General features: G+C 67.8%; 82 protein-coding genes and 2 pseudogenes (2 of these 84 cut by a window edge). 54 read left to right on the top strand and 30 right to left on the bottom strand.

Going from position 1 to position 115,343, the window contains the following annotated elements; all coding sequences use genetic code 11:
* Positions 1–2,518 carry the 3' portion of a CehA/McbA family metallohydrolase gene (locus tag OXU32_13785; protein ID MDE0075023.1) on the top strand. Its footprint begins 89 nt before the window's first position, so 2,518 of the gene's 2,607 nt are visible here — the last part of the coding sequence; its start codon lies off the left edge, out of view; it ends in the stop codon at positions 2,516–2,518.
* Between the two features lie 8 nt (positions 2,519–2,526).
* On the opposite strand, the gene OXU32_13780 is transcribed toward OXU32_13785, so the two are convergent.
* The gene (locus OXU32_13780) at positions 2,527–3,123 is read right to left on the bottom strand and encodes a hypothetical protein (GenBank protein MDE0075022.1); all 597 of its coding nucleotides are present in this window, start codon (positions 3,121–3,123) and stop codon (positions 2,527–2,529) included.
* Between the two features lie 95 nt (positions 3,124–3,218).
* On the opposite strand from OXU32_13780, the gene OXU32_13775 reads away from it, so the two are divergent.
* The 7 genes from OXU32_13775 (at position 3,219) to OXU32_13745 (ending at position 16,786) form a co-directional block, all read left to right on the top strand.
* On the top strand, positions 3,219–5,684 hold the full coding sequence (locus OXU32_13775) for a DUF1592 domain-containing protein (GenBank protein MDE0075021.1): 2,466 nt from the start codon (positions 3,219–3,221) through the stop codon (positions 5,682–5,684).
* Between the two features lie 55 nt (positions 5,685–5,739).
* Positions 5,740–7,161 carry a DUF1552 domain-containing protein gene (locus OXU32_13770; protein MDE0075020.1) on the top strand — a complete coding sequence of 474 codons (1,422 nt, stop codon included), beginning with the start codon at positions 5,740–5,742 and terminating at the stop codon, positions 7,159–7,161.
* Between the two features lie 71 nt (positions 7,162–7,232).
* A complete protein-coding gene (locus OXU32_13765) occupies positions 7,233–9,008 on the top strand; it encodes an ankyrin repeat domain-containing protein (GenBank protein ID MDE0075019.1) in 1,776 nt (591 codons plus the stop codon).
* Positions 9,009–9,051: 43 nt separating this feature from the next.
* On the top strand, positions 9,052–11,073 hold the full coding sequence (locus OXU32_13760) for a prolyl oligopeptidase family serine peptidase (GenBank protein ID MDE0075018.1): 2,022 nt from the start codon (positions 9,052–9,054) through the stop codon (positions 11,071–11,073).
* A 180-nt stretch (positions 11,074–11,253) separates the two neighbouring features.
* Complete coding sequence (locus OXU32_13755) at positions 11,254–14,148, top strand: TonB-dependent receptor (protein ID MDE0075017.1); 2,895 nt, start codon at positions 11,254–11,256, stop codon at positions 14,146–14,148.
* A gap of 56 nt (positions 14,149–14,204) precedes the next feature.
* Positions 14,205–15,473, top strand: coding sequence for a RagB/SusD family nutrient uptake outer membrane protein (locus OXU32_13750; GenBank protein ID MDE0075016.1), 1,269 nt, complete (start codon positions 14,205–14,207; stop codon positions 15,471–15,473).
* 35 nt (positions 15,474–15,508) lie between these two features.
* A complete protein-coding gene (locus OXU32_13745) occupies positions 15,509–16,786 on the top strand; it encodes a LeuA family protein (protein MDE0075015.1) in 1,278 nt (425 codons plus the stop codon).
* A gap of 19 nt (positions 16,787–16,805) precedes the next feature.
* On the opposite strand, the gene OXU32_13740 is transcribed toward OXU32_13745, so the two are convergent.
* Positions 16,806–17,291, bottom strand: coding sequence for a hypothetical protein (locus OXU32_13740; GenBank protein MDE0075014.1), 486 nt, complete (start codon positions 17,289–17,291; stop codon positions 16,806–16,808).
* Between the two features lie 230 nt (positions 17,292–17,521).
* On the opposite strand from OXU32_13740, the gene OXU32_13735 reads away from it, so the two are divergent.
* The 11 genes from OXU32_13735 (at position 17,522) to OXU32_13685 (ending at position 34,311) form a co-directional block, all read left to right on the top strand.
* Entirely contained in the window at positions 17,522–17,914 is a 393-nt protein-coding gene (locus tag OXU32_13735) for a hypothetical protein (GenBank protein MDE0075013.1), read from the top strand.
* Positions 17,915–18,036: 122 nt separating this feature from the next.
* Positions 18,037–19,329 (top strand): aminotransferase class V-fold PLP-dependent enzyme, encoded by a 1,293-nt coding sequence (locus OXU32_13730; protein ID MDE0075012.1) that lies wholly within the window; start codon positions 18,037–18,039, stop codon positions 19,327–19,329.
* Between the two features lie 35 nt (positions 19,330–19,364).
* A complete protein-coding gene (locus OXU32_13725) occupies positions 19,365–21,299 on the top strand; it encodes an ABC-F family ATP-binding cassette domain-containing protein (GenBank protein MDE0075011.1) in 1,935 nt (644 codons plus the stop codon).
* Between the two features lie 156 nt (positions 21,300–21,455).
* A complete protein-coding gene (locus OXU32_13720; protein MDE0075010.1) occupies positions 21,456–23,945 on the top strand; it encodes a DUF1592 domain-containing protein in 2,490 nt (829 codons plus the stop codon).
* A gap of 24 nt (positions 23,946–23,969) precedes the next feature.
* Entirely contained in the window at positions 23,970–25,388 is a 1,419-nt protein-coding gene (locus OXU32_13715; GenBank protein ID MDE0075009.1) for a DUF1552 domain-containing protein, read from the top strand.
* Positions 25,389–25,439: 51 nt separating this feature from the next.
* A complete protein-coding gene (locus OXU32_13710; GenBank protein ID MDE0075008.1) occupies positions 25,440–27,200 on the top strand; it encodes an ankyrin repeat domain-containing protein in 1,761 nt (586 codons plus the stop codon).
* A gap of 52 nt (positions 27,201–27,252) precedes the next feature.
* Positions 27,253–27,762: a hypothetical protein gene (locus tag OXU32_13705; protein ID MDE0075007.1), complete on the top strand. Its 510-nt coding sequence runs from the start codon at positions 27,253–27,255 to the stop codon at positions 27,760–27,762.
* Between the two features lie 258 nt (positions 27,763–28,020).
* Complete coding sequence (locus OXU32_13700) at positions 28,021–31,089, top strand: TonB-dependent receptor (protein MDE0075006.1); 3,069 nt, start codon at positions 28,021–28,023, stop codon at positions 31,087–31,089.
* Positions 31,090–31,200: 111 nt separating this feature from the next.
* Complete coding sequence (locus OXU32_13695) at positions 31,201–32,901, top strand: RagB/SusD family nutrient uptake outer membrane protein (protein MDE0075005.1); 1,701 nt, start codon at positions 31,201–31,203, stop codon at positions 32,899–32,901.
* Between the two features lie 93 nt (positions 32,902–32,994).
* The gene (locus OXU32_13690; GenBank protein MDE0075004.1) at positions 32,995–33,453 is read left to right on the top strand and encodes a hypothetical protein; all 459 of its coding nucleotides are present in this window, start codon (positions 32,995–32,997) and stop codon (positions 33,451–33,453) included.
* A gap of 129 nt (positions 33,454–33,582) precedes the next feature.
* A complete protein-coding gene (locus tag OXU32_13685) occupies positions 33,583–34,311 on the top strand; it encodes a carboxypeptidase-like regulatory domain-containing protein (protein MDE0075003.1) in 729 nt (242 codons plus the stop codon).
* 62 nt (positions 34,312–34,373) lie between these two features.
* Here the strand turns inward: OXU32_13685 and OXU32_13680 are convergent, their stop codons facing one another.
* Positions 34,374–34,697 carry a hypothetical protein gene (locus OXU32_13680; protein ID MDE0075002.1) on the bottom strand — a complete coding sequence of 108 codons (324 nt, stop codon included), beginning with the start codon at positions 34,695–34,697 and terminating at the stop codon, positions 34,374–34,376.
* Between the two features lie 319 nt (positions 34,698–35,016).
* Positions 35,017–38,250 (bottom strand): sialidase, encoded by a 3,234-nt coding sequence (locus OXU32_13675; protein ID MDE0075001.1) that lies wholly within the window; start codon positions 38,248–38,250, stop codon positions 35,017–35,019.
* Positions 38,251–38,593: 343 nt separating this feature from the next.
* Here OXU32_13675 and OXU32_13670 point away from each other — a divergent pair, with 343 nt between their 5' ends.
* The 3 genes from OXU32_13670 (at position 38,594) to OXU32_13660 (ending at position 44,347) form a co-directional block, all read left to right on the top strand.
* On the top strand, positions 38,594–41,035 hold the full coding sequence (locus OXU32_13670) for a DUF1592 domain-containing protein (protein ID MDE0075000.1): 2,442 nt from the start codon (positions 38,594–38,596) through the stop codon (positions 41,033–41,035).
* Positions 41,036–41,106: 71 nt separating this feature from the next.
* Entirely contained in the window at positions 41,107–42,537 is a 1,431-nt protein-coding gene (locus tag OXU32_13665; GenBank protein ID MDE0074999.1) for a DUF1552 domain-containing protein, read from the top strand.
* Positions 42,538–42,553: 16 nt separating this feature from the next.
* Positions 42,554–44,347 carry an ankyrin repeat domain-containing protein gene (locus OXU32_13660; protein ID MDE0074998.1) on the top strand — a complete coding sequence of 598 codons (1,794 nt, stop codon included), beginning with the start codon at positions 42,554–42,556 and terminating at the stop codon, positions 44,345–44,347.
* Positions 44,348–44,493: 146 nt separating this feature from the next.
* Here the strand turns inward: OXU32_13660 and OXU32_13655 are convergent, their stop codons facing one another.
* From OXU32_13655 to OXU32_13645, 3 genes are all read right to left on the bottom strand, one after another.
* On the bottom strand, positions 44,494–45,045 hold the full coding sequence (locus OXU32_13655) for a hypothetical protein (protein MDE0074997.1): 552 nt from the start codon (positions 45,043–45,045) through the stop codon (positions 44,494–44,496).
* A 172-nt stretch (positions 45,046–45,217) separates the two neighbouring features.
* On the bottom strand, positions 45,218–45,688 hold the full coding sequence (locus tag OXU32_13650) for a cytochrome c (protein ID MDE0074996.1): 471 nt from the start codon (positions 45,686–45,688) through the stop codon (positions 45,218–45,220).
* Positions 45,689–45,984: 296 nt separating this feature from the next.
* Entirely contained in the window at positions 45,985–46,689 is a 705-nt protein-coding gene (locus tag OXU32_13645) for a TlpA disulfide reductase family protein (protein ID MDE0074995.1), read from the bottom strand.
* A gap of 366 nt (positions 46,690–47,055) precedes the next feature.
* On the opposite strand from OXU32_13645, the gene OXU32_13640 reads away from it, so the two are divergent.
* From OXU32_13640 to msrP, 3 genes are all read left to right on the top strand, one after another.
* Entirely contained in the window at positions 47,056–49,476 is a 2,421-nt protein-coding gene (locus tag OXU32_13640) for a TonB-dependent receptor (GenBank protein ID MDE0074994.1), read from the top strand.
* On the top strand, positions 49,476–50,426 hold the full coding sequence (locus tag OXU32_13635) for a hypothetical protein (protein ID MDE0074993.1): 951 nt from the start codon (positions 49,476–49,478) through the stop codon (positions 50,424–50,426). Before OXU32_13640 ends, OXU32_13635 begins: the two co-directional genes overlap by 1 nt.
* A 72-nt stretch (positions 50,427–50,498) precedes the next feature.
* Positions 50,499–51,596: a protein-methionine-sulfoxide reductase catalytic subunit MsrP gene (gene msrP, locus OXU32_13630; GenBank protein MDE0074992.1), complete on the top strand. Its 1,098-nt coding sequence runs from the start codon at positions 50,499–50,501 to the stop codon at positions 51,594–51,596.
* Positions 51,597–51,671: 75 nt separating this feature from the next.
* On the opposite strand, the gene OXU32_13625 is transcribed toward msrP, so the two are convergent.
* The 3 genes from OXU32_13625 to OXU32_13615 are packed head-to-tail and all read right to left on the bottom strand — an operon-like array spanning position 51,672 to position 53,772.
* Positions 51,672–52,529 (bottom strand): hypothetical protein, encoded by an 858-nt coding sequence (locus tag OXU32_13625; GenBank protein ID MDE0074991.1) that lies wholly within the window; start codon positions 52,527–52,529, stop codon positions 51,672–51,674.
* A 44-nt stretch (positions 52,530–52,573) separates the two neighbouring features.
* Complete coding sequence (locus OXU32_13620) at positions 52,574–53,422, bottom strand: hypothetical protein (protein ID MDE0074990.1); 849 nt, start codon at positions 53,420–53,422, stop codon at positions 52,574–52,576.
* Positions 53,423–53,475: 53 nt separating this feature from the next.
* Positions 53,476–53,772: a hypothetical protein gene (locus OXU32_13615; GenBank protein ID MDE0074989.1), complete on the bottom strand. Its 297-nt coding sequence runs from the start codon at positions 53,770–53,772 to the stop codon at positions 53,476–53,478.
* 268 nt (positions 53,773–54,040) lie between these two features.
* On the opposite strand from OXU32_13615, the gene OXU32_13610 reads away from it, so the two are divergent.
* From OXU32_13610 to OXU32_13585, 6 genes are all read left to right on the top strand, one after another.
* On the top strand, positions 54,041–56,467 hold the full coding sequence (locus OXU32_13610) for a DUF1592 domain-containing protein (GenBank protein ID MDE0074988.1): 2,427 nt from the start codon (positions 54,041–54,043) through the stop codon (positions 56,465–56,467).
* A gap of 31 nt (positions 56,468–56,498) precedes the next feature.
* Complete coding sequence (locus OXU32_13605; protein ID MDE0074987.1) at positions 56,499–57,926, top strand: DUF1552 domain-containing protein; 1,428 nt, start codon at positions 56,499–56,501, stop codon at positions 57,924–57,926.
* A 113-nt stretch (positions 57,927–58,039) separates the two neighbouring features.
* A complete protein-coding gene (locus OXU32_13600) occupies positions 58,040–59,755 on the top strand; it encodes an ankyrin repeat domain-containing protein (GenBank protein MDE0074986.1) in 1,716 nt (571 codons plus the stop codon).
* Between the two features lie 31 nt (positions 59,756–59,786).
* Entirely contained in the window at positions 59,787–62,276 is a 2,490-nt protein-coding gene (locus tag OXU32_13595; protein ID MDE0074985.1) for a DUF1592 domain-containing protein, read from the top strand.
* Positions 62,277–62,360: 84 nt separating this feature from the next.
* Positions 62,361–63,794 carry a DUF1552 domain-containing protein gene (locus OXU32_13590; GenBank protein ID MDE0074984.1) on the top strand — a complete coding sequence of 478 codons (1,434 nt, stop codon included), beginning with the start codon at positions 62,361–62,363 and terminating at the stop codon, positions 63,792–63,794.
* Positions 63,794–65,587, top strand: coding sequence for an ankyrin repeat domain-containing protein (locus OXU32_13585; GenBank protein MDE0074983.1), 1,794 nt, complete (start codon positions 63,794–63,796; stop codon positions 65,585–65,587). The genes OXU32_13590 and OXU32_13585 overlap by 1 nt, the downstream gene beginning before the upstream one ends.
* A 15-nt stretch (positions 65,588–65,602) precedes the next feature.
* On the opposite strand, the gene OXU32_13580 is transcribed toward OXU32_13585, so the two are convergent.
* Positions 65,603–67,009, bottom strand: a complete 1,407-nt coding sequence (locus OXU32_13580; GenBank protein ID MDE0074982.1) for a PQQ-dependent sugar dehydrogenase — start codon at positions 67,007–67,009, stop codon at positions 65,603–65,605.
* A 44-nt stretch (positions 67,010–67,053) separates the two neighbouring features.
* On the bottom strand, positions 67,054–67,437 hold the full coding sequence (locus tag OXU32_13575) for a hypothetical protein (GenBank protein ID MDE0074981.1): 384 nt from the start codon (positions 67,435–67,437) through the stop codon (positions 67,054–67,056).
* A gap of 238 nt (positions 67,438–67,675) precedes the next feature.
* Here OXU32_13575 and OXU32_13570 point away from each other — a divergent pair, with 238 nt between their 5' ends.
* Positions 67,676–67,927: a zinc ribbon domain-containing protein gene (locus OXU32_13570; protein MDE0074980.1), complete on the top strand. Its 252-nt coding sequence runs from the start codon at positions 67,676–67,678 to the stop codon at positions 67,925–67,927.
* 45 nt (positions 67,928–67,972) lie between these two features.
* Entirely contained in the window at positions 67,973–68,395 is a 423-nt protein-coding gene (locus OXU32_13565; GenBank protein MDE0074979.1) for a c-type cytochrome, read from the top strand.
* Between the two features lie 149 nt (positions 68,396–68,544).
* On the opposite strand, the gene OXU32_13560 is transcribed toward OXU32_13565, so the two are convergent.
* Entirely contained in the window at positions 68,545–69,198 is a 654-nt protein-coding gene (locus OXU32_13560) for a hypothetical protein (protein ID MDE0074978.1), read from the bottom strand.
* 242 nt (positions 69,199–69,440) lie between these two features.
* On the opposite strand from OXU32_13560, the gene OXU32_13555 reads away from it, so the two are divergent.
* From OXU32_13555 to OXU32_13515, 9 genes and pseudogenes are all read left to right on the top strand, one after another.
* On the top strand, positions 69,441–69,860 hold the full coding sequence (locus OXU32_13555) for a hypothetical protein (protein ID MDE0074977.1): 420 nt from the start codon (positions 69,441–69,443) through the stop codon (positions 69,858–69,860).
* Positions 69,861–70,141: 281 nt separating this feature from the next.
* On the top strand, positions 70,142–71,224 hold the full coding sequence (locus tag OXU32_13550; GenBank protein ID MDE0074976.1) for a hypothetical protein: 1,083 nt from the start codon (positions 70,142–70,144) through the stop codon (positions 71,222–71,224).
* Between the two features lie 2 nt (positions 71,225–71,226).
* The gene (locus OXU32_13545; protein ID MDE0074975.1) at positions 71,227–71,826 is read left to right on the top strand and encodes a hypothetical protein; all 600 of its coding nucleotides are present in this window, start codon (positions 71,227–71,229) and stop codon (positions 71,824–71,826) included.
* Positions 71,827–71,900: 74 nt separating this feature from the next.
* A pseudogene (locus tag OXU32_13540) lies at positions 71,901–72,140 on the top strand (helix-turn-helix domain-containing protein).
* A 132-nt stretch (positions 72,141–72,272) separates the two neighbouring features.
* Positions 72,273–72,527 (top strand): annotated as a pseudogene (locus tag OXU32_13535) (IS630 family transposase).
* Between the two features lie 286 nt (positions 72,528–72,813).
* Positions 72,814–75,540, top strand: a complete 2,727-nt coding sequence (locus OXU32_13530; protein MDE0074974.1) for a TonB-dependent receptor — start codon at positions 72,814–72,816, stop codon at positions 75,538–75,540.
* A 15-nt stretch (positions 75,541–75,555) separates the two neighbouring features.
* The gene (locus OXU32_13525) at positions 75,556–76,983 is read left to right on the top strand and encodes a RagB/SusD family nutrient uptake outer membrane protein (protein MDE0074973.1); all 1,428 of its coding nucleotides are present in this window, start codon (positions 75,556–75,558) and stop codon (positions 76,981–76,983) included.
* A 12-nt stretch (positions 76,984–76,995) separates the two neighbouring features.
* Positions 76,996–77,475, top strand: coding sequence for a hypothetical protein (locus OXU32_13520; GenBank protein MDE0074972.1), 480 nt, complete (start codon positions 76,996–76,998; stop codon positions 77,473–77,475).
* Between the two features lie 232 nt (positions 77,476–77,707).
* Positions 77,708–78,910, top strand: a complete 1,203-nt coding sequence (locus OXU32_13515) for a carboxypeptidase regulatory-like domain-containing protein (GenBank protein MDE0074971.1) — start codon at positions 77,708–77,710, stop codon at positions 78,908–78,910.
* 93 nt (positions 78,911–79,003) lie between these two features.
* On the opposite strand, the gene OXU32_13510 is transcribed toward OXU32_13515, so the two are convergent.
* The 6 genes from OXU32_13510 to OXU32_13485 form a co-directional block, all read right to left on the bottom strand.
* On the bottom strand, positions 79,004–80,284 hold the full coding sequence (locus OXU32_13510; GenBank protein ID MDE0074970.1) for an ATP-binding protein: 1,281 nt from the start codon (positions 80,282–80,284) through the stop codon (positions 79,004–79,006).
* A 219-nt stretch (positions 80,285–80,503) separates the two neighbouring features.
* Complete coding sequence (locus OXU32_13505; protein MDE0074969.1) at positions 80,504–81,817, bottom strand: hypothetical protein; 1,314 nt, start codon at positions 81,815–81,817, stop codon at positions 80,504–80,506.
* The gene (locus tag OXU32_13500) at positions 81,814–83,073 is read right to left on the bottom strand and encodes an amidohydrolase/deacetylase family metallohydrolase (protein ID MDE0074968.1); all 1,260 of its coding nucleotides are present in this window, start codon (positions 83,071–83,073) and stop codon (positions 81,814–81,816) included. Before OXU32_13500 ends, OXU32_13505 begins: the two co-directional genes overlap by 4 nt.
* Before the next feature lie 255 nt (positions 83,074–83,328).
* A complete protein-coding gene (locus OXU32_13495) occupies positions 83,329–84,699 on the bottom strand; it encodes a RagB/SusD family nutrient uptake outer membrane protein (GenBank protein MDE0074967.1) in 1,371 nt (456 codons plus the stop codon).
* A 12-nt stretch (positions 84,700–84,711) separates the two neighbouring features.
* Positions 84,712–87,678: a TonB-dependent receptor gene (locus tag OXU32_13490; GenBank protein ID MDE0074966.1), complete on the bottom strand. Its 2,967-nt coding sequence runs from the start codon at positions 87,676–87,678 to the stop codon at positions 84,712–84,714.
* 206 nt (positions 87,679–87,884) lie between these two features.
* The gene (locus tag OXU32_13485; protein MDE0074965.1) at positions 87,885–88,427 is read right to left on the bottom strand and encodes a hypothetical protein; all 543 of its coding nucleotides are present in this window, start codon (positions 88,425–88,427) and stop codon (positions 87,885–87,887) included.
* Between the two features lie 101 nt (positions 88,428–88,528).
* On the opposite strand from OXU32_13485, the gene OXU32_13480 reads away from it, so the two are divergent.
* The 3 genes from OXU32_13480 (at position 88,529) to OXU32_13470 (ending at position 93,396) form a co-directional block, all read left to right on the top strand.
* Entirely contained in the window at positions 88,529–89,506 is a 978-nt protein-coding gene (locus OXU32_13480; GenBank protein ID MDE0074964.1) for a squalene/phytoene synthase family protein, read from the top strand.
* A complete protein-coding gene (locus OXU32_13475) occupies positions 89,503–90,654 on the top strand; it encodes an aminotransferase class V-fold PLP-dependent enzyme (GenBank protein ID MDE0074963.1) in 1,152 nt (383 codons plus the stop codon). Before OXU32_13480 ends, OXU32_13475 begins: the two co-directional genes overlap by 4 nt.
* Positions 90,655–90,762: 108 nt before the next feature.
* The gene (locus tag OXU32_13470; protein MDE0074962.1) at positions 90,763–93,396 is read left to right on the top strand and encodes a zinc-dependent metalloprotease; all 2,634 of its coding nucleotides are present in this window, start codon (positions 90,763–90,765) and stop codon (positions 93,394–93,396) included.
* Positions 93,397–93,406: 10 nt separating this feature from the next.
* On the opposite strand, the gene OXU32_13465 is transcribed toward OXU32_13470, so the two are convergent.
* From OXU32_13465 to OXU32_13430, 8 genes are all read right to left on the bottom strand, one after another.
* Complete coding sequence (locus tag OXU32_13465; protein ID MDE0074961.1) at positions 93,407–94,699, bottom strand: TonB-dependent receptor; 1,293 nt, start codon at positions 94,697–94,699, stop codon at positions 93,407–93,409.
* 120 nt (positions 94,700–94,819) lie between these two features.
* Positions 94,820–96,241, bottom strand: coding sequence for an MATE family efflux transporter (locus OXU32_13460; GenBank protein MDE0074960.1), 1,422 nt, complete (start codon positions 96,239–96,241; stop codon positions 94,820–94,822).
* 21 nt (positions 96,242–96,262) lie between these two features.
* On the bottom strand, positions 96,263–97,018 hold the full coding sequence (locus OXU32_13455) for a succinate dehydrogenase/fumarate reductase iron-sulfur subunit (GenBank protein ID MDE0074959.1): 756 nt from the start codon (positions 97,016–97,018) through the stop codon (positions 96,263–96,265).
* Positions 97,018–98,829, bottom strand: a complete 1,812-nt coding sequence (locus OXU32_13450; protein MDE0074958.1) for a fumarate reductase/succinate dehydrogenase flavoprotein subunit — start codon at positions 98,827–98,829, stop codon at positions 97,018–97,020. Before OXU32_13450 ends, OXU32_13455 begins: the two co-directional genes overlap by 1 nt.
* Entirely contained in the window at positions 98,829–99,668 is an 840-nt protein-coding gene (locus tag OXU32_13445; GenBank protein ID MDE0074957.1) for a succinate dehydrogenase, read from the bottom strand. Before OXU32_13445 ends, OXU32_13450 begins: the two co-directional genes overlap by 1 nt.
* A 186-nt stretch (positions 99,669–99,854) precedes the next feature.
* A complete protein-coding gene (locus tag OXU32_13440) occupies positions 99,855–100,568 on the bottom strand; it encodes a uracil-DNA glycosylase (GenBank protein ID MDE0074956.1) in 714 nt (237 codons plus the stop codon).
* Between the two features lie 28 nt (positions 100,569–100,596).
* Complete coding sequence (gene selD / locus OXU32_13435) at positions 100,597–102,912, bottom strand: selenide, water dikinase SelD (protein ID MDE0074955.1); 2,316 nt, start codon at positions 102,910–102,912, stop codon at positions 100,597–100,599.
* A gap of 145 nt (positions 102,913–103,057) precedes the next feature.
* Positions 103,058–103,999, bottom strand: a complete 942-nt coding sequence (locus tag OXU32_13430) for a 2-dehydropantoate 2-reductase (GenBank protein ID MDE0074954.1) — start codon at positions 103,997–103,999, stop codon at positions 103,058–103,060.
* Positions 104,000–104,184: 185 nt separating this feature from the next.
* Between OXU32_13430 and OXU32_13425 the strand changes: the two genes are divergently transcribed.
* Positions 104,185–105,606: a class II fumarate hydratase gene (locus OXU32_13425; GenBank protein MDE0074953.1), complete on the top strand. Its 1,422-nt coding sequence runs from the start codon at positions 104,185–104,187 to the stop codon at positions 105,604–105,606.
* Between the two features lie 62 nt (positions 105,607–105,668).
* Here OXU32_13425 and OXU32_13420 read toward each other — a convergent pair whose 3' ends face one another.
* Together OXU32_13420 and OXU32_13415 are read right to left on the bottom strand one after the other, a co-directional pair.
* Positions 105,669–106,376, bottom strand: a complete 708-nt coding sequence (locus tag OXU32_13420) for a thioredoxin domain-containing protein (protein MDE0074952.1) — start codon at positions 106,374–106,376, stop codon at positions 105,669–105,671.
* Positions 106,377–106,379: 3 nt separating this feature from the next.
* Positions 106,380–106,751: a hypothetical protein gene (locus OXU32_13415; protein ID MDE0074951.1), complete on the bottom strand. Its 372-nt coding sequence runs from the start codon at positions 106,749–106,751 to the stop codon at positions 106,380–106,382.
* Between the two features lie 269 nt (positions 106,752–107,020).
* Between OXU32_13415 and OXU32_13410 the strand changes: the two genes are divergently transcribed.
* The 7 genes from OXU32_13410 (at position 107,021) to holA (ending at position 114,450) form a co-directional block, all read left to right on the top strand.
* The gene (locus OXU32_13410; GenBank protein ID MDE0074950.1) at positions 107,021–108,238 is read left to right on the top strand and encodes a 2,3-bisphosphoglycerate-independent phosphoglycerate mutase; all 1,218 of its coding nucleotides are present in this window, start codon (positions 107,021–107,023) and stop codon (positions 108,236–108,238) included.
* Between the two features lie 31 nt (positions 108,239–108,269).
* Complete coding sequence (locus tag OXU32_13405) at positions 108,270–109,541, top strand: pitrilysin family protein (GenBank protein MDE0074949.1); 1,272 nt, start codon at positions 108,270–108,272, stop codon at positions 109,539–109,541.
* Positions 109,538–110,893: a pitrilysin family protein gene (locus OXU32_13400; protein MDE0074948.1), complete on the top strand. Its 1,356-nt coding sequence runs from the start codon at positions 109,538–109,540 to the stop codon at positions 110,891–110,893. The genes OXU32_13405 and OXU32_13400 overlap by 4 nt, the downstream gene beginning before the upstream one ends.
* Before the next feature lie 232 nt (positions 110,894–111,125).
* Positions 111,126–111,866 (top strand): NUDIX hydrolase, encoded by a 741-nt coding sequence (locus tag OXU32_13395; GenBank protein MDE0074947.1) that lies wholly within the window; start codon positions 111,126–111,128, stop codon positions 111,864–111,866.
* A 76-nt stretch (positions 111,867–111,942) separates the two neighbouring features.
* Positions 111,943–112,584 carry a sigma-70 family RNA polymerase sigma factor gene (locus OXU32_13390; protein ID MDE0074946.1) on the top strand — a complete coding sequence of 214 codons (642 nt, stop codon included), beginning with the start codon at positions 111,943–111,945 and terminating at the stop codon, positions 112,582–112,584.
* A 278-nt stretch (positions 112,585–112,862) separates the two neighbouring features.
* Positions 112,863–113,366: a hypothetical protein gene (locus OXU32_13385; GenBank protein ID MDE0074945.1), complete on the top strand. Its 504-nt coding sequence runs from the start codon at positions 112,863–112,865 to the stop codon at positions 113,364–113,366.
* Positions 113,367–113,391: 25 nt separating this feature from the next.
* Positions 113,392–114,450 carry a DNA polymerase III subunit delta gene (gene holA / locus OXU32_13380; GenBank protein ID MDE0074944.1) on the top strand — a complete coding sequence of 353 codons (1,059 nt, stop codon included), beginning with the start codon at positions 113,392–113,394 and terminating at the stop codon, positions 114,448–114,450.
* Between the two features lie 9 nt (positions 114,451–114,459).
* On the opposite strand, the gene OXU32_13375 is transcribed toward holA, so the two are convergent.
* Complete coding sequence (locus tag OXU32_13375; protein ID MDE0074943.1) at positions 114,460–114,870, bottom strand: c-type cytochrome; 411 nt, start codon at positions 114,868–114,870, stop codon at positions 114,460–114,462.
* A 197-nt stretch (positions 114,871–115,067) separates the two neighbouring features.
* Between OXU32_13375 and mutS the strand changes: the two genes are divergently transcribed.
* Positions 115,068–115,343: the beginning of a DNA mismatch repair protein MutS gene (gene mutS / locus OXU32_13370; protein ID MDE0074942.1), read on the top strand. The gene runs 2,331 nt beyond the window's last position; only the first 276 of its 2,607 coding nucleotides appear in the window; its start codon is at positions 115,068–115,070; the stop codon falls past the right edge of the window.

Raw genomic sequence — 115,343 nt, 5'->3', positions numbered from 1 at the left:
CCTGCCCTCCTCGCCGGTCCCGGCCTCGGCCGCCCAGGACGCCTACGAGTACCCGGACCCGTTCCCCGGAGGCTACCCGTCGCTCGCGGGTGCCGGTGGCGCGGGACGGATGTACATGGAGAGCTATTTTCCCCCGCCAGTGACGGCTTCCCCCACCTATCCCGCGTGGTCGCCGGACGGTGAAGAACTGGCGTTTGCGTACCAGGGGAGGATCTGGATCGTCCCGGTCGAGGGCGGGACGGCGCGCCAGTTGAGCAGCGGCCCCGGCTATCATTCCCAGCCCAGCTGGTCACCCGACGGGCGCCAGGTCGCCTACGCGGCCGACATCGACCGCAACTTCGACATCTTCGTGGTGGAGGTCTCGACGGGCGCGTCGCGGCAGCTGACCGATCATCCGTTTCTGGACCTCCGGCCCCGCTGGTCGCCCGACGGCTCGCGCATCCTCTTCACCACCGAGCGCGACGGCACCTTCGACCTCTGGGTGTACGACCTGGCGCGCGCGGCCGCCGAGCCGGTGATCGCCGATCCCGACGTGAACGACATGGCCGGCGACTGGGTCGGTTCGAGCGGCGACATCGTCTTCGTGTCCCGGCGTGGCGAGGCCGCGCTGGGCTCGGGCTCGCTCTGGCGCTGGCGCGCGGAGACCGGGGAGTCCGAACTCCTCATCCGCATCGAGACCAACTACCAGGCGGCTCCGGTCGTCGCCTCCCACGGGGGCATCGTCGCGTACATCACCGACGCGTCCGGCAACAACGATCTCTACGCCGTCCCCAGCGCGAAGTCGCTGCGCGGCATCCAGCCGGTGCGCCTCACGCACACGCGCACGGACGAGTACTTCCCGTCATGGTCACCGGATGGCGAGCGCATCGTCTTTGCCCGCAACGGCGGCACCGACGACCAGCCGCGCACCATCGACGGCGGGATGGGCTTCGCGCTGTACACGGTCGGGCGCGGCGGCGGGCAGCCCCGGCGAGTGCGCATCGACGGCTACGCGTGGTCGGAGCCGACCGGCCAGCTGCGGGTGCGCGTCACCGACTCCGGCGGCGAGCTGTTGCCGTCACGCATCTATCTGACGGGCGCCGACGGGCGGGCGTACTTCCCCCACGGCAGCTATCCGCGCGTCGTCAGCGTTACCGAGGACTACTACTTCCACAGCGACGGCAGCTTCACGGTGACCCTCCCCGCCGGCGAGGCGAGCCTGGAAGCCTGGCGCGGCTTCGAATACGAGCCCGTCTCGCGCCCCGTCGAGGTGCGGGCGGGCGAGCACACCATCGTCGAGGTCCAGCTCGACCGCTGGATCGACATGGCCGCCGAAGGCTGGTACTCGGGCGACAACCACATCCATCCCAACTACGGCGGGCACTACTTCATCACTCCCGCCGACCTCGGCGACAAGGCGCGGGCCGAAGACCTGAACGTGGCCAACGGCATGATCGCCAACTACTGGGGCAACAGCCGGGTCGAGGATCTGGAACACTTCCTCGGGCGCCCGCATCCGCATCCGCACGACGACCCCAGGACCATCGTCTACTACAACGAGGAATACCGGCCCAGCTTCTTCGCGCACCTCTCGCTGCTGAACCTGGTCGAACTGATCACGCCCTTCTACATCGGCTCGGTGGGCACCGCCCACCACGCCCTTTATCCCGACAACGCGCACGTTCTTCGCCGCGTCCACGAACAGGGCGGCATCGGTGGCTACGTGCATCCCTTCGGGCTCCGGCACCGCGACCCGGATGCCGCCGGAGCCGGCTCCGCCCGCGAATTGCCCGTGGATGCCATCCTCGGCCTGGCGGACTTCGTGGACGTGGCCTGCATCTGGAGCGACGAGCTGGGAACGGCCGAGATATGGTATCGCCTGCTCAACACGGGATCCCGCATTCCCGCGACGGCGGGCACGGATGTGATGTCGGACATCTGGCGGCACCCGGCGGTCGGCACCACGCGCACGTATGTCCATACCGGCGAGGACCGGCTCGACTACGACGCCTGGGCCGACGCCATGGCGGCGGGACGCGCCTTCGTGACCAGCGGCCCCATCCTCACCCTCGATGTCGCCGGCAGGGGAATGGGCGAGGAACTTCAGGTCACCGCGGGCGAAAGGGTAACGGTGAACGCCACCGCCGAGTCGCTCTTCCGCATGCACCGCCTGGAGATCATCCAGGACGGGCGCGTGGTGCACACGGTCGAGGCCGCCGAAGACGCGAAATCGCTCAGCGCCGAGCTGGAGATCCCGGTCGAGAACTCAGGCTGGATCGCCGCGCGCGCCCTGGGACCGCCACAGCACGGCGCCATGGACAGCTACCTGTTCGCCCACACCAACCCGGTCTTCGTCATCGCCGACGAGGAACCCATCCACTCCCGCGAAGACGCCGCATTCTTCGTGCGCTGGATCGATCAGGTGCTGTACGAACTGCGGTTCATGGACCGCTGGGACGACCCCGCGCACAAGGAAGAGGTTCTCGCCACCTTCGAGGAGGGACGCCGCCTCTATCAGGCTCAGGTGGACGATCCCTGACCGCCTTCTCAGTGCCGGTGGTCCTCGCGTCCCTGGTGCAGGACCACGTGAAGGAGGGTGCCCGCCACGAAGGCTTCCAGGAGGTGGCTGTCGACGGACGCCAGGCCGGTGATCACGCCGGTGCCTACCACGTACCCGGCCAGTGTCGCGGCAATGATGGCACCCACCCCGGCACCGGCTGCCCGCACGCCGTGACGCGGCACCACCAGCCACCATATGAGCAATCCCAGCGCCACCCGGTGAACCACCACCGCGAGGACGAAGGCCGGGGAAGCGCCGGCCGTGAGCGCGCTCCCTTCCAGCAGCGCGTGCACGGAGATGCCCAGCACGGCGAACAGGATGGTCGCGTCGTCGGTGTAGCGGGCCAGGGTATGGGAAAGTCGCTCGACCAGCGCGACCAGCCCGGCCCCGAGCGCCACTACCAGGACGGGCACCATACTCCGTTCGGCCCAGGCGTGCGGCACTACCTGGACCGCCACGAGAAGCGGAAGCGCGACGATGACCGCCGTGTCGAGCAGCCGAACCGTGCGCGGCCGGTGGTGCATCGTGACGTAGATGAGCACCCCGGCCAGCGGAGCCAGCAACGCTGAGACGAGAGGGAGCATGGCCACAAACTAGCCGTTTCGTCTGCTTGCGCGGAGGGTCCGCGCGAGCTATTCCTCTACGGTTAGGCGTCTTCAGGATCGTGGAGAGGAATGTCATGCGCGCACTTGCGGCATCGGGGCTCATCTCGGGACTTCTGCTTGCGAGCGGAAGCAGCTTCGTCGGCCAGGGCGCGGCCGGACCGGATCGGGGACCGGCGACGCGCGCGGGGCAGCCCTCGGCCGCCATCGTCGGCCACGGCTCCGCCACCATTGCCAACGAAGACCTCACCGCCGTGGTCGTCCGCTACTGCCAGGTCTGCCACAACGACTTTCTCCAGACCGGCAACCTTTCCCTGATCGGCTTCGATGTGGCCGCCGCCCCGAGCACGGCGGAGACGGCGGAAAAGATGATCCAGAAGCTGCGCGCCGGAATGATGCCGCCGCCGGGCATCCCGCGCCCGGGAGGCGACACCCTCCAGCTGCTGGTCGAGACCCTCGAAGCCAACATGGACCGGGCCGCTGCGGAAGCCCCCAACCCGGGCGGCCGCACCTTCCAGAGGCTGAATCGGGCCGAGTACCAGAGGTCGATCCGGGATCTTCTGGAGATCGAAATCGATGCGGCGAACTTCCTTCCGCTCGATACCAAGAGCGCGAACTTCGACAACATCGCCGACGTGCAGGCGCTCTCGCCGACGCTTCTGAGCGCCTATCTCAAGGCGGCCAGCGAGATCTCCCGCCTCGCGGTGGGCAACCCGCTCGCGGGGAACCAGGAGACCACCTACCGCATTCCCCGGCTCGCCTCCCAGCGGGAGCGCGTGCCGGGCGCACCCTACGGTTCCAGGGGCGGCACCTCCGTCGTGCACAACTTCCCCGCCGACGGCACCTACGAGTTCAGCGTTTCCTTCCACTACTCCCCGGAAGGCTACCTCTTCGGCCGTAACGAGCCGGGCGAGGCCGTGGACATCTCGATCGACGGCGAGCAGGTCGCGCTGCTTCCCGTCGACCGCTTCATGGGCGAGGTCGACCCCGGCGGCAAGGGCCTGATCCTCGAGACCGGCCCCATCCAGGTGCGCGCGGGTCCCCATCGAGTCTCCGCGGTCTTCATTCCGACCGAGCGCGGCCCGGTGGACGATCTCTTCTCCGCGCACGGACACAGCATCGCCGACACCCAGATCGGCATCGGATACGGGCTCACCATGCCGCCCCACATCCGCGACCTGGTGATCAAGGGACCGGCCAGGGTGACCGGCGTCTCGGACACCCCGAGTCGCCGCAACATCTTCTCCTGCCGTCCCACCGGACCGGACGAGGTGCGGCCGTGCGCCCGCGCCATCATCGAGCGGATCGCGACCGACGCCTACCGCCGGCCGGTGGATGAGGCAGACCTGACCGGGCTGATGGCTTTCTACGACCAGGGTGAGCAGGAGTCCGGCTTCGAAGGCGGCGTCCGTTACGCCCTCGAGGCGATCCTCGCCAGCCCGCACTTCATCTTCCGCTTCGAGGAATGGCCGGAAGGGGTGGAACCGGGCGAAACCTACCGCATCAGCGACATCGATCTGGCCTCCCGCCTCTCCTTCTTCCTCTGGGCGTCGCCTCCGGACGAGGAGCTGGCGAGCGTGGCGCGCACGAATCGGCTTTCGGGACGAACGTTGCGCGAACAGACGCTGCGCATGCTGGCCGATCCTCGCTCAAGCGCGCTCAGCAGCCGTTTCGCGGCGCAGTGGCTGCGCCTGTCGGACCTGGAGAAGCTGAACCCCGACATGGTGCTCTTTCCGGACTACGACCAGCAGCTCGGCGATGCGCTCATCCGCGAGACCGAGCTTTTCTTCGACCACCTGTTCCGCGAAGACCGGCCGGTTACCGAATTCATCACCGCGGACTACACCTTCCTGAACGAACGCCTGGCCACCCACTACGGGATTCCCGGGGTGGTCGGCGAGGAGTTCCGCAAGGTGCAGTACCCGTCGGAACGGCGCCGCGGCGTCTTCGGCCACGGCAGCGTGCTCGCCCAGAGTTCGCTCGCCAACCGCACTTCCCCGGTTCTGCGCGGGAAGTGGGTGATGGAGGTCATCCTCGGCACGCCGCCCCCCCCTCCCCCGCCGGGCATACCCGACCTCGACGAGACCGAGGGTACCGAAGGCACGCGCATGCTCACCACGCGCGAGCGCATGGAAATCCATCGCGCCAACATGGTCTGCAACGCCTGCCACCAGTTCATGGATCCGATCGGGCTGGCGCTCGACAACTTCGACGTGACCGGCCGCTGGCGCATTCGCGAGAACGGCATCGCCCTCGACACCCGGGGCCAGCTCTACGACGGCACGCCGCTCACCAGCCCCACGGACCTGCACGAGGCGATGCTGCGGCTGAAGACACCGGTGCTGCGCAACTTCACGGTGAACCTGATGGCCTATGGCCTGGGACGCCGCGTGGAATACTACGACATGCCCGCCGTGCGACGGATCGTGCGGCGAGCCGAAGAGAACGACTTTCGTCCTTCCGAGTTCATCCTCGGCATCGTCGAGAGCGACGCCTTCCGCATGCGCAGGGCAGCGGAACTGGCTACGGAAGCACAACGCTGAAGGCGCACAACGAGACTACAGGACAGGGCTACCCCGTCACCGACAGGAGCACGACATGAAGTTCATCACCGGAACCCACATTCCGCGGCGGACCTTTCTCCGGGGCTCGGGGGTCGCGCTTGCGCTGCCTCTTCTGGACAGCATGATTCCCGCCGGCAGGCTCTGGGGCGATGTGGCCGCCGAAGTGCAGAAGCCGCGCCTCATCGCCATCGAGAACTCGCACGGAGCCGCGGGGAGCAACGAGTGGGGTGCGACCCAGCACCTGTGGGCTCCCGCGAAGCTCGGTCGCGGCTTCGATCTGAGCCCGAGCGCGCTCCAGCCGCTGGAGAGCTTCCAGGATCGCCTGACCATCATCAGCAACACCGATGTGCGGCAGGCGGAGGCCTTCGCCCCGAAGGAAATCGGCGCCGACCACTTCCGGTCCAGCGCCACCTTCCTAACCCAGGCGCATCCGCGGCGCACCGAGGGATCCGACGTTTACGTCGGCACCTCCATGGACCAGCTCTTCGCCCAGCGTTTCGGCCAGGAGACCGCGATTCCGTCCATGCAGCTCTGCATTGAGAACGTGGACCAGTCGGGCGGCTGCTCGTACGGGTACGCCTGCGCGTACACCGACTCCATCAGCTGGGCCTCTCCCACCGATCCGCTCCCCATGACCCGGGATCCGCGCGTGGCCTTCGACCAGCTCTTCGGAGCCGGAGGCACGCCCGAGGAGCGCGCGCGCCGGCGCCGCACCCAGGCGAGCATCCTCGACTGGGTCACCGAGGAGGTCGCGCGGCTGCGTGCCGCCCTCCCGCCCGAGGACCGGATCCGCATGGAGCACTACCTCGAGGACGTACGCGAACTGGAGCGGCGCATCGAGCGCACCGAGGCCCGCAACACCAGCGGGTTCGAGCGCGAGCTGCCCGAGGCCCCGGTGGGCGTGCCGGACTCCTACACCGAGCACGTGCAGATGATGTTCGACCTGCAGGCGCTCGCCTTCCAGACCGACATGACCCGGGTCTTCTCGCTCAAGATGAGCCGAGACGTGTCGTCGCGCGTCTTCCCGGAGAGCGGCTGTGAAGGGGGCTTCCATCCGCAGTCGCACGCAGCCGGCAACGAGGGCGTGCTGGGCTTCTATCAGATCAACAAGTACCACGTCGGCCTGCTCCCCTACCTGCTCGAGAAGCTCGACAATACGGCGGAAGTGGACGGCACGCTGCTCGACAACACGATGGTCGTGTACGGCTCGCCCATGGGCGACGGAAACCTGCACAACCACCGTCGCGTGCCCTTCATCGTGGTGGGCGGACAGGCCATGGGACTCGAGGGCGGGCTGCACGTCAAGGCTCCGGACGGCGCGCCGCTGGCCAACGCGATGCTCACGCTGCTCCACAGGCTGGGGCTGGACGACCTCGACAGCTTCGGCGACAGCACGGGTGAGATGCTGATGAGGCTTCCCGCCTCCTACGCCGACGACGTCAGCTCGAGTTCCTAGTCGCAGACCCGAGCATCCCCGCGGTGCCGACGGTCACGGAACGAAGAGTGCGCGCACATGAAGGAGGGCCGATGAAGGCCGCATGGAAGATCAACCTGGTGTGTCTGACGCTGCTGATCTCGGCAGCCGTGCCGCCGGACTCGCCGGTGGCCGACGCCGCCATGCGCGGCGACGCCGACGAGGTTCGCGAGCTGCTGCGCGCCGGGGCGGATGTGAACGCGGCCCAGGGCGACGGCATGACCGCGCTGCACTGGGCGGCCGAGAACGGCCAGCAGGAGTTGGCCGACGTGCTCGTGTTCGCGGGCGCGAACCTGGAGGCGGCCACCCGGCTGGGCGGCTTCACGCCCCTGATGGTGGCCAGCCGGGCGGGCCATGCCGGCATCGTGCGCCTGCTGGCGGATGCGGGCGCCAACCTCGAAGCGACCACCGAGACGGGCGAAACCGCGCTCCACTACGCCGCCTGGTCGGGCAACCCGGAGATCGCAGTGGCCCTGGTGGACAAGGGCGCCGATGTGAACGCGCAGGAATCCGCCAATGGGCAGACGCCGCTCATGTTCGCCGCCGCCTATGGCCGGACCGACATGGTGCGCTCGCTGCTCGGGGCGGGCGCGGATCCGTCGATCCAGACCAACGTCATCGACTACCCGGCCATGGCCCGGGAAGACCGCGTGCTCATCAGGCAGCGTGACGCCCGCCTCTCCGCGCTCTTCGGCGAGGACATCATCTCCGACACCCCCGTGGACGGAACCCGGCAGGACGACGACGAAGAAGAGGAAGACGAAGGCGAGGAGGAAGAAGAACGGCCGGCCGGGAGGGCCGCCGTCCGCGGGCAGACCCGGGCGCCGATGTCCTACGATCAGCTGGTGGGCAGGCAGGGCGGCAACACTGCGCTCCACTATGCAGCGCGCGAGGGCCAACACGACGTCGTCAAGACGCTGCTCGACGGCGGAGCCGACATCGACCAGGTCACCGGCGGCGACCTGAGTTCCGCGCTGCTCATGGCGACCCTGAACGGCCACTTCGATCTTTCCATGTGGCTGCTCGACCAGGGCGCCGACCCCAACCTGCAGAGCGACCCGGGCGCCACGCCCCTCTACGCCGCGGTCCACCTGCAGTGGGTCCCCAAGTCCTTCTATCCGCAGCCCACCGCGATCAAGCAGGAGAACACCACCTACCTGGAGCTCATGAAGGCTCTGCTCGACGCCGGCGCCGACCCCAACGTGCGCCTGAAGCGCCACCTCTGGTACACCTCCTTCAACCACAACGTCCTCGGAGTCGACACCTGGGGCGCTACCCCCTTCTGGCGCGCGGCCTACGGCACCGACGTGGACGCGATGCGGCTGCTGGTGGCCTATGGCGCCAACTACACCACCCCGACCTTCCGCCCGCCGGGGCGTCCCTCGACCGGCAACGGCCGCGACGACGGCGAGCCGAAGCCGGATCCCTCGGGACTGCCCGTGGTGCCGATCGGGGGCCCGGGCGTGCAGCCCATCCACGCGGCCTCCGGCGTCGGCTACGGCCTCGGGCTGGCGGGTAATGCCCATCGGCACGCCCCCAACGGGTGGCTCCCGTCGGTGCGCTACCTGGTCGAGGAGCTGGGCGCGAACGTGAACGCGCGTGACTACAACGGGTTCTCGCCGCTCCACAACGCCGCGGCCCGCGGGGACCGGGAACTCATCGAATACCTCGTGGAACGCGGGGCGGACGTCACCGTGCTCACCCGCAAGGGCGAGACCACCGCCGACATGGCGAACGGTCCGGTGCAGCGGGTCACCGTCTTCCCGGAGATTGTGGCGCTGCTGGAGCGGCTCGGCTCGAAGAACAACGACAACTGCGTGTCCTGCTGACGGCTCGGAGGCCTTTCAAGGGGGGCGATTGTCCAGAAGAACAATGAGGGTCTTCGCCGGCGCCGCGGCCATTCTGGTCGCGGCGCTGGTGGTTTGGGGTCCGACCCGCGCGACTTCGCCGCAGTTCCGTCCCGGGCTGCCGATCGAGGCGCTGGCCGAGACCGTGTGGATCGAGGAGTTCGACATCTCGCCCGACGGCGGCCTCCTCGTCTTCAAGTCGGCCGCCGAGGGGTCCTACGACCTCTGGACGGTGCCCACGGCGGGAGGCGAGCCCACCCGCATCACCGCGATGGCGGGCCGCGAGATGGCGCCGCGCTTCAGCCCCGACGGGCGCTGGATCGCCTTCGAGGCCGACTTCGGCGGAACCGACGTGCGCGACATCTACGTGGTGCCGGCCGGCGGCGGGGAGGCGAGACGCCTCACCGAGCACCCGCTCAACGACTCCGGCATCTCGTGGGCGCCCGACAGCCGCCGGATCTACTTCAACACCAGCATGTTCTGGGACAACTCGGTGGCGGCCGTGGATATCGAGACGGGCGAGATCGAGCGGGTGGGACCGGGGGGCAGCGGCCAGCTGTCCGCCGACGGCGCCATGTTCGCCTTCACCCGCAACACCCGTCCGCAAGACGATGCGCAGAGCAACCAGGACGTCTGGGTCATGCCGGCGACGGACGGGGACGCCCGCGCCCTCACCCCCAACACCTTCGACTGGCGCGACACCGAGCCGCGCTGGTCGCCCGACGGCACCCGCCTGGCCTTCATCTCCGACCGCAACGGCTTCAACAACCTGGGCGTGCTGGACGTGGCGACCGGCGAAGCCACCATGCTGCTCACCGAGGATATCGAGCACAGCGAGCCGCGCTGGTCGCCGGACGGCCGCTGGATCTCCTTCACCCGCAATCTCGACTACGACTACCACATCTTCCGCATCCCCGCCGAGGGCGGCGAGCCGGAGCAGCTCACCCACGCGACGGGGGTCAACGGAGGCTCGCGGGCGACCGGCCAGACGCGCGGCGGCCACCTCTGGCACCCGGACGGTGAGCACATCGTCCACACGCATTCGGGGCCTTCGCGGACCGGCGATCTCTGGATCCTCCCGGTCGATGGCGGGGCGCCGCGCCAAATCACCGACCACCAGCATCCCGCCGTCGGCGACCCCGACCTGTTCGTCGAGCCGGAGTTCATGGAGTACACCAGCTTCGACGGTCTCGAGGTCGCCGGACTCGTCTACAAGCCGAAGGGCGCCAGCGCCGGCGATCGCCTTCCGGGACTCTTCTTCTTCCGCGCCAACTCCAACGGACAGCATCCGAAGCAGTGGCATCCGTACGTCCAGTACTTCGTCAGCCGCGGCTACCTGGTCTTCGCGCCCAACTTCCGCGGCAGCACCGGGCGGGGAAAGGCGTACCGGCAGGCGGTGCACACCCACGGGGGCGACCACGACCTGCGCGACGCCTTCATCGGCATGGATCTGCTCGCCGGGCAGGGCTGGGTCGACCCCGGCCGGGTGGGCGCCTTCGGGGGTTCGACCGGCGGCTTCTACACCACCACCGCGGTCACCAAGGACCCCGGCCGCTTCCGCGCGGGCATCGTCTGGTACGGCTCGACCGACCTGGTCACCCTGTCGACCTACGGCGGCATGGAGGGCTGGAACCGCTTCCTGATCGGGCGCACGCCGATGGAGAACCCGCGCAACTACTACGAGCGCTCCATCATCTACCATGCCGACGAAATCGATGTCCCGCTGCTCTTCCTGTACGCACAGGGCGACGGAGCGGCCCGCTTCCAGCAGATCGAGCAGTACGGCATCCAGGCCGAGATCCACGGCAACTGGTACGACTGGGTCGTGTACGGCGCGGAGCCGCATGGCTGGTACCACTGGGGCCCTGCGAGCGTCAGGCAGTCGCTCCAGATCATGAGCGCGATGTTCGACACCTTCATCCTGGGTGACGAACACGATGTTCACGCGATGGCGCAGACCCAGCGCGAGGGCATCCGGATTCAGCGCAACCCGACCATCGAACTCTGGAACTCGCTGGTCAACGGCCAACCCCCGGGCGACGGTTGACCTCAGGCGTTACGAGCCGGGACGGGGCACAGTCGTTCCGCTTGATCCCCGCGCATCCGCAGCGTATTGTGGGCGTTGCTCCGCCCACGTGGTGAGGCAAACTCTTCTTTCGGGCTGACACACAGTCCATCTCTTGTTCGCAGCAGAGGAGGCCACATGGTGCATCCAAGGTCGGATCATATGAATCTGCACGCCGGCATCGCCCGGCTGAGGAGGGCGGCCCTGGCCGCTGCGGCGGTGATTCCGCTTGCGGTGGTCTTCGGGTTCGCGGCTCCCGCGACGCTCGAGGCCCAGGAAAACGGCCAGGTCATCGGCCAGGTGACCGACCAGGCCACCGGCCGTCCCCTGGTCCAGGTGCAGGTCTATCTGGCCGGCACCGGCTTCGGGACGCTGACCCGGGGCGACGGCCGCTTCCTGATCCTGAACGTGCCCGCGGGCAACTACACCCTGACCGCCGAACGCATCGGCATGCGCACGGCAACGGCGCAGATCACGGTCCAGGGGGGCCAGTCCACCACCGCCGACCTGGCGCTGGAGGAGGAGGCGCTCGGCCTGGACGAGATCGTGGTCACCGGCACCGCCGGGCAGGCGCGCCGCCGCGAGGTGGGGACCTCCGTCGCCCAGGTGGATGTCGCCACCCTGGCCGACCCGGTGCCCGCCGTCGACCAGCTGCTCTCCGCGCGCGCCCCTGGCGTGGTCGCCGTCCGGACGTCCGGAATGTCGGGCTCCGGCTCGCAGATCCGTCTGCGCGGCAACGTAAGCGTGGCGATGTCGAACCAGCCGCTCGTCTACGTGGACGGCGTACGCATCCGCAGTGACGGGCTCGCGCTGAACCACGCGGTGGGTCAGCACGTCGCCTTCGGCCCCAAGGACGTGATGGGGCCGCTGAACGACATCAACCCGAGCGACATCGAGCGCATCGAGATCGTCAAGGGCCCGGCCGCGACCGCTCTGTACGGCACGGAAGCGGCCGGCGGGGTTATCCAGATCTTCACCAAGCGCGGCTCCGGCGGCGACGCGCAGTGGAGCACGCAGGTCGACCAGGGCGTCAACTGGGTACAGGAGTTCGGCCCGCCCAACGCGCCGTACATGAGGCTCGATCCCTGGCTCCGCAACGGCCACCAGCAGCGCTACTCCCTCTCCGTGCGCGGCGGCACCGAGAGCATCTCGTACTACGTGTCGGGCAGCCTCGACGACAACGAGGGCATCCTTCCCAACGACCGCGACGAGAAGTACCTGGGACGCATCAACCTGGGCTTCCAGCCCCGGAGCGACCTCGACATCCAGGTCAATACGTCGATCACACGCCAGCACGTGGAGAACTCGCCCAGCGGGTCGAGCCCGTACAGCATTTCCCACAACGGGTACAAGCGGGCGCCCGCCCGCCAGGCCCACGCCACCTATGTGCGGACGTGGGAGGAGGATGTCATCTGGCGGCTGCTCGACTACGAAATCGACACCGACGTCGACCGCGTGGTGGCCGGCATCACCACGACCTACACGCCGATGCCGCGCTTCACCAACCGGCTCACCCTGGGGATGGACCGCCTTGCCAGCGACATGCGCAACATCCGGCCCTTCGGCTATGTCAACGACCCCACGGGTTCCGTCTCCGACCGCACCTGGACCGCCGAGCAGCTCACCGCCGACTACGTGGGCAGCTTCGACCTGCGCCTCACCGAGAGCTTCCGCACCAGCCTCTCCTGGGGCGGACAGTCGATCGTGGCCCGCGACACCGATCTGGGGGCGAGCACCAACACGCTCCCCGGACCCGGCGAGCACACCGTCACCAGCGGCGCATCCTATCAGGCCCGGGAGGCCCGCTCGCGCGTCGTCAACGCGGGCATCTTCGGCCAGACCCTGCTCGACTTCAGCGACCGTTACTTCCTGACCCTGGCGCTGCGCATCGACGGCAACAGCGCCTTCGGCGAAGACTTCGGCCTCCAGCCCTACCCGCGCGCCACCTTCTCGTGGGTGATGTCGGACGAGGGGTTCTGGCCGCAAGACCTTGGCGAGATGAAGGTCCGGGTCGCCTGGGGACACGCGGGACGCGCCCCCGGGGCCTTCGACGCCGTGCGGACCTGGCAGCCGATCCCCTGGCTCGGCCAGACCTCCTTCAACCCGCTGAACGTGGGCAACAAGGATCTGGGACCCGAGCGCACCATCGAACTCGAGGCCGGCATCGACGGCGTCTTCATGGACGAGCGCCTGAGGATCGGGTTCACCTACTACGATCAGGAGACCCAGGACGCGCTCATTCCGGTGCAGCTGGTCCCGAGCCTCGGCTTCACGGGCTCGCAGCTGCGCAACGTTGGCGTGTTGTCGAACAGGGGCATCGAACTCGACGTGAACGGCACGGTGCTGCAGAGCCGTGCGCTCAGCTGGGACCTGGGGGTCACGCTCTACACCAACAAGAGCGAGGCTGTGGATCTCGGCGGCAACGCCGGCTTCCGCGTGAGCGGAGGTGGATGGCTCGAGGAGGGACACCCGGTTCCCGCCGTTCGCTACGACCGGCTGACGAACCCCGACCAGATCGGGGAGCCCGTCGTGGAACGGAACCACATCTTCGGCCCGAACCAGCCGACGATGACCATCACGCCCAACACCTCCATCGCCCTCGGCGGCGGCATCACGGTCTCGGCGCGCGGCGAGTACCTGGCCGGGCACTACATCTTCGACCGCCAGAGCACCACCTCGGCCCAGCGCGGCCAGGTCAGTCCGCTTTGCGACGACGCCGTGCCCGCCCTCCAGGCCGGACAGCGCGGTCAGCTGACGGCTTTCGACATCTACGCCTGCAGCGGCGAATTCAGCGCACACCTCGTTTATCCCAACGACTTCTTCCGCATCCGCGACCTGACCGTGTCGGCGCCTGTGCCGTTCACCGTCCCGGGAACCACCAACGCCACCCTGACCCTCTCCGTGCAGAATTTCTGGACGTGGAAGAACGAAGACTTCCTCGCCATGGATCCGGAGATGGCCGGCAACAACGGGATGGAGTCGGGAATCACGCGCGCGATCTGGGAGCATCCTCCGCCGCCCGCGAGCTTCATCGCCTCGCTCAGGATGGGCTTCTGATGCGGCGGGCGAACGAGGGGAGAGCCGACAGCGAAAACAGGAAGGAGTCGTTGACGATGCGCATACAGCGAACCACTGCATACAGGCGCCGGATCGCGCCTCTGGTGGCCGTGGCCGCCCTGGCCGCCACCGGGTGCGATCTGGAAGTGACCAACCCCGGCCCCGTTCAGGACGAGTTCCTGAACGACGAACAGGCGTTCCCGTCGGTGCTCCAGGGCGTTCGGCGCGCGAACGCGCTCGCGTACACGCGGCTGGCCTACGACTCGGGGCTGACGAGCTTCGAAGGAACGCCGGGAGGGCTGGTCGACTCGGAGTTCTACAACGGGAAGCTCACCTCCGAGAATGTGGACGATCACTGGGAGCGGGCCCAGCAGGCCCGCTGGATGGCGGAGGACGGCGTGCGCCGGCTGGAAGAGGCTCTGGGCGGCGAGTTCGGTTCGAACCAGATCGCCGGCAGGCTTCTGGTGCTGGCCGGCTTCGCCAACCGGACCCTGGGCCACAACATGTGCATCGCCGTGTTCGATGGAGGTCCGGAGCAGCCCTACACCGACTTTCTGACGCGCGCGGAGGAGTTCTTCACCGAGGCGATCGGCGTCGGCAACGCCTCCGGAGCCTCCGACATCGCGCTCGCCGCCCAGGCCGGGCGGGCCGACGTGCGCATGTGGCTCGGAGACTGGAGCGGCGCCCGGAGCGACGCCACCGGCATCCCCGAGGACTTCGTCTTCCAGTTGCACCACTACGATCTGGACGACTTCCCGGATCCCAACGAGGTCTACTTCCGCGGGGCGTCGGACCCCTGGCGGGAGTACACCATCTGGGGCACCTTCGCCGAGAGCTACTACACCGAGACCGGCGACCCGCGCATGGGGTGGTATGAGATCGCGGACGCCGTCACCATGGTGTACAACCTCCCCTTCTACGTGCAGCTCAAGTTCACGAGCAAGACCGCGCCGCACACCCTCGCGTCGGGACGGGAGATGATCCTGATTCAGGCGGAGGAGATCCTGGCCAACAACCCGGGGAACTTCCAGGCGGCGATGGACCTCATCAACCAGGTTCGGACCAGCGTAGTGAGCGATCACACCGGGGAGGCCCTGCCGCCCGCGACCGCCTCCAACGCGACCGAGGCGTGGACCGCGCTCAAGCAGGAGCGCCGCGTCGAGCTGTGGTTCGACAACCGCCGTTTCGCCGACCTGCGCCGCTGGGGCCTTCAGTCAAGTCCCGGCGCAACGCCCATGGAGGACATGTCGGGGCGCAGCAACTGCTTCCCCGTGGGGGTCAGCGAGATCGACACCAACTCGAACCCTCTGAATCGGGTGAGCTGACTGAAGCCCGGGCGGGGGGCCCGCCGGGAGGTTTTGTGCGAACAGGTACGGTCGACGCCGGGCAGGACGTCATCTTCGACTGGAACCAGTTGTACAAGCGGGCTCCCCTCGCACCGGGCCGCTTCGACCTGGTGGACGAAACCCTGAGGGACGGTCTCCAGTCCCCTTCGGTAACCGATCCCACCATCGAGCAGAAGATCGAGCTCATCCACCTAATGGAAGACCTCGGCATCCGGATGGCGGATGTCGGGCTTCCCGGGGCAGGCAAGCGGGCGCGGGACGATGTCCGGGCCCTGGTAGAAGAGATCCGCGACAGCGGCATGAAGCTCAAGCCGATGTGCGCCGCCCGCACCATGGTGCGCGACGTGGAGCCGGTAGCCGACATTGCCCAGCGGACCGGCGTGCCGATGGAGGTCTACACCTTCATCGGCTCGAGTCCCATCCGCCTCTACGTCGAATCCTGGAGCGTCGACACGCTTCTGCGGCGCATCGACGAGACCGTGACCTTCGCCATGCGCGAAGGCCTCGAGGTGTGTCTGGTCACGGAGGACACCACGCGCTCGCGGCCGGACGTGCTGGATCCCATCTTTCGCGCCGCCGTCCGCCTGGGGGTGCGTCGCCTGTGTCTCTGCGACACCGTGGGACACGTCACCCCGGACGGCATGAAGAACCTGTTCGACTGGACTCACTCGCTCATCCGTGGCCTGGGCGAGCCGGTCGAACTGGACTGGCACGGCCACAACGACCGCGGCCTGGGGGTCACCAACGCCATCCTGGCCATCGAATACGGCGCCACCCGGGCCCATGGGACGGGTCTGGGCGTGGGCGAGCGGGTCGGAAACGCCTCCATCGACCAGATGCTGCTGAACCTCAAGCTGCTGGGCGAGTGGGACCACGACCTGTCGAAGCTCGGCCGCTACTGCCAGGCGGTGTCACGCTATTGCCGGGTGGACATCCACCCGAGCTACCCCATGGCTGGCCGCGACGCCTTCCGCACGGGCACAGGGGTGCACGCAGCGGCGATCATCAAGGCGCTGAAGCGAGGCGACCGCAACCTCGCCGACCGGGTGTACTCCGGCGTCCCGGCCAACTGGTTCGGGCGCGACCAGGAAATCGAGATCGGCCACATGAGCGGACTGTCGAACGTCAGCTACTGGCTGGCCTCGCGCCGCATTCCCGTCGACGACGAACTGTGTTCCGCGATTCTGGCGCGCGCGAAGGCGTCCAATCGCGTCCTGACCGACGAAGAGGTCATGGATATCGTGCGGGAGCACCGCGGCGATCCGGTGGAGGAGGCGATCGCGGAGGGTTAGAGAGCGGCCGTGTCGGCGATCACCCACCCAGTCGGAGCGACCACCCCGTCATGAATTCCGTGATGGGTCCGCCCGAGGTCCCCGCAGGTTCGCCCTCGATCGACAGGAGCAGCCCCACACCGAGCGCCGCGCCGACGGCCACCGAGACCCAGGTGCGGGTCCGGTCCAGCTCCCTGCGGGCGATGGCCTCGATGTCGGATACCGGGAGTGCAATCGGATCCGTCGTCACCGATCCCAGCTCCGGGAGCAGGTTGAGACGCCCGGCGTCCATGTCGACCACGGTGCCTTCGACCTGCGTTCTCCTCTCCAGTTGCGCCGGGAGGCGGTCGACGGCCTGCTCGAACACGCGCAGCCGCACCGCTTCTCCCGGCGCCACGGCCTCCACCCCCACCTGGGTATAGGTGTAGCAGCCGGCCGCGAGCGGCAGCGCGAACGCGAGCAACACCCGCAGTCCGCACTGAAGGCTCCGGCATCGGAAGGGCTGGACCGGGTTGCCGGGCTTCATGGGCGAACACCTCGGGCGAGGGCTGCGGGGCGAAACGGGAGACAGCGCGCCTCCCAAGGTAATAGCGTGGTCGGGAGAAGTAACGTTGGATGTCGGAGCACCGGATCCGGACGGGCAACGCTTCGTGGCCAGCGGCTGTCCAAGAAACTGCACGACCGTGTACCGATCCGGGCAATCCCGACTGCGGGGCGCCCGACCAACATCACGCCCCAAAAGGAGCTGATCCCACGATGTCCCGATTGATCGCCCTTGCCTTCGCCCTCACACTGGCGTCCGTTCCCGCTACCAGGGCTTCGGCTCAGACTTCCTCCGACTTCTCGGCCGTCCTGGGCGCCTGGGAGATGACGCTCGAGACCCCGCGCGGCAGCGTGACCCAGACGCTGACCTTCGCCGCAGACGGCGACGCGCTCACGGGCTCGGCCACGGCCCGCAACGGGAGCACTCAACTTCAGAATGTCGCTTTCGAGGATGGCCGGATCACCTTCCAGGTCACGCGCACACTGCGGAATCGCGAGGTCACGCAGAGCTACAGCGCGACCATTCAGGGTGATCAGATGACGGGCACGGTCTCGGGCGCCCGCGGCGGAGATCGGGAATTCACCGCGGTGCGTTCCACCACCTGACCGCGTCCGGGCGCGCGCGACCGCCCATTTCGCGTTAGCATCCCCCACTGCATTGCTCCGCCGCCGCCTGGCTGGCGGTAAGGGGCGAGCGCAACCGGGATCCACCAACGCGGGAGGAAACCATGGCCGGGCTGTCGCGACGCGCGTTCGTGGGGACGGGGGCCGCCGGCGCGGCCGGGGCCTGGCTGACGGCGTGTGGGCAGAGTACGCCGCAGACCGATGACGGCACCCTTCCGGCCCCACCGGACGACGCCCCCCTCGCCCGCCCGGACGGGGTCGACGACCCCGCGTGGGCGCATGTACGGGCCGCCTTCGACCTTGAAGCAGGCACCGCCTACATGAACAACGCCGGCCTGGGCATGCCTCCCGGGAGCGTCGCGCGAGCGGTCGCCGACGGCTACCAGGCGGTCTCGCGCGAACCCCGGAGGGCCACAGGCGAACTCCGCGAACTCGTCGCCGGCCGGGTCCGTCCCGGGCTCGCGGCCTTCCTGGGCGCCGACGAGGGCGAGCTTTCCCTGACCCGCAACGCCACCGAGGCGCTTCACCTCAGCGCCGCCGGCTTCGACCTGCACCCGGGCGACGAAGTCGTCTTCACCACCCAGGAGCACCCGGCTGGCCGCCGCCCCTGGCAGCTGCGGGCCGCCCGGGACGGCATCGTGACCCGGGAGGTGTTCATCCCCAGCCCGCTTTCCGGCGCGGCCGAGGTGGTTGAGGCCTTCGAGGCCGCGCTCACTCCCCGCACGCGCGTGATCGCCTTCTGCCATGTCACGCGCGGCGGCCACCTCTATCCGGTCCGCAGGCTTGCGGCGCTAGCGCGCGAACGCGGGATCTTCTCGCACGTGGACGGCGCGCAAGCGGTGGGCATGTTCCCGGTCGACCTTCACGACATGGGGTGCGACACCTATTCGGCCAGCCTGCACAAGTGGTTCCTGGGCCCCATGGGTACCGGTTTTCTCTACGTGCGCGCGGGCGCGAGAGAGCACATCCGCTCCGCCTTCGCATACGACGCCACGCCCGAGAACCCCGCCTTCGAGCCTCCCGGCACCAACGATCTGCCCGTTCGCGCCGCCCTGGCCGCCTCCCTCGCGTTCATGGAACAGGTGGGCATCGACGGCGTCGCAGCCCGCACGCGCTTCCTCTCCGACTACCTGAAGGAGCGCCTCGCCGACCTGCCGGGGGTTCGCCTCGTCAGCGGTGCAAACCCCGAGACCAGCGGGCCCGCATCGACCATCTTCGAGATCGAGGGCGTCGACGCCGTCGCCTCGGTGCCGGTCGTCGCCGAGCGCGCCTCCATCCACATCGACGAGCACCGCCGCGACGGCCACGAGGCCATCCGGGTTTCCACGCACGTGTACAACACCACCGCGGAGATCGACCGCCTCATCGAAGCGCTCGCAGACCTGCGGCCGGCGTAGCAGCCCACCTTGCTCAGGACGCATCCGTCCCGGCCGTGATCTCCACCACCGGCCTCGCCAAGTCCTTCGGCGATCGAACGCTCTTCAGCAATGTCGCGCTGCGCCTCCAGCCCGGCGAGCGCTACGGGCTCGTGGGCGCCAACGGATCGGGGAAAACCACCCTTCTCAATATCCTGAGCGGCGATGTGGAACCATCCGAGGGCGCGGTCTCCATCCCGCGCGGACTCCGCCTCGGGGTGCTTCGCCAGGACCAGTTCGCCTACGAGGAAGAAGAAATCCTCCGCGTCGCGATGCGCGGGAACCCGGTGCTCTGGGAAGCCCTGGCGGCCCGCGAGGCGCTGCTCGCGCACGTTCAGGCGGGCGGGGAATTCGACGCGGACCGCTTCTCACGCCTCGAGGAGGTCGTCGAGCGCTACGACGGCTATACCGCGGAAGCCAGGGCCGCCGCCATCCTCGAGGGACTGGGCCTTCCCGCCGCCTGCCACCGCGATCCGCTCTCCACGCTCTCCGGGGGATTCAGGCTGCGCGTACTCCTCGCCCAGGTGCTCGCCGGCGCCCCCGACGCGCTCCTGCTCGACGAGCCCACCAACCACCTCGACATCCTCTCCATCCGCTGGCTGGAGAAGTTCATGCGCGACTTCAAGGGTCCGCTGGTGGTCATCTCCCACGATCACCGCTTCCTCGACAACATCGTCACCCACATCCTGGACGTCGACTACGAGACCGTCCTCGCGTATCCCGGGAACTACAGCGCTTTCCGGAAGAGCAAGCGGGCCGAACACGAACGGCGCGAGAAGGAGATCGTGCGCCGCGACCGGGAGATCGCACACCACCAGAAGTTCGTGGACCGCTTCCGCGCGAAGGCCAGCAAGGCCCGCCAGGCGCAGAGCAAGCTGAGGCTCATCGAGAAGAAGGCCGCGTCGCTCGAGACGCTCCCCGGCAGCTCCCGCCGCTATCCTGCGTTCCGGTTCGAGCCGGTCCGGGCCAGCGGACGCGAGGTCTTCGAAGCCAGAGGACTGCGCAAGTCCTTCGGCGATAACCAGGTTCTCCACGGCGTCGACTTCGGCGTCCGCCGCGGCGATCGCCTGGCCATCCTCGGCCCCAACGGCATCGGCAAATCCACCCTGCTCAAGATCGCGCTCGGCGAAATGCCAGCCGACGCCGGATCGGTGCGCTGGGGATACGAGACCCACGTCGGCTACTTCGCCCAGGACCACGAGGAACAACTCGACGAACCCGGACGCACGGCCCAGGACTGGATATGGGACGCCTGCGCGGGCCGCGACATCGGCTACGTCCGCGCGCAGATGGGTCTTGTGCTCTTCAGCGGAGACGAAGCCGCCAAGCCCCTCTCGGCGCTGTCGGGAGGAGAAGCCGCCCGCCTGGTGTTCTGCCGCCTCGCCATCCAGCAGCCCAACGTGCTCGTCCTCGACGAACCCACCAACCACCTCGACCTGGAGTCCATCGAGGCACTGGTGGAAGCCCTGAAGGGATTCGCCGGCACGCTTGTCTTCGTCTCCCACGACCGCTGGTTCGTCAGCCGGCTTGCGACCCGCATCCTCGAGATCACGCCGGGCGGCGTGCGGGACTACCCCGGCACCTACGACGAGTACGTCCACGCCAGCGGGGACGATCACCTGGATGTCGACACGGTGGTGCTGAAGGCGCGGCGGGAGAAGCGAAAAGACCGGGGAGCAGCCGCACCGCCTCCCTGGAGGCACCCCTCGAGCAAACCCCGCGCGCCCGACCCGGCCACCGAAGCCAGGCGCGACCGCGCGTTCGCCCGTCTCGAAGCCATCGAATCCCGGCTTGCCGAAATCGATGCAACCTTTGCCGACACGGCCTTCTACCAGGACTCCGACCCGGCGGGAATCCGGGAACTTCAGGCCGAGCGCGAACGGCTCGCCACGCAGGCCGAGCGCCTCACGGAGGAGTGGATGGCCCTCGAGGAGGAAATGGAAACGCGCTAATGGCGAAGCCCGGGGTTTCGCTGTAGAATCAAGGCTGCGGGGTTGTCTCCGCCCGGGTTGGCGTGTGTCCCGCAGGTACGGGCCTGCGGGCGGAAGACTTCGAGCATATCCGCACCCGCCACGGGCGGGGTCAGTCAGAGAAGCGGGGACGAGCGCATGAAAGCAATTGCATCGATGGCGATCGTGGCGGGCATCGGGTTGGCGGCTGCCGGCACCGGCGATTTCGGGAACGCCACCTCGACGTTCCAGCCCGGCGACGCGGAGTACGGGGTCGCCCGGATGTTGGCGGACGATGCGTCCGGTGCCGCCGATCTGCCCGACGCCACCCTCACCGCAGTCGTTCAGCGCTACTGCCAGGTCTGCCACAACGACGCGCTGCTAACCGGCAACCTGTCGCTGGCCGGCTTCGACATCGACGACCTGGCCGCGCGCGCCGTGACCGTGGAGAAGATGATCCTCAAGCTGCGCGCCGGGATGATGCCCCCGCCGGGGATGCCCCGCCCCGTCGGCGACACTCTCGAGCTCCTGGTCAGCACGCTCGAGGATCGAATGGACGCCGCGATCGCGGCCAACCCCAATCCCGGCGCCCGTTCCTTCCAGCGCCTGAACCGCGCGGAATACGAGCGCTCGGTCAAGGACCTCCTCGATCTCGACATCGACGCGGGCGAATACCTTCCGCTCGACACCAAGAGCGCGAACTTCGACAATATCGCCGACGCCCAGATGCTCTCGCCCACCCTGCTGGAGGCCTACCTGAACGGGGCCAGCGGCATCGCGCGGCTTGCCCTGGGCGATGCGGCCGCCACCGCGAGCGAGACCCAGTACCAGGTCTCCCGCTGGGCCTCTCAGACCGAGCGGGTGGAGGGTGCCCCCTACGGTACCCGCGGCGGCATCAGCGTCGAGCACAACTTCCCCGCCGACGGCGAGTACGTCTTCCGGGTCTCGTTCCACCACGAAACCACCGGAACCCTGGTCGGCAACGGGCGCAACGCGCTGCACACGGACGAATTTCCCGAGCAACTCGAGATCTCCGTCGACGGCGAGCGGGTGGCGGTCCTCGAACTCGACCGCTGGATGCACGTCTCCGACCCCAACGGCGTCGAGATGCGCACCGACCCGGTGTTCGTGCGTTCCGGCAACCACCGCGTGACCGCCGCCTTCCTGAAGTACGCGGAAGGCCCGGTCCAGGACCTGATCTCCCCGCACGACTGGTCACTCGCGAGCACGGCCATCGCCGGCACGTACGGCCTGCTGGCGCTGCCGCATCTGCGCGACCTGGTCATCGGCGGCCCCTTCAACCCCACCGGGGTGTCGGAGACCGCCAGCCGCCGGGCCATCTTCACCTGCCGGCCCACGGAGCCCTCGGAGGAGACCGCCTGCGCGACCGAGATCATCTCCCGGCTTGGGCAGAAGGCGTTCCGCCGGCCGTTGGTCGACGAGGACATGACCGCCCTGATGGCGTTCTTCCGCACCGGCGCCGAGGAGGGCGGTTTCGAGGCGGGCATCGGTACCGCGCTCGAAGCCATCCTCGCGAGCCCGCATTTCGTCTTCCGCTTCGAGGAGCCGCCTTCGAGCACGCGCGCCGACGGAGGCTACCGGATCCGCGACATCGACCTCGCCGCGCGCCTGTCGTTCTTCCTGTGGGGCACCGCGCCCGACGACGAGCTGATGGAGGAGGCGGTGGCAGGCCGGCTGTCGGATCCGGCGGTACTCGACGCCCAGGTGACGCGCATGCTGGCCGACCCGCGCGCCGAGGCGCTGGGAACGCGCTTCGCCGCCCAGTGGCTGCGCCTTCAGGACCTGGAGAAGATCAACCCCAACGTTCGCCTGCAGCCCGATTTCTACCAGCAGCTGCGCGAGTCGATGTACCGCGAGACCGAACTGTTCTTCTACAACCTGGTTCGGGAGGACCGCAGCGTCTTCGATCTGTACAACGCGGACTACACCTTCGTGGACGAGCGGCTGGCACGGCACTACGGCATCCCGGATGTGGCAGGCGATCATTTCCGCCGGATCGAGTACCCGGACGAAAACCGGCGCGGGCTGTTCGGCCACGGCAGCATTCTGACCCTCACCTCGCACGCCGGGCGCACCTCGCCGGTGCTACGGGGCAAATGGGTCATGGAGGTGCTGCTCGGCACGCCGCCGCCCCCTCCGCCGCCGGGCGTGCCCGACCTTGAGGAAACCGAGGAATCGGCGGATGGGCGAATGCTGACCACCCGCGAGCGCATGGCGATGCATGCCGCCAACCCGGTGTGCAACGCCTGTCACCAGTTCATGGACCCCATCGGACTTGCTCTCGACAACTTCGGGGTCTCCGGGAAGTGGCGCATTCGCGAGAACGGCATGCCCCTCGACACCCGGGGAACGTTCTACGACACGACGCCCGTCTCGAGTCCGGCGGAGCTGCGGGAGGCACTGCTCAAGCGCCCCGAACCCCTGATCCGCACCTTCACCGCCAACCTCATGGCCTACGCGCTGGGACGACGGGTCGAGTACTACGATCAGCCGCGCATTCGGGCCATCGTACGCGAAGCCGAGCAACAGGATTACCGCATCTCGGCGTTCATCCGGGGCGTCATCGAAAGCGATGCCTTCCAGATGAGCGGACCCGAGCCCGCGGTCGCGGAAAGCCAAGGAAGCTGACAAGCCATTTCAGTGGAGACATCGATGCACTTCATCACCGGAAAGCACATCCCCCGGCGCACCTTCCTGCGGGGCGTGGGCGCCACCGTCGCGCTGCCCATGCTCGACGCCATGATCCCGGCGGGCCGCACCTGGTCGCGGGCGGCACGCAACGACGATCCCACCCGGCTCATTGCCATCGAGATCGTCCACGGGTCGGCCGGCGCCAACGAGTGGGGCGCCACCCAGAACCTCTGGTCTCCCGCCGCGACGGGGAGCGACTTCGATCTGGGCCCCAGTTCGCTCGCCCCGCTGGAGCGCTATCGCGACTACCTGACGATCTTCAGCAACACCGACGTCGCGAACGCCGAGGCCTACCAGCCCAAGGAGATCGGCGGCGACCACTTCCGGTCGAGCGCCGTCTTCCTCACGCAGGCGCACCCCAAGCAGACCGAGGCCTCCGACGTCTACGTCGGCACCTCGCTCGACCAGTTGCACGCCCGGCGCTTCGGGCAGGAGACGCCGATCCCGTCCATGCAGCTCTGCATCGAGAACGTGGATCAGGCCGGCGGGTGTGCGTACGGCTACGCCTGCGTCTACACCGACACCATCAGTTGGGCCTCCCCCACCGAGCCGCTGCCGATGATCCGCGATCCGCGCATCGCGTTCGACCAGCTCTTCGGCGCAGGCGGAACCGCGGAGGAGCGCGCCGCCCGGCGCCGCACCAGCCGCAGCATCCTCGACTGGATCGCCCGCGACGTGGCCAGGTTGAAGCAGGATCTCCGGCCCTCGGACCGGCAGCGCATCGACCAGTACCTGGAGAACGTGCGCGAGATCGAACGCCGCATCGAGCGCATCGAGGCGCACAACACCAGCGGAGAGCCGCGGGAGCTCCCCGAAGCCCCCGCCGGGGTCCCGGACTCCTTCACCGAGCACGTCGAGACGATGTTCGACCTGCAGGCGCTGGCCTTCGCCTCCGACATGACGCGCGTCTTCTCCTTCAAGCTGGGAAGGGACGCCTCTTCGCGGGTCTATCCCGAGAGCGGCACCGACAAGCCCTTCCATCCGGCGTCGCACCACGGCGGAAACCCGCAGGGGGTGCTCGACTTCGCCACGATCAACAAGTACCACGTGAGCATGCTGCCCTACCTCATGGACCGCCTGCGCGAGAACATGGAGGGCGACACGCACCTGCTCGACAAGACCATGATCGTCTACGGCTCGCCCATGGCCGACGGGAACCTGCACAACCACCGCAGATGCCCGCTGATCACCCTGGGCGGGTCCAACGGCAAGGTCCAGGGCAACCTGCATCTCAAGGCTCCCGACGGTACGCCCATGGCCAACGTCATGCTGAGCCTGCTGCACGCCCTCGGCCACGACGACGTGACCAGCTTCGGCGACAGCACCAGCGCGTTCCCTCTGGGGATGCCGGGCGTGCTGGCCGCACAAAGCAGCTCTTGAAGTCACAGAACATTTCCTGAGAACGAGCGCATTCCGATGGAGAGGAAGGCGATGATACAGCTTCCGCGCACGATTGCCACGCTGCTTCTGACCCTCGTGGTCCTGGCCGCCGCGCCGCCGCCGGACTCCCCGGTCGCGGACGCCGCCATGCGCGGCGACCTGGATGCGGTGCGCTCGCTGATCAACCAGGGTGCCGACGTCAACGGTGCCCAGGGCGATGGCATGACCGCGCTGCACTGGGCGGCCGAGAACGGCAGCGCCGCCACCGCCGAACTGCTGCTCAGCGCCGGAGCGAACCTGTCCGCGGTCACCCGGCTGGGCGGCTACACCCCCCTGCACCTGGCGGCCAAGGCCGGAAGCGCGGAAGTCGTGCGTGCGTTTCTCGAGGCGGGATCGAACCCGCGCGCCGCCACCACCACCGGAGGCGCCACCGCGCTGCACTTCGCCGCCGCCGCCGGCAGCGGTGAAGCCGTAGAGACGCTGATCGACCACGGCGCAGATCCGAACGCGACGGAATCCGCTTGGGGGCAGACGCCCCTCATGTTCGCGGCGGCGACCGACCGCGCCGGAGCCATCCACGCCCTCATCGACGGCGGGGCGGATCCCTCCATGACCGCCCGCGTGATCGACATCGCGGCGCGTGACGGAGAAGACCGCGAGGCGCAGCGACGCCGCGACGAGCGGGTGGAGGCGCTACAGCAGCTGCAGGGCGGGACCGGCGGCGGGCGCCCTGCCCAGGCCCAGCCCGAGCCCACGGTCAGCACCCTCCTGAACCCGGACGAGCCCCCGCCATCGCTGGCGCGCGACCTTGACCGGACGGTGCCCCAGCCGCTCTCCCACGCGGACCTGGTCGGCCACTACGGCGGGCTCACCGCGCTGCTGATGGCCGTGCGCGACGGCCGGCGTGCCGCCGCCGAGGCGCTCCTCGACCGGGGTGCCGACATCGACCGGGTGAGCGCCGGAGACGGTACCAGCCCGCTCCTCATGGCCACGCTGAACGGGCACTTCGACCTTGCCCGGGTCCTTTTCGAGCGCGGCGCCGACATCACCCTGGCGAGCGACGCCGGGGCGACCCCCCTGTACGGGGTCCTCAACACCCAGTGGATCCCCAAGTCACGGCATCCGCAGCCGACCGACTACACCCAGCAGGAGACCACCTACCTGGATTTGATGGAAGCCTTCCTGGAGGGTGGCGCCGACCCCAACGTGCGCCTCCACAAGACCCTGTGGTACACGGAGTTCGGGCGCAGCTTCCTGAGCGTCGACCGCATGGGCGCGACGCCCTTCTGGAGAGCGGCATTCGCTCTTGACGTCACGGCGATGAAGCTGCTGGTGGCGCACGGGGCCGACCCCCACATCCCCACGGTGAACGCCCCGAGGCGCTTCCGCCGCGGCGGCCGTGCCGACATGTCCGGGCTGCCCCCCGTCCCGATCGGCGGACCAGGTTCCTGGCCCATCCACGCGGCGTCGGGCATCACCTACGGCGAAGGCTTCGCCGCCAACGTCCACCGCCACGTACCCGAGGCGTGGGTTCCCGCGGTGCGCTACCTGGTCGAGGAGCTGGGCGCCGACGTAAACGCCCGCGACCGCAACGGCTACACCGCCGTGCACCACGCCGCCGCCCGGGGAGACAACGAGCTGATCCTCTACCTGGTCAGCCAGGGCGCCGACGTCACCGCCGTGAGCCGGAGCGGCCAGACCACCGCCGACATGGCGAACGGTCCGGTACAGCGCATCCTGCCCTTCCCGAGCACGGTCGAACTGCTCGAGTCGCTCGGATCCCACAACAACAACAACTGCGTCGCCTGCTGACCCGGGAGCCCTGCTCAGGGTTCTCCCGCGGATTCCAGGAGGGAGAAAACGAATGACTGCAACCACGTGTGTACTGCGCCGGTGCGGCAATCTCGCGGCCATGTCGGTGCTTCTCCTCGCCGTCGGAGGGTGCTTTTCCTACTCGACGGTGCCGCTGGAGACGATTGCCCCCGACCAGCAGGCGCGCTTTGTCCTCGACCAGGAAGCCTTCGGACGAGTGATGAACCAGGCCGCCATGGAGGGATTTCCGGTCCAGATGATGAACCTGTCCGGCAACCGCATCAGCGGCCGGGTGGCAGAGATCTCCGCCGGAACCCTGACCATCCAGCTCCGGGGCGCCGGGGCGTCGGTGCTGACCACCCGGATCGATACCCGCGCGATTCAGGAGGCGGCGGTCAGGGAGTTCGACCGCAACAACACCATCATCACCGTCGCTGCGGGCGTGGGCGCGTTCGCACTCATGATCCGGGGCGGCGTGATTCCGGCCGGCACGACGGACAACCCGGACATAGACCCGGAGAACATGATCGGCCTGCGGCTTTTTTCGATCGCCGTCCCGTAGGTAGCCGACTGCCGAGCCATTGCGTCCAGGCTCCGAAAAGGTTCAGGCGTAACCCGGGGCTGACGGTCTTCAGCGAATCGACAACAGGGGGCCCCTTGCGCGTCACGCGAAGGGCGTCCATTCTGATCGGGTTGCACCCGGAGGCCGGGCAGGGCTGTGTGTACCTTACGCGCACTGGCTCAGGTGGCGGTCGTTCCGGGAGGGGGCGGAGGGGACTTTAAACGGTGGCGGGAAGCCACCCCAGAGAAGGAGAGTGTTATGCGAGTCATCAGGCTACTAACCCTTACTCTGCTGCTGGGGGCCACATCGTGGTCGTTCGCGGAGGCACAGGTGCCCGCGAACGGCGATGTGAGCGCCCAGGCGGTGGACCGGGCCGCCAGGTCTCTCGGCAACGCCCTGGGAATCCGCACCCTGGAGGCGACCCCCATTGTGGGCTCCCTCACCGGACTGGTGACGGACGCCGGCTCCGGCCGTCCGCTTTCCGCCGCCCAGGTGTTCATCGATGGCACCGGGCTCGGCGGGCTCACCAACGCGTCGGGGCGGTATCTCATCATCAACGTGCCGGCGGGCACCCACACCCTGCGTGTCGAGCTGATCGGCTACACCAGCGCGGCGCAGGAGGTCACGGTCGCCGACGACCAGGCGACGACCGCCGACTTCGGGCTGAACGAAGAGGTCATCGACTTCGACGAGATCGTCGTCACCGGGACCGCGGGCCAGGCCAGGCGGCGCGAGGTCGGCAACGCGATCGAGCAGGTCAACATCGCCGAGGTCGCCGAGCCCGTGACCGACGTCGGCCAGCTCCTGCAGGCCCGCGTCTCCGGCGCGCGCATCCAGTTCAGCTCCGGCAACTCCGGTTCGGGCGCCGACATCCGCCTGCGCGGCAACGTGAGCGTCGCCCTCAGCAACCAGCCCCTCATCTACATCGACGGGATGCGCGCCAAGAGCGAGCCGACCTCGAGCCAGAACGGGGCCGAGGATCCCTACAGCCCGCTCAACGACCTGAACCCCGACGACATCGACCGCATCGAGGTCATCAAGGGGCCCGCGGCCACCACGCTGTACGGCACCGAGGCGGCGGCCGGCGTGATCCAGATCTTCACCAAGCAGGGCGGCCAGGGCGCCCCGCAGTGGACCGCAGAGGTGCAGCAGGGCTACTCCTACTTCCGTCCCTTCGGGACCGATGAGGTGCCCTACCTGTGGCTCGACCAGGTCTTCCGGAACGGGCACCGCCAGCGCTACTCCATGCAGGTCCGGGGCGGCACCGGCGACATCGGCTACTTCGTGTCCGCGGCGTGGAGCGACAACATCGGCGCGGTGGAGACCGATTCCGAGAACAGGCTGAATCTCCGTGCCAACACCACCTTCCGGCCGCACGAGGACGTGCTCATCCAGTTCAACAACACGCTGGCGCGCACGAACCTGCAGCAGGCGCAGATGGGCAACTCGGTGACGTCGATCATGATGTCCGCCATCCGCGGCCCCCGGAACTACATGGCCGGGCGCCGCGACCAGGAGACGCTCCGCCTCCTGCTCTCGGAGGACTACAACAACCAGATCACCCGCGCGGTCACCGGCCTGACGGTCAACTACACCCCGGGCACCGACTTCACGCACCGCCTCACCCTCGGGTACGACTTCTCCCAGGACGACCACTTCAACGATCAGCAGCACTGCTGGCTCTGCCCCATCGGCATCATGAGCGACTTCTCCGACTACATTCAGGGCGGAGAGCAGCGGCGCGGCATGTCGCAGAACACGGTGGTGAGCTTCGACTACGTCGGCAGCTGGGGCTTCAACCTCGCCGACAACATCCGCAACACGCTCTCGTTCGGCGCCCAGGGCGTCGAGAACGAGATCGAGAACACCGAGAACGTGGTGCGCCACTACCCCGGTCCGGGCGACTTCACGCTGTCGATCGGCGCCACGCGTCAGAGCATCAGCCAGAACCGGCTGCGCATCGTCACGGGCGGCTTCTTCGCCCAGAACCAGTTCGGCATCGACGACAAGTACTTCCTGACCGTCGGCGCCCGCGTGGACGGCAACAGCGCCTTCGGTGAGGAGGTCGGCTTCGCACTCCTCGGCGACGACTTCCGCTTCGACGTCTACCCGAAGGTCAGCGCCTCCTACGTCATCTCGGACGAGCCATTCTGGCCCGAGACGTTCGGCCAGGTGAAGCTCCGCGGCGCCTACGGCCTCGCCGGCCGCGCTCCCGGCGCATTCGACAAGGTGCGCACCTGGAGCGCGATCGGTTACGGCACAGGTGGCGAGCAGGCCTACTGGCCGTCCCGCCCGGGCAACGACGCGCTGGGCCCCGAGCGCACCACCGAGTACGAGTTCGGCATGGACGGCGCCTGGCTGGACGGCCGCTTCAGCGCCGAGGTCACCTACTATCGCCAGAGAACCTCGGATGCCCTGTTCTTCGTCACCTCGCCCGACAGCGAGGGGAACTGGGCCTCCCAGCTCACCAACGTGGGCGAGCTGGAGAACAAGGGCTACGAACTCATGACCAACACCACGGTGCTGGACATGCGCTCGTTCCGCTGGGATCTCGGCCTCGGCATCGCCACCAACTTCAGCAAGACGCTCGACCTCGGTGGCTCCGCCCCGTTCGGCGTCGGCGAGTACGGCTGGGTGATCGAGGGCGAGCCGGTGCCCGTGATCAACGCCTACCGGGTCATGAACCACAACGACCTGGCCGATCCCGTCTTCTCCGACGGACGCGCCGTCTACGGTCCCGCCAACCCGCCCTACATGTGGACGGGGAGCACGTCCTTCGACCTGCCTGGCGGGATCAGCCTCTCCGCTCGCGGCGAGTACCTGCACGGCGGCTGGATCTCCAACTACTTCGAGGCCGGCGCCACCGGGCGCACCATCGCCCACCCCAAGTGCTACGACGCCTACCGCAAGGTGGACTCCGGCTGGGTCCAGGGCGAGCTCGGATCCAACCCGGGACCCCCGTGGCCCGGCACCCGCCCGGCGGACATGTACGCCTGGGAAGTTGCCCAGTGCTTCGGCATGCGGCGATATGACTACGCCAACTCCGAGTCCGACTACGCCGAACTCCGCGACGTGACGCTGTCGATTCCGATCTCGAGCCTGCTTCCCAGCCTGACCACCTGGGCCAGCCGCGCCGACCTGACCATCTCGGGCCGCAACGTGGCCTTCTGGACCCACAAGAACCTGATTACGGGCCATCCGGAGCAGAACGAGAACAGCATCAGCGCCGGCTCCAGGGGCGAGTTCCGGCACGACCTGGTGAAGGGCATCGACGAGACGCTGCCGCCGGCTTCCTACTTCACCGTTTCGCTGCGGGCGGTCTTCTGATAATCCGCGCCTGAGAGAGCCCGGTTCTCCCGGCTCGAGGGTCGGGGAATCGGATTCTCCTGGTTCGAGAACGAGGAGTTTTGGATGCCGCAAGGCAAGGAGGACTAGAAAATGATTGTAAGACGACTTACGAAGAGGATGTTGACTGGTAGCCTGGTTGCGGCGGTCGCGGTCTTCTCCGCCTGCGACCTGGCGGTCACCAACCCCGGGCCCGTCCAGGATGCAACCCTCAACCTGGAGGGAGCGTACCAGGGCATCGTGAACGGCGCGATCCGCGGCGTTCAGGAAGGGTTCGGGACCTACGCGTTGCTGGGCGGCGCCATCACCCACGATATCCACGCGAGCGGCCACACCGGGTCGGCGGGCGTCCGTCCCGAGGAGGAAGTCGCCTGGCTCAACGACAACTACGACGGACGCGGAGGCTGGGGTCGCCTCCAGCGTGCACGCTGGGTTGGCGAGGAAGCCGTCCGCCGCTTCAACCGTGAAGACAGCGGAATCAGTAATCCCGGCTCCTATCCGCCCCTCGCGCAGGCCCACTTCTGGGCGGGGCTCGCCAGCCGTTATCTGGGCGAGAACGCCTGCACCGCCATCTTCGACGGGGGCTCACCGGAGCCCAAGCTCGCCTACTTCGACCGCGCCATCGAAGCGTTCAACAACGCGGTTACGGTCGGTCAGTCCGCGGGTATGAGCGACCTGGTGACGGCGGCCGTGGGTGCCAGAGCCGCGGCCAAGCTCTTCAAGGGCGATTATGCCGGGGCCGGGGCCGATGCCGGTCAGGTACCGTTCGACTTCAAGTTCCTGACCACCTATTCGGGCTTCGGCGGCGAGTACTACTACGTCTACGGGCACGTGGAGAGCCTGGGCTTCCAGTCACTCTCGTTCTGGGGCACGCCGGCGGGCGAGCACTTCCTCCTGACGGGCGACTCGCGCGTCGCGTGGGGCTACGACAATGGCTCCCGGGAGGTTCCCGCGGGCAAGCCGGCCGCAGTTCGCGGACAAACCCATCCGGCCCGGCCCACCTGGGTGTCGCTCGTGCCCATGTTCTATCCGCTCAAGGGCATCGCGCCCCGAAATCCAGAGAGGGAATTCCTCTTCTTCGAGCCCGACCGCGCGCAGCAGCGGGAACAGCTGCAGATCGACCTCGTGGACGGACGCGAGATGGAGTTGATCAAAGCGGAGGTGGAGCTGCGGAACGGCAACTGGCAGGCGGCCATGGCGCACATCAATAACGTGCGCACCTCGACGCCGGTCTATCCGATCGACATGACTGATCAGAACAAGTTCGACCTCAGGCTGCATCCGGACGAGCAGGTGGACTGGGACGCCAACCCGGATCTGGCCGCCTATTTCGACCAGTTCGGCTATGAGCTTCAGGACTTCACCGAAGGCGCCGACATGACCCCGATGGGCAACATGATGCTCGGCGACCGCATGATGGACGCCCTCCACGCGATGAGCGCCGAAGAAGCCTGGACGTACTTGAAGTTCGAGCGGTACGTCGAGTTCAGCATGGAGGGACGCCGCTTCGGCGACCGCTGGCGCTGGCGCTCCAACCCCGAGTCCATCGCCCCGTCTTCAGGGCCCGGCGGAGAGCTCACGCCCGGCAAGTACAATCACCTCGAGTTCATTCCGACACCGCTGGCCCAGCGCTACAACGTGCCGGAAGATCCGCTCATGATGTGCTTCCCGCTGCCGGTGTCGGAGAACGACACGAACCACAACATCGAAGAGTCCTACATGGACTGGATCGAATCGACCGGTTACCGGGCGGTCGACCCGTCGCTCATCGACATGCGCATGGGTGGCATGTAGTACCGTCACGACCAGACCGCGACGTTGGACTTCGTGGGGGGGCCCGCTCCGGCCCCCCCACGAGCTATTTCGGGGATAAGGAACCGGGTTCGGATGAAGAGTTCACTCCCGGCGTCTGGCTACGGATGGCACCGGAGGGCGAAGCGCGTGCTGGCGGCCGGCGTGCTCGCAACGCTCGCATGCGGAGACGACACCATCCACTCCGTCGAGCTGCCTGACATCCCTGGCGTCCTTCGCGAGGTGGTGCCACCCGAGGGCTTCGAAGGCCCGCTTGAGCACTCGATCATCATCGGGTTCGCGGGACAGCTCACGCGCTCCGGTTTCGCGCTCGGCCACCTGCCCCCCGAGGCGGGAGACATGAGCCGGGCGTCGCTGCTCTGGATAGGCTGCTACATTCGCGAGACCGACGATGACAGCTATGTGATGATCGACAGGGTCGAGGGTTCGGCCTTCCCGTGCGGGGTCATTCCGCACGATGACCACCTGGACGCGATCATCGAGTCGCAGCTAACCCCCTCGTGGCAGGCGCTCGTCGTGGTGAACGTGCCTTGAGCGTCGCCGGCTGCGCCCAGGCCCGGATCGCTCTGCCTCCCAACTGAGAGATTTGCCGAGCCCGCGGGAAACGACTGCCGCTCGGACGGGTATCACACCTCTTGGCGGGCAGAACGCAGGAGGTACCCGGTGAAGCATCTACCGATTCGATTTATCGCGGTCGCCATGACCCTGGCCGCGGCACCGTCATTGGCTCATGCACAGGACGGCGGTTCCATCGTGGGCGAGGTGGTGGACAACGTCACCCTGGAGCCCATCGTAGGCGCCACCGTTAAGGTTGTAAGTCACGAGCTCTCCGAAGTCACCAACGAGGACGGTCACTTCTCCCTGCGCGACGTGCCGTCCGGCAACATCTCCGTCAGAGTTGAGCAACTCGGGTACATCGCCATCGTGGGCGAGGTGGAGGTCCGCTCCAACAGCGTGACCTTCGTCCAGTTCCCGCTTTCTCCCATGGCGTTCCTGCTGGACGAGTTGCGCGTCGTCGCGGACAGGCCCGAAGAAGACGTGGAGGACGGCGGAAGCTACACCGAGATTATCCCCGATGAATCCGACTCGGCGCGCAATGCCCTGGAGCTTCTGACCACGCGGGTGCCGTCCCTGATGGTGCGCACGGACGCCATCGGGGGCACCACGCGAAGCGAGATCCGCATTCGCGGAAACGGCTCCGTCTCCCAGAGCAACATGCCTTCGATCTACATCGACGGCGCCAGAGCGGACATCGTGTACCTGGAGGATCTCTCCGCGACCGAAGTACGCAGAATTCGCGTGCTGCGCGGGCCCTCCGCAGCGTCGCTCTACCCCGACGCGGCCAACGGCGTCATCCTCGTCGACACCTGGCGAACGCGCGGCGGAGCCTGAGAGCGGATTCCTGAAGCGATCCGCGCCCGGTCAGCCCACGAGGAGCCGCGCGACCGTGCGGCTCAGTCCTGGCCCCCGCCGGTCAGGAGCCCCTTGATGAACGCCACGTCCTCGCCGGTCTTGGCGACCCTGGCCTCCAAGAGGTCGATCCGCGCGCCGTGGGCGTCGATCTTCGCGTCCATGTGGCCCTTGAACGCGGCGAGGTCCTCCCGGAGACCTGCGATCGCCTCTCGGTTCTCCGCGATCTCGGCCGTGAGGTCCTCCCGGAACGTTTGGATTTCGGTGCGGATGCCGGCGTGGGCCTCACGGTTCTCCTTCCGCATGGCGCTCGACACGCGCCACCCAAAGGCCGCCGCAGTGACCACGGCCGCCAGAACGGTGCCCATTAGCCATGTAGAGCTGCCACATCTCGTCCACCCTCCTTCTCTCTTGCTCGGATCGCGGTCGCGGGGAGATGAAGGGTCGCGCGCGAGCCTGGGCGATGGAATGACGGGTTGGGACTTTGGGCGCGCCGCGCCGGGCGCGGCCCGTGATGGACGGTTGGCTCGTTGGCCCGCAGGAGTGTTCGGGCCGTACCCGGCAGGCGGGACGGCGGTTCCGGTGGTTGACCCGGCGCGGTTGCGGCCAGCTGCCCGGCAGCGGTGCGCAGCGGGTCGGCCCGTTGATGCCGCGGATGGGACCGGGACGAGCCGCGCCCCGCCCTGATCACCCGTCGGAAATCAGCGGTGACAGGTTGCTCGCCAGCAGGCGCCGGTTGAAGTCAGCGATCTCGCCTTCGAACAGCTCCTCCACCTGCGTTCGGTACTCCACGACCTCCGCGTTCAGCAGCCGCTGGACCTCGCCCGCCTGATCCGTCGGGGAGAAGTCCCCGTTCATGATCGCCCGGGACAGGTAGCGCAGCTCCTCCGCCAGCTTGGGCGCCCAGCGCACGCCGTCCTGCCCCGTGCCCGTGGTGATCAGGCGCACCAGATTGTCCTCTACCGCGATGAGGTTCTCGTCCAGCTCGGCCGCTGCAGCGAGGATCTCGTCGGCCCCGCCCCGGTCCTCCAGCACGGCCTGCAGGTCGTAGAGCTGACGCCGCACCCATTCGATGCGGTTCACCATCGACGTCACCTCCGCGTAGTCGGCCCGGATGTCCGAGAACATCGCCAGCTGCGCCCGGATGTTCGCCTCGGTTCCGCTGGAATTGGGATCCTTGTGCACGCGCAGCTCCTGCGACTGGCCGGGCTGCCCGTCCACCTCGAGTGTCACGGTGTAGGTGCCCGGCGGCATCAGCATCGAGAGCCCCTGTCCGCCGGAGCGCGTACGGTCGTCGCCAAGGTCCACCCAGTCGGCGTAGAGCGGCCTGGTGCGGAACACGATCTCCGGTGACGGCTCGTCCCGCAGGTCCCACCACACCCGGTTGATTCCAGCCTGCCCCGGACCCTCGAGCGAACGCACCGGGTTACCGGCCGCATCCGCGATGTGGATCATCGCCCCGCCCGCGCTGCCGTCGCCCAGCCAGTAGTTGATCGAGGCGCCGTAGGGCGGATTGTCGCCGTCGGACTGGTCGTTGGGCATGGAGCGCGCAGCCGTGATGGCGCGGAAGCGGTAGGCATCGCGCGGAGCGAACAGGTGCGCCGCCGACCCCGCGACCTCCGCACTCAACTGCTGCAGCGGCGTGATGTCGTCCAGGATCCAGAAGCCGCGCCCGTAGGTCCCCACCACCAGGTCGTTGAAGTGCTTCTGCACCTCGATCCCGTACATCGGCGACACCGGCATGTTGTTCATGAGCGGCCGCCAGTTGTCCCCGTCGTCGAACGAGACATAGAGGATATTCTCGGTGCCGAGATAGAGGAGCCCGGGCCGCACCGGGTCCTCGTGGATGTCGCGCGTGTAGCTGAGCGGACTGTCGGCGATGCCCTCGACGATCTTCGTGAAGCTCTCGCCGTAGTCGTCGGTGCGGTACACGTGCGGCTCGAAGTTGCCCTGCTGGTGGTGCTCAATGGCAAAATAGGCCTTCCCGGTCTCGTAAGCCGACGCGTGAATGCCCCGCACGACGCCGTCCGGCGGCAGGTCCGGGATGTTGTCGGTCACGTTGCTCCAGGTCCCGCCACCGTCCCGCGTGACGTGTACGAGCCCGTCGTTTGACCCGGCCCACATCACGTTCGCGTCGAGGGAGGACTCGGCGAAGGCGTAGATCACGCAGCAGAACTCGACCCCGATGTTGTCCGGTGTGAGCCCGCCGGAGATCCCCATGCGCGACTCGTCGTTGGTGGTCAGGTCGGGGCTGATGATCTCCCAGCTCTGGCCGCCGTTGGTGGTCCGGTGCACATGCTGGCTGGTAACGAAGATGGTGTTGCGGTCGTGCGACGACACGTGTAGCGGGAACGTCCACTGGAAGCGGAAGCGCACCCCGCTGGCCGGGTGGCCGCTGGCCAGTTCGGGCCACACCTCGACATCCCGGAACTGGCGGTTGCGGGCGTCCCAGCGCACCACCACACCGCCCCGCGCACCCGATCCCGACGCGCTTGACCACACGATGTTCGGATCCTCGGGATCGGGGGTCGCGAACCCGCTCTCACCCCCTCCCACGGTCACCCATTCCGACCGCGAGATCGGTCCGCCGATGCCCCCGAAGCCACCCGTGCGGCTGTTGCTGGGCCCGCGGAACGAGGGTCCGTCCTGCCGGTTGCCGAGCACGTTGTAGGGAATCGCGTTGTCCGCCGTCACGTGGTACATCTGGCCGATGGGCAACTCGGTGGCGTGCCACGACATGCCCCGATTCATGGAGACGGCCACGTTCTGGTCGTTCCCCACGATCATCCGGTCGCCGTTCAGCGGGTCAATCCACATGTCGTGGTAGTCGCCCCCGGGCCGCTGGCGGCCCTGGTGGTTAACGTAGGTCGCGCCCCCGTCCAGGGAGCGGGAGAAACCGGAGGTCTGGAAGTAGACTTCATCCGGGTCGTCGGGGCTGACGAAACAGTTGTTGTAGTAGGCGGTGCGTCCGCCCAGGTCGCGGGAGTGGTTCATCAGCTCCCACGTCGACCCTCCGTCGAGCGAACGCCAGAACTCGCCGCTCTCGGTCTCGCGCCCGTGCCAGGGCACCCCGTCGCCGGTCTCGATCAGCGCGTACACCCGATTGGGATCGGCCGGGGTCAGACAGAGGTCGGTCTTCCCCACCGGCAACGCCGGCAACCCGTTGCCTTCGAGCTTGTTCCAGGTGTCGCCACCGTCCTCCGAAAGGTAGATGCCGCTGCCCTCTCCTCCGCTCTCTCGTCCCCAGGTATGCACCTCCACGGTCCACATGCCCGCGAAGAGCCGGCGTGGGTTGGAGGGGTCCATCTCGATGCTGGAAGCGCCCGTGTTCTCGTCCACATAAAGCACGTGCTCCCAGCTCTCGCCCCCGTCCGTGGTGCGGAAGACGCCACGCGCCTGCTGCGGCCCGTGGGCGTGGCCCAGCGCTCCCACGTACACGATGTCCGGATCGTGCGGATGGACGACGATGCGCGACATGCGCGTCGGCCCTCCCTCGCCGAGCCCCATGTGACGCCACGTCCGGCCCGCGTCGGTGGACTTGTAGACCCCGGTTCCGAGCGAGACGTTCGAGCGAATGTGGGGCTCGCCCGTCCCGGCCCACACGACCGACGGGTCCGAGGGCGCTACCGCGAGCGCCCCGACCGAGTGATCCGTCTGGTCATCGAAGACGGACTCCCAGTATTCTCCGCCGTCGCTGGTCTTCCAGATCCCGCCGGAGGCGGCCCCCGCGTAGTAGGTCAGGGGATCTCCGGCAACCCCGGCCACCGCCGCGAGGCGGTTGCCCACCGGGCCGATGTGTCGGTAGCGAAGCTGCTGGTAGGCTTCGGGGGTTATCTGCTGCGCCCCGCTCGCGCTCGCGAGAGCGAGGATCACGGCTACCAGAGGAAGCAGGCGCCATGTGGTTCTCAAGACTGTGTTCATCGTCATCTCCTCGGTGTGTTACGGATGCTCGTCAGCACCATACGGCTCTCGCTTTTCGCCCCGCAAGCGAGCCCGAAACCGTGGCTTCCGGGCATGATGAACCGTGCTTGCCGCAACCGCCGGTTCGCATTATGCTGACAGACTAGTTGAAGTGTCTCCGCGATCCACGGAACGCGAGCCCTCGGGGTCAACGTTTTCCGTGGATCGGGGGTCATGCAGGGTACGGGAAGGGTCGGTTGCGTCTGGCGCTTGCGTCCGGGCGCCACAGCCAGGTTCCCACCCGCGGGCGGCGGTTTCAGGCGATCACAGGTTGGTTCGCAGGACAAGGACGGGAGCACCGGATATGAAGATCCTCAACCCTGGCGCTTTACTGGTCGGAGGCCTCCTGGTGACGGGTGCCGGAATCGGCACGAGTTCAGGCCGCATCGCCACCGACGGAGAAGCTCTTCCCCCGGCGGATGCCGTGCACGCCGCGTCCGTGCCCACGGAGGAGCTGACCACCGTCGTGCGCACCTACTGCCAGGTCTGCCACAACGACGCGCTGCTGACCGGCAACGTCTCGTTCGCCGAATTCACCGTCGAGGGCGCGTCCGACAATGCCCAGCTCGCGGAACGCATGATCCGCAAGCTGCGCGCAGGCATGATGCCGCCTCCGGGCATGCCGAGGCCGGAGCCCGAGGTTCTGCTTTCGCTCGTCGAGACGCTCGAGAAGAACGTGGATGACGCCTACCGGCGCCATCCCAATCCGGGTGTCCGAACCTTCCAGCGCCTCAACCGTGCCGAGTATTCGGCGGCCATCCGCGAACTGCTGGGAATCGAGGTCGATGCGGGCGTCTGGCTTCCCCTCGACCAGATGAGCGAGAACTTCGACAACATCGCCGATGTCCAGGCACTCACACCAACCCACCTCGACGCCTACCTGAACGCCGCCAGCGAAGTGAGCCGCCTGGCGGTCGGGAGCCCCAACGTCGATCCGACGGACGCCACCTACAACACCTCGCCCTACGGCTCCCAGCACGCCTGGGAATACGTGGAGGGCGCGCCCTACGGCACCCGCGGCGGCATCGTGGTCACTCACGACTTCCCGGCCGACGGCGAGTACATCCTCACCCCGGTGATCGAGGGTGGGCGCAGCGCCCGCTACGAGAACGTGGACATCTCCATCGACGGCGAGCCCATCGCCCTCCTGGCGGCCGGCCCCTTCCCGCGCGGAGGCGCCGACTTCCGCGGCGGCTCGCCCATCAAGACCAACCCGACCTTCATCCGCGCCGGACAGCGCAGCGTGTCCGCCGCGTTCGTCCGCCGCATCGACGGTCCCTACGACGACCTCATCAAGCCGCCGGAGTGGTCCCTGGCCGGCGGAGCCGGGGGAAGCCCGGGACAGACCACCCTGCCGCACCTGAAGAGCCTCATCATCAGCGGCCCCTACAACGTCACCAGCGTTTCCGAGACAGAGGCGCGCCGCCGCATCTTCAGCTGTCGGCCCACAACCCCCGAGGGAGAGCGCCCGTGCGCCGCGCAGATCATCGACCAGATCGGAAGCGCCGCCTACAGGCGTCCCCTGGACGAGCGCGACATGGCCGGGCTGATGGCGTTCTACGACGACGGCGCCGGTGACTCGGGCTTCGAGACGGGGGTGCGCCGGGCGCTCCAGGCGATCCTCGCGAGCCCCCACTTCATCTTCCGCATCGAAACGCAGCCGGAGGACATCAAGGCGGGCGAGCGCTACGAAATCAGCGACCTCGCTCTGGCGACCCGCATGGCCGCGTTCCTCTGGGGCACCCAGCCCGACGCCGAGCTGATCGACCTCGCCGAGCGCGGAAGGCTCCAGAACGACAGGGAACTGGAGAGACAGACCCGGCGGATGCTGGCCGATCCCAGGGCCGAGGCGCTCGGACCGCGCTTCGCGGCCCAGTGGTTCCGGCTGCAGGACCTCGACAAGGTGCACCCGGACTCCTACTGGTTCCCGAACTACAGCCAGCAGCTCGCCGACGCGATGCGCACCGAGACCGAGATGTTCTTCAACAGCCTCGTGCGCGACGACCGCAGCGTTCTCGACCTGTACACCGCCGATTACACCTACTTGAATGAGCGGCTGGCCAGGCACTACGGCATTCCGGGCGTGCTCGGCGACGAGTTCCGCCGTGTGCAGTACCCGGACAGCCGCCGCGGCGGCGTCATGGGACAGGGATCCATCCTGGTGCTGACGTCGATGGGTACGCGCACCTCTCCCGTGCTACGCGGGAAGTGGGTGATGGAGGTGCTGCTGGGGACACCGCCGCCACCACCGCCACCCGACGTTCCGGCGCTCGAGGAAACCGAGGGAGCCACGGACGGACGCTTCCTGACCACGCGGGAGCGCATGGAGATCCACCGGGCCAACCCCACGTGCCACGCCTGCCATCAGTTCATGGATCCGATCGGGCTCGCACTCGACAACTTCGACGTGACCGGGAAGTGGCGCATCCGCGAGAACAACATGGCGCTCGACACCCGCGGCAACCTCTACGACGGTACGCCGTTGACTGCGCCCGAAGACCTCAGGGACGCGCTGATGCAGCGGCCCATCCCGCTGGTGCGCACCTTCACCACGAACCTACTGGCGTATGCGTTGGGGCGGCGCGTAGAATACCACGATCAGCCCACCGTGCGCGCGATCGCGCGGGAAGGCGAAGAGAACGACTACCGCATCTCCTCCTTCATCACCAGCGTGATCCAGAGCGATCCGTTCCGGATGAGGATGGCGGACGTGGTGGCCGAAGAAGAGATGGAGAGCGAACGCTAACAGAAGCGCCTTCCCGACGGATCGGCGCATGATGGAAACCGGGTCGTATTACCTGCTTCAGGAGAGTTGAAATGCAATTCATCACCGGCAAGCACATCGCCCGCCGCACCTTCCTGCGGGGGATGGGCGCAACAGTGGCACTTCCGCTGCTCGACTCCATGCTCCCCGCGGCGAACCCGTGGGCGGCTCGGAAGCTGGCGGAAGGGAAAACGCGTCTCCTCGCGATCGAGGTGGTACACGGAGCTGCCGGCAGCGTCGAATGGGGCGCCAAGCAATTCCTCTGGGAGCCGGAGAAGACCGGGCGCGACTTCGAGCTCGCAGCCCAGAGTGCGCTGACTCCGCTCGAGGAATGGCGCCGCTATATGACCATCGTCAGCAACACCGACGTACGCATGGCGGAGGCCTTCACGGGCCCCGAGATCGGCGGTGACCACTTCCGCTCCAGCGCCACCTTCCTGACGCAGGCGCATCCGAAGCAGACCCAGAGTTCCGACCTCTACGTCGGCACCTCGCTCGACCAGATGTTCGCCGAGCGCTTCGGACAGGAGACGCCGCTCCCCTCCATGCAGCTCTGCATCGAGGATCTCGACCAGGCCGGCGGCTGCACGTACAACTACTCGTGCGCCTACACCGACTCGATCAGCTGGGCTTCGCCGAGCGAGCCGCTGCCGATGATCCGCGACCCGCGCACTGCCTTCGACCTCCTCTTCGGTGCCGGCGGCACCCCGGAGGAGCGCCAGGCGCGCCGCCGCGAGAACGCGAGCATCCTCGACTGGATCGTGGGCGAGGTCGCCTACCTGAGGCGCGAACTCGGCGCAACCGACCGCCGGCGCATGGACCAGTATCTGGACAACGTGCGCGAGATCGAGCGCCGCATTCAGATGGTCGAGGCTCAGAACTCGAGCGGAGAGCAGCGTGAGCTGCCAGAGGCGCCCGCGGGCGTGCCGGACTCCTTCACCGAGCACATGCAGATGATGTTCGACCTGCAGGTGCTCGCGCTGCAGTCCGACATGACGCGCGTCTTCTCCTTCAAGACAGGCCGCGACGCCTCCAACCGGATCTATCCGGAGAGCGGCACCGACAGCCCGTTCCACCCGACCTCGCACCACGGCAACAACGAGGAGACCATCCTCGACTTCAACACCATCAACCGGTTCTACGTTGGCCTGCTGCCGTACCTCCTGGAGAAGCTGCACAACAGCCAGGACGGCGACTCGAGCCTGCTCGACCAAACCATGATCATCTACGGGTCGCCCATGGGAGACCCGAACATCCACAACCACCGCCGGTGCCCGCTGTTGCTGCTGGGCGGCGCGAACGGCCAGCTCGCGGGCAACATGCACCTGAAGGCGCCGGATGGAACCCCGATGGCCAACGTCTTCCTGAACGTCATGCACAAGCTCGGCTTCGACGAAATGTCCAGCTTCGGCGACAGCACGGGCGAGTTCAACGTGCCGAGTTCGGTGTTGACCGCGGTCGAAGAGGCAAGTCAGTCACGCTAAGCCGGGGACGGTCAGCATGAAGAAGAGATTGCACGTAAACGCGCTGGCGGCGCTCGCCGTCAGCATGCTGCTCACATCCGCGGACGCGTCGGATTCGCCGTTGGCGGACGCCGCCATGAAGGGCGATGCGACGGCGGTGCGAACCCTGTTGGCGAGCGGGGCGGACGTCAACGCTGCGCGCGGTGACGGCATGACCGCCCTGCACTGGGCGGCCGAGACCGGCAACGCCGAGATCACGGAGATTCTGGTGAGTGCGGGGGCGATCCTCGAGGTCACCACCCGTCTGGGCGCCTATACGCCTCTCCATGTAGCCGGCAGGAAAGGAGCGGCCGGGGTCATTCGCGTGCTGCTGGACGCCGGCGCGGACCCGCGCACAGTGGCGGCCACGGGCTCCACGCCCCTCCACCTGGTGGCGGGTGCGGGCAGTGCCCTGGGCGCGCAGCATCTGGTGGACGCGGGCGCAGAGGTCAACGCGAGGGCGGGCGATGCCCAGCAGACGCCCCTGATGTTCGCGGCGGCCGCCGACCGTGCGGATGTCGTGACGCTTCTCGTGGCGAGAGGGGCGGACCCGAACGTCACGACCACGCTCATGGAAGCCGCGACTCGCAGCGAAGTGGACAACTACGCGAGCGAACGCATGCAGGAAGTGCTCGACGCCTTCAAGGGTGACAGCAACGAGCTGCCGACGCCGGCTCAGATCCAGGCCGCCCTGGAGGTCGCGCGCGCCGTCCAGCGCGCCGGCGTGGTCCCCGAGGAGGAAGAAGAGGAGGATGAGGACGACCCAAGGGCCTTCTTCCGCCAACCCCCCGACCAGAAGTGGGGCAGCCTGACCGCGCTGCACCACGCGGCACGGGAAGGTGCCATTGATGCGGCCATGGCGCTGCTCGACGGCGGCGCCGACATCGACTTCGTCACCGAGGCCGACAACACCAGCCCGCTTACGATGGCTGTCATCAACGGACGTTTCGACCTGGCGATGAAGCTGCTGGAACGTGGTGCGAATCCCAACCTGGCCACGGTCGACGGCGTTGCGCCGCTTTACGCCACCTTCAACGTCCAGTGGTCGCCGCGGTCACGCTACCCGCAGCCGCGGGCGCATGAGCAGCAAGAGACGGTCTACCTCGACCTCGCAATGGCGCTGCTCGAAGCCGGTGCGGAAGTGGACTTCCAAGTGACGAAGAACTTCTGGTACTTCACGTACAGCGGGTGCGGCAACGGCAACTGCGGGCTAGAGAACCAGGACGGCGTGACACCCTTCTGGCGCGCCTCCCGGGCTCTCGACCTTGACGGCATGAAACTGTTGCGCTCCTGGGGTGCGGACTGGAACATCGCCACCGTCAAGCAGCCCGAGCGCCGCCGGGGCCGCAACCCGCGCACCGGCGACACCGAGGATGAGGAACAGGTCGATCCTTCAGGTCTGCCGCCGGTCCCGGTGGGAGGCCCGGCCGTGTACCCCATTCACGCCGCCTCGGGCGTCGGCTACGGCCAGGGCTTCGCCGGCAACGCCCACACCCACATCCCCGGAAACTGGATCGCCGCGGTCGAGTACCTCCTCGAACTCGGGGCCGACATCAACCAGCGGGACGCCAACGGCTACACCCCGCTGCACCACGCGGCCGCGCGCGGAGACACCGAGATGATCCAGTGGCTGGTGGATCGGGGCGCCGACGTCATGGTGGTGAGCCGCCGGGGTCAGACCACGGTCGACATGGCCAACGGTCCGGTCTCGCGCGTGACCCCGTACCCGGAGGCAATCGCGCTGTTGGAGAGCATGGGCGCGATCAACAACCACAACTGCATCTCCTGCTAGGAGAAGCGTAGAAGCGATTTCCGCGCCGCCCCTCCGGGGCCGGAGCAGCAAGACGCCCGCCACGGCTATCCGTGGCGGGCGTCTTGCGTGGTGCGTGGCGTCCGGCTGTTCTCAGGGCGATGGCGTCAGCGGGAGGGCAGGTCTCCTCAGCCTCCCCCGCCCCTCATGGTCGAAACCTCGATCAGCCCGTTGGGAAACCCCGTTCCCCAGCGCATGGTGGCGTCGGCGGCGCTGTGATAGCGCACCGACTGGACCTGGTCGGGGCGTAGCGAATCGAGGATCCCCCAGTCCTGCGGGGCTCCGCCATCCAGCACGACGGGCACTCTGCGGTCACCGCCGAACTCGACGCTGGGCGCGCCGCGCACGTTCATCCAGCGGGGCCGCAGCTGACGGATCGCGTCGGCGAGCATCATGGTGGCGTAGGGCGCGAGTTCCTCGGCCACGATCACACTCGGGTCGCGCCGGACGTTGCGGTCGCAAAGGTGGTCGAGTTCCTCCGCCGAGAGGACGCTGGCCTCCGCCGCGCCCGGCGCGTCGGCCACGGGACCGCCGTCGGCGCACAACTGCGCCAGTTGGTCGCCCGTGAGAGTCTCGCGCAGCTGACGCACGGCCGGAGTGTCGCCGGCGGTGCTGACGCACGCCTGGCCAAGCATGAGGAGCGCCACCGCCATCACGAGTTTCATTCCGGTTCGTCTCATCGTGCTTGCCTCCGTCAAGGGTTCAGGTACATGGGTCCATCAACCGCGAGATGCGCGCGAGAACACAAGCCCCATGCGGCCGCCAGGGCGGGCGCGCCGCTTCTCCTACTACCGATGCGCCCGTGTCAGAGGTCCGCGCACACCCGAGCTGTCGAGCCGGTTGCCGAGGGGGCTACCCCGTGGGGCGCGCCCGGAACGGCCGATGGCAGCCGCCGCAAGTGCGGCCCAGGCCGGCAGCCGCGTCGCCGACGGCGGTCATGTCGCCCGCACGCGCCGCTTCCGCCAGCGCCCCGGCAGCGCTCTGGAAGGCCGAGAGAGCTTCGCCGAAGCCTGCGGCGTCCTCCCAGATGTCCGGCAGCGCGCGCGAGCCTTCGCCATGGGATCCGTCGGGGAAGATGTCCGAGGCCATCACCGACAACTGCTGCAGAGAGAGCGCGTGCCCGAGTACATGAGCCTCATGGGGCACGTCCTCGTTCAGGATGGCGGTGAGGGCGCCCCGGTGCGCGTTCAGGCTGCCCATGATGGTCTGGCGGTACTCCATTGCCGGAGTGGGATCCTGTGCCGCCGCCCAGGTGGGTGCGAGTGCAGCGATGATGCAGGCGGTGAGAGCGGTGCGGGTAACGACTTGATGCGAGCGGGCCACGGCGTTTCCTCCTCCCCGAGAATGAAGCCCGGCGGCACCCGTGAAGCGACCATCCGAGCGGGTTCTACTGCAATTGCTACGAACCCCTAGATAGATCGCCCGTGGCGGCAGCGCAAGGGAGGGTGACGACGAAAAACGGAGACACTATAGGCGGGCGTCGGCGGGCGCGGGAACGGGGTGTCGGGGCCCGCGAAGCGTGACGACAGCGCAATCGGACGGGCCCGGGGTTGGCGATGGTGCAGCCGCCCCCTCCGGCCCGCCCTGTCAGAGGCTGCGCGGGTGTCGGTCGGTCCGGGCTATCGGTCCATGTCCGACGCCTCATCGGTCGCCGGCATGCTTCCGTCCAGGTATCCGCCGAAGGTGTCGTCGAATGCTCCGGGGAAGAACTCGCCGGTCACGATCGAAGCCCGGGTGGGGTCTCCGTCCACCACCACGATGTTGAGGGGCGTGCCCCATTTGCGCGGATCGAGGAGCGCCTTGCGCATGCGGAAGTGGGCGGTCGTGACGCGCACCAGGTCTTCATTGTCGGGGTCGGGATTGGGGCTCCCCAGGATGACCGGATACTCGATGCCGAACTCGTCTACGTACTCGTCCACCACGTCGGGGTGCGAGTATTCGCTGCGCCCGATGATCATCAGACCGTCGTCTCCATGCACGCCGTACTTGGCCACCAGGTCGGGGGCCTCGTACCGGCAGTTGGCGCACCACTCGGCGAAGTAGGTCAGCAGGGTGACCCGGTTGCCGCGCACCACTTCCTCAAGGTCGATCTCGCCTCCGTCCCTCGAGGTGCCGGAGAAGTCACGGCGGAGAACTTCCCAGGGCACCAGCCTGTCACCGCCCGCGCCGGCTACCTCTGCGGTCAGGTCGATGGCGACCACCGGGGAATATTCGTGCGGGTGGGGCGCCGCCGCTTCCTCCACGGGAGCAGGCGGGTTCATCACCAGCCAGCCGCCGCCAGCTAGTACGAGCAGCGCTACCGCTGAAACGATCCATCTCGTCATCGGAACCTTCCTCCATCAGGGGATTGCCTGAAACCGTTCTCGGCGAAGGGGAAACAAAAACGCCCGCCAGCCGGGTCGCTGGTCGGGCCTCCGAGCATCCTCTGGCGATTCGTGAGGGAGCTACATGGGTCGGCCCGCCCGACCCCGGATCGGGGCGCAACATGGACACGAGCAGACCTCGACCACGGACTGCTGCCCGCCGTGACGGCGGGTGTCTCCGTTGTGGCTCCGGATTGCGTACATTGCGAACCGGGGGTTGTCAGGGGGAATCTTCAGCCAACCTCGCAAACCCAAAATGAACCTGAACCGGGGATCGCGCAACGGCGGTTTCCGGAGTGCCGGGCGCCCGAACACGGGGACACCTTGTTGAAGCGACAGACTCCGACCGGCATCTGCGACTCGGCGGCGCATTTCCGTTGCCTTGCCGGTCCGGCGCCTCGCCGCTCTCGGTGCTCGCGAGGATTCATCCACGGACTGCCGGCGGTCCTCTGCCTCCTGCCCGCCGTCCTCACCGCCCAGACCGGCGGAGTGGAAGGCCGGGTCGTCGATTCCGATGGTCCCCCGGTCTTCGCCGCCAACATCCTGCTCGCCATCCCTGAAACGCCGGACCAGATCGACCGCATCGCGGAGTCGGATCGCTTCGGCTACTACCGGATCGAGAGCCTGCTCCCCGGGCGCTATCTGCTGCGCGTCCAGCGAATCGGGTATGGCGAAATCGTACGACCCGTCGAGATCGTCGCCGATCGGCGCATCGAGGTCGACGTCACGCTGACCGCCACCCCCGTGGTGCTCGAGGGCGTCTCCGTCAGTACGGCGGAAACCCGCGAGCGCCGCCGCTTCCTGGAGACCGCGGGCGTGACCGTCCGCGAGATCTCGCAGGCGGAACTCCGTCTCGTGCCCGGGCTCGCGGAAGCGGATCCCATCCGGGCGGTCGAGGTTCTGCCCGGAGTGGTGTCCACCTCCGACTTCACGGCGTCCTTCAACGTGCGCGGCGGCTCCGCGGATCAGAACCTGATCCTGCTGGACGGCGTGCCCATCTTCAACCCGTTCCACCTGGGCGGCATCTTCTCGGTCTTCAACGCCGACATGGTCGGACGGGTCGAGCTGAGCTCCGGTGGCTTTCCGGCCGAGCACGGCGGCCGCGTGTCGTCGCTGCTGCTCGTCGAAAGTGATCCCGGGACCGACGACTTCAGCGTTCGCGGCGGCGTGTCGCTGCTCGCCGCGCGCGCGGCTCTCGGAGGCAGGGCGCCCGCGGTGATGGAGCGGACGCTCGGGCTCCAGCGTCTCAAGTGGCGGGCCTCCGGCCGGCGCTCCTGGTTCGACCAGCTGCCGAGGTCGGTCCCCTACCACCTCACGGACTTCCAGGGCGTGGTGGAGGGCTGGACGCCCGGCGGCAGCCGCATCCTGATCACGGCCTACACCGGCGACGACGTCTTCAACCTGACCGAGGTCGATGAGGACGACGAAGACGGCTTTCCCCTGCGCGCGGCCTGGGAATGGGGCAACGACCTCATCGGCATGCGCTGGACCATGCCTCGCCGCGACGGGGGCGCCCTCGATGTGCGAGCAGGCTACACCCGCTTCAACTCCGCCCTGGCTTTTCCCGATTTCTCGGACACGGAGTTCAGCAGCGGCATCTCGCAGCTGTCGCTGGGCGCCGAACTGGAACATGCCCTGGGTCGGCGTTGGACGCTCAAGAGCGGAGTTTCGGCGGACCGGATGACGCACCTCAACCTGGTCCGGGCGGGGGGCACCCAATTCACGGACAACTCGGGCGAGGGATGGCTCGGCGGCATCTTCGCGCATGCCGAGTGGAGGGGCGGGTTGAACTGGCTGGTCGAAGCCGGGCTGCGGGCAGACCGTTGGGCGCCCGCCGTGGAGGATCCCATCAACCAGCTGGCCCCCAGGCTGGCCGTGAAGCGGTTCTTCCGGGGTGGCGACCTCGCCGTGAAGGCCGCAGCGGGGCGCTTCACCCAGTTTCTGCACTCGGCACGCGACGACGAGGTGCCCATCGGCATCGATGTATGGGTGCTCACCGGGCACCTGGCGCCCCACATCGCCTCCGACCAGGTCCAGGTGGGAGTCGACGCATACTTCCCGGGAGGGTGGTTTGCGTCGCTGGAGACCTACGAGCGGTTGTTCGACGGCGTCACCACCTTCAATCCGGTCGACGACCCGAACCGCGGCGACGACGACCTGTTGCCCGGCAGCGGCCGCTCGCGCGGGATCGATTTCTTCGTGCGCAAGACCGGTGAGGGCGTGACCGGATGGGTGTCCGCTTCGTGGCTGCGCGCCACCCGCACCTTCCCGAACTTCCTGAGCGGCCGGACTCCTCCGCCCGACCATACCTATCCACCGATCTTCGACCGCCGGCTTGACCTGGACGTAGTCCTGCGCATTCCCATGCCCGCGGGCCTGCGCGGCGGGGTGCGGTGGAACCTGGGGACCGGGTTGCCCTACACCCGACCGCTGGCCTCATTCGTGTACTTCTCGCCGCAGAACGTGTCGGGCGGGCGCCTCACCATGCAGGAAGACGAAGCCAACGCCATGTTGCTGGGCTCCCGCAACGGAAACCGCTACCCGGCGTATCACCGCCTCGACCTGAGCATGCGCCGAACCTTCACCCTCGGCTGGGGCACGCTGACGCCCCATCTGGACGTGCTCAACGTCTACAACCGCAGGAACGTGCTCTTCTATTTCTTCGACTATTCCGCGGAAACGGCGACCCGCTCCGGCCTGTCGATGTTCCCGATTCTGCCCACGGTGGGCGTGGAGGTGACGTTCTGATGAGTCGCGGCTTCGGCACCACCTGCGCACTGACGGCACTCCTGGCGTCGGTCTCCGCGTGCGAACTTCAGGAGATCACCGTGGCGCAGTCCGAGGACGTGGTCGTCGCCGAGGTCTACCTTTCCTACGATGTCGACGGTGTCTCCGGCAGCGCGTGGATCCATCGGACACTGGGGAGTGGAGGCTCGTCGCAGGAGCTGTCCTCCGCGGATGTCTTCCTGCGCGCGGAATCCCGCGTCTCCACCGTTCGTCTCCGTCTGACCGACCCTTCCTTCTGTGCCGGCGACGAAATCCCGGAGGACTTCCGGGGATCGTGCTATTTCGCGCAACCGCTGGATCCACGCTACTTCGGGCCGGGTTCCTTCGTGGAAGCGATCATTCGCCTGCCCGACGGAGGTCGCATTACGGGACAGACGCGCGTCCCGGGCCCCTACGAACTCCGGAACCCCCGCACCAATCGGCGCCGGATGTGCTCGCTGGAACCGGCCCAACGCCTCACCGTGGAATGGACCCGCGCCGAGGGCGCGTGGGCCTACATTTCCGAGACGCAGATCATCAACCTCACCGCGGCGCTCGAGGACTCGAACATCGAAGTGGAGGAAGACCCATTGCTCCTGGTGGGACTGTCCGTATCGGAAGCGGATACCACCATCGTGTTCCCTTCGGAATTCGGCCTTTTCGATCGCCCCAACCTCGGGCGTGATCTGGCTCTGGTCCTGCAGGAGGGACTACCTTTCGGAACCCAGGCGGAAGTCGTGATCGCGGCCGCCGACCGCAACTACATCAACTGGGTGCGGCGCGGCGCCTTCAACCCGTCGGGCATCGTTCGCGTTCCCAGTCTCCACGGGGACGGTACGGGTGTCTTCGGGTCGGTCGTGCGCCAGCGCTTCACGGTGGACGCCGGCTTGCAGATTCCGACACCGGGACCTTGCCAACCCGCGGAGCCGTAGAACGGTGACGGGGGCGGGGTATCCCCATACATCCCGCGGCCCTGTCCGCAACAAGAGGTACGAGAAAAAGCCATGGCGAACATCATTATTCCGCCCGGGTGGCGAATCCCGGAATCCGAGGCGACACCCCACGGGGTGTATCTCCGGCGTCGCGAATTCGTGCGCGCACTGGGTCTCGGGATGGCCGCGCTCGGGTCGGCGGCGTGCGGTTCCAAGTTCATCGCGAACGAAGAAGATCCCGTCGAGCCGGATCCGCCGCCGGATCCCGCGGATCCCACTCAGCCCGTAACCCCGCCGGATGCCAACCCGCCCACGTGCGACGACGATCCGCCGAGAGACCCGTTGCACACCATCTGCGCATCCCCCAATGCCGACCTGTATCCGGCGGAGCGCAATATCACCTATACGCTGGGCTCGCGAGCGATCACCGACCGCGGCGTCGCGTCCACGTACAACAACTACTACGAGTTCCTGCAAAGGGCCGGAAACATGTGGAGGCTGACCGGCCCGTTCCGGGTCCGTCCTTGGACGGTGACCTTCTCCGGACTGTGCAATGCTCCCGCCACCTGGGACATCGACGCGCTCGAGCGCATGTTCGGCATCGAGGAGCGGCTCTATCGCCTGCGCTGCGTCGAGACCTGGTCGATCGCCGTCCCCTGGAGCGGTTATCCCCTGCGCAAGCTGATCGAACTCGCCGAGCCCCAGTCATCGGCCAACTACGTCGCCTTCCGGAGCTTCCACCGGCCCGAAGAGGCGGTCGGACAGGAAAGCGGTTCACATTGGCCGTGGCCGTACTACGAGGCGTTGCGGCTCGATGAGGCCATGAACGACCTCGCCTTCGTGGTGACGGGCGCCTACGAGGAGCCCCTGCCCAAGCAGAACGGGGCCCCGCTCAGGCTCGCGCTTCCCTGGAAGTACGGCTACAAGAGCGCGAAGGCCTTCCTGGAGGTGGAGTTCACGGAGACGCAACCGGCGACGTTCTGGTCGGACTACGCGCCGAACCAGTACGGCTTCTACTCCAACGTCAATCCGGACGTCGGAACCCCGTGGTCACAGGCGACGGAGCGGCATCTGCCCAGCAACACACCCCAGCCGACGGAGCTCTTCAACGGGTACGGGGAGTTTGTGGCGGATCTCTATGACCCGGAGTTGCTGACTCGCGTGAGCTAGTTCAACTCAAACCCTGGACTCCGGCCAGATCCTCGGGATCCGCGCGAACCGGCTCTCCGCGAAGAAACGGATGCCCTACAGGGAGAGGCGGGTGAAGTAGCCGACCACGATCTCGGGGCCGGTGGCGAGGTTCTGGCCCGACAGCGGCAGCCGTGAACCCAGTTCCACCTGCCCGGGACCCGCGGTCACCAGCAGCGAGGGGTAGAGCCGCACCATCTGGCGCTCCTGTCCCTCCCCCGTGAGTCCTCCGAAGCTGGGAACCCCGCCGTACCACCCCTCGAACTGGATCTTGAAGCCGAGCGGCTCGCCGCCACCGCCCAGGCTCACGTTGAAGAAACGCTCGTCACCGAAGTCGCCTCCGTCCTCCTTCACCTCGCGCCACCGGTATCCGGCCCACGCCTGCAGGTAGAAGGACCGGGGCCAGAAGGAATGCCCCACCTCCGCCAGCACTTCCCAGTCGCGCTGGCCGTCACCCAGCGGGATGAGCTCGGTGCCCGACTCGAAGTCGGTGGGCAGCTTGGTGCCCGCGCGGATCGCAAACGGGAAGTCGCTGCCCAGAAGCCGCAGCGGAGCCGTGCGCACGTACACGCGGGTATCGCCAAACCCCCACGAAATACGGGTGCCTACAAGGTCGGCGTACTCGAGGCGGTGGTAGGACGGCTGCACCCAGATGTCCACGCCGGGGGCGATTCCCATCGCGACCGTCAGGAAAGAGGAAGCGGTCTGCGCGTGACCATCCAGAAGGAAGTTGCGGACCTCGCCCGTGGGGCTGAACTGTTCCCGGGTGTCGAGATAGTACATGGCGAACGAGGCCCACCCCTGGCCCTCGGGTTCGATCCACTGCCCGTATCCCGGCGAAGCCAGGAGCGAGAGCGTGAGGACCGTCAGAGCGAGTCCGCGATGGAGGACCGGGGCTTGTCTCGATTGGTTCATGGCGTATCGTGCCGCGCTATGTCAGGAGTAAGGGCTCGACGGGGTCAGGTCTCCGCCCGCAACCTCACAAAATAGCCGATCACCAGCGTGTTGCCAGCCGGCAGGTTGGTGCCGCGCAGAGGAATCTGGACTCCGGCCTTCGCCGAGCCAGCTCCCAGCCGGTAGCTCAGGGCGGGCGTGAGGCGCACCATGGAGCGGGATGCCGTCGCGATCGAGAGCCCTTCGATGACCGGGACCCCTCCGTCCCAGCCCTCGGCGATGAGGCTCGTCCCCAGGCGTCCGAATTCGATTCCCCCGGAAAGCAGAAAGAACACTTCGTCGCCGAAGTCCCTCCGCGACTCCAGGTTCTGTTCCCGCCAGCGGTGGCCGATCCAGGCGCTCACATACGCGGGCACGGGATAGAACGAGTGGCCCAGCTCGAGGACCAGCTCCCAGTCTCGCTGACCGTCCCCGAGCGGAATGATCTCGGCGTCCACGGCGAAATCGCCCACGGGCACCTTCGCGCCACCCCGGATCGCCAGGGGGAACCCGCTGCCCAAGTAGCGGCCTGGCTGTATGCGCAGGTAGAAGCGCGTGTCGCCAATGCCCGTGCGCAGCCGGTCGCCGCCCAGGTCGTCGAACCGCAGACGCTGGAAGGGCACCTGCACCCATGCGTCGACGCCGGGAACCAGCCCCATCGCGACCGTGGCGAACGCGGACGTGCTCACGGCGTGCCCCTGGGTGAAGGGGTCGAAGGCCCGAATATCGCCGTCGGAGTGGAAGGCGTCTCGCGTGTCCAGGTGAAACACCGAGACGTCCATCCAGCCTCGGCCGGGCGGCTCGACCCACTGGGCGACCGCCTCCGCGGCGCTTCCCGACAGGGCCATGGCCGTCACGAAGGCCGCGACGAGCAAGTCCCCCCGGGCCCGGCAGCGCGGGCCAGGGGACGTATGAGGGCGGCTGCGCGTCACGGGCCGCTGATCTGAACCGTCACCGTGGCTGATTGCGAGTCTCCCGCGACCGTGGACACCGTCGCGCGCGCTACGTAGGTGCCCGGCTCCTCGTAGGCGTAGTCGAAGTGGCCGGCCTGCGAGTTGATGTTGACGGGCGCGCCGCCGGTGTAGATGAACGGGATGGTCTCCGTGTCGCCCGTGCCGTATTCGACCACGGTCTGCGACAGGTTGGTGCCCCGCGACTCGTAGCGGAAACGGATCTCCTGGCCCACGGCCGCGCTCTCCTGGCTCGCGGTGAGGGTGACCGTCAACGGCTGGGGCTCCAGGGGCGGGTTGAGGCACGAAACGAGGAGAAGCGCACACGCGCACGACCTGCGAACGAATTGGTTGAACATCCTGCACCCGCCTCTCTGTTTTCCGGCCCGCGCATGGTGGCGAACCCGTCTGTGGAAACCTATGTTAGTCGTAGGAAATTGTCTGCATCTCCGACCTGCGAGATCAGGCCGGTCCGACTGGGTGGTTTGCGTCGTCCGGGCGGGCCGGCCTGGTGGCGCATGTCCGCGATCCGGAGGCCACGGAATGAATGCACTCTCTGGCGCCACGGCCGTCCTGGGCGTCGCCCTGATGATCGGGGCGAGCGGAAGCGGCTTGTTCACGGACGCCCCTCCCGCTCCGGCACCACCCGCGGACCACGCGGCCGCCGACTCCGACCTCCCCGCCGCCACCCTCACCGAGGTTGTGGCCCGGTACTGCCAGGTCTGCCATAACGACGCGCTCCTGACCGGCAACATGACCCTGTCCGGCTTCCAGGTTGAGGCGGCCGCGCAGAGGGCCGAGACGGCCGAGCGCATGATCCGCAAGCTGCGTGCCGGCATGATGCCCCCGCCCGGCATGCCCCGTCCCGCCGGCGACACCCTGCTGGCCCTGGCCGAGACGCTCGAAAACACCATAGACGATGCCGCGCGCCGCAACCCCAACCCCGGGGGGCGCACCTTCCAGCGCCTCAACCGGGCGGAATACGCGCAGTCGGTGAAGGACCTGCTCGGCCTCGACATCGACGCCGGCGAGTACCTTCCTCTGGACACCAAGAGCGCCAACTTCGACAACATCGCCGACGTGCAGATGCTCTCGCCGACGCTGCTCGAAGCGTACCTCAACGCGGCCAGCGAGATCAGCCGGCTGGCGATCGGAGACCGCGAGGCCTCGCCGCGGGAGGTGGCCTACAAGGTCGAGAAGCGCGCATCGCAGCTCGTCCACGTGGAGGGCACGCCATACGGGTCGCGTGGCGGCATCGCCATCAACCACACCTTCCCGGCGGACGGGGAATACGTGTTCTGGATGCAGTTCCACGGCGTGGGCGGCAGGGCGACCGGCGAGAAGATCGAGGTCTCCTTCGACGGCGAGCGGGTGGCCCTCCTGGACGTGAACCTGCGCGGAGGAACGGAGAACGAGCAGCAGGGCCGGGAGATGGTCACCGACCCCATCTTCGTGCGCGCCGGTCCCCGCAGCGTTTCCGCCTCGTTCGTCAGGACCTTCGAGGGGCCGGTGGAGGAAGTGCGCGCGCCTCTCGGCCGCGCCGTCAACAGCGGCTGGCCCGACCTGGCGCTCACCACGGTGCCGCACCTGCGCGAGTTCGCGGTGCGTGGCCCCAACAACGTTACGGGCGTATCGGAGACGCCGAGCCGGCAGAAGATCTTCAGTTGCCGTCCAACCTCTCCGGAAGAGGCGCCCACGTGCGCCCGCAGCATCTTCTCGCGCCTGGCCACCGACGCCTACCGGCGTCCCGCCACCGAGAGCGACATCGCCGACCTGATGGCCTTCTACGAGATCGGAGCCGATGAGGGAGGTTTCGAACGCGGCATTCGCTTCGCGCTTCAGGCGCTGCTGGCCAGCCCGCACTTCGTCTTCCGCTTCGAGGAGCCGCCCTCGGGCACGCGCGCCGGCGAGCAATACGAGCTCGACGGGGCCGCCGTCGCCTCGCGGCTGTCCTTCTTCCTCTGGGGCTCTCCTCCGGATGACGAGCTGATGGAGGCGGCGCGCCGCGGGAGGCTCGACGACGAGGATGAACTCGAGCGACAGGTGCAGCGCATGCTGGCGGATCCCCGCTCCGAAGCGCTCTCGACCCGCTTCGCATCGCAGTGGCTGCGCCTGCAGGACCTGGACAAGGTGGCGCCGGACATCTACACCTTCCCATACTTCGATCTGACGCTGTCGGACGCGATGAGGCGCGAGACGGAACTCTTCTTCCAGAATCTGGTGCAGGAGGACCGCAGCCTGCTCGAAATCCTCACCGCGGACTACACCTTCGTGAACGAGCGGCTCGCCGCCCACTACGGCATCCCCGATGTCGCAGGCAACAGCTTCCGGCGCGTCGCGTACCCGGACGACCGCCGCAGCGGGCTCCTCGGGCAGGGCAGCATCCTCATGCTCACCTCGATGGCGAACCGCACGTCGCCCGTGCTGCGCGGCAAGTGGGTCATGGAAGTGCTTCTGGACTCCCCGCCTCCGCCTCCTCCGCCCGACGTTCCGGCGCTCGAGGCCACCGAAGGCACCGAGGAGGGCAAGGTCCTGACCACGCGCGAGCGCATGGAGAAGCATCGGGCCAGCCCGGTGTGCCAGGCCTGCCACCAGTTCATGGATCCCATCGGGCTGGCGCTCGACAACTTCGACGTGACCGGGGAGTGGCGGGTGCGCGAGTACGGGATGCCGCTCGACACCCGCGGCACCTTCTACGACGGAACCACCGTGGCGAGCCCGGGCGACCTGCGCGACGTGCTCCTCAAACGCCCCATTCCGATCGTGCGCGCCTTTGCCAAGAACCTGATGGCGTACGCGCTCGGGCGCCGCGTCATGCATTACGACCAGCCTGCGATCCGCGAGATCACGCGCGAGGCGGAGGCCAACGACTACCGGATGTCGTCGTTCATACTGGGCGTGGTCCAGAGCGACGCATTCTCCATGAAGCGTACGGATGCGCTCCTCACGGAGGAGACGTCATCCAACTGAAGAAGGGCTGAACGTCCTGGGAGGCAAACTGATGAACTTCCTCACCGGCAAACACATCCACCGGCGTACCTTCCTGCGCGGGATGGGCGGATCCCTCGCGCTCCCGCTCCTGGACGCCATGGTGCCCGCGGGCGCGGGATGGGCCCGGGCTTCGGCCAACCTGGAGAAGACCCGCTTCATCGCCGTCGAGATCGTGCACGGCGCCTCCGGGTGCACGGAGTGGGGAGCGACCCAGAACCTGTGGTCGCCCGCGAAGACCGGCCGCGACTTCGACCTGAGCCCCACGGCCATGAAGTCGCTCGCCCCCTTCCAGGACTACCTCACCATCGTGAGCAACACGGACGTGCGCATGGCGGACGCCTACACCTCGCCCGAGATCGGCGGGGATCACTTCCGCTCGAGCGCGACCTTCCTCACCCAGGCGCACGCGAAACAGACCGAGGGATCGGACGTCTTCGTGGGAACGTCGATGGACCAGTTGTTCGCGCAGCGCTTCGGCCAGGAGACGCCCATTCCATCGATGCAACTCTGCATCGAGAACGTGGATCAGGCGGGCGGATGCGCCTACGGCTACGCCTGCGTATACACCGACACCCTGAGCTGGGCCTCCCCCACCGAGCCGCTGCCGATGATCCGCGACCCGCGGGTGGCCTTCGACATGCTCTTCGGAGCGGGCGGAACCCCCGAGGCGCGCGCCGAGCGGCGGCAGGCCAACCGCAGCATCCTGGACTGGATCGCGGGCGAGGTGGCCGAGCTGAGGATGGTGCTGGCCGGCGAGGACCGGGTGCGGCTGGAGCAGTACCTGGACAACGTGCGCGAACTCGAGCGCCGCATTCAGATGATCGAGGAGCAGAACGCGAGCGGCCAGGAGCGGGCGCTGCCGGAAGCCCCGGCGGGCGTCCCCGACTCCTTCACCGAGCATCTGCAGCTCATGTTCGACCTGCAGGTGCTGGCCTTCCAGACCGACATGACCCGGGTCTTCACCCTGAAGCTCTCGCGCGACGCCACCAACCGGGTGTATCCGGAGAGCGGCCTGGATCTGCCGTTCCATCCCACGTCGCACCACGGCAACAACCACGAGGAGATCCTCAAGTTCCAGCAGTTCAACGAGTTCTTCACGGGTCAGATGCTGTACCTGCTGGAGAAGATGGACGAGTCGATGGACGGGGACGCGAGCCTGCTCGACCGCAGCATGGTGCTGTACGGATCGCCCATGGGCGACCCCAACGTCCACAACCACCGGCGGGTGCCCATGTTCCTCGCCGGCAAGGCCAACGGCCAGCTCGAGGGCAACCTGCACCTGCACGCCCCCGACGACACGCCCATGGCCAACGTGATGCTCACCATGCTGCACAAGCTTGGGCTGGACGACCTGGAGGACTTCGGGGACAGCACCGGCGAATTCGCACTGTCGCTGCCAGCGGTGGCGGCCGCCGACGCAAGCAGCTCCAGCAGATAGGCGGACGCGAGGGCGACCGTCGAGACTCACGTATTCGAGGATATGACGCGCACACTGGAGAGCAGATGAGAGAGAGGATGCGCGAAAAGGGAATGAAAGCGGGAGCGGGGAGAATGGATACGCGAAGGCCCGGGGCGCTCGTGGCCGCCCTGGTCCTGGCCCTCCTGGTTTCGGCGGCGACGCCGCCGGACTCGCCGGTCGCAGACGCGGCCATGCGCGGCGATCAAGGGTCGGTGCGCGCGCTGCTCCAGCAGGGGGCCGACGTCAACGCCGCCCAGGGCGACGGCATGACCGCGCTCCACTGGGCGGCCGACCGCGGCGACCTCGAAATGGCCCGCATGCTCGTCTACGCGGGCGCCGGCCTGGAGGCGGTGACCCGCATGGCCGAGTACACGCCACTGCACCTGGCCAGCCGGGCGGGCCACGGGGCGGTGGTGCGCGCCCTGCTCGAGGCGGGGAGCGACCCGGCGGCGCCTACCGGCAGCGGCGGCGCCACCGCGCTGCACCTGGCGGCCGCCGCGGGTGATGCGGAAGCGGTCGCCGCGCTCATCGAGCACGGGGCCGACGTGGACGCGCGCGAGCAGCGGGCCGAGCAGACGCCGCTCATCTTCGCCGCGGCGCAGAACCGGGTGGAGGCGATCCGGGCGCTGATCGCGGGAGGGGCCGACCCGTCGCTCGCCACCACGGTGGTGGATATGGTCGAGCTGGAGGAGTCGCTCCGCGGCGGCGAACAGGACCGAGTGCGCCAGCAGATCAACGCCCAGCTCGCCGCCAGGGCGGCGCAGGAACAGAAGGAAGAGGGCGAAGAGGAAGAGAAGCCGGCCGAGGCGCCCAAGCCCCTCTCCATGGGGCAGCAGGTCGGGCACATGGGCGGCATGACCGCCCTGCTGCACGCGGCGCGCCAGGGTCACGCCGGGGCCGTCGAGGCGCTTCTCGACGCAGGCAGCGACATCGATCAGGTCAGCGCGGACGGGACCACGCCCATCTTCATCGCCGCCCTGAACGGCCACTTCGACATGGCCCTCGCGCTGCTGGAGCGCGGCGCCGACCCGAACCTGGCCAACCACGCGGGCGGCACGCCCCTCTTCGCCACCATCAACCAGCAGTGGATCCCCAAGACCGGGTACGCCCAGCCCAACGTTCACCTCCAGCAGCACGCCACCCACATGGAGGTCATGGAGGCGCTCCTGCGGGCGGGGGCCGACCCGAACACGCGGCTCTCCAAGCGGCTCTGGTTCACCCAGTACGGCGGGAGCATCCTGAGCGTCAACATGATCGGCGCAACGCCCTTCTGGCGCGCCTCCTACGCGGCCGACGTCGCAGCGATGCGGCTGCTGGTCGCGTACGGGGCCGACCACCGCGTGCCGACGCAGCGACCGCCTCCGCGCCGCCGCATCGCCTGGGACGAGGATCCGGGCGCGGACAAGTCGGGGATTCCCGCAGTGCCGGTCGGCGGCCCGGGCATCTATCCCATTCACGCGGCTTCCGGTGTCGGCTACGGGCAGGGGTTCGCGGCCAACGCCCACCGCCACGCGCCCGACGGCTGGATGCCCGCGATGCGCTACCTGGTGGATGAGTTGGGGGCGGACGTGAACGTGCGTGATCACGACGCCTACAACGCGCTGCATCACGCGGCTTCCCGCGGAGACACCGAGATGATCCGCTTCCTGGTGGAACGCGGCGCGGACGTGATGGCGATCAGCCGCATCGGCCAGACGACCGCCGACATGGCTAACGGGCCCTACCAGCGCACCACGCCCTATCCGGACGCGATCGCGCTGCTGGAGTCGTTCGGTTCCCTGAACAACAACAACTGCCAGTCCTGCTGAAGACGCAGCGGCATCCAACGGGCGAAGCACGGTGAAAAACGTCACGACTGTCGGACTGCTGGGCCTGATATCGGTTGTACTGGGAACCTTCGGAGACCTCGACACGGTCACCGACACCGGTGTGTCCCCGGGCCGGGCCGCGTTGGACGGAGCTTCCCACGCGCCGGTTGCGGACTTCGCCCACACCTCCATCGCGCCAGCCACCCTTACCGCCGTGGTGCAGCGCTACTGCCAGGTGTGCCACAACGACGCGCTCCTGACGGGCAATCTTTCGCTCGCCGGGTTCGACGTGGAGCAGGCGCCGTCGCGGCCCGAGACCGCGGAGAAGATGATCCTCAAGCTGCGTGCGGGGATGATGCCTCCCCCCGGGATGCCCCGGCCCGCGGGCGACACCCTCGTGGCGCTGGTGGAGGAGCTGGAGGCGAGGATGGACGCGGCCGCGCGCGAGGCGCCCAACCCCGGCGGACGCACCTTCCAACGGCTCAACCAGGCCGAGTACGCAAGGTCGATCGAGGACCTCCTGAACCTGCGCATCGACGCCGGTGACTATCTGCCGCCCGACACCAAGAGCGCGAACTTCGACAACATCTCCGAGGCGCAGCTGCTCTCGCCCACGCTCCTCGACGCGTACATGAACGCGGCCAACCAGATCAGCCGCCTGGCCATCGGCAACCCCGGCGCCCAGCCCGCCGAGCGGACCTACACGGTCTCCGGCTACGTCTCCCAGAGCGAGCGGGTGCCCGGGGCGCCCTACGGCACGCGCGGCGGCGTGAGCGTGGTTCACCACTTCCCCGCTGACGGCACCTACCAGTTCCGCATCGTCTTCGAGCACACCACCACGGGCGAGGGCTTCTTCGGCCAGATCGCCCGCTTCGAGCAGCTCGAGGTCTCGATCAACGGCGAGCGGGTGGCGCTGCTGGACGTGGACCAGTGGATGCACATTTCCGATCCGGAAGGCATCTCCATGCGCACGGATCCGGTCTTCGTGCGCGCCGGGCCGCAGCGGGTGACCGCGGCGTTCGTCAAGCGCACGGAGGGACCGGTGGAAGACCTCATGTCGCCCCACGAATGGTCGCTGGCGGACCGGCACACGGGCATCAGCGGCTACGGGTTGACGCTGCTTCCACACCTTCGGGACCTGGTGATCGGCGGGCCCATCGACGCGTCCGGCGTCTCGGAGACCCCGAGCCGTCAACGGATCTTCACCTGCCGCCCCGAGTTGGCGCAGGAGAGCGAGAGCTGCGCGCGCAGCATCCTGACGGAGCTTGCCGGCAAGGCGTACCGCCGGCCCCTGCTCGAGCGCGACATCGCGCCGCTCATGGCCTTCTACCGCACCGGCGAGGCGGAGGGCGGCTTCGAGGCGGGCATCGGCGCCGCGCTGACGGCCATCCTGGCGAGCCCGCACTTCGTGTTCCGCATGGAGGAGGCGCCGGCCGACATCCAGCCGGGCGAGACCTTCCGGATCGGCGACGTGGATCTGGCTTCGCGGCTGTCCTTCTTCCTCTGGGGCACGCCCCCGGACGACGAGCTGATGGCGCTGGCGCGGGAAGGCGCGCTTTCACGGGACCAGGTCCTGGAAGCACAGGTGCGGCGCATGCTGGCCGATCCGCGCGCGGCTTCCCTGGGACCCCGGTTCGCGGGCCAGTGGCTGCGCCTGCAGGATCTGGAGCTGGTTCGCCCCGACCAGTTCTGGTTCCCCGACTACGACCAGCAGCTCGCCGACGCCATGCTGCGCGAGACCGAGCTGTTCTTCAACCACCTGGTCGAGGCAGACAGGAGCGTTCTCGATCTGTACGACGCCGACTACACCTTCGTGAACGAGCGCCTGGCGCGGCACTACGGCATCCCCAGGGTGCTGGGCAGCCAGTTCCGGCAGGTGGCGTATCCCGGCGCCGAGCGGCGGGGCGTGCTGGGTCACGGGAGCATCCTCACCCTGACCTCGGTGGCGAACCGCACCTCGCCGGTGCTGCGCGGGAAGTGGGTCATGGAGGTCCTTCTGGGGACGCCTCCGCCCCCTCCGCCGCCGGGCATCCCGGACCTCGAGGAGACCGAGGACTCGGAAGGCGGACGCATGCTCACCACCCGGGAGCGCATGGAGAAGCACCGTGCCAACCCGGCGTGCAACGCCTGCCACCAGTTCATGGATCCCATCGGGCTGGCGCTGGACAACTACGACGTGACCGGGAAGTGGCGCATCCGCGAGCACGGCATGCCGCTCGACACGCGGGGCACCTTCTACGACGGCAGCACGGTCGCGAGCCCCGACGACCTGCGCGAGGCGCTCCTGCGGCGGCCGGAACCGCTCATCCGTACGTTTACGGCGAACCTGATGACGTACGCGCTGGGCCGCCGGACCGAGTACTACGATCAGCCCGCCATCCGCGCCATCGTGGCGGAGGCGGCGGAAGAGGAATACAGGATGTCGTCCTTCATTGCGGGCGTGGTGAAGAGCGACGCCTTCAGATCCAAGAGGGTACCCGAGGCGCTGGCGGAGAGCGCCCCGCAGCCGCCCGACCGGTAGGCGCGCCGGCAGCCGGAGGCGGAAGACGCACCCGGCTGCCCTGCCCACCCCCGAGCGGCGACGAACCATCCGAGGAGAGTGGAGATGCACTTCATCACCGGGACACACATCCCCCGTCGTACCTTCCTGCGCGGAGCCGGCGCGACCGTCGCCCTGCCCTTCCTGGACGCCATGATCCCCGCCGGGGGCGTCTGGTCACGGCGCGCGGCGGCCGAACCCGCCACCCGCCTGGTCGCCATCGAGATGGTGCACGGAGCGGCGGGCTGCAACGAGTGGGGCGCCACCCAGTACCTGTGGTCTCCCGAGGCGACCGGCCGCAACTTCGACCTCTCCTCCAGTTCGCTGCTTCCGCTGGAGCCCTACCGCGACCGCCTCACCATCATCAGCAACACCGACGTGCGGATGGCCGAGGCCAGGATGCCCCACGAGATCGGCGGCGACCACTTCCGTTCGAGCGCCGTCTTCCTGACGCAGGCCCATCCACGGCAGACGCGGGGCTCGGACGTCTATGTCGGCACGTCGATGGACCAGATCCACGCGCAGCGCTTCGGGCAGGACACGCCGATCCCCTCGATGCAGCTCTGCATCGAGAACGTGGACCAGTCGGGGGGGTGCGCGTACGGGTACTCGTGCGTCTATACCGACACCATCAGCTGGGCCTCGTCCACCGAGCCGCTTCCCATGATCCGTGACCCGCGGGTGGCGTTCGAGATGCTGTTCGGGGCCGGAGGCACGCCCGAGGAGCGCGCCGCGCGCAGACGGACCGACGGGAGCATTCTCGACTGGATCGCCGGGGAGGTCGCGTATCTCAGGCGAGCGCTTGCGCAGGACGACCAGCAGCGCCTGGATCGCTACCTGGAGAACGTCCGCGAGCTGGAGCGGAGAATCGAGGGCATCGAGAACCGCAACACCAGCGGAGAGCCGCGCGAGTTGCCCGAGGCGCCGGCCGGAGTCCCGGACTCCTTCACCGAGCACATGCAGCTCATGTTCGACATCCAGGTGCTGGCCTTCGCGTCCGACGTCACGCGCGTGTTCTCCTTCAAGACGGGCCGTGACGCGTCTTCGCGGGTCTACACCGAGAGCGGCATCGACAAGGCCTTCCACCCGGCCTCGCATCACGGGGGCAACGAGGAGGCGATTCTCGACTTCGCCCGCATCAACACCTTCCAGGCGGGGCAGCTTCCGTATCTCCTGCAGAAGCTGGAGGAGACGACGGAGGGCGACGCCACGCTGCTCGACAAGACCATGGTCATCTACGGCTCGCCGATGGCGGACGGGAACCTGCACAACCATCGCCGCTGTCCGCTCATCGTGCTGGGCGGCGCGAACGGGCGCCATGAAGGCGGGCTGCACCTGAAGGCTCCGGACGGCACCCCGATGGCCAACGTGATGTTGAGCATGCTGCACGCCCTGGGGCACGACGACAGGGACAGCTTCGGCGACAGCACGGGCGAGTTCCGGTTGAGCTACCCGGCGGTGGCGACCGACGCTGCCGGTCCCTCCGGCGGGAGCCGGTAGTGCGCGCACCGCAGATTGCCCCGCTGCGGAGACGGGGGTTCCGGCTGAGCGCAGGAGTTGTCGCGCTTCTGCTGTGGGCCGCCCCCGCCGCCGACTCGCCGGTGGCGGACGCGGCCATGCGGGGAGACGCGGACGCCGTGGAGGCACTGATCGCCCGGGGCGCCGACGTGAACCTCCCCCAGGGCGACGGCATGACCGCGCTGCACTGGGCCTCGGAGCGGGCCGACGCCGCCCTGCTGCGCGTCCTGTTGGACGCCGGGGCCACCGTCGACGCCGTCACCCGTATCGGTGACTACACCCCGCTGCACCTCGCCGCCAAAGCGGGGAGCGCCGGCGCCGTGGAGGCGCTGCTGGAAGCGGGGAGCGACCCCCTTGCGGTGACCGCGACCGGCGCCGTGACGGCCATGCACTTCGCGGCCGGAGCCGGCAGCGCGGATGCGGTGGCCGCCCTCGCCCGCCACGGCGCCGAAGTCGATGCCCGAGAGTCGGAGCGGGCACAGACGCCGCTCATGTTCGCCGCGGCCAACGACCGGGTTGAGGCGGTGCGGGCGTTGTTGGCGCTGGGGGCCGACCTCACGCTCCGCACCCGGGTCGTGGACATCGTGGACCTCGCGGCCGTCGACCGGGAGGCGGGGGAGGCGCGGGACGAAGTGCTGGAGGGGTTCCGGGCGCAGACCGAGGACCCGCGCTCCTGGCGGCCCACGCCCGAGCAGGTGCAGGCCGCGGTGCGGGCCGGCCACGAGGTGCAGACCTCGAGGTCCCAGGCCGCATCCGAACAGGAAGAGGCGGAAGTAGCCCCGGACGCCTTTCCCGGATACACGGGGCTGGTGGGTGCCCAGGGCGGGATGACGGCGCTCCTGCACGCGGTTCGCGAGGGGCACGTGGAGACGGCCCGGGCGCTGCTGGACGCGGGCGCGGACATCAACGGCGCGAGCGGCGGCGACCACACCAGCCCGCTGCTCATGGCGACCATCAACGGTCACTTCGACCTGGCCATGACTCTCCTCGGCCGGGGAGCCGATCCACGCACCGCCAGCGACGCCGGGGCGACACCGTTGTTCGCCACCATCAACGCCTACTGGGTCCCGAAGTCGCGCTATCCTCAGCAACAGGCCTATCAGCAGCAGCAGATCACCTACCTGGAGCTGATGGAGGCGCTGCTCGAAGCCGGTGCCGATCCCAACGCGCGCCTGACCCGGCACCTGTGGTACATGTCCTACACCTTCGACCTGTTGCGGGTGGACACCCAGGGCGCCACCCCCTTCTGGCGGGCCGCCTACGGGACCGACGTGGAGGCCATGAAGCTGCTCGTGTCGTACGGCGCCGATCCGTCGATCCCTACCATGAAGCCCCCCGAGCGGCGCAGGCGCGGTGCGGACACCGAGGATCCCTCCGGGCTGCCGCCGGCCCCGGTGGGAGGCCCCGGGGTGTACCCGATTCACGCCGCCTCGGGCGTGGGCTACGGGGAGGGCTACGCGGGCAACTCGCACCGGCACGCCCCGAACGGCTGGCTGCCCTCCGTCAGATACCTGGTCGAGGAACTGGGGGTCGATGTGAACGCCCGCGACCACAACGGTTACAACGCCCTCCATCACGCCGCCGCGAGAGGGGACGTGGAGTTGATCCGCTATCTCGCGGACCGGGGAGCCGACGTGATGGCGGTCAGCCGCCGGGGTCAGACCACCGCGGACATGGCGAACGGCCCGGTGCAGCGCATCCAGCCCTTCCCCGAGGCGCTGGCACTGCTGGAGAGCCTGGGCGCGCACAACAACGACAACTGCCTGTCCTGCTGAGGATCAAGTCAGGCGTCAGGGCACCAGCAGGCGAATGACGCCGTCCCGCTTGTTGAGCAGCAGCGCCTGACCGTCGGGCCCTGAACCGAAGCGCAGGTCCGCCCGGGTCGCGGCCTCGCGCCCCTGTGAGGCGTTCGTCTCTCGGATCACCTGAAGCAGCGTCTTCGTCTGGCCGCCGTCGTTGAGCAGGACTCTCCGGATCGGCTCCTGCCCCCCGTCCGGAAGCTCATCGGCGCTGATGTAGAAGATCTCGCCGCTCGGGTTGTCGCCGAACAGGACGAGACCGGTGAGCTGGGGGATCGCCCCGTAGCGGTAGACGTGGACGCCGGTTGCGGCCGACTGCCTCTGGAGCAGCGGATCCAGCTGGCCGTATTCCGCGACCGGATACCGGAACGCCGGGTCGCCGCGCGGATTCTCGAGGCGGACTTCTTGGCGGCTCACGAACCTGAAGCTGCCCTCCCAGACGTTCCACCCCAGGTTGTCGCCCGCTTCCACCAGGCTCAGCTCCTCCACGATGTTCTGGCCGATGTCGGCCATGAACATGTTGCCGGTCTCCGGATCCCAGGCGAAGCGCTGTGGATTGCGGGCGCCGTACGCGTAGATCTCACCGAGGGTGTCGTCGGATCCGTCGCCGGCGAAGGGATTGTCGGCGGGGATGCCGTATTGCCCGTTGGCGCTGTTCGACCCGAGGGGATCGATCCGCAGGATCTTCCCGAACGCCGAGCCCAGGTCCTGTGAGAGGTTCAACGGGTCGCCGCCGCTCCCGCCGTCCGCAGACCCGACGTACAGCATCCCGAAGTCGGGGTCTCCGACCGACGCGGTCGGATTGAAGGCGAGTTGGCCGCCGTTGTGGTTGCCGAAAGGCTGCTGCTGCCGGAGGAGTTCGCGGGGCGCGCCACCGTCGTAGGTCGCCGCTCCGGGGTCGCGCGTGACCCATTCATGCAGGACCGTGTCGTGGGAGTCGTTGCCGCCCGCGGGCGTGAAGTCGGGAGGGGGATCCGTGTTCTCGGTGTCGGTCCAAGTGTAGAAGCGGCCGAATCCCGGGCTTCCCGGCTCTCCGAACTGCGGATGGAAGGCGAAGCTCTGGAACCCCCTCTCGCCCCCGCGCGAGTGGACGCCGATCCCCCAACGCGGATCGTTGATGTCCAGGTATTGCCGAACCGCTTCGCCGCCGTAGCCAACCGCGTAGAGCGGGCCGCGCATGTCGTTTACGAACATGCGACCCGTGCCGGGCTCGTCGACGAGGAGCATCATCCTGGCGGGCGCCCCGTCGACATCGGGCAGCCGCGCGAACTCCACGAAGTCCACCACGATCACGCCCTCGGTGGTCTCGATCGGGCGGGGGAAAGGGTCGTTGGTACCCTGGGCCGCCGCCGGCGCAGCGACGAGCGCGGCCGCGATCACCTTCCCGAGCGCGCTCATCCCTTGAACCCTCCCCTCCGGGGTACCCGATGATGTCCTGCCGATCAGGCCCCGCCCATCTCCTCCAGCAACCGCTCGAACTCCTCGCGCCGCTCCTGGTCCAGGCTGACCTCGAGGGTGAAGAGCTGGTACTCCTCCTCGGACATCCCGTGGCTCTCGTAGATCTCCGCGAGCCTCCGGTCCATCTCTGAGCGCAGCTCCTCCTTGCCGGGATCGTCGTGGACCACGGCAATTGCCTGGTTGAACTCCTCGCGGGCTTCAACCACCTCGATATGGACCTGAACGAAGAGCAGGAACCGTTCGTCGCTCGCAGCGGGCGCCGGCGCTTCCTCCTCCTGTTGAGCGTGGAGCGTCGAGGGCCCGAGGATGAACAGAGAGGCAAGCGCCAGCAGACCACCCGGAACCGTGAGTCTCGGGGCCGTTCTCATCGCGATACTCTCCTTCCGGCTACGCCTTTTTTCAGGCACGGATACATGTCGAACGGGGTACGAGGCGACAAGGCTTTCATGCCCCTGCCGACGCGACCGACGTACTATATTATCTTGTCTGGACTTGTCCGGAAACAAGCCCCGGTTGCGTTGACTGCGGCGGATGATGATCTTGGGGCCGAACCGTTCCGTGCATGGACGGCGATGCCAGCGATGAGGCCGCGATTGGAGTGAGGCCATGCCCGTCTACGAGTACGTTTGCAACGATTGCGGGCGGCAGTTCGAGGTTCTGCTGCTGAGGCAGGAGACCGCGGCCTGCCCCTCATGCGAGAGCGCCGACCTGAAGCGGCTTCTGTCCGTACCCAAGGTCAAGTCTTCTTCGACACATGAGTTGGCGATGCGCGCCGCGAAGAAGCGTGACCAGGCCCAGGCCTGGGAGCGGGTTAACGAACAGCGCAAATACGAGGAGAGTCACGACCGGCACGGCTGAACCTGCCCGGTCCGGGGCGCGAGCCAAGGCCCCACGAGAGTTACCGTGAACCGAAGAGGAGTAGAGATGATCGCGAATGGAAAATGGGGCCTCGTCGCCGCGGGCATGCTGGTGATGGCCGCTGCCGTGCCGGCTACCGAGTCCGGCATTCCGCAGGCTCTGCCGGAAGGCGTGACTGAAGAGATGGTGGAAGAAGGCAGGGCGCTCTTTGCGAGCGACGCGCTGTGCTTCACCTGCCACGCGACTGGCGAGGGAGTCCCGAACCTGGGACCCAACCTGACCGACGACACCTGGCTCAACATCGAGGATCCCACTTCCTACGACCAGTTTGTGGAACTGATCAACACGGGTGTCCCGATGCCCAAGGAGCACATGATCCCCATGGTGCCGCGGGCGGGCAGCCCCATCAACGACGAGCAGGTCCGGGCCGTCGCGGCGTTCGTCTGGACGCTGGCGAACGGAAGCTAGACCACACCCTGCGGGTACACACGCGACCCGCACGAATTAGAAAGGCCCGCCGCCTCTTCAGCCTGGAAGGGGCGGCGGGCCTTCTCTGTTGCCCGGCGCGTGACCTGCGTCACCCGCAGGGCGCGTGTTTCAGCGAGTGAGGGTCGGGGTCAGCGCCCCATGCCCTCGCCGCGCTTCATGAAGCCCATGTGAGCGTTGGCCTGCTCGAGGCCGCCCTCGCCTTCCTGCCAGCCCACGCGACCGTCGCCGTTGGCGTCGAGCCCGGAGACGAGCTGACCGGCCACTTCCGCCATCTCCTCGACCAGAGGCGCGGCGGCATCGGCGGACTCGGCTTCCTGGATCTGGGCAGCCAGTTCGAGAATGCGGTCCGCCCTCGCGACCGTATTGTTGGCCGACGTGGCGACGTGGTTCGAGTGGGTGCGGATGTTGTCGGTCGCGCCTTCGGAGTCGGCGGCCATGGAGATGTGGCGGGCCGCTCCCGTCGCAGCCTGCTTCACGCCATAGCCGGCGCCCGGGCCGTTCTCCACGACGGTGGGATCGACGGCATGCTGGACGTGGCCGGTGTGACGCTTCATGGCGTCGAGGCTGGTCAGGTCACGCGCGGCCAGGCCCGCGTGCATGGCCGCGACCTCGGCCTCGGCGATGGCGGCGGGAAGCAGTCCCATCCCGTCGGGGGTGCCGCGGAACCCGTCCGCGACGTGTCCCATGTGAGCGTGTGCTGGGCTGTCCTGGGCGGCCGCGTCAGTCGCGAAACCGACCACGGCGAGCGCCATCAGGGCGATGGTGAATGGGTGTGCGCGCATGGAGTACCTCCGTGAAGAATGAAGGGGATGAATCTTCTGGTGAACCTGTGCAAGACTTCCTGAAACCGGCGGCTTTCCCCGACGATTCCCGTCGCCGGAGACACCTGCAGAGAAATTGCATGTCCCGGCGTTGACAGGCAAGCAAGAGCGTTGTCCGACGACAAGTGAGCATGAGCGTGCGATTGATTTCCAACGACAAGTGAGCATGAAGCGGGGTGCGGGCAGATCATGGGAGCATGATCATGACATTTCGCACCAACCGGATTCGCACCCTCGACGAGGTCCGCGCCTTCCTGGAAGGAAATGAGGCGACCGACATCACCCTACACGACCGCCAGCAGGCCTACGCGTTCATCGAGCGCACCCTGGTCCGGTTTCGCTACCACTTCGGCTTGTCCCGCGCCGGCAAAGCCCGCCTTCACGGCCACTCTGAGGCTCGCCGCGTTCTCCGGAACGACTGCGCTCGTGAAGCTCGAGGTGGCCCGCAGAGCCCGGAGGAGGATGTGGAGGCCAGCACCGGCACTCCGGGGCTGGTGGTGGAGGAAGCGTCTGAGGCGCTTGGGCACCGAGAGCACGAACTGGCGCACCGGGACGTTGGGGGGAGACGTGATCCACCAGGTGGGCGCGTCGCTTCGCGCACGGCTCGGCAGATTATTGCTTGACTCGTGGACCTCGGCTAAACTTGATGAGTGTCAACGCCTCGTCTGCCCAGCCGACGCTCGAAGCGAGGAGGTCTTCGGTCCCGGAAGCCCTGAGCCCGGCTGGTGCCTGCGGCCTCGAGCAATCGACTAGACTGACAGGTCGGCGGCGAGGGAGCGTCGCGATCGGGCGGCGGCCGCATCCCCGAATCATGTCTCGCCCGGCCTCGTCTGCCGGGCGTTGTCTATCTGGACCGTCGGTCAGGAATCGACCCGTCCAACGTACAGCTGGTTCGAGCCGACACATGTTCAAGACCGGCTACATCGTGAGCCCGCGCGGCGATATGCTCTGGTTCTTGGGCTTACCATTCATCGCCGTCTTGATCGCGTTGGGCTTCCAGGCCTGGCTCCCGTATGTGGCGGTAGCATCCATCAACCTGTGGATCACGATTCCTCACCACTACGCCGGGTGGGTGCGCGCGTACGGTGTGCCAGAAGAGCTGGCGCGCTTCAAGGACCGCCTCATCATCGGTCCGATGGTGATCGTCGCCTTCACGGCCGTCGGGCTCACCTGGGCCCCGATCACGATGCTTCTGCTGGTCACGGCGTGGGACCACCAGCACAGCATCATGCAGCAGCATGGCTTCAGCCGCATCTACGACTTCAAGGCCGGGGCCGGCATGCCGTCCACCGGACGATGGGACCTGACGCTGCACTGGGTCCTGTACTCCACCATGTTCCTCAACGCGCCGATGTTCAGGCACTTGTGGATCCGCGAGCTGCACCGGATGCAGCTCCCGGTGTCCGTCGATTTCGTTGAGATTCTCCTGAAGGTCAGCTGGGTCGTGTTCGGGACCTACCTCGCTTTCTACGCTTGGCACGTCTGGAGGACCGCGGCCGCTGGCCACCAGGTCAACCCCATCAAGTACGCCTTCATCGGGTCCAGCTATTTCCTCTGGTATTTTGCCGCCTGGCACACGAATTCGATCCTCCTGTACGCCGTGGCGCACCGGATCATGCACGGCGTCCAGTACATGGTGATCGTGTATTTCTTCCTTCGAAGGAAGTCCGAGCACGGCACCTCACAGCCGGGGTTCTGGAGTCGCGTGGTGGGACAGGGGAGACTGAAGTGGTTTCTGCTGGGGGGGGGCGCATACGCACTCATCGTTCAGCTGCTCATCAACCGCCCGTTGGACGAGTTTGGATTCGGTGTCGTGAACTTCGCCGCCTATCCGGCCATCGAGCAGTTCAATATCGCCGGGCTGGACTACTCGGCCGGGTACGCGCTCTTCGCCGAAACGATGATCGCCGCCTTCGCGCTGACCCATTATTACGTGGATTCCTTCATCTGGAAGGTGCGGGACAAGAACGTTCAGAAGGGGCTGTAGCCATGTGGTACCAGCGATACCGCCTGTTGCTCGTCATATACGGGATTTGCCTCGTCGTGGGCGTCCGCGAGTACCTGATCTCGCGCGGCACCGCCCCGCCGGGCTGGTTCAGCGAGGAGGGGCGCGAGCTCACGGAGGTCATCGCGCGAGTCAATCCTCGCGAGTCCGACACGGAGTTCCTGGAAAGCATGCAGGCGCTTTGGGGCGGAGACCTGGATGGGTTCGAGCGGCTCCTCCAGGAAGCACTGGCAAAGGATCCCAAGCACGACAACATGATGCTGCGCTTCCATGCGCAGCACCTGATCGATACAGGAGCGAACTGGCTGGACGTGAATCAGGCCCTGAACCGGTGGAGGCTCAACCATCCGTTCGACCCCGAGCCCATCAACTATTACATGGACCGTGGTCCGCGTACGGAGCTCGAACTCACCGCGATGGAGGACGCGCTCGAACGGGTTCGCTGGATCGACCGGGTCAGGCTGGAGCCCATCGGCCGCGCGGGTGCAGAGCCGCCCTGGCGTGCCATCATCGTCTTCCGCCACGGGGTCGTAGCCGATGTTCGCGACGTGATGAGCGCCGTGAACCTGGTTCGGCCGAACTAGACTCCCTTGAACCTACGGACAACAACTGGAAACGAGAGTCGCCAAGCCTAGTGTAGTGCCGCATAAGTCCATGCATGCCTGCACTGCTAAGGATTCGATTGCGACCCGGGGACCGCAAGGAGCTCGAGGGCTGGGTTCGAGCCCGCACGACCCCGCAGCGGCGCGTGGAGCGCGCTCGGATCGTCCTGGGCTCGACCGGCGGGTTGTCGGGCCGAGCTCTGGCCCGCCAGATCGGCGTCTCGCTGCCGACGGTGCAGCGATGGCTGGACCGGTATGACGAGGAGGGTCTCCCGGGGCTCGAAGACCGGGCCCCCCGGCCGGCCGCGAAGCAGGATCACGGCCGAACTGGAGGCCGAGGTCGTGCGCCGCACGCTCGAGGAGAAGCCGTCGCGCGGGACGCACTGGTGCATGGGGCTGCACCACAGCCAGATGGGACGGATGTGGGGCACCCCCGCGTGCACTTCCACTTCGTGCCCACCTCGGCATCGTGGCTGAACCTCGTCGAGCGCTTCTTTTCCGACCTCACGCAGCGCTAGCTCAAGCGCCTCGCGGTCCACAGCCTCGGCCAGCTCGTGCACGCGATCACCAGCTATATCAACGACCGCAACCGTGCCCCGAAACCCTTCGTCTGGACCGCCACCGTGAAAGACATCCTGGCAAAGGTCACTCGTGCCAACACCGCTTTAGCGGCACTACACTAGCTGCCCATTGCGCAAGCAGGCTAGGGCTTGACACAGCACACTGATCCCAACGTGTGTTGCCGTCGGAGGCTTGGCGGGGGCAGTCCGCTTGCGTTGCTGTGAATCGGCTGCTAATCTCCCCTGACAGCGCTTCAGTTATTTGGGATTCCTGAGGATAAGGAGGCACCCATGAGGGCGCTATTCGTATTCGTCTCGCTTGTCTCCATCCTGGTCGCCACGTCGGCAGCAGCGCAGACCGTGGGTAGCATCACGGGACTCGTCACCAGCTCGCGCACGCTGGAGGCCGGTGAACGCAGTACAGGTGTATATCCCCACGCTTCAGGTGGGAGCTCTCGCCCAAGAGAACGGCCGCTATCTGCTCGTGAATGTCCCGGCCGGGACGCACGTCCTGAGAACCGAGCGCATCGGATTTCGGCCAGTCGAACAGGAAGTCACGGTGGTGGCCGGCCAGGCGGTCGAGGCGAACTTCATCTTGGATGAGGACGCCCTGGCACTGGACGAGATCATCGTCACAGGCACCGCCGGGCAGGCGCGGCGGCGCGAGGTGGGCAACACCGTCGCTCAAATCAACATCGCCGAGGTCGCTGAACCAGTGGCGAATGTCGACAACCTTATCCAGGCCCGTGCCCCCGGCGTCCTCATCGCGGGACAGTCGGGTTCATCGGGTTCGGGCTCGCAGATCCGTCTGAGGGGCAACGTCAGCGTCGCGCTGAGCAACAATCCCCTCATCTATGTCGACAACGTGCGCATCAAGAGTGAGCCGTACTCCCTGGGGGCCAGGAGTCGGCAGAACCGTCCGGCCACCTCGGGTAGCCCCCTCAACGACATCAACCCGGCAGACATCGAGCGGATCGAGATCATCAAGGGGGCCGCGGCGACGACGTTGTACGGCACCGAGGCGGCCGCGGGAGTGATTCAGATATTCACCAAGAGGGGCTCGACAGGTGCCCCCGTCTGGGCGGCCCAGATGGACCAGGGCTTCAACTATTTCCGCCCTTGGAACAAGGGCGACAGGGAGCCGTTCAACTTCCACGAGCCCGTGCTGCGCAACGGCTGGCGTCAGCGCTACTCGGCCTCCGTGCAGGGGGGTCAGGGTCAGCTCGGGTATTTCCTCTCCGCCTCGATGCTCGACAGTGACGGGGGGATCGAGACCGACAAGGAGGAGTCGTGGAGTGTACGGGGCAATGCGAGCTTCAGGCCTCTGGAGAATCTGATCCTTCAGTTCAACAGCTCGATGATGTCCCAGGACGTTGTGAACACCCGGCAAGGGAACAACGTCACCGGTACCGTCATGGTCACCAACCAGGAGTACTGGGGCCCCACATCGCGGGATGAAGCGACACTTCGGACGATGCTCGACCGAATCGCTCCTCGGAGCACTCGTCGCTTCATCAGCGGACTGACCGCCCAGTACGATCCTATTCCCAACTGGTCCAACCGCCTGACCGTCGGCTACGACCTTGCCGACCTACGAGGGGAGTTCGAGATACCCTACGGCTGGCGCTTCGCGGACGCCGAGAAGGGCAGCCGGGAGCGACAGGTCAACCAAACCGTCACTAAGAGCTTCGACTTCGTCAGCTCGCTGACGTGGGACCTGGCCTCGGAGTGGCGGTCCACAATGTCGGTGGGCGCGCAGGGCGTGGAAACCGACGAGCAGGACGTCAGGGCCGAAGGGTTCGACTTCCCTGGGCCGGGCGAATTCACGGTGTCGAGCACGGCCCGTCGCAGCGCGGCAGAGAGCAGGCTACGCGTCATCACGGGGGGGTTCTTCCTACAAAACCTCTTGGACTTTCGGGACCGCTACTTCTTGACGTTGGGTCTACGCGTCGACGGCAACAGCGCGTTCGGCCAGTCGTTCGGGCTACAGCCATACCCGAAGGCCAGCCTTTCCTATGTCCTATCGGACGAGGACTTCTGGCCAAGCGACTTCGCTGACGTGAAGCTGCGTGCGGCATACGGGCACGCGGGTCGTGCTCCCGGGGCTTTTGACGCCGTGCGTACGTGGGATCCGGTCGGCTACGGCCTCAACCGTCCGGCACTCCTTCCGGAGAATCTCGGGAACGCTGATCTGGGCCCCGAGCGCACTGCTGAGATCGAGCTCGGGTTCGATGCCGCGTTCCTGAACGGGCGGCTGAGGTTCGACTACACCTACTACAGCCAGACGACTTCGGACGCGCTCTTCGCGGTTCAGGAACCCTTGTCCAACGGCGACTGGAGCCCCCAGCTCAAGAACGTGGGCAAGATGAAGAACTGGGGTCATGAGCTGCTGATAGACGCCGAGGTGCTGAACTACCAGACGTTCGGTTGGAACGTAGGCCTGATGGCCTCGACGAACCACAGCGAAGTCTTGAGCCTGGGAGGCTCACCTCGTTTCGCTCCAGCCAGCACGGTTCGCTACCAGGCGTGGATCGAGGAGGGCCAACCCGTGCCCGTGATCAGAACCAATTGGGTCACGAATTACTGGGAGAAGGCCAAGCCGATCTACGCAGACGACACGATCATGGGTCCGCACTGGCCCACGCTCAGCCTATCGCCGAACATGACGCTCAGGCTCCCGGGGGACATTCTGCTCTCGGGGCGAGGTGAATACCAGGGTGGCTTCTGGATCAACAACATCGCGGAGACGGCGGCTCTGGGGAGAGGGCTGGACATGGTGATGTGCTGGGACGCGCACGATAAGTTCGACTCGGGCCAGGAGGAGGAGCTTTACGCCTGGGAATGGGCCAAGTGCATCGAGAGCGGCGTGTACGGCAAGTTCGTCAACCCCGGCGATTACTTCGAGCTGCGTGACATCAGCCTCACTGTACCCGTCGGCCGCTTCGTCCCGGGGACCAGCTCGGCGATGCTCACAGTGTCCAGCCGCAACCTCTGGTACTGGACGAAGAGGGAGCTCAGGACCGGTCACCCGGAAAGCCTCGAGGTCCAGATCAACGGCAGCCCCATCATCAGGCAGATTGGGGAGCAACTCCCACCGTCGTCGAGCTTCGTGATCTCACTCCGAGCAACCTTCTAAGCGGGGAGCGATCCCATGACTACGAGAAATCACAGGGGGGTTTCGCTTCCCGGCTGCGTGGCCGCGGCGACGTTGTTGGTCTGTCTGGGCCTGTCAGGATGCGACTTCGACGTGATCAATCCCGGGCCCCTGCAGGACAGTGCTACGGACGACCCCGGAGCTTGGCTGGCACTGGTGAACGGCATCGAGCGCGCGCTCGCAAACGGGTTCGAGGATTTCGCCGAGAGCGGCGACGCGCGGGCCCGTCAGATCCAGCCTGCGGGCGACACGAATCTCAATCACGAGTACGAGATCGGCAGCGCCGGTTCGCCTGGATCCCCGGTCGACATTGGGGACCAGGAAGCCGGATTCGGGGAGCTGCAACAGGCTCGTTGGGTGGGCGAGCAGGCCATCGAGCGTGTGGAGGCCGTTCTCGGCTCTGCGGCGTCCTCCAACGAGCTGCTGGCCCAGATGTACCTCTGGACCGGTTACGCGAACCGGATCCTGGGCGAGTACATGTGCCACGCCGTCTTTAACGGTGGACCACCGGAGGACTACAAGACGCATTTGACTCGCGCCATCGGCCAGTTTACCTCGGCGGCGAATATCGCGACCGCGGGCAGCGATGTGCAGATGGCTGCGTACGGCGGGAGGGCGTCCACGCACCTGCACCTCCAGAACTACGCGGAGGCGGAGGCGGACGCGCAGCGGATTCCCATGGGCTTCGAGTGGGGCGTCCACTACTACAGCGAGAACTCTCCGAGCTGGTATTGGGTCACGCAGATATCCGGTGCCGCCGTGCGAGGCATCACCACTTGGATGACTCTCTTCGACGAGTACTACCTGGACACCGGCGATCCGCGCGCCGCGTGGGGCTTCGACCCCAACTACCCCACCGGCGAGACGCCCAGGCCTCTGACCTGGGGGGACGTCCCCTTCCAGTATCCGCTGAAGTTCTTCGTGCCCAGAACGCCGGCGGCCTACACGGACTTCGACTCCCGGGACGGGACGGCGATGCGCAATCTCACGATCCCTGTGACGAGCTACCGTGAGATGCAGCTCATCATCGCGGAGGTGGGCCTTGAACTTAGGAGTGACTGGCAGACCGCGAGGGACATCATCAACAGCCGCAGGGCCGAGCTGATCACCGAGAACACGAGCGTACACGGTGGCGGCCACGAGGGTGGCACGCCGCTCGAACCCTTCCCGATTACCGATCTGGAGTCGGCCTGGAAGTGGCTCAAGCGAGAGCGGGCCATAGAGATGTGGATGGAGGGGAGACGCATCGGGGATCTGCGCCGCTGGAGGGAGCAGGGCACGCCGGGCGAGCTACACCCCCTGGAGTTTATCCCGGAGGAGGTCGCGCAACGGCACGGCGTGAGTCGGGAGCAGGACGTTTGCATCCCGATTCCGCAGCGTGAGATTGAAACGAATAACAATATTGCCGATAACTTCCGCGGCTGAAGGTAGGCGACGATGGCTGCAAGGATCGGCTCAAAGCTGGTCTCGGTTATACTCGCGGTGGGTTGCTTTGCGGCGAGTTCGGGCTGTCACTCTTATCGGGCGATCGCCCCTGACGCGGCTTCACCTGGCACTACGGTTCGCGCACACCTGACCCCTCCCGGAGTGGCGCGCCTTACGGTCAGCCTGGGCGATGCTCGAAGCACCGTCGAGGGACAAGTGGTCGAAGCCGCAGGGAGGCAGTTACACCTGCTCTCGCGGCACGAGTCGACGAATCGGTTTGAGAACGGCTTGGGATCGCCGTACCTACAACAGCGGATCATCATCGGACGGGATGAGATCCAAGGCATAGAGGAACGGGTCCTCGACCGGAGGAAGACCGCAGCCGTGACGACTGTCCTCGTTGGAGCGCTCACCGGTTTGTTCGTGCACTTCATGTGGGGCGACAGCAAGGGAGGAATACTCGATGAAACAGGTGACGAGGTGATATACTAGATCGTGCCTTAGAGCTACCTCCCCGACAACCTCTTCCGCGCGCAGGTACCCTTCCTGCGAAGGGTATTCCGGCTTCTGGCTGGCCCGTGACGAGCTATGTTATGATTTAGTAATGGACTGTCTTGCAAGCGATTGTCCCCTGATGAGGACGTGGGCCCTCGTTTCGCGACGCCCCCTGGGGCGGTCTCGCTCTGGGACAATCGCGCCGAACCGTCGGCCTCGAACGGGGCGCGTGCGCACCAACGCCGCCTGTGTCTTGTCCATCCTGCTATCAGCGCTCCCCCTGCAACTCAGCTCCCAGGAGACCGGCTCGATCTCGGGACGGGTGGTCGACGTCGAGACGCGTGTTCCAGTGGCTGACGCGGTCGTCCAGCTCCGGGCGTCGGGAGCGGCGGCGCTGAGCGATGAGCAAGGACGCTACCAGTTATCTGACGTCCCGGCAGGTCCCCAGGTCGTGCTCGTCGAGCATGTGGCCTACGGGCAGTACCTGCACGCTGTCGTCGTGGAGGACGGGATCGAACTTCGTCTCAACCTTCGGCTGAAGACAACGGCTATTCCACTGGACCCCCTCCTCGTCGAGGGACGGAGCGAGCTCGAAGAGCGGCGACAGAGCACGGGCCACTCCATGAATGAGATCTCGAGAGAGGAGATCGACGAAGCCTCCAGGCGGGGCCTGAGCCTCACGGATCTGCTGAGACAGGGTATGCTGGGCACCGTGGTGCGCGGTGGGGGCGCCTCGGGGGACTGCGTGGCGTACCGTGCAGTCGCGAGCGGCATGATCTGCCGTGAAGTCGCGGTCTATGTCGATGGAGTCCAGGTATCGAGCCCCAGTCTCCTGTTCCCCACCATGCCGCTCAGTGATATCGAGCGTCTCGAGATGCTTTCCGCGGCGGAGGCCGGAGCCCGTTACGGCCTCTCTGGTGGATGGGGAGTCCTGCTCGTCGAGACCCGCTCCGGGAAACGTCAGATGACTGCGGCCCGAGCGGCACAGCCGGCAGCCGATTGGTCGGAAGAATCGAAGCCGTACCCCTGGAAGCGGGTCTTCACCAGCTCGCTGGTGGGGAGTTCGGCAGGGCTGGGATTAGGTCTGATCGCGGTGAACCGATGCCTGCAGCTGAAGGAGTCCGGCCTGCTCGAGGTCGACACGAGGTGTAATGGCCTCACGACGTACGGTTCGAGCTTCCTCGCTCTCGGGCTTCCAAGCCTCGTCGGCGGGTTTGCCGCCAGGTGGGCTGGGGCAACCGAACGGTCTCGGGGGAGGCTCTTACCGGCGGCCTTCATGGGTGGGCTCTCGGTCGTCGCGGGCTACCTCCTCGTCGTCGGGGCCGAGAGGGACGCCTCCACCTCGTCCCAGGTGGCAGGTGTGGTGCTGCTGACGGTGGGCACACCACTATTGACCACGGTCTCGGACCGCGTTTTCAGGGCGCTGCGCTGAGCAGGTTGCCTATCCAAAACGCCGATTCGGCGATGGAGCCGTCCGCCCTGCCGCGATGGGTCGTCGAGGACGCAGACTGCGGCTAACCGGGCCTCAGAAAGCACCCCAGAGGCAGCTCACGGGCAATGCATACCGGCGGTTGCCGAAGGATAGTTTTCGTTCGCCGAAATAGAAGAGAATCGACGTCAACGTTCGCGTCCTGCCTGGGCCCTGGGTAGCGAACCAATCCAGATGCTTGAAGTCGGCCCGGCGCGCCGCGGACGATGCCTTGACCTCCATGGCGACGATGTTAAACGCACTCTCCGCGAGTATGTCGATCTCGCGCCCACGCTGGTCGCGCCAGTGGTGGAATCGGAAGTCGTTTTCCTGATGCGCCGCCGAGCGGATGATCTCCGCGAAGACGAAGCTCTCCGCCAGGCCGCCGAGCGCGGCGGGGTGGCCATCGATCCCGAACGAACGTGTGGTGAGATGTCTGAGAGCCGCCGCCATCCCGGTATCGACGAAGTGATACTTGGCGTTCTTGATCTCGCGGCCGGACTCTCCGGAGGTCCAAGCACCCAGCTTTACGATCAGCGACAGCCGCAGGAGCACGTCAAGGTATTGGTTGACCGTGCCTCGCCGCACTCCGATGAGCGAGCACAGCTCCGCGATGTTGAGTTCCGATGCGGTGCGGATGGCCAACTGGTCGATCAGACGCCTCAAGGCGTCCGTCTTGCGGACCCGAACGATGTCGGCGACATCGCGGTCCACGATCGTATGGACGTAGTCGCGGTAGATCTTCTGCCGCCCGCGGCGTTTGAGATTCCGGATTCCGGGGTAGCCGCCCCGCAGGATCATATCGATGTAGGCCTGTCGGCTGAGGACTCGCGGGGCCGGCAGTTCTCCCAGGTCCGGCGCTCTCGAGATCGCCCAGTCGAGGATCGTCGAGGGGCCGCGCGACATCGTTTCGGCCACGGTCATCGGCCACAACCGCAGCGTCAGGAGCCGGCCGGCAAGCGAGTCCGTTACGTGGGACGTGGTGAAGATGTTGGATGACCCGGTGATGACGAACTGCCCCGGAAGGTCACTGAGGTCCACGATTCGCTTGATGGCCAGCGGGAGTTGGGTGGAGCGTTGGGCTTCGTCGATGATCAGCGGCGCATCCTCGAGGTCGGCGCGCAAGGCTCGCAGCTCTTCCCAGGGATCGTTCTCGATTGCCTCGAGCGTCGTGGCGTCGTCGAGCGTGATGAATCTTCCGGCGCGCATGATGTCCCGAACGAGCGTTGTTTTTCCGGTCTGACGGGCACCCGTGATGTTCACCACGCGCGAGCAGGTCAGCGCGTCCTCCAGTTCGGCGGTGAGATGTCTTGGCAGAATCCTGTGCTCGGGAGACATGAAATCCGTCGTCACTGGCGAGAGGAGGGCTGCGGCCCAGGTGGGAATGCCGGTTGGGATCCGGTGAAAAACCGGTTGTCAACTTGGTGAAAATGTGATTAGAAATCTGGTGAAAATGCTATTATCACCATGGTGAAACCTACGTTGGACCGTCTTGGGACACAAGGATCAAGCGCCCGTTCAGAAAAACCGGGCGCTCTGTGACGTCGCGCGGTTGCCCTACCCTGGCTGCCCGAAGATCTCAGGCTTGGTGTCGCGCAGGATCGAGAGGATGGCGTCGCGGTCGCCCGCGGAGAGATGCGCGAAATCCCGGCCGCCCTCCTCGCCGCGGAGGATGCTGAGGATGCGCCCGTCGACGTAAGCGCGCGCCTGGGCCGGGAGGGCGTCGTATTCGGGCGAGTGGGTCAGGTAGCTCAGCGGGTGGCGGAAGAGGCGGGTGCGCAGATCCAGGTCGCGGAGGGAGCGGCCCTGCGCGTCCCTGCGGCCGCCGACCGTGAAGTCGGCGGCGAAGGCAGAGGTGCCCTCGATGGGGTCCTCCAGACGCGGGGTGCCCACGAAGAACAGAGCGCGCACGAGCGACTCGCCAAGGCCCTCGACCAGGCGGGTGGTGCGTGGAGACATCTCGCCGGGGGGCAGGCCCTCCTGCTCGTCGTCGTGAAGGCGGGTGCGGACGCGGTATCCCACCAGGGTGATGAGGTTTTGCACGGTAGTCTGGTGCTCGGCCACCAGCAGGGCAACGATGTCGCTGTGGGCGCCGAGGTAGGGCGTGAGGTCGATGAACTCGCTGAGATCCGTGAGATTGCCGCCCGCGGTCAGGGAGTCGCCTCTGCGGCCGAGGGCGACGTTCCCCATGTGGAGCTGGTCGCCGTGCGTGCCGGTGACGTACCATCCGCCCCAGCGTTCCCTGATGGGGGTGGTGTCGGTGGTGACCTGCCACAGCTCGTGGGAGGCCAGCTGGCCGTTCTCGTCGGTCGGCCCGGAGCCCATGATGTGCCGGGGCACCCCGCCCCCGGTGAGCGAGTAGGAATCGTGGCACTGGAGGCAAAGGCCGGTCTGGCGGCGGATGCGGGGCCCGTCCTCCCCGTCCGGCTCCAGGTTGTAGAAGACCGGTCCCAGCTCCGGGTCCTGCGCGGAGATTTCAAGGCCGTCCGCCCCCGGCGTCCAGGCGACGTAGACGCGGTCGTTGAAGTAGATGGCGCGCGGGGTCTCGGGCCAGATGAGCCGCGCCAGCAGGCTGGTCTTGGAGAAGACCAGCATCTGGGAAGAGACGGGGATGCGGAGTTCGCGCAGGACGGCGGCCAGATAGGCGCTCGGGCCCTCGCGGTCGAGGGTCACTTCCCCGCTCTCCAGGCCGCGGGCGAGGACGGCCACCGGGTCGGTGGTCTCGCCGGTTGCGTAGGGGATGGTGGGGTATTGGGTGTCGTAGGGGAGCTGCGGGGTGGTGAGGATGGGAAGGGGGGCGGCGGAGGTGCCCATCGGGATGGCGAGGGCGAGCAGGATCGCAACCGTGGCCAGGGAGCGGACGGACCTCATCGCGTGATCGCCCCGTAGGGCCGTCCGGCCCGCATGGCCGCGTACGGCACCAGGCGCCGCGCAGCCGTCCGGCGCTTGCCTCCGGAGTCCACCAGTTCGTAGTCGCCCTCCACCATCTGGAAGACGGAGAGATCCGCCACGGCGCCCTCTCGCAGGGTGCCCAGCTCTTCCCCGAAGTCGAAGATGCCCGCGGGGGTGGAGGTGGCGCAGCGGATCACCTCCTCCAGGGACATGCCCATGTGCAGGAACTTGGTCAGGGTGGTGGGCAGGCCGAACACCGGGCCGAGCGCGTTGCCGCGGTGCACGTCGCTGGAGATGGCCGCGAGCCGGATGCCCTGGCCAAGGGCGCGCTCGGCGACGTCGAAGTCCAGGTTGCCGCGGCCGTGGCCGATGTCGAGGTGGATGCCTCGCTCCACCGCCTCCAGCACCTCCGGGTAGACGTTGCCGGCATCGTCGAGGATGCTTCCGCTGCGCCGCAGGGCATGGGTCACCACGTCACCGGGGCGGAGCAGCTCCAGGATGCGCGGGAGGGGAGAGGTTTGTCCGCCGATGTGCACCATGATGGGCACGCCGGCGCCCTCCGCGGCCAGGCGGGTGAGGCGCATGACCTCCAGGTCGTTGCCGCCCGGGATGCCGGCCAGCATACGCACCTTGAGGCCCACGATCACGTCCCGGTTGGCCTCCACGGTTGCGACGATGGCGTCCGGGTCGATGTACGCCAGGTCGGCCAGCTCGTTGGAGATGGTCATGCCCGGGCTGGACACGTTGAGGAGGGCGTACACGCGCGTTCGCGCGGGCGCCGCCACATAGGTCCTGAAGCCCGGGAAGGTGGTGGCGCCCGACGAGCCGGCGTCGACGACGGTGGTGACCCCCCTGGCGATCCCCACCACGTCCGGCTCGATGGAAACACCCGAAACGCCGTCGTAGACGTGCACGTGAACGTCGATGAGGCCCGGGGTGACGATCATGCCATGCGCGCGCACCACTTGGCGGCCCTCGGTCTCGGCGATGCGTTCGGCGACGCGCGCCACCCGCCCGCCGGTGATGCCGATGTCGCGGCGTCCGTCGATCCCCTCGGCCGGATCGATCAGCCGGCCGCCGACCACCACCGTGTCGAACTGGCGTTCCTGCCACGGGCGCAGCGGGAACGGCAGCGCCAGGACAAGGCCAGCGCTCGCGGCGCCGGCGACGAACTGGCGGCGGGTTGTGTTGGACCTCGGCGGACGGAGCGGCGACGCTTCGAATGCTCCCGTCATTGCCGCCGGATCTCCGCCTTCGGTGCAGGCGAACTGAAGGAGCGGAGACGCGCGGCATGGTCCTTTCGCCTTCGGATGCTCCTCGGGTTTGGTTGGATCGCGCATTGTTCACCTCCCGAGTCCGTTGCGGCGCCCATGATCACCGCGTCACCCGTTCCCTCTAAGGCTCGACACCCGGGCAATATACGCGAAACGGCTGCCGGGAGCCCGCAGGCCCCCGGCAGCCGCCGCGACTACCTCGTCCGAAGCTGTCGATCAGGTGCCGCCGAGCTCCGGGATGTTGGGGTTGCGTTCGCGCTCCGAGTTGGGGACGTCGAAGCAGAGGCGCGCCTGATTGTTGATGAGGGTGCCGCGCTCGTTGTCGCTGAAAATCTCGGAGATACGCTCGAAGTCGGGCAGCTCCAGGTCGCCGGGCGTGTTGTTCTCCTCCCAGCGCCTCTGGTCACCCAGCGTGCGCGCCTCCAGGAAGAGTTCGATCGCCCGCTCCCGCTTGAGGTACGTCCAGGCCCCTTCCAGGCTCATCGCATCCCGCGGCTCCAGCGGCATGCCACCCGGATGCAGCATGGTCTCGTTGGTGGTGTAGGTGGCGCGCAGGTTGTTGATGGTGGTCATCGCCGCCTGCCAGTTGCCGTTCGACAACTGGGCCTCGGCTTCGATGAGGCGCATCTCGCGGCCGCTTGCCACCCGGAAGCCGTCGTTGGGATCGTCGTACTTGGTCTGGTTGAACCAGGGAGTCTGTCCGTATCCCAGGAGCGAGGCGTTCGACCAAGGGAAGTTGGGATCCTCGAACCACTCCGCGCGCGGATCCCCGGTTTCCTGATAGTAGCCGGACGCGCGGATGGGCGCCCCGCCGGCCGCCATGTCGGGCTGCGGTCCGTAGTAGGTGTTCCACATGGTGAAGGCGAGATATGGCTGCCTGCCGTTGGCCCACATTATGGTGTTGCGCGTGGCGGCCACGTTTGCGTCCGACGCCACATAGTAGTCGAAGCTGTTGGGGACGGCTCCGGCGTCCGACGCCGCACCACCCCAGTCACCCAGGAAGGCGCGCACTGAGGCACGGCCCGCAGTGGCCGCCATCCTCAGGGTTTCGCCGGGATTCAGGGCCAACGCCGCGCTGAACTGCTCTTCGGCCCGCCTCAGATAGTCCGATCCGGGGAGCAACTCCGATCCATCGATGACCGCCTCGCACCAGTTCTCTCCGAGCAGCCGGTTGGAGAATCCAGCCCAGACGTTCGCCTGCGCGACGATCTCCGAGTCAACGGGATCTTCCGATTCTGCGAACAGCTTGAGAGCCGTCTCGGCGATGAAGCGGCCCTGCTGGGCGTCGTTGAATTGGCCGCCTCTCCCACCGGGCTGAAGGAAGCCTCCCTGCTCCAGTACGTTATGCCCATAGGCGCCGGTCTGGCCTCCGGGCATGATCTGTCGGGTTACGAGCGCCCCCGTGTATCCGATCCAGCCGATGCCTTCGTTCAGCCTGCGCTGGGACCCGTTGACCAGCCCTTCGCGCGATTCCTCGCGGACCAGGAACTCGTCTTGGATGGGACCGGGGTTGATGACTTCGCACGCCGAGAGTGCGAAGACGGTGACCAGGAGGGCAGCACTCCGGAATGCTTTCTTGATGTTCATTGTGTCCTTCCCCTAGAACGTGATCCGGAGGGATGCGTGCAGCGTGATCGGCGCCGGCACGGACTCCTCGAAGTTATACCCCAACTGCCTCTGACCGCCCGTGGGATCACCGGTCAACTCCGGATCCATGAACGGCATCTCCTTCCGCCACAGGTACGAGTTGCGCAGGGCGAGCGTGAAGGTCGCGTTGCTCACTCTCTCCGGGAACACGGCGTCCACCGGAATGGTAGCGCTCACGCTGCGCAGCTTGAAGAAGTCGCCCTTCCACATGTAGCCCTCGCCCTCACGCGGATTACAGCGGGCGCGGAAGAGGGCCGGCGTGTCCGGCTTCAACTCGATCGAGCTCTGCGGGTTCACGTACCACGGGAAGCAGAGGTGGGAGCGGACGCTCCGGCTGATGGACCAGACGGCCTCGTTCATGTAGAAGCCGCCCTTGAACTCGCCGTTGGCGGAGAGGGTGATGTTGCCCGGCGCGCGGACCGTCATGTTCCCGCCGATGAACGTGGTCGGCAGGTTGGGGCCATAGTTCACCGCATCTTCGTTGAAGATCGCCTGAGACTCGGTGCAGACCCGGTCGAGGCAGTAGTTGGGCGCCGCGATTTCATCCGGGTTTCTGACCATCAGGTCCCGCCGGTTGCTCAGCGGGCATCCTTCGTCACCGTTCGGTCCGCAGTCCATACGCAGGGAACTGGTCGGCGGAATGCCGAGCTCCAGCACCTTGGAGTGATTGGTGGTCAACGACCCGCCAATGTCCACTCCCCAGTTGGCCGATTCCAACACCGTCAAGCCCATTTCAACCTCGATCCCCTGGTTCTGGATCCTGCCGATGTTGGTGAGCTGGCTATTGGTGAAGCCCGTGGAAGGAATCTGGGGGACATCGAGGAGCGCGTCGTTGGTGGTCTGACGATAGGCCGTGAAGGTGGTGGTGAGCCGGTCGCCCAGCCACGACGCGTCGAATCCGGCCTCGATCTCTTCGGTGACCTCCGGACCGACCTCGTCGTTACCCACGTTCGCGGGTACGAACGCCGGTACGCCGGCCAGACCGGCCGGGGTCCAGGTACGCACGGCGTCGAAGGCGCCGGGCGCACGGCCGGACTGGCCGTAGGCGGCGCGCAGCTTGAACTCGCCCAGATCCGGCCAGAACCCTTCGTCGGAGATGATCCAGGACGCGCTCGCCTTGGGGTACACCTGGAGCCCGAAGCCCTTGCCGAAGGCGCTGTTGCCGTCGACGCGCGTTCCCACCGTAATGAAATAGCGGTCTGCAACGTCAAAGACGTTCTGGAAGAAGAAGCCGGCATTCCAGATCTTGGAGCGCGCCTCGTGGGCCTGGGTGAGGGCGGCGGATTCGAGGGTGGGGTCGGCGGCGCCGGGGAAGTTCTCACCGAAGCCTTCAACCAGGCGGTCATCGTCGCCGGTGGCCTGGCCGCCCCAGGAGAAGTTCGAACTGATCGAGGACGTCAGGTCGAAGCTGTAGGTCCCGACGTAGTCGAAGGAAAGGACGCGGTTCTGGAAGGTGTTGTTGAGCAACGCTCCCTGTGGTACCTGCCTCCACGCGTAGGGGCGCAGGTTGCGGTGCTCCTGAGTCGAGAAGTCGTACCCGACCGTGAAGCGGTTGGTGAGGCTCTCCAAGGGCGCATAGGTGATTGTGGCGCCAGTGGTGAGCCGCTCGACATCCTGGTTGAGCTGCTGGTCCATCAGCTCGTTGAGGACCGCGGGATCGCCGGTACCGAAGTAGTTCCTCTCCGCCCGGAAGGCGTTGAGGGTGATGCCCTGGGCGTTGTTCTGCCCGTTGGTCATCGTGAGGGCGTTGGCCGCGTACGCCGTGTTCCACTGGATGGTCAGATTGTTTGCGGGCGTAATCGTGAAGTTCGCGCGAGTATGGTACTTCTTCTGGCTGTCATTCGTCATGTAGCCCTGTTCATCCAGGAAGCCGCCCGAGATGAAATACTGGAGGTCCTGCCTACCGCCCCTGACGGAGAGCGAGTAGTCCAGCGTGAAGGGCGAGCCCGGATGATACTCGCCGCAGCTGAACGGCCCGGTGCAGATCCAAGGACCCATGTTGATGTACGGGTCGGCGCCGGGAGTGTCCACGCCGAACTTGCGGCTCCAGGCACTTCCGGCCTTGACCTCGGCCGTCCACACGGGAGCTCCGACCGAGCCACGCTTCGTGAAGACCTGGATGACGCCCGCGGAGGCCTCGGTGCCGTACAGGGTGGTCGCCGCCGATCCCTTGATGACCTCGATGCGCTCGATGTCGTTGGGATTGATGTTGTCGAGCGGACTCACAGCGATGTTGCCGCTCCGGCCGCCACGACGATCCGGCGGGTTCGCATCCGGCAGCGGGTCGCTGCGCATGCGCACCCCGTCGATGTAGATGAGCGGGTGGTTGGAGAGCTCCACGCTGCTCGCGCCCCGCAGGCGAATGATCTTCGCCTGGCCGACGCCGCCGCCCCCGTATACCTCCAGTCCCGGTGCCTGCGATTGCAGGATGTCGGATACGAGCACCGGACGGTCGGGCACCTCGGCCACGTTGATCTGCGCGATGGTGTTGCCGATCTCGCGCTGGCGGGCCGCGCCGGCCGTGCCGGTCACGACGATCTCGTCGAGGCCGAGCGCCTCTTCGGTGAGTGTGAAGTCCTGCACCACGGTCTCGCCGGCGGCCACGGTGATCTGCGCCGTGGACGAGCCCAGGCCGATGCGCTCGGCACGCATCTCGTAGCTGCCCGGGGGGACGTTGAGCAGCACGTAGCGCCCGTTTTGCCGGGTGAGGCTTCCGACGCCGGTGTCGGTCAGGAAGATCTGGACCTCACCGAGCGGTGCTCCAGAGCCCTCCATCGTTACCTGGCCGGTAACCCGTCCGGGCTCCTGTGCCGCCGCGGGCAGTGCCGCCGCGAGGAGGAGCGCCGGAAGCACGACCAGGGCGCGCCGCCACCCCTTGGTTCGCGCGGTGGTTGTGAGTACGAACCTTCGATTGCTCATGACATCCTCCGTTGAGGGAAACACACAAGTGTTGTCGTGTTCTGGCATGCCTCCGCAACCCGCCACGCCGTACTGGCGCGGCCTTGCGATGACACAATCAGCTACAACCTAGCAGAGTAGGCGACAGCAGCCCCTGCCGTCAAGCTACAAGGCCGCCTTGGTACAGCCATCGAACTGGCGGGCCGAAAGGTGGGATTCGGCGCTCGTCAGCCTCCGAAGCGGATGGTGAAGACGCGGCGGCCGCGATCCTCCACCGTGTCAACGGGTGGGTTGATCGCGTCGGGCTGACGGGCATCGTTCAGGATGAAGACGATGAGCCCGGTGATGACGGCCGCGGTACCCCCGACCAGCGCGCCCGTCTTCGCCCGGCTGAGCTCCTGGCGTTCGATCTGCACGATCTCGCCCGCGGGAACCCGGATATCCTGCCCCAACTGCGAGCTGTGGAAGCCCACCTGCCGCCGAACCGTGGGGATGCGCACATAAAAGTCGGCGTCGGTCCGGCGCACGAACTCACCGGAGAGCACGGGCTCGAACAAAGTGTTCAGCGCATCCTCGTTGCCGGCCTCGTTTATCGCGTCCACGCCCGCCCGCGTCAGGAACAGCCGCACCGATTCGCCGGGCGGCACCGCTCCGATCTCGGTGGGCACGTAGTTGAAGCAGCCGGTGGTGGTGGAGAGCACCAGGACGGCGGCGAGGTGTCGAAAGTAGTGATTCGGCTTCATCGGCAGCGGGCTGATTGAGGTTCCCACAACATTAATCCTGTCACCGTTGGGCCGGCAACGATGGATCGGCCACTGCAGCGCCGCGCGACCGGCGTTGACGCCCGCGACCGGGGCGCCGACAATCCACCATGGCCTCGCTCCAGGAACTCCTCGTCGCCTCCAGCCGCACCTTCGCCGTTGGCATCCGGATCCTTCCCGAGCCGCTGAGGACCGAAGTCACCGTTGCCTATCTCCTGCTGCGGGTTTCCGACTACCTGGAAGACAACCGCGAGCTGCGTACGAACGAAAAGGTCGCCCTGCTTCAGAACTGGCGGCGTGTCCTCGCGGGAGACGGCGAGCGACGAGCATTGGTCGAGCGCCTGCGGGAGGCCCGCGACGACACTCCGGACGCGCTCGTGGCGCGTCACGCGGCGACGGTCCTCGCCGGACTCGAACGGCTCGCCGCGCCCGCCAGGGAAATCCTCATCCGCCGCGTGGGCGAATCGAGCGCCGGGATGGCGCGCTGGACGGAGCGCGGATCCCGCTTCGAGACCGAGGCCGATCTCGACGACTACATGCACGAGGTGGCCGGACGCGTGGGTCATCTCCTTACCGAGCTGTTCACGTTGCGGCTTCCGGGGACGCGGAACGCACGCAAGCGGATGATGCCGCTCGGGCGCGAGTTCGGGCTGGCGCTGCAAACGGTGAACGTCATCCGCGGGCTGCACGAAGACCGGGATCGCGGGTGGGTCTATGTGCCTGCCGCATTTGTTCCCGATCCGCGCATTCACCCGAGCCAGCTCTTCGACCCGGCGAACCTGGACGCGGCCATGGCCGTCCTCGCGCGGCTGGTCACGAAGGCCGACGGGCACCTGGCCGCGGCCCGGGCCTACATCCGGCTCATCCCGAGACGCTACCACCGGGTTCGGCTGTTCTGCCTGCTGCCGCTGCTCTTCGCGGTACGCACGCTGGCCATCAGCCGGGCCAACCCGGACGTTCTCAGGCGGGAGACCAAGATGACGCGGCGGGAGGTGAAGGCCATCACACGCCGGGCCGTGGTGCTGGGTTTCTCGAATGGGTGGATCGAACGTTACTGCACGCAACTCGCAACCGCCCCGACCCCATGACATCTCTTGCGTCCTTCCGCGACGAGTTCCCGGTCTCCCGCACCCACATCTTCCTGAATCATGCGGGCGTGGCGCCCACCTCGACGCGCGTCGTGCGGGCGGTGCATCGCTTCATGGATTCGATCGCGCGCGAGGGCCGGCCCGACTTCGACGCCTGGGAGTCGGTGGCGCAGCGCTGCCGGGAACGGTTCGCGCGCCTGATCGGGTGCGAGGCGGACGAGGTCGCGTTCGTGCGCAACACCTCGCACGGGCTGTCGCTGCTCGCGTCCGGGCTGGACTGGCGGCCCGGAGACCGGGTCGCGGCGGCGGCATCGGTGGAGTACCCCTCCAACGTATACCCCTGGATGGACCTGGACCGGCGAGGCATCGCGGCGCTCGACGTGATCCCCGTGGACGGCGCCGGGACCGTGACGGTGGACGCCGCGGAGCGGGCGCTCGGTCCCGGCAGCCGTGTATTGGCGGTCAGTTCCGCCCAGTACGCAACGGGCGCGGTCACCGACCTGGCCGGGGTGGGGCGGCTGTGCCGGGAACGCGGGGTGCTCCTCTGCGTGGACGGCATCCAGACGGTGGGCGCCCTGCCCATTGACGTGAAGGAGGCGGGGGTGCACTTCCTGTCCGCGGACAGCCACAAGTGGATGCTCGGCATGATGGGCATCGCTGCGGTGTTCGTGGACCGCTCGGTGGTCGGACGGATTCATCCGCCGCTGCTCGGCTGGCGCAGCACCACCGACGCCTTCAATTTCGACAGGGTCCACTTCGAGCTTCTGGACCACGCGGGGCGCTACGAGGAGGGAAGCCTCGCGTACCCGCTTATCGCCGGCTTCGGCGCCGCCCTCGAACTGCTCGAGGAAGCCGGGATCCCCGCCATCGCCGGGCACGTGTGCGCGCTGGTTGCCGATCTCGGTGAGCGCCTGGAGCGGCTCGGCTGCGTTGCCACGCCCGAGGCCGGGAGCCGGCGCCACATTCTGACCTTCCGCCACCCCGATCTCGACAACGAGACGCTGCTCGCCGGACTCGAGCGGGCCGGCGTGGTCGCGTCGCTCCGGCGGGCGCGCATCCGGGTGGCGCCGCATCTTTACAACACCCATGAAGAGATGGGACGAGTGGCGGACGCGGTGGGCGCGCTGCTCCCCGCGAACGTCAGGTAGCCCCTGGACAGGAAGAAGCACATCGAAGCCGGGACGAGCACCGAAGCAAAGACGAGTACTGCAGGGCGAACGAGCCCTGGGGAGGACCGAACCATGAGGAGAAAGGGGATGAGACAAGCGACGACCACGCCGATCTCGGCGATGACAAGGAAGTGGACAGACCTGGGCATTGCGCTTGCGCTGACCCTGCTCACGACCGCGTTGGTATCGAGCACGGCGGCTGCGCAGAATCGTCAGAGCGACGACGCGCTGCCCACCATCGAAGACAGAACCGGCTCGATGGAGCTCATGGACGGCTTCCTGCCCATGTACTGGGATGATGCCGGCGGCAGGATCTGGCTGGAAATCGCCCAGTGGGACACCGACGTGTTGCACGCCTCCGGGATCGGTGCGGGTCTCGGGTCGAACGACATCGGCATCGACCGGGGGCAGTTGGCCGGTTCGCGCGTGGTGCGCTTCCATCGCGTGGGCCCGAAGGTGCTGATGATCCAGCCCAACTACCGCTTCCGCGCATCCAGCGACAACGCCGCCGAGCGGAAAGCGGTGGAGGACGCCTTCGCGCCCTCCACGCTGTGGGGCTTTGACGCGGCCGCGCAGACCGGCGACCGCGTGCTGATCGACTTCACGCCCTTCCTGCTGCAGGACATCGCCGGCTTCGCTGGACGCCTGCGGCCGGGCACCTACCGGCTGGACCAGAGCCGGAGCGCAGTCTACCTGCCGATGGTGATGAACTTCCCCGAGAACACGGAGATGGAGGCGTCGCTGACCTTCGTGCGCCAGGACGGAGGGATGGCCGGCGGCCGCTTCGGAGGCGGCGGGGGTGGCGCCTTCGAGGGGGTCGGCAATGTCGCGGCCAACGCCGGCGCGGCTACGGTGCGGATGCACCATTCCTTCATCCAGTTGCCCGAGCTGGGCGAATACACGCCCCGCGCGCACGACTCCCGCTCCGGCTACGGCGGCATGTCCTTCCAGGACTACTCCGCAGCGCTGGACGAGCCCATGACCCAGCGCTTCATCCGCCGGCACCGCCTGGAGAAGCGCGATCCGACCGCAGCCATGAGCGAGCCTGTGGAGCCGCTCGTCTATTATCTGGATCCCGGGACGCCGGAACCCGTCCGATCCGCGCTGCTGGACGGCGCGCGGTGGTGGAACCAGGCCTTCGAGGCGGCCGGCTTCATCGACGCCTTCCGGGTGGAGATCCGGCCCGAAGACGTGAGCAGCCACGACGTGCGCTACAACGTCATCAACTGGGTGCACCGGTCGACGCGCGGGTGGAGCACGGGGGGCTCGATCACCGATCCGCGCACGGGCGAGATCCTCAAGGGAAACGTGACCCTGGGCTCGCTGCGGGTGCGCCAGGACTACATGATCGCCGAAGGGCTGCTGGCGCCTTATGAGAACGGCGATGAGGACGTGCAGGACATCGCGGAGTGGGCGCTGGCGCGCATCCGTCAGCTGTCGGCCCACGAGGTGGGGCACACGCTGGGGCTGGGGCACAACTACTACGACAGCGACGTCGGACGCATCTCGGTGCTGGACTACCCCCATCCGCTGATCACCTGGGACGGCAGCGAGTTCGACTACTCGGAGGTGTACGACACCGACATCGGCGAGTGGGACAAGGTCGCGATCCGGTACGGATACTCCGACTTCCCGCCCGGGACGGACGAGACCGCGGAGCTAAACCGGATCCTGGACGAGGCGTGGGAGCAGGATGTCCGCTATTTGACCGGCCAGGACGCCTCGGCGCACGCGCGGGTCGACCAGTGGTCGAACGGGACGGACGCCGGAGCCGAGCTCGACCGAATGCTCGACGTGCGGCGCGCGGCCATGGACCGCTTCGGCGAGCGCGTGATCCGCAAGGGCATGCCGATGGCGCAGATGGAGGAGGTGCTGGTGCCCCTCTACATGCACCATCGCTACCAGGTGACCGCCGCCGCCTCGGTATTGGGCGGGATGCACTACACCTATGCGACACGCGGCGACGGACTGGAACCGGTGCGGTCGGCCTCGGCGGACGAGCAGAAGCGGGCGCTGGACGCGCTGGTGCGGTCGTTGCAGCCGGCCGAACTGACCATCCCGGCGAAGGTTCTGGACGATTTGCCGCCCCGGCCCGCCGGCTACGGACGCACCCGCGAGCTCTTCCCGCGCTACACGGGGTCGATGTTCGACGCGGTGTCGCCGGCGGTGGTCGCGAGCGCCCACGTGGTGGGCGAGGTGCTGGAGCCCAGCAGGGCGGCGCGCCTGCTTGAACAGAACGCGCTCGACGGGTCGCTGCCGGGCCTTGGCGACGTAATCGGCGCGCTCACGGCGGTGGGCGACCCGAACGCGGCGGACTCGCCCTACGAGGCAGAGGTGCGGCGCGCCATCGGCCGGGTGGTCGCGGACGGGCTGATGAGCCTCGCCGGCGCGGCCGCCATGCCCCAGGTGAGGGCGGTCGCGGCGCAGCACCTTGGGTGGCTCGGGGACGCGGCCGAGGGCCGGTCGATGGGCGACGACCACAACGCCGCCCACTTCGCCCTGCTGGCACGAGACATCCGGCGCTTCGAGGAGCGGCCCCACGAGCCGTGGGCACCGCTGGTGACGCCCGATGCGCCTCCCGGGGCCCCCATCGGCAGCGCGCCCATGGACTGGACCGGATTCGGGACGGGGCTCGGGGGCACCCTCGTGGCTCGGGCGGGGCTGGCAGACCTCACCTGGCTGGAGAAGCTGGTGCCGTTCTGCGCCTACGAGCAGTGGTGAGGGGGTCGTCTCAGCGCAGTACGCGGAAGATGCGGTCGGCGAGCGTTGTCATGAGCGGCGTGCCCACCGCCAGCAGGACGATGCCCGCCGTCTCTGCGGAGCGGGCCTCGTTGCTCCTGCCCTCGATGAGCAGGAGGTAGCCGGCGGTCGCCGCCATGGCGCTTCCGAGCGCGGCGGGGAGAAAGCGTCCCTTGGAGCGGTCGGTCTGGCCGGCCCACCCGGCCGAGTAGCCTCCGGCCGCGCTGGGCAGCGCGAGCGCCAGGATGCCCGTGCCCGTCGTCAGGATGCCGGTGCAGCGCGGGCGCAGGCCCCCGAGGCCGGTATCGATTTCAAGACATTGGTTGGCCAGACCGAGGCCGACCGCCAGGCCGACCGCGTTCCCCACGAAGGAGCTGGCGAAGACCCGCTCCCACCCGTAGCGCTCCTCCTCCAGGGACCAGTCGAAGCCGGTAACCAGATTGTCGGCAGCGGCCTCGCGCTGGCGCTGCGGACCGGTCTTGGTCTCCACCAGCAGGGCGCCCCCTCCCGCGGCCATGCCGAACCGCGTCGACGCCTGCAGGGGCGACAGCAACTCCACGCGCGCGATGTCCTCGAGGGGCATCGAGAAGTAGAGCAGAGAGGGCGCCGCCGAGCGGACTCCATCGACATAAACCGACACCTCGTTGCACCCACCTTGCGCCGACGTGGAACGGTATTCGACGCACGAGCCGGTCCTTCCCGATCGTACCCGGAGGCCGGGCAGGTGCTGCGCGAGTACTTCGGACAGACCGAGTCCGCGGCGGGCGGCCTCGCTGAGCTGCGCAGGCCCGACCTCATTGATGGAATGGCCGGTGGAGATCCGCCTCCGCTCCAGCTCCGTGACCGCCTCCACGACCAGGGGCTCGAGTTCGATGGTTCGCGCCGCAAGGCGCACATCGAGACGCAGATCCTCGCCCGGATTTACGGCGATTTCCCGCGACTGGTCGCCGTAGGCCAGATGCTCCACCACCAGGATGTGCGCCCCCTCGGGAACATCCGTGAAACGGAACATCCCGTCGGCATCGGTCACGGTGGAGAGGCCGAGGTCGTGGAGGCGCACGACGACATCGGGGATGGGCCGCGAATTCTCATGCTCGAGCACGCGGCCGGTCAGAGTCCCCGTTTGCTGGGCGGCGGCTGCGGTCACGGACACCAGCGTCAGGACGTACAGCAGGGCTGCGAACGAGGCCGCGCGGGCACACTTGGCGAGCGCGCGCCGCGCCGCAACCGAGAGTCCCGGATGTGCGGCGGTTTGTGCCGGTCGGACCGGCCGGAGGGAAGTCATGCGCGAGCCTGTCGGGGAAAAGCGTGCCAGATCAAAATACCCTGAGCCGATCCGGCGCGTTCCGATACCGGGCTGGGCCCGGGGGATGCCTCCAAAGCTAGCGCTGGCGCACCGTCGCCGCTAACGCCGGGGCGCCGGCGAGGGTCCGATGTCCACCCGGATGTCGCGCCACTTTCCCTGCCGGTAGCGCGCCACGCTCAGGATGCAGCGGGCGGCGTGTCCCAGCAGAATCGCGGTCCAGACGTCGGTGGGTTCAAGACCGCGCATCTGCTGCAGGATCGCCAGCAGGCCGAGCGGAATCACCACCTGGGAGATGATGGAAATGAACAGCGGACTGCGGGTGTCGCCGCTCCCCTGCAGTCCGCCGGTGTATGTAAGCGCGACGGTCACGAAGAGCCCCGAGATGCTCAGGAAGGCCAGCAGCTGGACTCCCAGGCCGGCCACCCGGGGATCCTCCATGCCGAAGATGGAGAGCAAGGCCTCGGGGACGAGCAGAAATATTGTGCCCACGGCGATGGCGACCCCCAGGCCGATGCGCGAAGCGACCCGCACCCCTTGGACGGCCCGTTCCGGATGTCCCGCTCCCAGATTCTGTCCGACCACCGCCCCCGTAGCGCCCATCAGACCCAGCGAGGTCCAGGTAATGAGCGAGAACAGCTGCACGTAGCCGACGGCGTAGGCGGCCTGCGCCTCCGCGCTCAGGGCGAGTGATCCGATGAAGCGGAGCAGCAGCACGCCGCCGAGGTTCATGACCACGCCCTGGATGCCGGCGGGGAGCCCGAACCGGAACAGTTGGCGGATGATCGCCCAGTCCGGCGCCAGGGACATGCCGCGTTCGAAGGAAACCACCGTCCTGTGCGAGAGCAGCAGCCAGAGCACGTACCCGCTCACGATCACTCCGGAGATCACGCTGCCCATCGCCGCGCCCGCGGTGCCGAAGGACGGGATGGGCCCCAGGCCGCGAATGAGGATCACGCTGAAGGTGATGTTGAGGAGGGTCAGGGCCACGCCGAGGCGGAGGGGCGTTCGCGCGTCTCCGGCCGCCCGGAATGCCCCTCCGGCCATGAAGAACATCATGGTGCCGAAGCTGAAGACGAAGAGGATGCGCAGGTAGGGGAGTGCCTCCTGCTGGACTTCTGCGGTCGCGCGCACCAGCCCCAGCAGGGAGGGAGCGAGGAAGTACCCCAGAGGCGCGACGATGCCTACGGACAGAGCCGCGGCCGTGAGGAAGGCCTGGTAGACGGTCCGATTGACCTTGTCCCTGTCGCCCGCGCCGGCGAAACGGGCCACCAGAATGCCCATCCCCGTGAACAGCGAGGACACGAAGGTGATGACGACGAGGTAGATCTGCGAGGACACGCCGATGGCGGCGTTGCCCGCGTAGCCCACGTAGTTGCCGACCATCGCATGGCCGACCACCCCCTGCATGCCGGCGATCACGTTCTGCAGCATGGTCGGCCACGCGAGCATCCATACCGCCAGCGGGACCGGCCCTTCTACGATGCTCCGGTCGAAGGGGCGTCCGCCGGCCCGCCGGGACATGTCGCGAACGACCCGCTGGGGTCAGGCCGGCGTGCCTTTTCTCCGGACGACCCGGAGGAGCTTCGCCAGGGGGTCGTACGCCCGGTCCACGACACGCTCCTTCAGGGGGATGATGGCGTTGTCGGTGATGGTGATGCTCTCGGGACACACCTTGGTACAGCACTTGGTGATGTTGCAGTAGCCCACGCCCTGGTCCTTGCGCAGGGCCTCGAGCCGGTCTCCGGTGTCGAGCGGATGCATCTCCAGCGCCGCGACGTGCACCATGAAGCGCGGCCCGATGAACTCCTCGTGCAGGTGGTGGTCCCTCAGCACGTGACATACGTCCTGGCAAAGGAAGCACTCGATGCACTTGCGGAATTCCATCACCCGGTCGACGTCCTCCTGGAAGATCTCCCAGCTGCCGTCCTCATTGTCGGGCTTGCGGGGCTGGAAGGCGGCGATGTTCTCCTTCACGCGGTAGTTCCAGGAGACGTCGGTGACCAGGTCGCGCACCAGCGGGAAGGCCTTCATGGGCTCGATGGTGACCGGCTCGTCCATGGGAAGGTCGCTCAGCCGGGTCATGCACATGAGCTTCGGCATGCCGTTCACCTCGGCGGAACACGACCCGCAGCGGCCCGCCTTGCAGTTCCAGCGCACCGCAAGGTCGTTCGCCTGCTCGGCCTGGATCCTGTGGACGGCGTCGAGCACCACCATCCCCGTGGTGGTCTCGATGGTATAGTCCTGGAACCCCCCGGTCTCCCCGTCCCCTCTCCAGACCCTGAACGTGCTCTCGGCCATTATCCCTGTTCCTCGATGATTCGGGTCAGCCGCCCGGGCAGCTCGCGGACCGGTTCCCTGCGACTCTTCATGTTGCCGTCCGCGTCCTTCCACAACACGAGGTTGTAGCGTCCCCAGTCCGGATCCTTGGCGGGGTAGTCGACGCGTGAGTGGGCGCCGCGGCTCTCCCTGCGTCCGATGGCGGCTCGGGTTGCGGCTTCGGAGACCGTGAGCAGACAGTCGAGATCGAGGGCCGTGTGCCAGCCGGGGTTGTACTCCCGGTTGCCGGTCACCGCGACGTTCGCGGCCCGCTCCTTGAGTGCCTCGATCTGCTCGAGCGCCGATGCCAGGTCGTCCTCGGTGCGCACGATCCCGACCTGGTTCTGCATCAGCTCCTGGAGGTCTTCCTGCACCTTATAGGGCCCCTCCCCTCCGTCGTTGGCGAACGGGGCCAGGGAGTGGCGCTCGGCCGCCACGACCTGCTCGGGGTCGAGCGAGGGGGCGGCGCTCTCGCTCGCGAAACGGGCCGCGTACTCGCCGGCCCGCTTGCCGAAGACCAGGAGGTCCGAGAGGGAGTTGCCGCCCAGGCGGTTGGCGCCGTGCAGCCCCGCCGCGCACTCCCCGGCGGCGAACAGGCCGGGCACGTTGGACATCTGCGTGTCGGCGTCCACACGCACGCCGCCCATCACGTAGTGCGTGGTGGGTCCGACCTCCATGGGCTCCTTCGTGATGTCGATGTCCGCCAGCGCCTTGAACTGGTGGTACATCCCGGGAAGCTTCCTGCGGATGTGCGCCGGGGCGTCGGAGATCTTCTCCGAAATCCAGGCGATGTCGAGGAACGCGCCGCCGTGGGGGCTTCCACGTCCCTCCTTCACCTCGCGCACGATGCAGCGGGCGACGTGGTCGCGGGTGAGCAGCTCCGGGGGACGGCGCGCGTCGCGGTCGCCCACCACGTAGCGCCACCCCTCCTCGGGCGAGTCGGCCGTCTGCTCCTTGTAGAGGGCCGGGATGTCGTCGAACATGAATCGGCGCCCCTCGGAATTGCGCAGCACGCCGCCTTCCCCGCGCACCCCCTCGGTGACCAGGATGCCGCGCACGCTCGGGGGCCACACCATGCCCGTGGGATGGAACTGGATGAACTCCATGTCCACCAGCTCGGCCCCCGCGTGGTAGGCGAGGGCGTGCCCGTCCCCGGTGTATTCCCAGCTGTTGGAGGTGATCTGGTAGGCCTTGCCGATCCCTCCGGTGGCGAGCACCACCGCCTTCGCTCCGAAGACCTGGAAGCGGCCCCGCTCGCGGTCGTAGGCGAAGGCCCCCGCCACTCGCCCGCCGTCCAGCAGCAGGCGGGTCACGGTGCACTCCATGAAGACGTCCATGCCCTGGTGGACGCCGTGGTCCTGCAGAGTGCGGATCATCTCCAGGCCGGTGCGGTCGCCCACGTGCGCCAGCCGGGGGTAGGCGTGGCCGCCGAAGTTCCGCTGCAGGATGCGCCCGTCCGGGGTGCGGTCCATGAGCGCCCCCCAGGCCTCGAGCTCCCGCACCCGGTCGGGGGATTCCCGCGCGTGCAGCTCGGCCATGCGCCAGTCGTTCAGGTACTGGCCGCCGCGCATGGTGTCGGCGAAGTGCACCTCCCAGCTGTCGCGCTCGTCCACGTTGGCGAGCGCCGCCGCGACCCCGCCCTCGGCCATGACGGTGTGCGCCTTGCCCAGGAGGGACTTGCACACCAGGCCCACGGAGGCGCCTGCGGCGGCGGCCTCGATGGCGGCCCTCAGCCCCGCCCCGCCTGCTCCGACGATCAGGACGTCGTGTTCGTGCCGCTCGAACTCCGCCATCAGAGGATCCTCCAGTCGGTCCAGATGCCCATGGAGCAGAGGCGCACGTAGACGTCCGCGAAGCCCACCCAGATGAGGCTCATCCACGCCCACAGCATGTGGCGCCGGTTGAAGCAGCTCACGCACCTGTGCGCCTGCTGGCGCACCGGCTTCGAGGAGAGCTTGTCCAGCCCGCCGCCGACCACGTGGCGCAGCGAGTGACACCCAAAGACGTAGCCCGCCAGAAGGACGACGTTGATTGCCAGCACGAGCGATCCGACCCCCACGCCGAACGATTCGCCGCCGCCGGGCGCCTCGAACCAGAAGCCCTTCCAGGCATCGTAGGAGAGGATCACGATGAAGATGAGGGCGATGTAGAGGAAATAGCGGTGGATGTTCTGCACGATCAGCGGGAAGGAGTTCTCGCCCAAATAGACCTTGCGCGGCTCTCCCACGGTGCATGAGGGAGGATCGGCCCAGAAGGCCTTGTAGTAGGCGCCGCGGTAGTAGTAGCAGGTCACGCGGAAGCCCAGCGGGGCCCACAGGATGAGGTAGGCGGGGGACCAGGGGAGCCAGCCCAGCCACGACTCCTCCCACCAGGCCGGGCGCGGCCCCAGCCACGCGTGGTGGGAGTCGCCGAAGAGCTCCGGCGAGTAGTAGGGCGAGAGGTAGTTCCCGAAGGAATAGTACTCACCCTGGAAGATCGCCCAGGTGGTGTAGACGATGAAGGTGCTGAAGACCAGGAAGACCGTCAGCGGCTCCAGCCACCACCGGTCGCGGCGCATGGTGCCGCCGAACGGATTGCGGGCGGCCAGGGAAGTCGGGTTTCGGACCGGAAGCGAGGTCGTGCCTGACGCCATTCCTATCCTCCTGCGAGCGCCCGTGCGGCGCTTCTGTGAGATCGTGGACGGGCCTGCCGGTCGTGGTTGCCGGGCGCGCCCTTCCGCCTTGCCGCGGCGGCTCCGTCGGAGCCCGGGGCGCACGGCTGCAGAAGAATATCCCCGAGGCGGTCATTCGCCAATACGCGACGGGGGCCGGGGTCGCGACTACGGCACCGGATGTGGCTCGCCGCGGTCTCCGATTGCGCAGGCCCGGCTCCAGACGGCGTCGAACATCTCCTCGGTGAGCTTGCCCGTGAAGGTGTTCTGCTGGGAGGGATGGTAGGAGGCCAGCACCGTCAGGCCGGGGCGGATGGGCACCTCGACTGCGTGGCCGAAGCGGGGCACGGGTCTGGGGACGGGCTCGCCTCGGTCACGCAGCAGGCGAAGCACGACCGAGAAGGCGAAGGCGCCGAGCGCGACCACCACGCGCAGATCGGGCAGCAGATCCCATTCGCGTTCGAGGAACAGGCGGCAGGCATCGCGCTCGGCGGTCGTGGGCCGGTTCTTCGGCGGAGCGCACCGTACCGCGGCGGTGATCCAGGTTCCCTTCAGGGTGAGGCCGTCGTCGCGCGAGACCGAGTTCGGCTGCGAGGCGAGGCCGGCCCGGTGGAGCGCCCCGTAGAGCAGGTTGCCCGAAGCATCGCCGGTGAACATGCGCCCGGTCCGGTTGGAGCCGTGCGCGCCCGGCGCCAGCCCCACCACCACCAGCCGGGCCGCGGGGTCTCCGAATCCGGGCACCGGCCGGCCCCAGTACTCCTCGGTGGCGTAGGCCGCCCGCTTCGTGCGCGCGACCCGCTCCCGCCACTCGACCAGGCGCGGGCATCGGCGGCAGGCGCTGACCTCGGTGGCTAGCGTGGCGAGGGGATGAGTGGGGGTCACGATCGGCGGCGGGGGCGGTGATTCGGGCTCATCGCTTGCGTCCAGCGTGGAGGTGCAGCACGCCCGGCTCCCCCGAGGCTTCGTCCTCCGCCAGCACCGTGCCGATCACGACCGCCTGCGGGCAGCCGGCGGCGCGCAGGGCCTTCACGCACGCCTCGGCCCGGCCGGCGGGGACGCTGGCGAGCAGCCCGCCGGCCGTCTGCGGGTCGAAGAGCAATTGGGTGGCGGGGTCCTCAAGCACCTCGGGGGCGGCGCGCACCGAATCGAGCGCGCACAGGTTCTGCTCCTGGAGCGAGGAGAAGATGCCGAGCCGGGCCAGCTCGAGCGCACCGTCCAGGAAAGGCACGCCGGGGAGGCCGACCGACACCTCCACCCCCGAGGCGCGCGCCATTTCAAGGAGGTGGCCGGCGAGGCCGAAGCCGGTCACGTCGGTGGCGGCCGTGGCTCCGTGTTCGCCGAGGATCCGCGCCGCGGCCCGGTGGGACGCCTGCATGGCGGCGAGCGCGGCGTCGATCCACAGGCTCTGCGCCCTGCCCCGCATCTCCGCGGCGAGGATCACGCCGGTGCCGACCGGGCGGGTGAGCACCAGCCGGTCGCCCGCACGCATGCCCGCCTTGCGCAGCAGATCCTCTGCCGGCGCCGTCCCGGTCACGGAGAAGCCCATGGCGAGTTCGCCCCCCTCGCTCGTGTGCCCGCCGACCAGCGCGACCCCGTCGCGCTCCAGAACCTCGAGCGCCCCTGCCATGAGCTGGGTGAGATCCTCCTCCATCTTGTCTTCCGCGGCGAGCGGGAGCGTCACCATCGCCATCGCCGCCAGCGGCTCGGCCCCCATCGCGAAGACGTCGCCGAGCGCGTGATTGGCGCTGATGCGGCCAAAGACGAAGGGGTCCTCGATAAACGAGCGGAAGAAGTCGACGCTCTGCACGGCGACCTGCCCTTCGGGAACCTCGACCACCGCCGCGTCGTCGGGGGCGCCCAGGCCGACCATCACGCGAGGATCATCCTTGGCGCCCAGCCGGGCCAGCGACCGGAAGAGCAGCTCGCTGCCCACCTTGGAGCCGCATCCTCCGCAGCGCATCGCGGGACCGGGGCCGGAAGACGCAACCTGCCCACCAACGCCGTGGAGCCCAGCCTTCGGCGCGCCTCCCGGCGCCGGCTCATCGTCGACCCCTTCCCCATCCATCGATGGCAGCTCGCTGTAGTCGCGAATGAAGCGCCGGTCGATGCGGTCCTTCCAGGCCCAGACCCACCGACCCGCGACCGTCAGCCCGTTGCGGGCGGCGACAGCATGGCGGCGGCCGGTCGAGATCAGGCTCAGGTATTCGCGCTGGGGCCGGAAGCCGGCAAGCGCAGCACCGCGCAGGCGGCGCTCGAGGTTGCGGGCGAGCGGCGGGCCCTGACGAACCGCGAAGACGCCGGCCTTGGGACGCGGATACCCTTCCACCGCGGCGATATCTCCGGCGGCGAAGACATCGGGATGGGACAGGGTCTGCAGGGTGTCGCGCACCCGGATGAAGCCGCGCTCGTCGACTTCAAGACCGGATTGCCGCGGCCAGTCCGGCGCGCCCGCGGTCGTGACCCAGAGCAGTTCGTCGAAGGTGGCGCGGGATCCGTTTCCGAAGTGCAGTCGAGGGCCGTCCACCCGCACCACCCGGTGGTCGGTGTGGACCACGATGCCGTCCTCTTCAAGGATTTGCGCGAAGCGCGCGCGCATGCGCCGCGGGTATGCGGGGAGGATCTCGCTGGAATCGGTAAAGAGCTCAATGCGCACGCTGGTGCGCGGCCGACCGGCGGCTTCCGCGGCCCGGGCGAGCCCGTAGCGGATCGAGAGCGCGAGTTCCACGCCGCCGGCGCCGCCGCCCACGATTCCGATCGAGACCGGGCCGGAACTGCCGGCAACACGCTCGCGGACCCGTGTCCAGCGGGCAAAGAAGCCGTCGATGGGCTTCACCGGAACCACCGAGCCTTCCGCCCCCTCGACCCGCCGCACGCCGGGCGCTGAACCCGTATTCAGCGAGAGCACGTCGAAGGCCACCGCCGGACGCCCCGCGCACATCACCCGCTTGTTTTCGAGATCGATCCCGACGACCCGATCGCGCAGGAAGCGGGCTCGAGCGAAACGAGCCAGCGGAGCCAGGTCGATATGGGCGTCCGCGAACGTGTAGTGCCCGGCGATCAGCCCCGGAAGCATCCCGGAGTAGGGAGCGTTCGATTCCCGCGAGATGAGCGTGACCCGAACTCCGGGCATCGGCTTCATGCCGAAGTGCTTGAGCACGGCGACATGGGTGTGTCCGCCGCCGACCAGCACCAGATCCTTGGTCACCGGTCGAGACGGCGACCCCATGGCACCCCTGTGCATGGCCTGAAGATGCCGCTTCAGCGAGGCGCCGTTCAAGGTTCGGGTCTTCCGGGATGCGCGCGGACCGGGAGTGGGCGACCGCGATTGACCCGAGGGGGGCGCTGCTAAACGTGCATCGCGGGTCGATCGCCTACCGCCCCGTCCCTTCTCCGCGCGCGGCAAGCTCGGACGGAAGCAGGGCCGCGTGCATGAACTGGTGGATCGGAGTGGCCACCCCGCACTCGCGACCCAGCCGGACCACTGCGCCGCTCAGCTGCTCCAGCTCGGAGGGCCGGCCGCCCGCGATGTCGCGATGCATCGAGGGGATCGAGTCTGGCGGGAGGCCGTCGAAGAAGGCCAGCGCATCCGCAATTACGCCATCCGGCAGGCGTATCCCGCGGGCCGCGGCCACCGCGGCGGTTTCCTCCATCGCGCGGCGCAGGAGTTCACGGGCGGGCGGGGTGGCGCGCACGGCACCAAGGGGCATCCGCGCCACCGAACAGACGCCGCTCACGGGGGCCATGAGGAGAAGCTTGTGCCAGAGCTCGGCCTCGATGTCGCCCGAGACCACGACGGACATCCCGGGAGCTCGCTCCAGCGCTTCCGCCAGACGGTCGCAGCGGCCGGTCCGGCGCCCGTCCCGCTCTCCCATCACGATCACCGGGTCGATGCCGGTGTGCCGGATGCGGCCGGGCTCGACCAGCTCGCACAGGATGCGGGTCAGGCCGCCGGCCACCGCTTCGGCCGGCAGCGACCGGTCCAGCTGGGTGGCCGCCTCCACGCCGTTCTGGAGCGGGACCACGACCGTGCCGCCCCCCACCAGCGGCCGTAGCGCCCGCCCGGCCGCCCCGACCTGCCAGGTCTTGGTGGTGACCAGCACGGCGTCCGCCTGCCCGAGCGACGCGGGGTCATTGGTGGCGGCGACGCGCTCCAGACGTGCATCGCCGCAGATGCTCTCCACGCGCAGGCCGTCCGACCGCAATGCCGCCAACTGACGTCCACGCGCGACGAAGACCACCTCCTCGCCCGCCTGGGCCAGCCGCGCCCCGTAGTACCCGCCGACAGCGCCGGCTCCGTAGATGATGATGCGCATCAGCAGCTCTCCGAGTCAGACTCGAAAGACATCGTTGTGCGGCGGGGCGCCGCCATCCGGGCGAAGGTGGCCACGCAAGCTACAGGCAGCCACACCCGCGCACCCGTCCTTTCCCGCGCCGGGACAATTATCTTGGAGGCGCGAAAAGGAAAGCCATGCATCCCCAACATCCGGAGGTTCCCGGCATGTCCAACCGGTTTCGCGTCGAGCGTGATTCGCTAGGCGAAGTTCACGTTCCCGCCGATGCCCTCTACGGGGCTCAGACGCAGCGCGCCTTCGAGAACTTCCCCATCAGCGGCCAACGGTTCGGGCGCCGCTTCATCCAGGCGCTGGGGCTGATCAAGAAATCCGCCGCGCGGGTCAACCGCGAACTGGGATACCTGGACGGCCACACGGCGCGGGCGATCGCCGAGGCCGCCATCGAGGTCGCGCGCGGCGACCGAGACGGCGAATTCGTGCTCGACGTCTACCAGACCGGCTCCGGGACATCCTCGAACATGAACGCCAACGAGGTGATTGCGGCGCTGGCCAACCGCATCCTGGAAACCTCCGAAGACTCCGGCGTGCATCGCAGCGACCGCGTGCATCCCAACGACCACGTCAACTTCGGCCAGTCCTCCAACGACGTCATCCCGACGGCGATCCACGTCTCGGCGCGCACCGCGATCGAGGAGGAGCTGATTCCCGCGCTCGAACACCTGCGGGAGCTGCTGGCGGCCAGGGCGGAGGCCTTCGACGGCGTGCTCAAGTCCGGCCGCACCCACCTGATGGACGCCACCCCGGTGCGGCTGGGCCAGGAGTTCGGCGGCTACGCGATGCAGGTCACGCGCGCCATCGAGCGCCTGCGACACGCCTCAACGGAACTGGCCGAGCTGGCGCTGGGCGGCACGGCCACCGGAACCGGCATCAATACCCACCCCGACTTCGCACGCCTCACCATCGAGCATCTCTCCCGGGAGACCGGCCTCGCGTTTCGCGAAGCGGAAGACCACTTCGCGGCGCAGGGCTCGCAGGATGCCTGCGTGAGCGCCTCCGGAGCCCTGAACTCCGCGGCATCCGGCCTGATGAAGATCGCCGACGACATCCGCTGGCTCTCATCGGGCCCGACTTCGGGCATTCACGAGATCCGGCTTCCCGCCGTGCAGCCGGGGAGTTCCATCATGCCCGGCAAGGTGAACCCGGTCATGTCGGAGGCGCTGATGATGGTCGCGGCGCGCGTCGCCGGGAACCACACTACGGTCACCATCGCCGGAAGCCGCGGCAACTTCGAGCTGAACGTCATGCTGCCGGTCATCGCCCACTCCCTGCTCGAGTCGATCACGCTGCTCGCGGGGGCGAGCCGCGCCTTCGCGGATCGGTGTGTCGCGGGCATCGAGGCCAACGAACGGCGGGCGCGCGAACTGCTCGACCGGAACCCCGCGATCGCGACCGCGCTCAACCCCTACATCGGCTACGACGCGGCCGCCGGGGTGGCCAAGGAGGCCGCCCGCGAGGGCCGGGCGGTGCGCGACGTCGTGCGCTCGAGGGGGTTGCTCGACGAAGAGACGCTGGAGGAGGCGCTGGATGTGCGCGCAATGACCGAGCCGGGGTTGCCGGCGAAGGAATAGCCAACTGCGCGCGGTACTTCCCGAAGAAGTAGACCGGAATTGGCTAAACTAACTGGACTAAGCTAATCTCCGGGCCCCGACAGGCGAGTCACGGCTTCCTCGAAGGAGGAGATTCCTTCCTCGCCGGTGAGCTTGACCTCTCCGGTCAGTTCCCCGCCCCGGTTGACCACGAACGTGGGCGTCCCCTCGACGGACAGCACCTGGGCCAGGTTCATGTCGCTCAGGATGAGGGGCGCGACCGTGTCGCGGATGAGGCAGGCCTGGAAATCCTCCAGCGGGAGGTTGATGTCGGCCGCGAACTGGAGGAAGACGGGAATCGGGTCCTGCAGCGGCTGCCACACGCTCTGGTTCATGTACAGACGGTGCTGCATCGCCTCGAAGCCCTGCCGGTCGTTCAGACCACCCGCGCACAGGGCAGCCTCGGCCGCGTGAAACCCGCGCATGAGACGGGCCAGCGGAAACATGCGCACCACGAAGTTCGCCCTCCCCGTGTCGACGAGGTTCGTCTTCAGCGAATCGGTGCGCAGAATGTAGAAGGACCGGCAGGTGGGACAGCCGAAGTCGATGAACTCGTCGATGCGGGCCAAGGTGGAGTCCACCATGTAGATGCGCGAATTGTCGGCGCGCTCCAGGAAGTCGACGTCCGCCACGCTGAGCGCGAGCCCGGCGGGAAGCTCCTGCTGCAGCCCGCTGGCGGACATGGGGATCGCCGCCGCGAGGGCGAGCGCCGCAATCGTCGCCCGCCCGGCACGCTGATGTGCCTTTCTCATGGTTCAGCGACCTCTGGGGATCAGGCGAACGTAGCCGGCCTGGATCAGGAGATCGAACATTTCACCGGCAGTGACCGCCAACTCCTGGGTGCGGTAGTTGCCGCCTCCCAGCATATCGATTTCGAAGCCGATGGTGGGCAGCCTCCACTCGCGCGTGAACCGCTGGCGCGTCTTGCCGGAAACGTTACCCAGCCGGGTGCGTCCGCCGCCGGTGGAGATGTAGATGCGGGCGTCGTTGAAGTCGAGGTTGTCGACAAAGATGGTGATATCCCGCGATGGCTCGCCGCCGATGCCGGGCGGCGGTCGCTGTCCCGCGCAGCCGGCAGCCAGCAACGTCGCCAGCACACAGAAAGCGAAAAGGGGTCGAGTCGTCATGATGCGTCCTCCCGCGGGGACCGGGCCGGCTGGTGGCCGGGGGTCCGTGGTTCCTGCCTTTGTACATTGTATCGCGAGCGGCGCGCGCTTGCTACCGAAACGGGCGCTGGCGAGCGGGTCCGTCCCCGTCGCGCCCGGGACGGGGTTGCCCGCGTGCGGTTCGCTGATGAACCTGGTTCACGGGCTGGACGGCGCGCGCGCGGTGGGCAGACGGTCAGTCAATCATCTCCGAGGTTCAGGATGCCGATGACGGACGGAGGGCGGGCGGCGTGAGCAGGGTGACGCGGTTTCCGGACGACCTGGTGGAGCGCATGCCGGGTAGCGAAGCGATCACCCTGATCGTGGTTGACGGGGTCGGCGGGCTCCCCCACCCCGCCACCGGCCTGACCGAACTGGAGTCGGCGACCACGCCCAACCTGGATGCGATGGCCGCGGAGAGCTCGCTGGGCATGCACGTCCCGGTCGCGCCCGGGGTCACGCCCGGGAGCGGCCCCGCCCACCTCGCCCTGTTCGGGTACGACCCCGCCCGCCACCTGATCGGACGCGGCGTGCTGGCCGCGCTGGGGGTCGGGATTCGCCTGCGCGAGGGGGATGTGGCGGCCCGGCTCAACCTGGCCACCCTGGACGGGCGGGGCCGCGTGACCGACCGCCGCGCGGGTCGCCCCGGCAACCCGGACGGCCGGCGGCTGGTGCGCCGGTTGCAGGACGGCGTGACCGCGCCTCCAGGGGTGGACCTCCACTTCCAGCACGTCATGGAGCATCGCGCCGTGATGGTGCTGCGCGGCGACGGTCTCGGCGCGGAGGTATCCGACACCGACCCGCAGCGGACCGGCATTCCACCCCGGCCTCCCCGCGCGCCCGAGGGGGACGCGGCGTCGGCGCGCACCGCCCGGATCGCCGACCAGATTCTCGCGCGGGCGGCGGAGGTGCTGGCGACCGAGCCTGTCGCCAACGGCCTTCTCGCCCGCGGGTTCGCCGAATATCGCGCGCCGGCGGGCTTTTCCCGGCGGTATGGGCTCAAGGCGGTGGCGGTGGCGCGCTATCCCATGTACCGGGGGGCGGCCGGTCTCGTCGGGATGGAGCTGGCCGGAACCCCGGCCTCGGATGAGGAAGCGGTGGAACTGATGCAGGGGACCGCCGGACACGCCGACTTCCGCTTTTTCCACTACAAGGCCACGGATTCCCGAGGGGAGGACGGGGATTTCGAGGGCAAGGTCGCCGCCATCGAGGCGCTGGACCGTCTCCTCCCGGGGCTGGACGACGGCGGCGTGGTGATCGTCACCGGTGATCACAGCACCCCCGCGACCATGGCCGGCCATTCCTGGCACGCGGTGCCGCTCCTGATCCGGTCGCGCTACGCCCGGCCGACCGGGCGCCGCCTAACCGAGAACGCGTGCCGGCGGGGCGATGTGGGCACCATCGCCGCGCGGCATATCATGTCGCTGGCCTTGGCTCACGCCGGGCGGCTGGCGAAGTTCGGCAGCTGAAACCGTCGTCTTCCGCCGCCGGGAAGCACCTGTGATCTCCATCCCCTGCGAAGAGCACCGCCTGGAGAACGGACTCCGGATCGTCCTTTCCCCGGAGCCCTCCGTGCCCATCGTCGCGGTGAACCTCTGGTACGACGTGGGTTCCCGGAACGAAGGCCCGGGGCAGACCGGTCTGGCTCATCTCTTCGAGCACATGATGTTCCAGGGCTCGCGCCACGTGGCCGGCAACCAGCACTTCGAGCTGCTTGAGGGCGTGGGCGGATCGGCCAACGCCTCCACCTGGTTCGACCGGACCAACTACTACGAGACCCTCCCTTCGCACCATCTCGAGCTGGCGCTGTGGCTCGAAGCGGATCGCATGGGCTGGATGCTTCCCGCACTCACCGCCGCGAAGCTCGAGAACCAGCGCGACGTCGTGAAGAACGAGCGCCGCCAGCGCTACGACAACCAGCCCTACGGCGACTGGGATGAGCGCATGCTCGCGATGGTGTATCCACCGGGGCATCCCTATCGCCATCCGGTCATCGGCTCCCTGGAGGACATCGACGGGTTCACGCTCGGTGATCTCGAGTCGTTCTTTCGCGCCTACTACGCCCCCGACAACGCCGTCCTCACACTCTGCGGCGGCTTCGAGGCCGGGCGCGCGCTCGAATGGATCAAGCGCTACTTCGGCGACATTCCTCCGGGAGCCGGGACGCGGATGATTCCCGGGGACGCGGACGCGGAACGCGAGAACCACGTCGATGCCGGCCAGACGGTCGAGGCCGATGTGCCGCTCACGCGGGTCTACGCCGGGATGCGCGTGCCCACCTTCGACGATCCCGCCTTCTACGCCGCCGACGTCGCGGGCGACATTCTGGGACGCGGGCGGGCGTCGCGTCTCCACCGCTCGCTCGTGCTGGAGCGCCGGCTCGCCAAGGATGTCGCGGCACACGTTTTTCCGTTGATGACCGGAGCCGCGATGATGGTGGTTCAGGCCACCGGCAACCTCGGGGTCGATCCCGGGGAGCTGGCGGCGGCCGTCGTCGAGCAGATCGAGGGACTTGGTGCGATCTCGTCCGAGGAAGTCGCCAGGGCCCTGGCCATGGCGGAGACTGCCATCCTGGGGCAACTCGAGGTCGTGGCCCAGCGGGCTGACCTGCTCTCGATGTTTGCGACCCAGTTCGGAGATCCGGCCCGCATCTCCACGGAGATCGATCGCCTGCGCGCGGTGACGCCGGAGGCGGTGCAGACCCTGGTCGAAGAGCGCCTCGAGCCCGGGAACCGGGCGATTCTGACGTACGTGCCGCGGGCATCCGCGTGAGCCCCGAGCGCTTTCCCCCAACGCCGCCGGGGCCGGGACCGGTTGCACCCTTCGCGGTTCCGGCGGTGCACGGCGAGCGTCTCGATTCCGGGCTGGAGGTACGAACCGCGCGCCGGCCCGGGGTTCCCCTGGTGACCGCTCTGTTGGTCATGGATGCGGGCGAGGCGACGGTCGGTGGGCCGCGAGCCGGGCTTGCGGTGCTGTCCGGAAAGGCGCTCCATGGCGGAACCGTCCGCCGCTCGGCGGTGGAGCTGGCTTGCGCGCTCGAGGACATGGGTACGCACCTTGCGACCTCGACCGGCTGGGATTCCACGGTGGTGTCGCTGACCTGCGCCGCCGACCGGTTTCCGCGGGCGCTCCGGCTGCTGTCGGAAGTGGTCCTGACGCCCGGGTATCCGGGTGAAGAGGTGGAGCGCACCCGCGAGCAGCAGCTTGGCGGGATCCGGCAACGCCGGATGTATCCTGCTCAGCTCGCCACTGCCGCCGCCGCGCGCTTCTTCTTCGCCGAAGGCACCACGTATGGACGGCCCATGGCGGGCACGGAAGGGACGGTCGCGGGCCTGGAGCGCGCGCATGTGGCCGACTACGCGGCCAGCCGCTACCGGCCGCAGGGAGCTGCGCTGGTGGTGGCGGGCGATGTCGCGAAGGAGGAAGTGACGGATCTCGCAGCCGACTGTTTCGGCGGCTGGCGGGGCCGGGCTGCTCCCGTCGAGGCAACGGCGGGGGCCCGCTTCGGGGAGCGCCGCATCGTGATCGTCCATCGCCCGGGCGCGGTTCAGTCCGAGCTGCGCATCGGCCATGCCAGCGTACCGCGCAGGACGCCCGATTTCTTCCCGCTGATCGTGCTCAATTCCGTGCTCGGAGGCGCCTTCACCAGTCGTCTCAACCTGAACCTCCGGGAGGACAAGGGCTTCACCTACGGCGTGAGCTCGCGCTTCCTCCTCCGGCGCGCCGGCGGGATGTTCCGCATCGCCACGGCGGTGGCGACCGAAGTCACCGCGGCGGCGGTCCGGGAGGTGCTCGCGGAGACGGAGGCGCTGGTCGCAGGCGGGCCCACGCCCGCCGAACTGCGTGGTGCGCGCGACTACCTGGCGGGCATCTTTCCGCTGCGCATGGAGACCACGGCCCAGGTCGCGTCCGGCATTGCGCGGGTGTTCGTGCACGGCCTCTCGGCCGACTACCTCGCGCACTATCGCGAGCGGGTGCGGGCGGTGGGAGTCGACGACGTCGTGCGCGCGGCCCGCCGTCGGATTCACCCGGACGCCCTCACGGTCGTGGTGGCAGGTGACGCCGACCGGGTGGCGCCGGAACTCGAGTCCTTCGGCCCGGTCGAGGTCCACCACGACTTCTGATCCGCGAATGCACGCCCCCGGCCACAGGGTGATGGCGCCCGGAGGTGGCTGCCGCCGAAACGGGCGGAACACGACCGCGGGGCGCTCCGGGAGACCGCTCCGGGCAACCCCTCGCCGCCGACACTCACCTAAGTGCCCGCAAGGCAGCCGCCTCGTGCGGCCCCTCGGGTGATGCGGGCGGATGCGCTCGCGCCGCCGGCACACGAGGCATGGTGATCTGACGGGAGAAGTCGTGTCGCACGAACCGGAGTTGCAACCATCCGCGTCCGCCGGTCGGGCGGTGTATCCGGGCGGAGACACCGTTCGCCACCCGGGGCCGGACGCGGTCCCGGGACCGGACGGGACGGGCCGCCTGTCGGGCCGCCTCGTGCATGACGGAAGAGTGGTCCACCTGTCCGTCGACCGCGTGCGCTTTCCCGACGGATCGGAGGGCAACCTGGAACTCGTCCGGCACCCCGGCGCCGCCGCAGTGGTGCCCTTCGTGGACCCGCCGGAGTCGCCCGATCCCGTGATTCTGCTGCTTCGGCAGTACCGCTACGCCTCGGGGGGATACCTGTATGAAGTGCCGGCCGGGCTGCCAGCGGGGGCGGACGAGGCCTGGGCGGAGTGCGCGCGGCGGGAACTGGCGGAGGAGACCGGATACGCCGCGGCCCGAATCGACTATCTGACCCGGATCTTCACGACGCCCGGTTTCACCAACGAGGTCATCCACCTGTTCCTGGCAACCGGCCTCTCGGCCGGAGACGCCGCCCGCGATCCGGACGAGTTCATCACCGTGGAGGAGTGCCTCTTCTCTCGCGCCCTGGAGATGGTGCGCAAGGGCGAGATCGTGGACTGCAAGACGGTCGCAGCCCTCTTGTACACTGCCGCCTTCCGCCGAAGCCCGGCCGCGGGCGGCGGCGTCCACCCGGAGGATGACGGCCGTCCTGTCTCGGGGACGCAATTGGGGCCCATGTCCGCGGAGAACCCGTGATTAAGGTGGTACGAAACCTGCATGCAAGAGTGTCCTGTGCTGGGGCACGAGAAGCCACGTCTGGCAGCGGAGCCACATGAATACCGAAAAGAGCTTGGCAATGACGCCCGCGAGGCCGGCCCACGAGACCCGGGACGCCCTCAGAAAACTGGACGACAGCGCCGTCGTGAAGCGGTTTCTGGAAGGGGAGCAGCGAGCCTTCGGAATCCTTGTGGACCGTTACGACAATCGGCTGGTCAACTTCGTCTACCGGACCATTGGCGACCGGGAGCGGGCGCAGGACCTGGTACAGGAGACGTTCATCCGCGTCTACCGTCACCTGCATCGCTTCGATCCTACCAAGAAGTTCTCCACCTGGATCTACACCATCGCCAGCAACCTGGCGAAGAACGAGCTGCGCAACCGCTCGCGAAACCCGCTCGTCTTCTTCCAGACCATCAAGAAGAACTGGGAGGCGGACCACCGGCCGCTGGAATGGGAGGACAACTCCTACAAGCCCGACGACCTGTACCGCAAGCGGCATCTGCGAAAGGTCGTCGAGAAGGCCGTCAGCGAGCTGCCGGAGCATCACCGGGTGGTCTTCGTGCTACGGGAACTCCAGGGGAAGACCTACGAGGAGATCGCCCAGATCACCGCGGTCAACCTGGGTACGGTGAAGAGCCGCCTGAACCGGGCGCGCAACAACTTCGCCCGTATCGTCGCACCCATGCTGGACTGAGCCCGCTCGGAACGCCTCATCCAGTTCGACCTCCCGGACAGCCCGCCCCGACGCCACTCGGGAACCTCGTCCCGCCCCTCCGGTAGCACACGTTCCGCCGCTTCGTGCGGATTCTTCGTGCCGCGAAGCCGGGGGGGAACCCGAGCGTCATACCTCAAGTACAGAATTCGACGGGGATCGGCGGGCCCGCCGGAGCGGGCTCGGTCCGCCCGATCAGGGTTGAGCGGGCACAGGCCCGCAAGAAGAGAGTCGCAAGGATCGCGAGTACAAGAACGGACATGGAATGCAACGGCTTTCTGGAGCGCTTCTCCGAGTTCCATGACGGTGAAGCGACCGATGCGGGCGTGTTCGAGCAGCACATTGCGGAGTGCGCGCGCTGCCGGCGCTACGCGGATACCGTGAAGCGGAGCCTGGTGCTGCTGCGCGCCGTTCCCGGCGTCGTCGTTGGCGAAGATTTCCATCCCCGACTGCAGCATCGCATCTTCCACATCCAGGAGGACCTCGCGCGCCGCCGTGGCGGCGCCTTCTTCACCCGCCTGGGAGTGGCATTCGCCGCAACGATCCTGGTGGCGCTGGCCGTATGGGGACCGGAACTCGTTCGGGAGACACCCGAGGTCGCGCTTCCGCCCATCGTCGTCTCCGAGCCCCCCTCGCAGCGGGCGGCTGCTCCGTCCGCCACCGTACGGTATCGCAGCATTCGCCTCCTGGACCCCGCTCTGGACGGCGACGACCTGTGGACCACCCGCGCGCTGTACGAATACTCGGCCCTCTCCCAGCGCTGACCGGGAATCCACGTCCCGGCAGGCCATGATCCCCGCCACTTACCGGCGCGCGCTCGGCGGGGACGGAGGCGGGGTCTTCTACCTCCACGGCGAGGACGACTTCCGCAAGCGGGAAGCCGCGCGCGAGATCGCCGAGGCGCACCTCGACCCCGCGACCCGCGACTTCAACTTCGATGTCATGTCGGGCCCGGAACTCGACGTGCGCGACTTCGCCTCGGTGCTGGCCACTCCCCCCATGATGGCCGAGTGGCGGGTGGTGCTGGTCCATGGCGCGGAGGCGCTGGCTCCGCTACCGGCGGCGCGCAAGCTCGTGCTCGACATGGCCGCGTCGCCCCCGGAGGGACTGGCTCTGATTCTGACCGCTACCAAGCCGAAGCGGTCCAGGGCACGATTCTACCGGGACGTCGTGCGCGCGGCGCGCTCGCTCGAGTTCCGTTCGGTGCGGGCCAACGACCTGCCCGGCTTCCTGGTCTCATGGTGCCGCGACCGGCACGGCGCGGAGATGAACGAAGACGCCGCGCGCGCACTGGCGGCGGCGGTCGGATCGGACATGGGCGTGCTGGCGCAGGAGATCGCCAAGCTGGTCGCCATGACCCCCGGGGGTCGTCCGATTACGGTGGAGACCGTGGAGGAGGGAGGGATCCGGATCCCCCGCCTCGATCCCTGGCGCTGGTTCGACATGGTGGGGGGACGCGACTTTGCCGCAGCCACGGCCGCCCTCGGCGAGCTCTTCATGCGCGGCGAGTCGGGCGTCTACCTGGTCATGGGCCTGACCACCCACTTCCTCCGCATCGGGCTGGTGCTCGATGGCGGGCTGTCCGGGCTTGAGGCCGCGCTTCCCCCCCACCAGCGCTGGCTCGCGCGCCGCATCCAGGGACAGAGCCGGGGTTGGAACCGCGAGAGCCTTGACGCGGCGCTGCTCGGTCTGCGCCGGGTAGACCGGCTGATGAAGGCCAGCGCCCTGCCCCACCATCATCTCCTGGAGGAATGGCTGCTCGCGCAGCGTACCTCCGCCGGCGAGGCAGGTCGGCCGAGGCCGCTCCGCGCCGGCGTGCGGACGCGGCGCGGAGCGGCCGTCGGGTAGGCACCGCGACTATCCGCGTACGCCCAGGCTCCAGATGAAGGCCGCGAGCGAGCTGACTTCCTCGTCCGACAGGCCCATCCCGCCGCGGGGGAGCATCAGGCCGGGGTATTGCTTCGGCTCGAGCACACCGGCTTCGATGACTTCGATGATGCCGGCGTAGCTGCCGTCCGAGTTGAGCCACACGTCGTCGGCGAGGTTCGGGGCGAGCTGTCCGCCCTTTCCGTTGGCCCCGTGGCACGCGGAGCAGGTGGCCCGGGCGTTGAAGAGGGTCCTCCCTTCGGTAATGGACTCCATGGTGACGCCGTCCGGAGCCGTCCCGGCGTTCAGGGTGGTGCTGACGGCTTCCGGCATCGGGAGGTCGGCGTTGGCGCCTCCGGTTCCGCCGCATGCCGTCGCGGCAGCGATCACAAAAAGTGGCAAGACATGACTCAGCAATGATTTATGTATCATCAGAAACTCCGTTCGAGATTCGGTATCGCCGGGTGTTGGCGACACAACGGATCATACCCCGGGCGAGGGGCGAGGAGCCGGCTCGAAACGGCTGCGCTTCAGCCCGCGGCGCCCCTTCCGGGACGGTGTGCGACACGACAGCTTAAAGCATGCCTCAGGACCACGCCGTGACCCAGGACACACCCCTCATGCGCCAGTGGCGGGCCGTCAAGGCGCGCCACCGCGACGCCCTGGTGTTCATCCGGGTCGGCGACTTCTTCGAGCTCTTCAACGAGGACGCGCGCAAGGGTGCGCGCCTGCTCGGGCTGACCTTGACGACGCGCAACAACGGGGCGGCGCGGCAGGTGCCGCTCGCGGGCGTGCCCGCCAAGGCGCTGGACGACTACCTGCGCAAGCTGGTGAAGCTGGGCTGCCGTGTGACGATCTGCGACCAAGTGGAGGAC

The organism is Gammaproteobacteria bacterium (assembly GCA_028819075.1).
GTDB lineage: Bacteria > Gemmatimonadota > Gemmatimonadetes > Longimicrobiales > Gaopeijiaceae > BD2-11.
This window is presented reverse-complemented; position numbering and strand designations above follow the sequence as displayed.

Coding starts and splice junctions, on each gene's coding strand:
- OXU32_13710 (MDE0075008.1), top strand. CDS start 25,440: ATGATACAGCTTCCGCGCACGATTGCCACGCTGCTTCTGACCCTCGTG.
- OXU32_13655 (MDE0074997.1), bottom strand. CDS start 45,045: ATGAGACGAACCGGAATGAAACTCGTGATGGCGGTGGCGCTCCTCATG.
- OXU32_13550 (MDE0074976.1), top strand. CDS start 70,142: ATGTTCAAGACCGGCTACATCGTGAGCCCGCGCGGCGATATGCTCTGG.
- OXU32_13555 (MDE0074977.1), top strand. CDS start 69,441: ATGACATTTCGCACCAACCGGATTCGCACCCTCGACGAGGTCCGCGCC.
- OXU32_13415 (MDE0074951.1), bottom strand. CDS start 106,751: ATGACGACTCGACCCCTTTTCGCTTTCTGTGTGCTGGCGACGTTGCTG.
- OXU32_13605 (MDE0074987.1), top strand. CDS start 56,499: ATGAACTTCCTCACCGGCAAACACATCCACCGGCGTACCTTCCTGCGC.
- OXU32_13420 (MDE0074952.1), bottom strand. CDS start 106,376: ATGAGAAAGGCACATCAGCGTGCCGGGCGGGCGACGATTGCGGCGCTC.
- msrP (MDE0074992.1), top strand. CDS start 50,499: ATGGCGAACATCATTATTCCGCCCGGGTGGCGAATCCCGGAATCCGAG.
- OXU32_13425 (MDE0074953.1), top strand. CDS start 104,185: ATGTCCAACCGGTTTCGCGTCGAGCGTGATTCGCTAGGCGAAGTTCAC.
- OXU32_13430 (MDE0074954.1), bottom strand. CDS start 103,999: ATGCGCATCATCATCTACGGAGCCGGCGCTGTCGGCGGGTACTACGGG.
- OXU32_13460 (MDE0074960.1), bottom strand. CDS start 96,241: ATGTCCCGGCGGGCCGGCGGACGCCCCTTCGACCGGAGCATCGTAGAA.
- selD (MDE0074955.1), bottom strand. CDS start 102,912: ATGGGGTCGCCGTCTCGACCGGTGACCAAGGATCTGGTGCTGGTCGGC.
- OXU32_13740 (MDE0075014.1), bottom strand. CDS start 17,291: ATGAAGCCCGGCAACCCGGTCCAGCCCTTCCGATGCCGGAGCCTTCAG.
- OXU32_13560 (MDE0074978.1), bottom strand. CDS start 69,198: ATGCGCGCACACCCATTCACCATCGCCCTGATGGCGCTCGCCGTGGTC.
- OXU32_13635 (MDE0074993.1), top strand. CDS start 49,476: ATGAGTCGCGGCTTCGGCACCACCTGCGCACTGACGGCACTCCTGGCG.
- OXU32_13660 (MDE0074998.1), top strand. CDS start 42,554: ATGAAGAAGAGATTGCACGTAAACGCGCTGGCGGCGCTCGCCGTCAGC.
- OXU32_13670 (MDE0075000.1), top strand. CDS start 38,594: ATGAAGATCCTCAACCCTGGCGCTTTACTGGTCGGAGGCCTCCTGGTG.
- OXU32_13580 (MDE0074982.1), bottom strand. CDS start 67,009: ATGAGCGCGCTCGGGAAGGTGATCGCGGCCGCGCTCGTCGCTGCGCCG.
- OXU32_13730 (MDE0075012.1), top strand. CDS start 18,037: ATGGCCGGGCTGTCGCGACGCGCGTTCGTGGGGACGGGGGCCGCCGGC.
- OXU32_13470 (MDE0074962.1), top strand. CDS start 90,763: ATGAGACAAGCGACGACCACGCCGATCTCGGCGATGACAAGGAAGTGG.
- OXU32_13385 (MDE0074945.1), top strand. CDS start 112,863: ATGGAATGCAACGGCTTTCTGGAGCGCTTCTCCGAGTTCCATGACGGT.
- OXU32_13680 (MDE0075002.1), bottom strand. CDS start 34,697: ATGGGCACCGTTCTGGCGGCCGTGGTCACTGCGGCGGCCTTTGGGTGG.
- OXU32_13695 (MDE0075005.1), top strand. CDS start 31,201: ATGATTGTAAGACGACTTACGAAGAGGATGTTGACTGGTAGCCTGGTT.
- OXU32_13465 (MDE0074961.1), bottom strand. CDS start 94,699: ATGACTTCCCTCCGGCCGGTCCGACCGGCACAAACCGCCGCACATCCG.
- OXU32_13690 (MDE0075004.1), top strand. CDS start 32,995: ATGAAGAGTTCACTCCCGGCGTCTGGCTACGGATGGCACCGGAGGGCG.
- OXU32_13770 (MDE0075020.1), top strand. CDS start 5,740: ATGAAGTTCATCACCGGAACCCACATTCCGCGGCGGACCTTTCTCCGG.
- OXU32_13480 (MDE0074964.1), top strand. CDS start 88,529: ATGGCCTCGCTCCAGGAACTCCTCGTCGCCTCCAGCCGCACCTTCGCC.
- OXU32_13525 (MDE0074973.1), top strand. CDS start 75,556: ATGACTACGAGAAATCACAGGGGGGTTTCGCTTCCCGGCTGCGTGGCC.
- OXU32_13780 (MDE0075022.1), bottom strand. CDS start 3,123: ATGCTCCCTCTCGTCTCAGCGTTGCTGGCTCCGCTGGCCGGGGTGCTC.
- OXU32_13760 (MDE0075018.1), top strand. CDS start 9,052: ATGAGGGTCTTCGCCGGCGCCGCGGCCATTCTGGTCGCGGCGCTGGTG.
- OXU32_13720 (MDE0075010.1), top strand. CDS start 21,456: ATGAAAGCAATTGCATCGATGGCGATCGTGGCGGGCATCGGGTTGGCG.
- OXU32_13590 (MDE0074984.1), top strand. CDS start 62,361: ATGCACTTCATCACCGGGACACACATCCCCCGTCGTACCTTCCTGCGC.
- OXU32_13475 (MDE0074963.1), top strand. CDS start 89,503: ATGACATCTCTTGCGTCCTTCCGCGACGAGTTCCCGGTCTCCCGCACC.
- OXU32_13705 (MDE0075007.1), top strand. CDS start 27,253: ATGACTGCAACCACGTGTGTACTGCGCCGGTGCGGCAATCTCGCGGCC.
- OXU32_13570 (MDE0074980.1), top strand. CDS start 67,676: ATGCCCGTCTACGAGTACGTTTGCAACGATTGCGGGCGGCAGTTCGAG.
- OXU32_13775 (MDE0075021.1), top strand. CDS start 3,219: ATGCGCGCACTTGCGGCATCGGGGCTCATCTCGGGACTTCTGCTTGCG.
- OXU32_13755 (MDE0075017.1), top strand. CDS start 11,254: ATGAATCTGCACGCCGGCATCGCCCGGCTGAGGAGGGCGGCCCTGGCC.
- OXU32_13490 (MDE0074966.1), bottom strand. CDS start 87,678: ATGAGCAATCGAAGGTTCGTACTCACAACCACCGCGCGAACCAAGGGG.
- OXU32_13715 (MDE0075009.1), top strand. CDS start 23,970: ATGCACTTCATCACCGGAAAGCACATCCCCCGGCGCACCTTCCTGCGG.
- OXU32_13450 (MDE0074958.1), bottom strand. CDS start 98,829: ATGGCGGAGTTCGAGCGGCACGAACACGACGTCCTGATCGTCGGAGCA.
- OXU32_13505 (MDE0074969.1), bottom strand. CDS start 81,817: ATGAGGTCCGTCCGCTCCCTGGCCACGGTTGCGATCCTGCTCGCCCTC.
- OXU32_13625 (MDE0074991.1), bottom strand. CDS start 52,529: ATGAACCAATCGAGACAAGCCCCGGTCCTCCATCGCGGACTCGCTCTG.
- OXU32_13575 (MDE0074981.1), bottom strand. CDS start 67,437: ATGAGAACGGCCCCGAGACTCACGGTTCCGGGTGGTCTGCTGGCGCTT.
- OXU32_13610 (MDE0074988.1), top strand. CDS start 54,041: ATGAATGCACTCTCTGGCGCCACGGCCGTCCTGGGCGTCGCCCTGATG.
- OXU32_13665 (MDE0074999.1), top strand. CDS start 41,107: ATGCAATTCATCACCGGCAAGCACATCGCCCGCCGCACCTTCCTGCGG.
- OXU32_13495 (MDE0074967.1), bottom strand. CDS start 84,699: ATGAACATCAAGAAAGCATTCCGGAGTGCTGCCCTCCTGGTCACCGTC.
- OXU32_13765 (MDE0075019.1), top strand. CDS start 7,233: ATGAAGGCCGCATGGAAGATCAACCTGGTGTGTCTGACGCTGCTGATC.
- OXU32_13500 (MDE0074968.1), bottom strand. CDS start 83,073: ATGACGGGAGCATTCGAAGCGTCGCCGCTCCGTCCGCCGAGGTCCAAC.
- OXU32_13390 (MDE0074946.1), top strand. CDS start 111,943: ATGAATACCGAAAAGAGCTTGGCAATGACGCCCGCGAGGCCGGCCCAC.
- OXU32_13545 (MDE0074975.1), top strand. CDS start 71,227: ATGTGGTACCAGCGATACCGCCTGTTGCTCGTCATATACGGGATTTGC.
- OXU32_13700 (MDE0075006.1), top strand. CDS start 28,021: ATGCGAGTCATCAGGCTACTAACCCTTACTCTGCTGCTGGGGGCCACA.
- OXU32_13735 (MDE0075013.1), top strand. CDS start 17,522: ATGTCCCGATTGATCGCCCTTGCCTTCGCCCTCACACTGGCGTCCGTT.
- holA (MDE0074944.1), top strand. CDS start 113,392: ATGATCCCCGCCACTTACCGGCGCGCGCTCGGCGGGGACGGAGGCGGG.
- OXU32_13675 (MDE0075001.1), bottom strand. CDS start 38,250: ATGAACACAGTCTTGAGAACCACATGGCGCCTGCTTCCTCTGGTAGCC.
- OXU32_13445 (MDE0074957.1), bottom strand. CDS start 99,668: ATGGCGTCAGGCACGACCTCGCTTCCGGTCCGAAACCCGACTTCCCTG.
- OXU32_13645 (MDE0074995.1), bottom strand. CDS start 46,689: ATGACGAGATGGATCGTTTCAGCGGTAGCGCTGCTCGTACTAGCTGGC.
- OXU32_13750 (MDE0075016.1), top strand. CDS start 14,205: ATGCGCATACAGCGAACCACTGCATACAGGCGCCGGATCGCGCCTCTG.
- OXU32_13510 (MDE0074970.1), bottom strand. CDS start 80,284: ATGTCTCCCGAGCACAGGATTCTGCCAAGACATCTCACCGCCGAACTG.
- OXU32_13520 (MDE0074972.1), top strand. CDS start 76,996: ATGGCTGCAAGGATCGGCTCAAAGCTGGTCTCGGTTATACTCGCGGTG.
- OXU32_13600 (MDE0074986.1), top strand. CDS start 58,040: ATGGATACGCGAAGGCCCGGGGCGCTCGTGGCCGCCCTGGTCCTGGCC.
- OXU32_13455 (MDE0074959.1), bottom strand. CDS start 97,018: ATGGCCGAGAGCACGTTCAGGGTCTGGAGAGGGGACGGGGAGACCGGG.